This is a genomic window from Streptomyces sp. T028, assembly GCF_048159505.1.
In the GTDB taxonomy this organism is placed as follows: Bacteria; Actinomycetota; Actinomycetes; order Streptomycetales; family Streptomycetaceae; genus Streptomyces.
Genome location: NZ_JBLRVZ010000012.1, coordinates 327,056 through 442,398 on the forward strand (window position 1 = coordinate 327,056; position 115,343 = coordinate 442,398).

The following is a 115,343-nucleotide window of genomic DNA, read 5'->3' on the forward strand; positions in this document are numbered from 1 at the left end:
CCGCCCCCGGCCCGGTTACCGGCGTTCTTCACTCGTCCGACGTGGGGAGCTTCACGCGGGCCGCGATCGGGAGGTGGTCGCTGCCTGTCCTTGGGAGGGTCCACGACGTGAGAGGCTCCACGTCCTTCACCAGGATCTGGTCGATGCGGGCCATCGGGAACGACGCCGGCCAGCTGAAGCCGAAGCCGTCGCCGGCCGCGCCCTGGGTGGAGCGCAGCTGGGAGGTGACGGCGTTCAGGGAGCGGTCGTTCATGGTGCCGTTGAGGTCGCCGAGGAGGATCACCCGGCTCAGCGGCTCGTCGGCGATGGCCTCGCCCAGCGCGTCCGCGCTCTTGTCGCGCTGGCGGGCGGTGAAGCCGGCCTGCAGCTTGACCCGGACCGAGGGGAGGTGGGCGACGTAGAAGGCGACCTTGCCCTCCGGGGTCGCCACCGTGGCCCGCATCGCGCGTGTCCAGCCCAGCTTGATGTCGACGGGCTTGACGGCGCTCAGCGGGTACCTGCTCCACAGGCCGACCGTGCCCTGCACCGAGTGGTACTTGTACGTCGCCGCCAGCGCCTTCTCGTACACCGGCACCGCCGAGGCGGTCAGCTCCTCCAGCGCCACCACGTCCGCGCCGGACGCGGCCACGTCGCGGGCGGTGCCGGACGGGTCGGGGTTGTCGGCGTTGACGTTGTGCGTGGCGACGGTGAGGTCGCCGCCGCTGCCGGTCTTGTCGCTGAGCAGCCCGCCGAAGAGGTTCAGCCAGACGACGGCCGGGAGGACCACCGCGATCAGCGCGCTCGCCGACTTGCGGACCAGGGCGAGGAGCAGGAACAGCGGGATGAGCAGCCCGATCCACGGCAGGAAGGTCTCCGTGAGGCTGCCGAGGTTGCCGAAGCGGTTGGGGATGCGCGAGTGGAGCAGCATCACCAGGGCGAGGAGCAGGGCGAGCCCGGCGACCACCAGGCCGCGGCGCCAGATGCGTGGGTCACCGCGCCAGCCGCTGGTCAGACGTCCGATCAGGCGCCGGAGTCGGTCCCCCCGGCGCTCGGGTCCCGAGCCTCCGTTGTCGTCCGTCTCCGTCATGTACGCCTGCTGCGCCATACCGTCGCCTCACTGCCTACCGTGCACACCGTCTCCCCCGGGGTAGACCCTAGGGGATGTTCGGCTTCGATCCTGCCGTCCCTCGACGGCCGTACTCGGACGAGGACGACCGGTGCCGCGCCGGGAGTTCCAGGCCTGCGGGGCGGTGCCTGGTCTGTGACGAAACCTGCATGTTCTGATGACCGACCGGTCAGTTGGCGGGGCGAAGTCCGGTGAGCAGCGTGTCGACGATCTGTTCAGCGAGGTCCTCGGGGAGGTCCGCCTCGGGGCGCAGGACGGCGCGGACCAGCATCGGGCCCACGATGATGTCGTTCACCAGTTCAAGGTCCAGGTCGGCGCGGAGTTCGCCGTTCTGCTGGCCGCGGCGCAGGACTTCGATGCCCGCCCTGCGCCGGGGCATTATGACCGAACTGTGGTAGGCCGCCCAGATCTTCGGGCTGCTCTTCATCTGGGCGTGCACGTTGTGCAGGATCGCCGAGGAGCGGTTGGCGAGCCCCCGTTGCCGCAGGGACTCCAGCAGGACGACGAGGTCGTCGCGCATAGAGGTGCCCGGGAGGTCGTCGGGGTCCTGGGGTTCGGCGGCGCGCAGGACATCGACGAAGAGTTCCTCCTTGCCGCTCCAGCGCCGGTAGATCGTGGCCTTGCCGACTCCCGCCGTACGGGCGATGCGCTCCATGGAGATCTCGGCGAGCGGGACGCCGTCCTCCAGCAGCTTCATCGTCCCCTCGAGGATGGCCCGTTCCACGGCCTCACTGCGCGGCCGGCCCCTGACGGGCTGTTCCGAAGCGGTGCCACCGCCTGCGAGGCTCACGTCCATCGTTCCTTTCGTCGTCCTGGGGAGACTCTCACTGGGACTCCGTGCGCACCAACTCCTCCTCGTGGGCGCCCCGCTGAGGCACCTTCTGCTTCCCCGGCAGGAACAGCGCCACCACGATCGCCCCGGCCAGCGCCACCACGGCGCCGCACAGGGCGGTGACGTGCATGGCGTGCAGGAAGGCGTCGTTGGCGGGGGCGACCAGGTCCGTGCCGCGGGCGCCGAGCTTCGCGGCGATGCCGAGCGTGGCCTCGATGGACTCACCCGCCGTCTCGCGCAGACCGGCGGGCAGGGCGCCGAGCCTGTCCTCGATGCCGCTGCGGTACGACGCGGAGAGCACCGAGCCGAGGACGGCGATGCCGAGCGCGCCGCCGAGCTGGCGGAAGGTGTTGCTGAGCGCGGAGGCGGAGCCGGCCTTCTCCCGGGGCAGGGCCTGCATGATGACGACGCTGGTCGGGGTCATGACGTGGGCCATGCCGGCGCCCATGCAGAAGAAGACGACCTCCAGGAGCCAGATCGGGGTGTCGGCGTCGAGGGCGGCGAACGCGCCCAGGGTCGCGGTCAGGACGAGCATGGCGGCCGTGGTGGTGGCCCGGACCCCTATGCGGTCGACGACCAGCCGGGCGCGCGGCGCGAAGAACAGCTGGGCGGCGGCCAGCGGCAGCAGGAGCAGGCCGGACTGCAGGGGCGAGTAGCCGCGCACGCTCTGGGTGTAGAAGACCGAGAAGAACGTCACGCCCATCAGCGCGAAGAAGACAAGGGTGATGACGGCCATCGCGGCCGAGAACACCTTGTTCTTGAAGTAGGTGACGTCTATCGACGGGTGGTCGCTGCGCGCCTCGAACACCACGAACGCGGTGAGTACGGCGAGACCGGCGCCGATCGTCGACAGCACGGTGACGTCGGTGAAGTCCGCCAGCTCGCCGCCCTTGATGATGCCGTAGACGAGCAGGACGAGGCCGACCACGGACAGGACGACGCCGACGGAGTCGATCCGGCCCGGGTTGGGGTCGCGGGAGTCGGGCACCAGCCACAGCATCAGCGCGAACGCGAGGATCACGATCGGCACGTTGATGAGGAAGACCGAGCCCCACCAGAAGTGGTCCAGGAGGAGGCCTCCGGTGATCGGCCCTATCGCGATGGCGAGGCCCACGCCGCCGGCCCAGATGCCGATCGCCCTGGGCTGCTCCTCCCGCTCGAAGACGTTCATGAGGACGGCGAGGGTGGCCGGCATCACGAACGCGGCCCCGACGGCCATCAGCGCGCGGAAGGCGATCAGCTGCGCGGGCGAGCCGGACTCGGCGGCGAGCGCGGAGCCGATGCCGAACACGGCGAGACCGCCGAGCAGGACCTTCTTGCGGCCGATGCGGTCGCCGAGGAGACCGGCGGTGAACAGCAGGCCCGCGAAGACCAGGGTGTAGGAGTTTATGGCCCACTCCAGCTCGCTCTGCGTGGCGCCGAGCCCGGTCGGGGCCGGGGTGGAGATGGTCTTGATCGCGACATTCAGGATCGAGTTGTCGAGCACCACGATCAGCAGGCTCAGCATCAGCACGCCGAGGATCGCCCAACGGCGCCGGTACACGTGTTCTGGTATCCGGGGCGCGGTGGGGACGGCAGGAGTAGTCATGCTGTCGAGGGTAGAGCCTTTTCGATACGAGACCGTCTCGTATCTGATTGTTGTGCGGTTCTCTTACCCAGCTTTTACCCGCGCGTCCCACCCGCGAGTTCTTGGCCACACGGGGTGGTCTGGCCCTGCCTGGCACAAGGTGCCACCATGGGGGTGGTCCGGGGACGCCGTGAGGGCGCCTCGAGATGACGAAGGAGCCGTTGCAATGACGCAGCTTTCGGCTGCCCAGACGAACCCCTCCGACGGCAGCAAGGCGCTGTACGGGGGCAAGGGCACACGCCGTATCACCGTCCGCGACATCGCGCTCGCCAAGGAGCGCGGCGAGAAGTGGCCCATGCTGACCGCCTACGACGCGATGACCGCGTCGGTGTTCGACGAGGCCGGGATCCCCGTGATGCTCGTCGGCGACTCGGCGGGCAACTGTCACCTGGGGTACGAGACGACCGTACCCGTCACCCTCGACGAGATGACCATGCTGTCGGCGGCCGTCGTACGGGGTACGAACCGTGCGCTGATCGTCGGCGACCTGCCCTTCGGGTCGTACCAGGAGGGCCCCGTCCAGGCGCTGCGCAGCGCGACCCGGCTGGTCAAGGAGGCCGGGGTCGGAGCGGTGAAGCTGGAGGGCGGCGAGCGCTCGCACCGCCAGATCGAGCTGCTGGTGGAGTCCGGGATCCCGGTCATGGCGCACATCGGACTCACCCCGCAGTCCGTGAACGCGATGGGCTACCGCGTGCAGGGCCGCGGCGAGGAGGCGGCCCAGCAGCTGCTGCGGGACGCGAAGGCCGTGCAGGACGCGGGCGCGTTCGCCGTGGTCCTGGAGCTGGTGCCGGCCGAGCTGGCCGCCGAGGTGACGCGGGTGCTGCACATCCCGACCGTCGGGATCGGGGCCGGCGCGGAGTGCGACGCGCAGGTGCTGGTGTGGACCGACATGCTGGGGCTGACCGGCGGGCGGGTGCCGAAGTTCGTCAAGCAGTACGCGAATCTGCGTGAGGTGATGGGGAACGCGGCGAAGGCGTTCGCCGAGGATGTCGTCGGCGGGGCGTTCCCGCGTGACGAGCACTCCGTCCACTAGCCATCTCGGTGCACCAGGCGGCCCGCCGATCTTCCCCCCGTCGGCGGGCCGCCCCTTTTTGCGCCTGAACCGGCGCCGCTCTCGCGGACGTGGTTGCTCGCCGTCGTGGTTCCTCAATTGTTGGTTGCTGTGTTCGTCGGGGATTTGTCGGTGGTGTAGGTGGTCTGTCGGTGGTTTGTCGGTGGGGGCTGGGAGTGTTCCTGGCATGACGCGAATCGATACGAACCCCGGGAGCGCGGGAAGCGCCGTGACCGTGCGGGGGCTGGTCAAGCACTACGGCGAGACCAAGGCGCTGGACGGGGTGGACCTGGATGTGCGGGAGGGCACCGTGATGGGGGTGCTGGGGCCGAACGGCGCCGGCAAGACCACCCTGGTGCGGATCCTGTGCACGCTGCTCGCCGCCGACGCGGGGCAGGCGACCGTCGCCGGCTACGACGTCGTACGGCAGCCCCGGCAGCTGCGCCGGGTCATCGGACTCACGGGGCAGTACGCCTCCGTGGACGAGAAGCTCCCCGGCTGGGAGAACCTGTACATGATCGGGCGGCTGCTCGACCTGTCCCGCAAGGACTCCCGGGCCCGCGCCGACGAGCTGCTGGAGCGGTTCTCGCTGACCGAGGCCGCCCGGCGGCCGGCGGCGACCTACTCCGGCGGTATGCGACGGCGGCTGGACCTCGCCGCGTCCATGATCGGCCGGCCCACCGTGCTGTTCCTGGACGAGCCGACCACCGGGCTCGACCCGCGCACCCGCAACGAGGTGTGGGACGAGGTCAGGACGATGGTCGGGGACGGCGTGACGGTCGTGCTCACCACCCAGTACATGGAGGAGGCCGAGCAGCTCGCCTCCGAGCTGACCGTCGTCGACCGGGGGCGGGTCATCGCGGGCGGCGGCATCGAGGAGCTGAAGGCGAAGGTCGGGGGACGGACCCTGCGCGTCCGGCCCGCCGATCCGCTGCAGCTGCGGCCGCTGGCGGGCTGGATCGACGAGCTCGGCATCACCGGCCTCGCCACCACCGTCGTGGACACCGAGCGCGGCTCGCTGCTGGTGCCGGTGCTCAGCGACGAGCAGCTCACCGCCGTCGTCGGCGCGGTCACCGCGCGCGGCGTCACCCTCTCCTCCCTCACCACCGAACTGCCCAGCCTGGACGAGGTGTTCCTGTCCCTCACCGGCCACCGGGCCGGCGCGCCGCAGGACCCGCGGGACACCCTGCCCACCGACGACCGCGAGGAGGTCGCCGTATGAGCGCCCGCCCGTCACCCACCACCACCCTGCCTGAGGCGCTTCGCGCCGGCCCTTCGATCACGATCACCCCCGCCGCCACCGCCAACCCGGCCGAGCCGGCCGACACGCGCATACCGCTGCGCAGTCACCTGCGGCACACCGGCGCGCTCATCCGCCGCAATCTGCTGTGGATCCGGCAGGACCCGGAGTCGATGTTCGACGCGATCCTGTTCCCGGTGATCTTCACCCTGCTCTTCGTGTACGTCTTCGGCGGGTCCATCGGGCAGTCGCTGGGCGGCGGACAGGAGGCCTACGTCCAGTACGTGATTCCCGGTCTGCTCGCCATGATGGGGATGAACATGGCGCAGGGCGTGGGCACCGGCTTCAACACGGACTTCAACTCCGGGGTCATGGACCGCTTCCGGTCGCTGCCCATCGGCCGGGGCTCGGTGCTCTTCGCCAAGATCGTGGTGGAGCTGATGCGCATGCTGGTCGCGTGCGTGATCCTCATGGTCGTGGCCGTGCTGGTGGGCTTCGACATCACCCACTGGCCCGGTCTGTTCGCGGCCGTGGGGCTGGCCACGGTGTTCGGGTCGGCGCTGATGTGGGTGTTCCTCACCCTCGGCGTGGTGATGAAGAGCGCCCAGTCGGTGCAGGCGATGGGCTTCCTGGTGCTGATGCCGCTGCAGTTCGGCTCGTCGATCTTCGCGCCGACCGCCTCGATGCCGGGCTGGCTGCAGAACTTCACCAAGTACAACCCCCTGTCCTCGCTCGCGGACGCGGCCCGGGGGCTGATGGTGGGCGGGCCGGTCGCGCACGGGCTGTGGGTGACGCTGGCCTGGTCGGTGGGGCTGACGGCGGTGATGGCGCCGGTCGCCATCCACAAGTTCCGCACCAAGAACTGAGCCCGGTCCGGTTCGTCATCGGGAACCGGGCACTCACACCAGGGCGGCGGCCTGTTCGTACGACAGGCCGCCGCCCTCGGCGTACGCGGCCTCGAACGCCGTGTCGCCGAGCACGGCCCGGGCGGCCCCGGCGGCGCGGGCGACGGTCTCCCGCTCGTTGCGGACGGGGACATGCCCCGGCGGCAGCAGGGCCGCGGCGGTGCCGAGGCAGCGGGCGGCGTCCGCGGCGCGCGAGCCGCCGTCGGCACCGGCCAGGGCGTAGGCCCCGATGGAGAGGTAGAAGGAACGCATGTGCGGGGCGACGTTCATGGAGAGCCGGTCGGACGCGTGCTCCAGGGCCTGGCGGACGGAGGTCAGGGCCTCCGCGTACCGGCCGTCGGTGACGTCGACCCAGGCCTCCGCGCCCAGGATGAAGGCGTCGAAGACGACGAAGGACGCGAGGCTGAACGTCTCGCGCACCAGCCGGAGCTGTTCGCGGGCCTCGGTGTGGCGGCCGGTCAGGGCGAGGTGCGAGGCGAGGAAGAGCCGGGCGGTGGGCATCGCCTCGTTGTGGCCGTTGTCCACGGACTCGACGACCTCGCGCAGCAGGCGTTCACCGCGCTCCTCGTCGCCGGCCTCGATCAGCGCGCTGCCCAGCCGGGCGCCGAGGACCGCCGACTGGTGGTGGGCGTCGAGCCGTTCGGCCTGCGCCCTGGCCTCCGTGTAGTCGGCGGCAGCACTCCGGTAGTCGCCCGTGCGCTCGCGGGCCTCGGCGCGTGCCGAGAGGGCCTCGGCCGCGCCCCAGGCGTCGCCCAGCCGGCGGAAGATCTCCAGGGCCTCGTCGGCGTCCCGCCCGGCGTCGCCGGCCCAGTCGGAGCGGTTGGCGAGGAGGTTGGCGCGCAGTTGCAGACTGGTGGCGAGCTCCCACTCGTAGCCGGGGGTGGTGCGGCTGGTCTCGACGTTGGCGTCGATGATGGCCAGGATGCGTTCCATATCGCCGGTCATCATCACGGCGTAGAACCAGAGCAGGCCCGGCGGGCGGCAGGTCTGCGGCAGGCCGGGGGCGTAGGTCTCGGTCACGATCCGCAGCTTGCGCTGGGCCTCGGGGGTGTTCCAGGTGTCCATCTCGGTGTCCATGCAGGCGAGATGGGCGAGGTGGACACCGCGCCGGGCCTCCGCGAGGGGTTCGCCGGACAGCGGGGGCGGGGTGTCGGTGACGGGCCTCCAGACCGCGGCGGCGGGGCGGACGGGGTCGGTGAAGGGGTCGGGTCCGAGGTCCATGACCGCGCGGCACCAGGTGCGGGCCTCGATCCGCAGATCGCGCATCTGCCAGTACCAGACGAGGGAGAGGGTGAGGCAGAGGGCCTCCTGCTCGTCGCGGGCGGCGACGGCGCGGCGCAGTGCCGTGCGCAGGTTCTCGTACTCCAGCTGGAAGCGTGCGACGGCCTCGGTCTGGCGCGGGCCGCGCAGCAACGGCTCGGTGGTGCGGGCGAGTTCGCGGTAGTACGTCAGATGCGCGCGCTCGGCGTCGGGCCGCCGGCCGGTCTCGTCGAGGCGTTCGGCTGCGTACTCGGCGACGGTCTCCAGGAGCCGGTAGCGCATCTCCCCGTCGGGGGCCGGGGCGGCGACCACGAGCGACTTGTCGACGAGGGAGGCGAGGGAGCTGAGCACGTCGCGGGGGGTGGGGGCGGTGGGGGCGGCCGGTGCGCCGGGTCCGGCGGGTCCGGCCGGTGCGCCAAGTCCTGCCGGTCCGGCCGGTGCGCCCGGTGCGGCGGCTCCGCCCGGTGCGCCAAGTCCGGCCGGTCCGGCCGGGGCGCCCGGTGCAGCAGGTCCGCCCGGTGCAGCAGGTCCGGCGGGTCCGGCCGGTCCGGCTGGTGCGGCCGGTGCGGCCGGTCCGGCGGGTTCGGCCGGTGCGGCGGGTTCGGCCGGTGCGGCGGCTCCGCCCAGTGCGCCAAGTCCTGCCGGTCCGGCGGGTCCGCCCGGTGCGCCAAGTCCGGCCGGTCCGGCCGGTGCGCCCGGTGCGGCGGCTCCGCCCGGTACGCCAAGTCCGGCGGGTCCGGCCGGTCCGGCGGGTCCGGCCGGTGCGCCCGGTGCGGCGGCTCCGCCCAGTGCGCCAAGTCCGGCCGGTCCGGCGGGTCCGCCCGGTGCGCCAAGTCCGGCCGGTCCGGCCGGTGCGCCCGGTGCGGCGGCTCCGCCCGGTGCGCCAAGTCCGGCGGGTCCTGCCGGTCCGGCGGGTCCGCCCAGTGCGCCAAGTCCGGCCGGTCCGGCGGGTCCGCCCGGTGCGGCGGGTCCGTCCGGTGCAGCAGGTCCGGCGGGTCCGGCCGGTCCGGCGGGTGCGCCGAGTCCGGCGGGTCCGCCCGGTGCAGCAGGTCCGGCGGGTTCGGCCGGTCCGGCGGGTTCGGCCGGTGCGGCGGGTTCGGCCGGTGCGCATATCGCCTCGACGGCGGTGAGGTCGCAGCCGCGGGCGAACACCGACAGCCGGGCCAGGACCTCGCGCTCCGCCTCGTCCAGCAGGTCCCAGGACCAGTCCACGACGGCGCGCAGGGTCTGCTGGCGGGGCAGGACGGTACGGCTGCCCGAGGTCAGCAGCCGGAAGCGGTCGTCGAGGCGGTCGGCAATCCGGCGAGGGGTCAGCATGCGCAGCCGGGCGGCGGCGAGTTCGATCGCGAGGGGGAGGCCGTCGAGGCGGCGGCAGATCTCGGCGCAGGCCTCGGGGTCGTCCTCGATCCGGAATCCGGGGCGGGCGGCCGCGCCCCGGTCGGCGAACAGCCGCAGCGCGACGGGCTCCGGCAGCGGCTCGACGGGGCGCAGCAACTCGCCCGGGACACCCAGGGGTTCACGGCTGGTGGCGAGGACGGTCAGCCCGGGGCAGCGGACGAGGAGTTCCTCGACGAGGCGGGCGGCGGCCCCGACGACGTGCTCGCAGTTGTCGAGGACGATCAGCATGCGGCGCCGGGCGCAGTGCTCGACCAGCCGCTCCACCGGGTCGTCGTGCCGCTCGGCCACCGCACGCATCTCCTCGGCCCCGGCGCCGTACATCACGGTCTCGCGCGCTCCTACGGCGGTCAGTACGGCCTGCGGTACGGCGTCCGGGTCGGCCACGGGGGCGAGCTCGGCCAGCCACACCCCGTCGCGCGCGATGTCCCGCACGCCCTCCGCGGCCTCCTGCGACAGCCGCGTCTTCCCCGCCCCACCGGGCCCCAGCAACGTCACGAGCCGCGCCTCTCCGAGGACCCCCCGGATGACGTCGATCTCGCCCTCCCGGCCGACGAAGGAGGTGAGGCGTGCGCGGAGGTTGCCGGGGGGTGGCGGGGTGAGGGCGGGCGAGCCGTTGGAGGGCGGGGCCGCCGGGCCCACAGACGCGTCCGGGTTGAGGAGTTCCGCGTGGAGGGAGCGGAGGTCGGGGCCCGGGTCGGAGCCCAGGCGGTCGGTGAGGAGGCGGCGTACGTCGTCGTAGGCGGCCAGTGCCTGGGCCGGGCGGCCGGCGTCGCGCAGGGCGCGCAGGCGGAGGGCCTGGAGGGGTTCGTCCAGGGGGTGGGCGTCGCACAGGGCGGTGAGTTCGGGGAGGGACCGCTCGGCGTGGCCGAGGGCGAGCGCGGCGGTGTGGCGGGCGCGCACCGCGTCCAGTCTGCGAGCCTCCTGGCGGGCCGCCTCCGTGGTGCGGTCGGGCAGGTCGGCGAGGGGCGGGTCCTGCCACAGGGCGAGGGCGTCGTCGAGGAGGACGGCCGCCTTGGCGGGGTCGCCGTCGGCGAGGGCGCGGACGCCGTCGGCGGTGAGCCGTTCGAAACGGTGCAGGTCGACGGCGTCGGGGGTGGCGGTGAGGCGGTAGCCGCCGTCGGCGGAGGCGATCGCGTCCGCGCCTAGGACCCGGCGCAGCCGTCCGACCAGTGCCTGCAGCGCGCCCGGGGCGTCGGCGGGCGGGTCCCCGGCCCACACCTCCTCCACCAGCAGCCCCGTGGGCACGTTCCGCCCGGCCCGCAGGGCCAGCACGGTCAGCAGGGCACGCAGCCGCGCCCCGCCGACGGCGACGGGGGTGCCGTCGGAACGGAGTGCCTGGGTGGTGCCGAGAATGCGATAGCGCACGGGGTTCATTGTCTCCGGCGGGAACGGGGGCGGTCACGGAGTTGCGGCGGGGTGGCGTCCCCATGTCCCCACCCTTCCACGGAACCCGGGGGCCACCGCGAGACGTTTTCCCGGTGCGCCCGGTACGGTCGGGCCGTTCCACGCGTGCCGAGAAGCTCAGGGAGACCCATGACCACCGCCACCACCCGCAGCGGCGACCGGAGGATCAGCCCGGTCTTCGTGGGGATCCTGGCCGTCACCGCGGTCACCGGCTGGGCCACCTGGACCGGGTTCGCCGAACAGCCCGGCCTGGCCGTGTTCCTGTTCGTGACGGCGGCCTGGATCGTCTCCCTGTGCCTGCACGAGTACGCGCACGCGCGCACGGCCCTGCACAGCGGCGACATCACGGTCGGCGCGAAGGGGTACCTCACGCTCAACCCGATCAAATACACCCATGCCCTGCTCAGCATCGTGCTGCCGGTGATCTTCGTGATCATGGGCGGGATCGGTCTGCCGGGCGGTGCCGTCTTCATCGAGCGGGGGCGGATCCACAAGCGCTGGCAGCACAGTCTGGTCTCGGCGGCCGGTCCCCTGACGAACGTGCTGTTCGCCGCCGTGTGCACCGCGCCGTTCTGGCTGGACGCCCTGGACGGCGTGCCGGCCGCCTTCCGGTACGCGCTCGCGTTCCTCGCGCTGCTCCAGGTCACGGCGGCGATCCTGAACTTCCTGCCGGTGCCGGGCCTCGACGGCTACGGGGTGATCGAGCCCTGGCTGTCGTACGAGCTCAAGCGGCAGGTGGAGCCGTTCGCACCGTTCGGACTGCTGTTCGTGTTCGCGCTGCTGTGGGTGCCGTCGGTCAACAACGTGTTCTTCGACGCGGTCGACGCGGTACTGCGCGGCCTCGGCATCAGCGACTTCGACACGTACTGCGGCCAGAACCTCTACCGCTTCTGGCAGGAGACGAACGAGTACTGCGCGGTCAGCCGGTGACGGACCTGCGGGCCTTGTCCCGCTTGACGTAGTACCAGGTCATGTTGGACGACAGACCCGCGAGCAGCACCCAGACGACGCCCAGGAAGCTGCCCTGCGCGAAGGAGACGACCGCGGCGGCGACGGCGAGGAGACAGACGACGAGGGTGTAGATCGCGAGGCGGGGCATGGGGACTGCTCTCCTGTCGGGGGACACCGGTGGGTGCGTGTGCCGTGCATCGTGTGTCGTGCATCGTGCGTCGTCCAGTGTCCCCCATGCGCTCAGACGTCCGTCACCCGCAGTCCCGCGTGCGCCTTGTAGCGGCGGTTGACGGAGATGAGGTTGGCGACCAGGGACTCCACCTGGTGGGCGTTGCGCAGTCGGCCCGAGAAGACGCCGCGCATGCCGGGGATGCGGCCGGCGAGCGCCTGCACGATCTCCACGTCGGCGCGCTCCTCGCCGAGCACCATGACATCGGTGTCGATCTCCTCGATCGCCGGGTCCTGGAGGAGGACGGCGGAGAGGTGGTGGAAGGCTGCGGTGACCCGGGAGTCCGGCAGCAGGGCGGCGGCCTGCTCGGCGGCGCTGCCCTCCTCGGGCTTGAGGGCGTAGGCGCCCTTCTTGTCGAAGCCGAGCGGGTTGACGCAGTCGACGACGAGCTTGCCGGCCAGTTCCTCGCGCAGCGACTCCAGGGTCTTGCCGTGCCCGTCCCACGGCACGGCGACGATCACGATGTCGCTGCGGCGGGCGGTCTCGGCGTTGTCGGCGCCCTCGACGCCGTACCCGAGCTCCTCGGCAGCGGCCTGCGCGCGGTCGGCGGCGCGCGAACCGATGATCACCTTCTGGCCGGCCTTGGCGAGACGATAGGCGAGACCCTTGCCCTGCGGGCCGGTGCCGCCGAGCACGCCGACGACCAGTCCGGAGACGTCGGGGAGGTCCCACGGGTCCTTGGCAGGGGCCTTCGCAGGGGCACTCGCGGGGGCGCTCGCGGAGGCGTTCTGTGCACTGTCGGTAGAGGTCATGGGCCGACTTTACGTGGGGGTGGCAAGGGCGCTTTCGCCGTGTCGGGTGAATCGGGGGCGAAGCCGGGGCGGAGGCGGGGCGGCTGGGGCAGGATGCGGGCGCATGGACGCCGTACGGGTCGCGCTGCTGCGCGAGGTGCTCGCCGGGACGGAGTGGCTGTCGGCCACGCGGAGGTTCGGCGCGGTGCTCCGCGGATCGGTGGTCTCGCACGGGGGCGGGCTGCTGCTGGTGGGGACGGCGGAGTACGAGCCGTGGCATCTCGCGGCGCATCTGGTGGACGAGGCCGCGTGGTCCGGTACGCCGGAGCTGGCGCCGACTCTCGTACGACATCACGCGCGCCCTTGCGACCCCGCGCATCTCGCGGTGGGCCTCGGGCGAATCGAGGCGGCGAGGCGGGGCGAGACGCTGCTGGTGGCCTCGCCGGAAGGGGATGCCGCGCTGCTGGAGCGGGTGTCGGACGCGCGGCGTTCCGGGCTCACGGTCCTGTCCCTCGGTCCGGGCGAGGGCGAGCTGACGGCCCTGTCCCACGAGACGCTGACCGTGCCGGACGGCTCGGAGCTGGACCTGGACACGGTGCAGCACCTGGTCAGCGCGGCGGCGGGCGAGAACGGCCGCTCCGTGAGAACGCGCCGGGGGCTGCGCGCCCGCCTCTCCAGGCTGGCGGAGTCTTTGACGGCCCCGCCGCCTCCCCCCTGGTAACTCCCCCACCCGTCTCGGTGGCCCCACCGCCTTCGGCAGAACCACCCCGCCCGACGCGGCACCGTCGCCGACACGGCTGGGGCAGTCCGGAGCCCGGCGGGACAGCCCGGGCGGGCGGGGATTGGTGGGACGGCTCGGGCGGGGCGGAGGCCTCGGCGCGACCGGCTCGGTCCTCACAGCGCGCTTCGGCGCGTGCACGGCTCGGGCGGGGCGGAGGCCTCGGCGCGACCGGCTCGGTCCTCACAGCGCGCTTCGGCGCGTGCGCGGCTCGGGTGGGGCGGAGGCTTCGGCGTGCGCGGCTCGGGTGGGGCGGGTGGGCAGGCGTTGGGGCCGGGGCGGAGACCCACCAGGGGGCCAGGGGACGCAGTCCCCGCCAGGGGGCCGGGGCGGAGCCCCGGAGGGCGTGCGCTCTCAACCCACCGAGTCGGGCGGGCGGGTGGGCAGGGTCGGCGGGAAAACCCGTTGCTCTCCTCCCCTGCTCCGCCAAGCATGACCCCTCGTGGCCACCGACTCCCTGCGCGCGCTTCTCCCCGACCTCGCCCCCTGGCGGGCCTCCCGTGACTTCAGGCGGCTCTGGTTCTCGGGGCTGATCTCGAACTTCGGGAGTTTTCTGACGTTCGTCGCGCTGCCGGTGCAGTTGAAGGAGCTGACGGGGTCGGCGGCGGCCGTGGGCGCGATCGGGGCCGTGGAGCTGGTCCCCCTCGTCGTGTTCGGGCTGTACGGCGGCGCGCTCGCGGACGCCCTCGACAAGCGGACGCTGATCGTGTGGACGGAGGTCGGCCAGGGCCTGCTGAGCGCCGTGCTGCTGGTGAACGCGCTGCTGCCGAAGCCCGCCGTATGGCCGCTGTATCTCGTCGCCGGGCTCTCCGCCGTGCTGTTCTCCGTCCAGCGGCCCGCGCTGGACTCGCTGTGGCCGCGGATCGTCGCCCATGAGCATCTGCCCGCCGCCGGCGCGCTGAACTCCCTGCGCTGGACGGTCGGCGGAGTCGCGGGCCCCGCGGTCGCGGGGATCGTCGTGGCGTATGCCGGCCTCGGCTGGGCCTATGCCGCCGACGCCTTCACCTTCGCCGTCTCCGTCGCCCTGACCGTCGCCATCGCCTCCTCCCCCGCCTCCCACGAGGCGGCGAAGCCCTCCTGGCAGGCGATCACCGAGGGCGCCCGGTACGCCTGGGGCCGCAAGGAGCTGCTCGGGACGTACGCCGTGGACCTCGCCGCGATGTTCCTGGCGATGCCGCTTGCCGTACTGCCGTTCCTCGCCGACGAGTTGGACGCGGAGTGGTCGCTGGGGCTGATGTACGCGTCCGTACCGGCCGGGTCGATGCTGGTGAGCCTGACGAGCGGGTGGACCTCGCGGGTTCATCGGCACGGGCGGGCGGTCGTGGTCTCGGCCGCGCTGTGGGGCGTGGCGATCGCGGGCGCCGGGCTCGTCGGGAACGTATGGCTGGTGCTGCTGTGTCTCACCCTCGCGGGCGGCTGCGACATGGTCAGCGGGATCTTCCGGGGCGCGATGTGGAACCAGACGATCCCGGACGAGCTGCGCGGGCGGCTCGCCGGGATCGAGCTGCTGTCGTACTCGGTGGGGCCGACGGTGGGCCAGGTCCGCAGCGGCGGCTTCGCGGCCTGGCTGGGGGTACGGACGTCCGTCTGGTCGGGCGGCGCCCTGTGCGCCGGGGCGGTCGGACTGCTGGCCCTGTGCCTGCCGGCGCTGATGCGCTACGACGTGCGGACGGACCAGCACGCGGCGCGCGAGCGTGAACGCCGGACATTGGGGGCGACACCGGCGCCCTGAAGGGGCGCGGGGCTGTATCGATATGCGGCTCCGCCGCGTGGGCGCGACCAGCCACGACGGCGCCGCAGCCGAGCGCTTACTCCTCCCCCGCCTCGGTCTTCGGGGCATCGCGCCAGCGGGGATCGTTCTCCCACTGGACGTTCCGCTCGCGGGCGCTCTCCATCGCACGCTCGGCCTCCTGGCGGGAGGCGTAGGGGCCGAAGCGGTCCTTGCCGGGGCAGTCCGGCCCCTCCTCGACCTTCTTGTGCTCCAGGCAGTAGTACCACTCGCCCGGCTTTCCCGTGACGCGCCGTTTGAACAGGGGCATGACCGGCTCCTCTCGCCACCCACATGTTCCCCCGTACCCGCTCGCTAGACTCGCCGGTATGTCTGGCCAGTCGCTGCTCGTGCCCGGGGACCTCTCCCCCACCCGTTCCGTGCCCGGAAACATCCGCCGTCCCGAGTACGTCGGCAAGCCCGCGCCGAAGCCGTACACCGGTCCTGAGGTGCAGACCCCGGAGACCGTCGAGGCGATGCGGGTCGCCGGGCGGATCGCCGCGCGGGCGATGGAGGAGGCCGCGAAGCTGATCGCGCCGGGGGTGACGACCGACGAGCTGGACCAGGTGGCGCACGCGTACATGTGCGACCACGGCGCCTACCCCTCCACGCTCGGCTACCGCGGCTTCCCCAAGTCGCTGTGCACCAGCGTCAACGAGGTCATCTGCCACGGCATCCCGGACTCGACGGTGCTGCGCGACGGCGACATCGTCAACCTGGACGTGACGGCGTACATCGGCGGGGTGCACGGCGACAACAACGCCACGTACCTGGTGGGGGACGTCGACGACGAGAGCCGGCTGCTCGTGGAGCGGACCCGTGAGTCCCTGAACCGCGCGATCAAGGCGGTCCGGCCGGGGCGCCAGATCAACATCATCGGGCGCGTCATCGAGTCGTACGCCAAGCGGTTCGGGTACGGCGTGGTCCGGGACTTCACCGGCCACGGGATCAACTCCTCGTTCCACTCCGGGCTGATCATCCCGCACTACGACAGCCCGCACGCGACGACCGTGATGCAGCCCGGGATGACCTTCACGATCGAGCCGATGCTGACGCTGGGGACGCACGACTACGACATGTGGGACGACGGCTGGACCGTGGTGACCAAGGACCGCAGGCGTACCGCCCAGTTCGAGCACACGCTGGTCGTGACGGACACCGGCGCGGAGATCCTCACCCTGCCGTAGCGCCCGAGCCTTAGCACGTGCGAGTGATCGAGGGCCCGCTCCCCGTCCGGAGCGGGCCTTTCTTGTAGGCTTTTACCGACAGGATGTCGGCAAGCATTGACTTAGGTAAGCCTTACCTTAGAAGATGGGCGACATGGACTCCTTCTCGACCCTCATCCGCACCGCCTCCCACGAGCAGCACATGGAGGCCGAGACCTCGACGTTCATGAGCGACCTGCTGGGCGGCAGGCTCGGGGTGGAGGCGTACGCGCGCTACACCGAACAGCTCTGGTTCGTCTACGAGGCGCTGGAGGCCGGCACCGAGCGGCTGGCGTCGGACCCGGTGGCGGGGCCCTTCGTCAGACCCGAGCTGTTCCGGCTGGCCGCGCTGGAGCGGGACCTGGCACATCTGCGGGGAGCGGACTGGCGGGCGCGGCTGTCGGCCCTGCCGGCCACGCGGGCGTACGCGGACCGGGTGCGCGCGTGCGCCGAGGACTGGCCTGCCGGGTACGTCGCCCACCACTACACGCGCTACCTCGGCGACCTCTCCGGCGGTCAGATCATCCGCGACCGGGCGGAGCGGACCTGGGGCTTCGAGAAGAAGGGCGACGGCGTCCGCTTCTACGTCTTCGAGGAGATCGGCAACCCGGCGGCCTTCAAGCGGGACTACCGGGAACTGCTCGACGCGGTGCGGGCGGACGACCTGGAGAAGCAGCGGATCGTCGCCGAGTGCAAGCGGGCCTTCGCGCTGAACACGGCCGTGTTCCGGGCGCTGGGCGAGGAGTTCCCGCTGTCGGCCTGAGGCCGTCGGCTGCCGCAGACGCCTGCGGACACGGCACCGGGCCCTTTCCCGTGACGGGAAAGGGCCCGGTGCCTGCCGTGGGTCGGCCCGGTCAGAACCAGCCGCAGTGCTCGCCGGCCCAGAAGATGTCGCTGGAGACCGTGTCGATCTTGCCGATGTACGGGCTGCAGACGGACTCGTGGTGGATGCCGTGGTGGCTGCCGTGGTGCCGGCCCTCGTCCTTCTGGCCGTAGTGATTTTCCGAGCCGTAGTGGCGGCCGTGGTCCTTGTGGCCGTAGTGACCTTCCGAGCCGTAGTGGCCGCCGCCGTAGTGGCCGCCGCCGTGGTGGCGCGGCCCCTCGTCGGCGGTGGCGCTCGTCGCGCCGGCGGCGGCCAGGGCGACCCCCAGGACGGTGGCGGCCAGAACTGATCGGATACGCATGATGCTCCTCTCACGGAGGCGGAGTGGTCACGCCCAGAGGTAACCGCTCACCCCCCGGCGCACACGCGGGACCACCCGTACGGCCGCCCGGAACACCACGGACGCCCGCGGCCGGATGTATCGTTCGGCGCCTCACGCCCGACGCGGGGTGGGTGGTCAGCGTTCGGCGCCCTCCAGGCGGACCCGGCCGCCGATCTCCACCCATCCGTACGGCTGCGGGGCGGTGAGGATCTGGGAGCCGGCTCCCTGGGTGATGTTGAGGGCGCGGCCGAGCTGTTCGGTGAGCAGGAGCGCGGCCGCTCCGGTCGCCTCGTCCTCCTCGATGCCGTCCCCGCGGCCGGGGAAGCCACGGGCGCGGATCCGGCCGGCGGGCTCGTCCTCCCAGGCCCACGCGTAGATCCACTCACCTTGCGGTGGCACGCTCAGGTCGTCGACCTCGGCGGCGGTGGCGTACTGGCGGAACGTGCGCGGCGGGGCCCACTCCGCCCGGGCCTCGATCCAGCTGAACTCCCCGTCCAGGCGGGCGCCGACGACTCCGGCGGGGGTGACCAGTTCGGGGACGTCGAGCAGCCAGGCCGCGCCGACGCAGGGGTAGCCGGCGAAGGGGAGCCGGACCGTGGGGGTGTAGATGTCGATGACCCCGCGCTCGGGGTCGTCGACGAACACCGTCTCGCTGAAGCCGAGTTTCGCGGCGAGGGCCTGGCGGTCCTCCCGCTCCGGCAGCACCGAGCCTTCGCGGACCACGCCCAGTTCGTTGCCGTAGCCGCCGTTCGGCGCACAGAAGACGCGGAGCACGTCGTAATCAGTCACCTGGGAATTGAAGCATCGGTCGTAGTGGGTGACTTAGATAGGTAAGGCTAACCTAAGATTCGCTCATGACTGTCGTGGACGCGAAAGCGGGAGAGAAAGCGGGTGAGCCGGCCGTCACCGAGGCTCGGGCGACCGGGTCGGCGCGGAAGCGGCGCGGGACCGTGTGGCTGCTCGGCGCCGGGCTGGTCCTGGCGCTGCTCGCGCTGGTGCCGGTGGCCGGGGCGCTGGGGGCCTATCCGATCCCGGTCGGGGACGTACTCGCCTCCGTGCAGCACCGGATCGGGCTCGGGGGGCGGGAGCTGGACCGGGTCGCGGAGTCCGTGCTGTGGAACGTGCGGTTCCCGAGGATCGTGCTGGCGCTGCTCGTCGGGGCCTCGCTGGGGTGTGCGGGGGCCTTGATGCAGGGCGTGTTCGGCAACCCGCTCGCCGAGCCGGGGGTCATCGGGATCTCCTCCGGTGCGGCGGTGGGGGCGGTCGGGGCGATCGCGTTCGGGGTGAACGTGCTGGGGACGTGGACCGTGTCGGCGTTCGCGTTCCTCGCCGGGCTCGGGACCGTGCTGGTGGTGTACGCGATGGCGCGGTCCGGGGGCCGTACCGAGGTGGTGACGCTGATCCTCACCGGGATCGCGGTGAACGCGTTCGCCGGGGCGCTGATCGGGCTGTTCCTGTTCTTCGCCGACGCTGCGGCGATCCAGCAGATCACCTTCTGGCAGCTGGGGTCGCTGTCGCAGGCGACGTGGCCGAAGGTGGCGGCGGTGCTGCCGTGTGCGGTGGTGGGGCTGGCGGTCGCCCCGTTCTTCTCCCGTCGGCTGGACCTGCTCGCGCTCGGGGAGCGGCCGGCTCGGCATCTGGGGGTGGAGGTGGAGCGGTTGCGTGTGGTGCTGATCCTTGTCATCGCTATGTTGACGGCCGCGGCGGTGAGCGTGTCCGGGATCATCGGGTTCGTGGGGCTGGTGGTGCCGCATCTGCTGCGGATGGCGGTGGGGCCGGGGCACCGGTTCCTGGTGCCGGGGAGTGCGGTGTCGGGGGCGTTGGTGTTGCTGGCGGCGGATCTCGCTGCGCGGACGGTCGCGGCGCCTGCGGAGCTGCCGTTGGGGGTGCTTACGGCGCTTCTCGGGAGCCCGTTCTTCTTTTGGCTGCTGCGGCGTACGCGGCGGCGGCAGGGTGGGTGGGCTTGAGCCTCGCCCACCCACCCGCCCGACTCGCCCGGACAAGAGGTTGCCCCACCGGGCGCCGTTCGGGGGGCCGGGATTCGCGAGTGCGGGTTGTGGGGGGCTGGTCGCGCAGTTCCCCGCGCCCCTCGGGGGCAGGGGCTTCACCTCTGGCCCCGGACCCCCGGCTCGCGCACGTGGTTGCGCAGCTGCGGGCAGTCGTGCCTCCCCCAGTGCCTGAAAGGCCTGGGAGGTGCCCCCAGGCGGCACGGGTGGGCGCAGCGGCACCCCTCAACGCGGGGAGCGCCGACTCCGCCCGTTCCTTTCCCTCCGCTTCCCCCTCAAGGAGTCCCGCATGAGTCTTCTCCGTCGTCGGTTCAGTCCCCCTGTGGTGGTCGCCCCGGGATCCCTGCTTGGCGAGGCTGTTGGGGTGCATGTGCGGCTTGGGGGGCGGGAGGTGCTTCGGGGGGTTGATGTGGGCGTGCGGGGTGGGGAGGTGTTGGCTCTCGTGGGGCCCAACGGGGCCGGGAAGTCCACCTTGCTGGCGGCGCTCGCCGCCGATCTCGCGCCCGCGCAGGGTGTCGTACGGATTCACGGCCGGCCCGCCACGGAGTGGTCCGCGGCGGAGCTCGCCCTGCGGCGGGCCGTGTTGCCCCAGGCGGCGGTGTTGTCGTTTCCGTTCGCCGTGGAGGACGTCGTGCGGATGGGGCGGGCGCCGCACAGTTCCTCGGCGGACGAGGATGATCTGGCCGTTGCTCAAGCCATGGCCGCCACCGACGTGAGTGACTTCGCCACGCGGCCGTTCTCCGCGTTGAGCGGCGGCGAGCGGGCCCGGGTCGCACTCGCCCGGGTGCTGGCCCAGCGGGCGCCGCTGCTGTTGCTCGACGAACCGACCGCCGCGCTGGACCTCAGGCATCAGGAGCTGGTGTTGCGGGTGTGCCGGGAGAGGGCGGAGGAGGGGGACGCGGTGGTGGTCGTACTGCACGATCTCGGGCTGGCCGCGGCTTACGCCGACCGGGTCGCCGTACTGCGCAAGGGGGGCGTCGTGGCCGACGGGGCGCCGGGGGACGTCTTCGACGAGCAGTTGCTCAGTGAGGTGTACGAGCACCCCGTTGAAGTGATCCCACACCCTCGGCACTCGGGGCTCCTCGTCACCCCGAAGCGGAATCTTTGAATCTCCTTTGACCTTACGTTGGGGTCCGTTTTGAGCCACCGTGATCGGGTCGTGCTCTTACACCGTCTATGAGAGCTGAATCACGGCCCGGCCGGGTATTACGCAGGTAAGCCTTGGATAAGTTAGGCGAGGCTCACCAATCTTTGTGCGAGCCGTCACGTGAATATCCAGCCATCGCCGGGAGCCCGAATGCGCGCCGCCAGACTGTCCGTCGTCACCGCCGTCGCCGCCGTGACCGCACTGACCGCCGTCACCGGCTGCACCGAGAAGAGCGATGCGAAGGACGGCGACCGCATCATCAAGGTGACCGCCACGGACTCCAAGTGCGAGACCTCCAAGAAGGAGATCTCCGCCGGGCACGTCGAGCTCGCCATCGAGAACAAGGGCTCCAAGGTCACCGAGGTGTACGTGCTGTTCCCGGACGACCGGGTGGTGACCGAGCGCGAGAACATCGGGCCCGGCACCAAGCAGCGCGTCACCGCCGAGGTGAAGGCCGGCGACTACCAGATCGCCTGCAAGCCCGGCATGAAGGGCACCGGCATCCGTCAGGACCTCAAGGTCACCGGCGGCAGCGTCGCCAAGCGCGACCCCAAGCTGGACAAGGCCGTCGCCGACTACCGCGAGTACGCGCAGGAGCAGGCCGACGCGACCATCCCGCTCGTCGAGACCTTCGTGACGGCGATCAAGGCGGGCGACATCACCGCCGCCCAGAAGGCCTACGCGCCCTCCCGTCTCGGCTGGGAGCGCACCGAGCCGGTCGCCGAGTCCTTCGGTGACATCGACCCGAAGGTCGACGTCCGCGCGGACGGCCTCGAGGACGGGCAGGAGTGGACCGGCTGGCACCGCCTGGAGAAGTCCCTCTGGGAGGACAAGAAGATCGGCGACGAGGAGAAGACCCTCGCCGACCAGCTCCTCACCGACCTGGAGGACTGGCAGGAGCGGGTCGGCAAGGCCGAGATCACCCCGACCTCCATGGCCAACGGCGCCAAGGAACTGCTCGACGAGGTCGCCACCGGCAAGGTCACCGGCGAGGAGGACCGCTACTCGCACACCGACCTGGTCGACTTCAAGGGCAACGTCGAGGGCGCGCAGAAGGCGTACGAACTCCTCAAGCCGGTCGCGCAGACCAACGACGCCGCGCTGACCACCGAGCTCGACAAGCGGTTCGCCGCGCTGAACACGCTGCTGGACAAGTACCGCGCCGACAAGGCCTCGTACGACTTCGTCTCCTACGACAAGGTCACCGAGGCGCAGCGCAAGGAGCTCTCGGACGCGGTGAACGCGCTCGCCGAGCCCCTCTCGCAGCTCGCCGCGGCCGTGGTGAAGTAGGGGTACGGCCATGACCGAGACGCCGACGACCAAGACGTCCGTAACGGAAAACCAGGACCAGGGCGCCAACCCGTCGCGGCGGTCGCTCATCGGGTGGGGCGGTGCCGGGCTCGCGCTCGGTGCCGTCGCGGCCGGTGGCGCGGTCGCCATGAACCGCACCGGCGACGACGTCGAGCCGACGGCCGCCGAGACCGGCGCCGCGATCGCGTTCCACGGCGCGAACCAGGCCGGGATCGCCACGCCCGTCCAGGACCGGCTGCACTTCGCCGCGTTCGACGTGGACACCACCGACCGCGCCGAGTTCGTGCAGCTGCTCAAGGACTGGACGGCGGCCGCGCACCGGATGACCGCCGGGAAGACGGTCGGCGACGGGGCGTACGGCGGACTCGCCGAGGCCCCTCCGGACGACACCGGTGAGGCCCTGGGCCTGAAGCCCTCGCGGCTGACGCTCACCCTCGGCTTCGGCCCGTCCCTGTTCGCGAAGTTCGGGCTGAGCGGGCAGCGGCCCGACGCACTGGTCGATCTGCCCAAGTTCGCCGGGGACGCCCTGGACGCGAGCCGCTCCAACGGCGACCTGTGCGTCCAGGCCTGTGCCGACGACCCGCAGGTCGCCGTGCACGCCATCCGCAACCTGGCCCGCATCGGCATGGGCAAGGTCTCCATCCGCTGGTCGCAGCTCGGGTTCGGCAAGACCTCCTCCACCACCCCGGAGGCGCAGACCCCGCGCAACCTGATGGGCTTCAAGGACGGCACCCGCAACATCGCGGGCACCGAGACCGACCGGCTGAAGAAGTTCGTGTGGGTCGGCGAGAAGGACGGCCCGGAGTGGATGGTGGGCGGTTCCTACCTCGTCGCCCGCCGCATCCGGATGCACATCGAGACCTGGGACCGCACCCCCCTGCAGGAGCAGGAGGACATCTTCGGGCGGGACAAGGGCGAGGGCGCGCCCGTCGGCAAGGCGAAGGAACGCGACGAGCCGTTCCTGAAGGCGATGAAGCCCGACGCGCACGTACGGCTCGCGCATCCCGACGCCAACCACGGGTCGACCATCCTGCGCCGCGGCTACTCCTTCACCGACGGCACCGACGGTCTGGGGCGCCTGGAGGCGGGCCTGTTCTTCCTCGCGTACATGCGCGATGTGAGCAACGGGTTCATCCGCATCCAGCGCAATCTCGCGACCGACGCGCTCAACGAGTACATCCAACACGTGGGTTCGGCCGTCTTCGCCGTGCCGCCGGGCGTCCGGGACAAGGACGACTGGTGGGGCCGGACGCTGTTCTCCGAGGAGGCGTAGTCCGTGTTCTCCAACTATCTGATCGGCCTGCGCGAGGGGCTCGAGGCCTCGCTCGTCGTCTGCATCCTCATCGCCTACCTGGTGAAGACCGACCGCCGGGACGCGCTGAAGCCGGTGTGGACCGGTATCGCCATCGCCGTCCTCATCGCGATGGGCTTCGGCTCCGTCCTCGAATTCGGTTCCCAGGAGCTGACGTTCCAGGCGCAGGAGGCGCTCGGCGGGTCGCTGTCGATCCTCGCGGTCGGCCTGGTGACCTGGATGGTCTTCTGGATGCGGCGCACCGCCCGGCATCTGAGGTCGGAGCTGCACGGCAAGCTGGACGCGGCCCTCGCGATGGGCACGGGCGCGCTGGTCGCGACCGCGTTCCTCGCCGTCGGCCGGGAGGGCCTGGAGACCGCCCTGTTCGTGTGGGCGTCGGTGCACGCGGCCGGTGACGGCACCCCGCGCCCGCTGATCGGCGTGGCCCTCGGTCTCGCGACCGCCGTGTTCCTGGGCTGGTTGTTCTACCGCGGGGCACTGCGCATCAACCTGGCGAAGTTCTTCACCTGGACGGGTGGAATGCTCGTCGTCGTGGCAGCGGGCGTCCTGGCGTACGGCTTCCACGACCTCCAGGAGGCCGACTGGCTGCCGGGGTTGAACAGCCTCGCCTTCGACATCAGCGGCACGATTCCGCCGGACAGTTGGTACGGCACGCTGCTGAAGGGCGTGTTCAACTTCCAGCCCGATCCGACCGTCCTCCAGGTCACGGTGTGGCTGCTGTACCTGGTGCCCACGCTCGCGCTGTTCCTCGCCCCGGTAGGGTTCGCCTCCGGGAAGGGGAAGGTGAAGGCACCTGATGACGCACCTGACGACGCACCTGGCGACCGGGGAACCCGGCACTCGAAGGCTCCGCAGGCTTGAGCGGAGCGCGTTGTTGGCGGCCTCCGCGACGGTCCTGTCGTTGACGGCGAGCGGTTGTGTGGTCGTCCACGGGGAGCGCGAGGTGCTCCCCTCGGCGACGCAGGCGGAGGCCGCGAAGGCGCTCGCGCAGTTCACGACGTCGTACAACAAGGCCGACAAGGCGTGCGACGCCTCCCTGGACGCCGAGTACACCACCGGCGCCCTCGGGGCCATCGACGCGGCGCGGTTGAAGGCCGGGAAGGTCAACAGCCCGGACGGGAACCCGCAGCACACCCCGCTGGTGCTGTCGGACGTGACGTACACGATCCCCAAGAAGGCGGGCTGGCCGCGCTGGTTCGTCGCCGACGCCAAGGCCAACAAGGGCGGTGACGCCCGCTGGGTGCTGGTGTTCACCCGGGGCGACCTCTCCGAGCCGTGGCAGGCGGCGTATCTGACGCTGGTGGCGCAGGGCGCGATGCCGGAGTTCACCAAGGACAAGGACGGCTGGGCCGAGGCCGTACCGGCGGACTCCGCCGAACTGACGCGGGCGCCAGCCGATTTGAGCAAGGAGTACACCGCCTACCTGAAGGACGGCGGGGGTGTGTTCGCGGACGGGGCTTACACGAACGCGTTGCGTACGACGCGTGCGAAGAGCGCGGAGAAGCCGGGGCTGGTGCAGCAGTACATCGACGAGCCGCTGACCGGCGGGGGGTTCGCGCCGTTGGCGTTGCGGACGGCGGACGGCGGGGCGTTGGTGTTCTTCTCCTCGCACCACTACGTCAAGCAGACGGCCGCGGCGGGGGCGGCGGTGCCGACGCCGAACGTGAGTGTGAAGGCGTTGACCACCGGGGAGATCAAGCAGACGTTGACGATGGAGTTCGTCGCGAACGAGATCGCTTTGGATCCGGCCAAGGGTTCCGGGGACGGCAAGGTGTCCTTGTTGAGTCGGCTGGAGGGGTTGACCGGGGCGAAAGGAGAGTAGGGCTGGGGCAGTAGGGCTGGGGCAGTAGGGCTAAAGGCCGAAAGCCTCTACGTGGCGGGCGCAGGCGTCCGTCAGGGTCTCCAGGAGGCTCAGCGGGTCCGGGAGGGGGTGTTCCGGGCCCCTCAGCCAGTGGACCGACTGGTTGTCGTCGCCCGGGAGTCGGGCCGGGGGGATCAGGACGTACGAGCCCCGGCAGTGCCAGCGCAGGCCGGGGTGTTCGTCCATTGTCTCGGGGTGGCAGTCCAGTTCGCAGGGCCACCATTCGTCCTCGTCCTCGGGGGTGCCCCGGGTGAGGGTGAAGAAGAGGAGGCGGCCGTCGTCGCTCTCGGCGACCGGGCCGACGTCCACGCCGGCGTCGAGGAGGCGGTCGAGGGCCTCGCGGCCGGCTTCGAGGGGGACGTCGAGGACGTCGTGGATCATGCCGGTCGCGGTGATGAAGTTGGCCTGCGGCTGGTGCCGGGCCCAGCGTTCGATCTGGGCGCGGTCGGTGGTGGACTGGGTCTGCCAGGCGAAGGACAGCGGGTGCCGGGCCGGGGTGGGACAGCCTACGCGGTCGCAGGAGCAGAGGTAGCCGGCGGCGGGGTGCGCGGCGGGCGCGAGGGGCAGCCCGGCCCCGGCGGCGGCGAGCAGCAGGGCCTCACGGCCGCCTTCGTCGGCGATCCGTGTCGGGGCGCTTCCGCGCAGCCACTGGGTGAGTCTGCCCCGCAGGCCGATCGGGCCGCCGAACTCCGCGCTCATCTATCCCCTCGCCTCGCTGGTGATGCGGACAGCATGCCTCATGGTCCCATCATCCTGCGCATCGGGGGTCTCGTACCCTCAATCGGGGCAAAGCCCGTCAGCGGGGCGCGAGTCCGTACACGTGGCCCTACTCGTGCGGGTATCGCACGCCGATCCGTTCCCGTACGGCGTCCAGGGTGCGCATCACGGCGAGGGTGCCGTCGAGCGGGGCGAGCGGGGACTCGGTCTCACCGGCCCGCAGGGCGCGCATGACCTCGCGGGCCTCGTGGCGGAAGGAGTCGCGGGGGCCGTCGGCCGGGTCGCCGGTGAACTCCTCGGGGTCGCGTCCGGCGCGGTGCAGGACCAGCCGGTCGGGGTGGAAGAAGCCGGACGGGATGTCGATACGGCCGCGTGAGCCGGTGACGGAGGCGGTGGTGCCGGTGCCGCCGGTGATCGAGCAGTGCAGGGCGGCGAGCGCGCCGGAGTCCCAGGACAGGGCGAGCGCGGTCTGCAGGTCGACGTCCTCGGCGGAGAGGACGGCCTGGGCGGAGATGCCGTCGGGTTCGCCGAGCAGGAGGTGGGCGAAGGAGACGGGGTAGACGCCGAGGTCGAGGAGGGCGCCGCCGCCCTGGGCGGGGTCGCGCAGCCGGTGCGAGGGCGGGAAGGGGCCTTCGAGGCCGAAGTCCGCCTGGACCGTGCGTACTTCGCCGATCGCGCCGTCGTCGACGAGGGCCTTGAGGCGGCGGATCAGCGGGTTGCAGTACATCCACATGGCTTCCATGAGGAAGCGGTTGTTGTCGCGGGCCAGCGCGACGAGTTCCTGGGCCTCGCGCACGTTGAGGGTGAACGGCTTCTCGCACAGCACGGCCCGTCCGGCCTTGAGGCAGAGGCCGGCGGCGGTGCGGTGCGCGGAGTGCGGGGTGGCGACGTAGACGACGTCGATGTCCGGGTCCTCGGCGAGCGCGCCCCAGTCGCCGTAGGACCTGGGGATGCCGAAGCGTTCGGCGAACGCCTGGGCGGAGGCCTCGGTGCGCGAGCCGACGGCGACGATCTCCGCGTCGGGCAGGTCGACCAGGTCCGCCGTGAACGCGGCGGCTATCCCGCCGGTCGCCAGGATCCCCCATCGCACCGTGTCCGTCGGCACCGTCTCCGTCCGCACCGTGTCCGTCGTCATACCCCGCCCCGCCCTCGTGCCGTACCAGCAGTCGTCCCGAGCTGAGAGCATAGGTGGCGGAGACAAGGAACAGGAGGGGCGGCCACATGCCGGAGGGTGGGGCGACACCGGGGGCGTCGGGGGCGTCGGGGGTGTCAGAGGCGACGGAGACGAAGACGGCGACGGTGACGTCGGCCGTCGTGCCGCCGTCGCCCGCGCGGCGCCGCACCGGTCTGCTCGTCACCCTGGTCCTGGGCGGTCTGACCGCCACTCCCCCGCTGTCGATGGACATGTACCTCCCGGCGCTGCCGGAGGTCACCCGCGCGCTGCACGCGCCCGCCGCGACCGTCCAGCTCACGCTGACCGCCTGTCTGGCCGGCATGGCGCTGGGACAGCTGGTGGTCGGGCCGATGAGCGACCGCTGGGGGCGCCGCCGCCCGCTGCTCACCGGACTCGCGGTGTACGTCGTCGCGACCGTCCTGTGCGCGCTCGCGCCAACCGTCGAGTCGCTGATCGCGTTCCGGCTGGCGCAGGGCCTCGCGGGCGCGGCGGGGATCGTGATCGCGCGGGCCGTGGTCCGTGACCTGTACGACGGTGTGGCGATGGCCCGTTTCTTCTCCACGCTGATGCTGATCTCCGGGGTGGCGCCGGTGGTGGCGCCGCTGATCGGGGCGCAGATCCTGCGGGTGACGGACTGGCGGGGTGTGTTCGCGCTGCTCACGGTGGTGGGACTGGCGCTGGCCGCGCTGGTGTGGGCGAGGCTCCCGGAGACCCTGGAGCCTGCCGAGCGGCACGCGGGCGGGGTCGGCGAGGCCCTGCGGTCGATGCGCCGGCTGCTGTCCGACGCGTCCTTCACCGGCTACATGCTCACCGGCGGCTTCGCCTTCGCCGCGCTGTTCGCGTACATCAGCGCCTCGCCCTTCGTCGTCCAGGAGATCTACGGCGCCTCCCCGCAGACGTTCGGTCTGCTGTTCGGGGCGAACTCGGTCGGGCTGGTGCTGGTCGGGCAGATCAACGGCAAGGTGCTGGTGGGCCGGGTCCGCCTCGACCGGGTGCTGGCGGTCGGGCTGACGGTGGTGACGCTGGCGGCCACGGCGCTGTTGCTGATGGCGTCGGGCGCGTTCGGCGAGGTGGGGCTCGCGCCGGTGGCGGCGGCCCTGTTCGTGCTGATGTCGGCGATGGGCGTGACGCTGCCCAACGCCCAGACGCTCGCCCTGATGCGGGTCCGCCACTCCGCCGGGTCCGCTTCCGCCCTGCTGGGCACGTCCTCCTTCCTCATCGGCGCGATCGCCTCCCCGCTCGTGGGGATCGCCGGTGAGCACACCGCCGTCCCGATGGCCGTCGTCCAACTGGCGGCCGCGTTGGTGGCGCTGGCCTGTTTCATGGGATTGTGCCGTCCCTGGAGACAGACCGTGGAGGAGAGCTGAGCGCACCGAGACTGCGCGTCGACACCCCGGAACGGGCCGGGCTCGACCCGGAGGAGATGCGCCTCCTCGTACTCGACGTCATCGATCTGACCACCGGCGACCGGCCCTGGGCCGCGGGCGCCGTGGTCGTCGCGGGCCGTGGCCCGGTGATCGCCGTCGAGGAGGCGGCTGGCTGGGCGGTGCGGTACGCGTCGTACGACCCGGAGGCCGACGCCGGGGTGGAGCTGCCGGCCGAGGCGCGCGTTCCGATGACCGTGGACACCCCCTTCGACCTGGCCTCCCTCACCAAGCTCTGCACCTCGGTCGCGGCCGTGCAGCAGATCGAGCGGGGCACACTGGGCATCGACGCCCGCGTCGGCGCCTACCTGCCGGACTTCCGCGGGGCCGCCGCCCACGACATCACCGTCCGCCAGCTCCTCACGCACACATCGGGCCTGCGCCCCGAGCTGCCGCTGTACGACTGCGCGGACCACACCGCGCGCCTGGAGCTGCTGCGCGCGGAGACCCCGACCGGGCCGGCGGGCACGTACGTCTACTCCGACCTGAACATGCTCCTGCTCCAGCAGCTCCTGGAGCGCCTGACCGGCCGCGGCCTCGACGTCCTGGTGCACGAGGGGATCACCCGGCCGCTGGGCATGACCTCGACCCGCTTCGGCCCCTGCCCCGGCGCGGCGGCCACCGAGGACCAGCGGCGGCCGTGGGCCAAGGCGGACCGGGGGATGCTGCGGGGCGAGGTCCACGACGAGAACGCGTGGGCGCTGGGCGGGGTGGCCGGTCACGCGGGCCTGTTCTCCACCGGCCGCGACCTCGCCGTCTTCTGCCGCACCCTGCTCGCGGGCGGCTCCTACGGCACCGCGCGCATCCTCGGCCCCGACTTCGTTGAGCTGCTGCTGACCCCGCCGGGGCTGGGCTTCGCCGTGGACCAGCCCTGGTTCATGGGCGAACTCGCCGGCGAGGGCGCGGCGGGCCACACCGGCTTCACCGGCACGTCCCTGGTCCTGGACCCGGCGACCGACACGTTCGTCGTCCTGCTGGCGAACACGGTGCATCCGGTGAGACGGGTGCCGGACAGCGGGCCGCGGGCACTGGTGGGGACGCGTCTCGCCATGGGCGTCCGGTGAGTGAATTCAGCCCGTCCGGGGGTCCCCCCGCTCGAGCGCAGCCGAGAGTGGGGGAGATTGAGGACGGGCCCGTTCAGGGCCGACAGCGGGGGTCTGCGGGCGCGGCCCCCAGCGAGGGCGGCACCGACGCCGGGTGCCTCATAATCGCCAGGTGAACGTCTCCGTATCCACCGCCGAGACCCTCCGTACCACTCTCGGGGAACTCCTCGACGGCCTGCCGCCGAGGCAGGCCGCTGCGGCCGTCGAGCGGCTCATCGCCAACTACCGGGGTGCCACCCCCACCGACGCGCCCATCCTGCGGGACCGCGCGGACGTGGCCGCCTATGCCGCGTACCGGATGCCGGCGACCTTCGAGGCGGTGTGCTCGGCGCTGGAGGCGTTCGCGGGCGCGGTGCCGGAGTGGGCGCCGGGCAGCCACACGGACGTGGGCGGCGGTACGGGTGCGGCGACCTGGGCGGTCAGCGCCGTCTGGGACGGGACGCGCCCGGTGACCGTGCTGGACTGGGCGGAGCCCGCGCTGGCGCTCGGCAAGGAGGTCGCCGCCGCGAACCCGGCGCTCGCACAGTCCCGCTGGCAGCGCGCCCGTATCGGAGCGGCCCTCACGCTGGACCCGACCGACCTCGTCACCGTGTCGTACGTGCTGAACGAGCTGGCCGCCCCCGACCGTGCCGCCCTGGTGGACGCCGCCGCGGCCGCCGCGCAGGCCGTGGTGATCGTGGAGCCGGGCACGCCCGACGGGTACGCCCGGATGATCGAGGCCCGCGACCGGCTGATCGCCGCTGGTTTCCGGATCGCCGCACCCTGCCCGCACAGCGCCGCCTGCCCGATCGTGCCCGGCACGGACTGGTGCCACTTCTCGGCGCGGGTGAGCCGTTCCTCCCTGCACCGGCAGGTCAAGGGCGGCTCCCTGCCGTACGAGGACGAGAAGTTCTCGTACGTGGCCGCCGCCCGCTTCCCCGTCTCCCCCGCCCCCTCCCGCGTCGTACGCCGTCCGCAGATCCGCAAGGGCCAGGTACTCCTCGACCTGTGCGAGCCCGAGGAACGCCTGACCCGAACGACGGTGACGAAGAAGCACGGCGACCTGTACAAGTCAGCCCGAGACGCGGCCTGGGGCGACAACTGGCCACCCCGCACCTGAAAGCAGCGTGGCGTAGGAGCGCCCCAAAGGGGCGCGGGGAACTGCGCGACCAGCCACGACGGCGCCGCAGACAAACATCGCTCAGGCAGGCGTGAGCCCCTGATCGCCGACCTCGGTCACAAAAGACGCGGCCGTGCTGATGGGCGCCCCCTGCGTGGTGACGTACGGAACGGTCTTGAAGTCGACACGGGCCGAATCACGACCGAGGGCGACGGTGACGTAGCCGCGACGGCCGTTGTAGAACTTCAGGTGCGGGTTGGCGCCCATGTACGTGGCCCAGTTGGCCGGCCTCTCCGCACCGTTGCGACCGCTCGCGACAGACGTGGCGACGATCTCCGTGCCGAGGGTCGTGGACGCCGGGTCGTCGAAATCGTCCTTGATGTCGAAGGCGTACCCGACGTGCACGTCCCCGGTGAGGACCATCAGGTTGTCGACGCCGGCGGCCTTCGCGCCGTCCAGGACGCGGCGGCGGGAGGCGCGGTAGCCGTCCCACGCGTCCATGGACAGCTTGGCGACCGGGTTCAGGTCCAGCTTCCGCTGGGAGAAGGTGACCTGCTGCGGTACGACGTTCCACAGCGCCCGCGAGGCGCGCCAGCCGTCGATCAGCCACTGCTCCTGGGTGTCGCCGGTCATGGTGCGCGCCGGGTCGTCGATGTCGGGGCCGGGCAGCTGGGCGCCGTCGCCGTAGGCCTGGTTGGAGCGGTACTGGCGGGTGTCGAGGACGTCGAACTGCGCGAGGTTCCCCCAGTGCAGGCGGCGGTAGAGCCGCATGTCGGGGCCGTCGGGGAGCTGGGGGCGGCGCAGGGGCTGGTTCTCCCAGTAGGCGCGGTAGGCGGCGGCGCGGCGCAGCAGGAACTCCTCCGGCGGGACGTCGTTCTCGGGGATGTCGTCGGCGTAGTTGTTCTCGGTCTCGTGGTCGTCCCAGGTGACGACGAAGGGGTGCGCGGCGTGCGCGGCCATCAGGTCGGGGTCGGACTTGTAGAGGGCGTAGCGCAGCCGGTAGTCCTCGAGGGTGACGGTCTCCCGGTTGAAGTGGTCGGGGAGGGTGCGGTCGGTGTAGTTGCGGTTGTTGCCGACCGCGTTGATGGCGTACTCGTACAGGTAGTCGCCGAGGTGGAAGACCACGTCGACGTCGTCCTGGGCGAGATGGCCGTACGGCGTGTAGTAGCCGTCGGCGTACGCCTGGCAGGAGACCGCGGCGAGGGTGAGGGAGGAGACGCGGGCGCGGGTGGCTGGGGCGGTGCGGGTGCGGCCGGTGGGGCTCAGCCAGTCGCCGACGCGGAAGCGGTAGTGGAAGACGCGGTCGGGGGCGAGGTGGGGGACCTCGACGTGGACGGTGTGGTCGAACTCGGGGTGGGCGGTGGCCTTCCCGCGTCTGACCGTGCGGCGGAAGTTCTCGTCGTGGGCCAACTCCCAGTGGACGGTGACGCGTTCGGCGGGCAGTCCGCCGTCGGGCTGGTACGGGGCGGGGGCGAGGCGGGTCCACAGCAGCACGGAGTCCGGCCGGGGGTCGCCGGAGGCCACGCCGAGGGTGAAGGGGTCGTCGGTGAGCTGCGCGGGGTCGAGTTCCGCGGCGGCCGCCGTGCCGGCGGCGGGCAGGTTCACGGCGAAGGCGAGGGCGGCGGCCGCGCCGGTGACGGTGAGGAAGCGGCGGCGGCCGATCCGCCGGGCGGCCTCGCGGAGTTCGGGGGTGTGCTGGGACGCGCGTGCTGCGGGTGTCATCCGGTTCTCCCCTGACGGTGGGTGTCCCTGGCATTGGAGTGGCCGGGGGCGACTCCGGAGCATCACAGGATTGACGCGTACACAACAGTCGGGTGGCGGACGGGTGAGTTCCGCATGATGGACGCACCGCAGGCCAACGGCGAGATCACGCCAGTTCGCGAGGGTACCGGCGGCGGCGATGCCATACGTGGGGCGCGGGTGAGGGGCCCACGGGTCGTCAACTCCTCAACCCCTACAAGCGGAATTTGGCCATCCAGGCCATTGCGGCCGGTAGTGGACTTATGCTCAACTCATCTCCACGAGAACTTCACACTTTCCACACGGAAGCGCTCCGCGGGGGCGCTCCGCTGATTGAGCCATACCGAGGGGGAGGGGCAGCCGTTCCACGGCGCCGGGTGGGGGTGGGCCTCGCATGGGACCGCGAGGTTTGCGCCGGGGGCGTGGAACGGCTGCCACGCTTTTGTGCGGGGCCGGTCAGGGGGTGGGGGATTCTGTGTCTGCCGAGTGCGGCGCCGTCGTGGTTTCTCGCGCAGTTCCCCGCGCCCCTTCAGGTTGGCCATCGTCACGTCGGTTTCTGCGCCAGGTGTATGCGCCTGCCGCCAGGAGTGACAGTGCTCCTGCCAGTCCCAGTGCGCCCCAGCCCGCGCCCGGGTCATCGCCCGTTGGTGTGGCCTGCGATCCCGCGTGTGGGGCCTTGCCGGAAGGGGATGCGGTCGCGCCGCCCTCGCTCAACGGCTCGACCAAGGTGCCCACCGGCTTCGCCGAACTGCCTGCCCCGAAGCCCCAGTCCAGGAGGGCGGCTGTCTCCTCGTAGACCGTGTTGTTGCCGCTCTTGGGGTGGAGGACCGTGACCAGGAGGGTGCGGCCGTCTCGGGTGGCGGCGCCGGTGAAGGTGTTGCCGGCGTGGGTGGTGTAGCCGTTCTTGACGCCGATCATGCCCTTGTACGCGGTGACGCCGTACGTTCCCGACAGGAGGCGGTCGGTGTTCTCGATGCGGAACGTCTTGCGCCCGCCGGCCGGGAAGTCGGCGGCCCTGGTGGCGCAGTAGGCGCGGAAGTCGGCGTCGCGCAGGCCGTGGCGGGCGAAGAGGGTGAGGTCGTAGGCGGAGGAGAGCTGGCCGGTGTGGTCGTAGCCGTCGCAGGAGACGACGTGCGTGTCCAGGGCCTGGAGGTCCGCGGCCAGCGCCTGCATCTCGGCGACGGACTTCGCGACGCCGCCGTTCATCAGGGCCAGTACGTGCACGGCGTCGTTGCCGGAGCGCAGGAACACGCCCTGCCAGAGCTGCTCGACGGTGTAGGTGACGCCGGGCTTGAGGCCGACGAGGCTGGAGCCGGAGGGGATGTCGGCCAGGTCGGCGTCGGTGACGGTGTAGCGCCCGGTGCGCTCGAGCCTGCCCAGCAGGGCGTCCGCGAACAGCATCTTCAGCGTGGAGGCGGGCGCGAGGCGCCGGTGCGCGCGGTAGGCGGCGAGCACCTCGCCGGTGTCGTGGTCGGCGACCAGCCAGGCGCGGGCGGTGAGCTTCTGCGGCAGCCCTGCGGGAACGGCCGCCTGGACGCCGTCACGGGCGAGCCGGGCTCCGCCGATCACCGTGTCCGTCGCGGCGGCCGCGGGAGCGGCGACCGCCAGGGGCGTGAGCGCGGTGAAGGACAGCAACGAGCGTCGGGAGAATGCGTGCACGGCGGGACCGTACAAGGGGACCCTGTGGGTCGACAAACAGGGCGCCCCGGAGTCAGCCAACCCCCTCCACCTGGGAAAACCCCCTCCTCAACTTAGGAATGAGCTGTCTGATGGAATTCTGATCCAGGGCCCGGAAATCGGCCCCTCATTCTCAGTTCTTACACATCCTTTACTCAGTCCGGCTCAAAGGTTCCTCCCTAGTTTTTGGGTCGCGTCCACAGCGGGCGCCAAGAACCTTCGAGGAACGGGATGTTTGGCATCTATCTCAAGCGCGAGCTGGGCCGGCGCAAGAAGGCGGCCCTGGTCATCGCAATGGGTCTGGCGCTCGGTATCGCGCTGGTCATCACCGTCAACTCGGTGTCGGCCGGTATGACGCAGGCGCAGGACAAGGTCCTGCAGTCGCTGTACGGCCTCGGCACCGACATGACGGTGACCAAGGCCCGTACGGCGCCCTCCAGCAACAGCTCCGATCAGCCGAGATTCGAGTTCGACGCGAAGGCGAACGACGACGACACCGAGCAGAGCTCGGACCGGGTGATGACGCAGGGCGGTCAGGCCCTGAAGTCCTCGCTGGTGACGAAGGTCGCCAAGCAGAAGGGCGTGGCGGACGCGGTCGGCGCGATCACCCTGAACGTCACCAAGGTCGACGGCTCCTTCACCCAGGGCAAGGCGCAGTCCTCCACCAGCGGCAGCAGCGGCCAGGGCGGTCCCGGCGGCGGCCAGGGCGGTGGCTCCACCGCGGCCCCGGAGGTCCAGGGCGGCGGTGCCTCCTTCGACGTCAACTCCTACTCCGTGGCCGGTGTCGACGTCACCAACCAGGACCTCGGCCCGCTGGCCGGCTCGAAGATCACCTCGGGCAAGACCTTCACCTCCGCGCAGACCAACGCGAAGGTCGCGGTCGTCAGCAAGTCGTACGCCAAGGAGAACAAGTACACGGTCGGCGAGACCCTGAAGATCTCCGGCACCAAGTACAAGATCATCGGTATCGCGACGCCCGACAGCAGCGACTCCACGACCGACGTCTACCTGCCGCTGAAGCAGGCGCAGACCCTCGCCGACGCCAAGAACCAGGTCACCACGATCTACGTCAAGGCGACCGACTCCAAGCAGATCGACACCGTCAAGGCGACGATCCAGAAGAACATCTCCGGCACGACGGTCACCACCTCCGCCGACCTGGCCGAGACGGTCTCCGGCTCCCTGTCCACCGCCTCCAACCTGGCGACCAGCGTCGGCAAGTGGCTGTCGATCGCGGTGCTCGCCGCCGCCTTCCTGGTGGCCGCGCTGCTCACCTCCTCGGCCGTGTCCCGCCGGGTGCGTGAGTTCGGCACCCTGAAGGCGCTGGGCTGGCCGAGCCGCCGGGTGACCCGGCAGGTCGTCGGCGAGTCCATCGTGAACGGTCTGCTCGGCGGTGCCCTCGGTATCGCGCTCGGCCTGGCCGCCGCGTACGCGGTGACCGCGATCAGCCCGAAGCTGACCGCCGAGCTCGGCAACACCGGCGGCGGTGGCGGCATGGGCGGCGGCCCCGGCGGTGGCGGCCCCGGCCAGCAGTCCGCCTCCAACACGATGGAGATCGCCCTGTCCGCGCCCGTCTCCGCGACCACCATCGCCCTCGCGGTGGGCCTGGCGGTGGCCGGCGGTCTGATCGCCGGCGCGATGGGCGGCTGGCGGGCGTCCCGGATGCGCCCGGCGGACGCGCTGCGCAGCGTGTCGTAACCCCTCGCCTTCTCTTCTCTCTACGACTTCTCTCTACGCGGCTACGGATACGGAGCTGGAGCACCCATGTACAGACTGACCGGCGTCACCAAGCGCTACTCGCGCGGCAAGGAGACGGTGGAGGCCCTGCGCGGCGTCGACCTGACGATCGAGGACGGCGACCAACTGGTCATCCAGGGCCCGACGGGCGGCGGCAAGTCGACGTTGCTGCAGATGATCGGCGGCCTGGACCGTCCGACCGAGGGCAGCGTCGAGCTGGACGGCGTGGACCTCGCCCGTATCAGCGAGGCGAAGCTGACCCGGCTGCGCGCCGAGAAGATCGGCATCATCTTCCAGTCCTTCAACCTGATCCCGACGCTGACCGCGCAGGAGAACGTCGAGACGGCACTCGTGCCTCTGGGCGTGAAGCCGGCCGAGCGGCGCGAGCGCGCGGCGGAGGCCCTGCGCTCGGTGGGCCTCGGCGAGCGCCTGGGCCACGCCCCCTCCGAGCTCTCCGGCGGCCAGCAGCAGCGCGTCGCGATCGCCCGCGCGCTGGTGAAGAAGCCGAAGGTACTGCTCGCCGACGAGCCCACCGGCAACCTCGACGAGGGCACCCGCGACGACATCATGGCCCTGCTGGAGGGCCTGTGGCACGAGTACGGCCTGACCTTCATCATGGTCACCCACGACTCGTCCATCGCCCGCCGCGCCCCGCGCCTGGCCACCATCAAGGCGGGCCAGATCACGCTGACCGAGCAGCACGCGCAGAACGCGTACGTGCCGCAGCAGCAGGAGCAGGAGCCGTACGCGGGGTACGGCACGCAGCAGGGCTACCAGACGTACTGATCCTCGTGATCCTCGTGATCCTCGAGTGAAGGGGCTGCTCGCCGAAACGGCGGGCAGCCCCTTCACCGTTGTCACGCCTGCCCGGTCTCGAACCGAGCGATGTGCCCGTCGCCGGTGACGTCGAAGTGCCACCGGGTACGCATCTCGCCCCAGGTGTCGTTGCGGTAGTTCACGACGAGGTCCTGGCCGTGGTTGGACTCGTTGACGACGTCCATGTGGCCCCGGGAGGAGAAGATCTCCCGGTCGATCCACTGCGCGATGTCACGGTCGGAGCCGTCGTCCGACATGGTCGCGTCGGGCGCCAGGATGCTCAGGAAGGCCTGCTGGTCACCGTCGTTGACGGCGGTGACGAAGGCGCGGACGGCCGGGTCGGTGAGTTTTCCGGTCTTGATCGTCATAAGGGCAGCGTCACACCACCCCACGCCCCTCGCCACCCGACCACCCGAACGGCGCCCAGGAGGGGCCGGGTCGGCCGAAGGGATGCGACGGTGGAACGAGGGGGAAGCCGCTGCTGTCTGCTCAGGGAGTGAGTCCCCGTGACCTCTTTCAACCGGCGTGATGTGGGTCTGCTGCTGCTCCGACTGGGCACCGGCGGGGTGCTGGCCGCGCACGGCGCGCAGAAACTGTTCGGCTGGTTCGGCGGCCACGGCCTGGAGGGCACCGGCCAGTTCATGGAGTCCGTCGGCTACAAGCCCGGCCGGGCCAGTGCGACGGCGGCGGGCCTGGCGGAGGCGGGCGGCGGCACCCTGCTGGCGCTGGGCCTGGCCACCCCGGCGGCGGGCGCGGCGGCGGCCGGCGGCATGGCGGGCGCGGCGGCCGTCCACGCCCCGAACGGCTTCTTCAACGCGGAGGGCGGCTACGAGTACGCGGCCACCCTGGGCCTGGCCGCCACCGGCCTCGCCATCGCCGGCCCCGGCCGCCTCTCCCTCGACCACGCCCTCGGGCACGTCTTCGACCGCGGCTGGATGGTCCCCACGGCCCTCGCGGCGACGGGCCTGATGACAGCCGTGGTGGTGGGCACCCGCAACCGGCGCGTACGCCGCCGCGAGGAGGGCGAGCAGGCGGCGCTGTTCGACGAGGGTGAGCTGCTGCTGAGCTGAGCGGACGTGGTTTCTACGACCCGGCCGCGCATGCCAAGCTGCCCGCATGACCGACCTGAGCCCCACCCCCTCACCCGCCCCCTCCCCCACCGCCCCCGCTGACCTCTGGCCCACGATCGACGCCCTGTGGACCTGGCTGGACGCCAACCGCGCTCACGGCGGCCAGGAAGGCCTCCTCCTCCGCATGCTCAAGCTCTCCGAGGAGGTCGGCGAGGTCGCCCAGGCGGTCATCGGCGCGATGGGCCAGAACCCGCGCAAGGGCAACAGCCACACGTGGGAGGACGTGCAGGGGGAGCTGTGCGACGTCGTCATCACGGCGCTGGTGGCGCTGCGCACACTGACGCCGGAGCCGGAGCGGGTGTTCGCGGGGCATCTGGCGCGGGTGGCGGAGCGGTCGCTGGGAACGGGATGAAGACCACTGACAGCCCGTCGAGTTGCTCCCATGTGACACCCCGCTCAGTCAGCGGTACCGGCAGGAACGACCCATTCGTGAGCCTGGCCGGTGATCTTGGCAATCTGTTCGTAGTCCTCGTCATAGTGAAGGACAGGAACACCATGGCGCTCAGCGGTGGCCGCGATCAGCAGATCCGCCATCGACAAGGCTCGATGGTTTCCCGTGCGGGTGGCCTGGGCCTGGACCTCCCTGGCCCGGTCCCAGCACTCATCCGGGCAGGGCAGGTAGTCGAAGCCGGCAAGCCAGTAGCGGAGTTTCTCCGCCTCCGTCGGATTGCGTGCCGAGTACAGGATCTCGATCTCCACCGCTCCGGTCACCGCGAGGAGGCCTCTCTGGACGAGCGGATCCAAGACGCCTCTGACAGCCGGTTTCGCGTGGCGGGCCAGAGCGGACTTGTCGATCAGGTAGAGCACCGATCAGTCGGCCTTCCGCGCGTCGTACGTCAGGTCGACTTCCCCGCTGTCGATGGCATCCATGAACGCCATGCGACGGTGCAGTTTGACCGCTTCGTCTATGGCGCGCCTGACGGCCGCGGCTTTGCTCTTGACGTTGTAGAGCTCCATCAGCTCGGCGGTGGCTTCGTCATCGAGGTCGATCACGGTACGGGACAAGCCAGACACCTCCGCGGATCAGAAAGACACATCGAAACGATATCACCTATCGTTTGCGCACGACATCTCCACTCAGATAGAGCCGCCGAACTGGCGGGGATCTGTACAGAATTACGTCCACGTTTCAGGTAGGGAGAAGCCGTGCGAGTACCTGAGATCGCCACCGCCCGCAGGGAGGCAGTCGAAGCCGTCACCGGCTCCCTCGCCGCCGAGGACCTCCGGCCAACCGCCCGCTCCGACCAGGACGCCGAAGCCTACGTACGCGGCACTCTCTCGGCCGAGGAGATGGCCGCCCGCGCTCTGGCCCGCCATCGACCCGAGAAGCACCAGGCCGCTGGATGAACGACCCGTACGTCCTGCCGAACGGCGTCCTGATTCGGCCCCCTCCAGGCTGCCACCGCACTGAGCAGGGAAGCGGGCCGGCCGATCAGCTGGGCCCCGATGGATCCCGGCGAGAACCAGGACGCCTCGATCAAGAGCTTCCTGGGCGACAACCAGCCCCTGGAGCGCATGCTGGACCGGCTGGTCAGTCAAACGCCCGGCTGACCGCGCCGGTTCCGTCGGCGGTCGTGCGGCGCTCGAACACCCCGGGCGCCGTGAGCGCGCACGATCTGCGCCCGGTCGGGTCAGCTGATGCAGCGGCCGCGGCCGGCGCGGCGGGAGGTCGGCGAGGTCGCGGAGGCGGTCATCAGCGCGATGGGCCAGAACCCCCGCAAGGGCAACAGCCATACGTGGGAGGACGTGCAGGGTGAGCTATGCGGCGGAGCGATCGCTGGGCACGCGATAAAGCACCCCCCTTACAGGGTCCCGGCCGTGACCGTGACGACGCGGACGTACGTGCCGGAGACGTCCGGTCGGCCGTCCACGACCAGGCTGACCGTGTTGTCGGGGTTGTGGACGACCCGCCCCTCCCCGAGCGGCTCCCCGTGGTTGATGTCGCATACCATCTCGACGCGCCTGGGCGAGGTGCTCGGGATCCAGCCGTCCTGCCAGCAGTCGTACAACCAGGTCCAGTTCGAGTCCTCCTCGACGCGGGTGAGGACGATGTTCCTCCAGGTGCCGTCGTCGCGCAGGGGGAACTCGACCTGGTACGCGCCCTTGCGCCAGAATCCCCCGACGCTCGGCAGGGCCGACTGGGACGGCGGCGGGTCGGAGCGAGGGGGCTTCGAGGGCGACGGAGGGACGTGCGGCGCGGTCTGGGTGCGGGAGGCCGAGGGGCGGGGGCCGGGCCGGGAGGACGTCGGGCCGGGGGTGGGCTTCTGGCTGCGTGTAGGCGGCAAGGGGCCCAAGGGCGGGGTGGAGGGACCCGGGCTCTGAGGGCGGGTGCGCGTCGGGGCGGGCGAAGAGGCCACAGGGGGCCGGTACGTGGGCGTTTCGACCGCCTGGGTGTGCTCCGCGCCGGAGACCTGGTCCGAGGGTCCGACGCTCCGGTAGCCGAGGTATCCCATGATCGTCGCGATGGTTACGGCGACCGCCGTGCCCAGGACGACGGGGGACAGTAAGCAGCCCTTGGCCCCGGCTCCGGTCTTGACGCCGGCCTTGGCGCCGAGGGACTTCTTCGCCGCGAGGCCCCGGCCGATCAGGAAGCTGCCGCCCCCGATGACGCCGAGTCCGGTACCGAGCGCCAGCGCCAGCGCCCTCTTGCGGGTCTCGTCCGAACGCTCGAAGTACCGGGCGTCGTCGGCCGACCCGGCCTCCTGTGCGGCCGTCCTGCCCAGGGCGAGCACCCGCCGCCACGCTCCCCACCGCAGGGTCCGGCACAGGGCGGGCGCGACGGTACGGGCCAGTCGTACGGCGGCGGAGTGCGCGCCGTCCGCCGCGGCGGCGTCGAGGACACGCAGCGCGACGGCGGCCAGGGAGCCGACCTCGGCCGCCGACGCGCCCGCCGCCCGGTCGGCGAGTGCCGTCGCGGCCCGTTCCGCGTCGAACCCGCGCCGGGAGGTGTCCAGGGAGCCCACCACCAGCCGGGCGGCCGGGGCGAGCGCGCGCAGTCCCCGGGGGCCCTCGGCGACGAGCCGCGCCCGGCGCAGCCGGTCGACGACGTCGGTGAGAGGGGCGGTCCCGGACAGCGCCTCGACGATGGCCGGCGGCACGTCGAGCCCCTCCAGGCAGCACAGAGCACCGAGGACCGCGTGGTCGGCCGGTCCGAGCCCGTCGGCGAGGGCGCGGGCCAGCCGCTCCGGGTCGCCCGGGACGTCCCGCCCCGCGTCGCCCACCGCGGTGGCCGCCTGGAGCAGGGCCAGCGGATGGCCGTCCACCACCTGCCGGAACTCCTCGGCGGCGCCACGCTCGGTCTCCGTCAGCGGCCTGCCGAGCGCGCGCTCCATGAGCTCCCGCGCCGGACCGGACGGCAGCCCGGTGAGCCGCACGGTGCGGCCCCTGCTCCACGAAGACCTCCCGGTGGAGGACACCACCAGGGCGCCGGACGGCAGCATGCTCTCCAGCGCCCTCAGGTCCGCCGCGCTCCCCGTGAAGTCGTCCACGATCACCAGGACCTGCACGGACTCCATGAGCCGGCGCAGGCGTTCGGGAGCGGGGCGGTAGTCCCGGACGTCGTAGCAGGACTCGAAGACCTTCTGTGGCAGGTCCTCGGGCTCGATCCCCGCCCCGTCGAGGAACACGACCGGGCTGTCGGCCTCGGCGCAGCGCGTGGCCAGCCGTTCGAGCAGGACGGTCCTGCCGATGCCGGGCGGGCCGACGAGCTGGACGGTCGTCCGCGCGTCCACCAGCTCCCCGAGTTCCGCCAGTACGTCGTCGCGGCCCAGCACCTCACCCGCCGCGACGGGCGGCACCGGACGGCCGATCGGCCGGTCGCGGAGGTGCAGCGGGGGTTCGGCCGCGATGCCCTTCGTCACGGTGACGTGGTCGCCCTGGACGACGATGTTGTGGTCCCCCAGGGTGATCTGGCCCGAATTGCCGCCGCTCACGTCGGCGTTGAAGGACCGTGACCCCCCACCGTCCCCGCGTTCCGCATCGCTCACTGCGCCACTCTCCAGAGGAATCCGCCCGACAGCCCATTCAGCAGCCCATTCCGCCCGCCAAGGGCCAGCAGAGTAGCCATGGTTCGGCGACGGAACTCCGAAATTACCGTTTCCCACCCCTTGCCGGGGATCGCCTGATACGCAGGGGGCTGTTGACGGCGAGACCGAAGGGACAACGCCCATGACCGAACAGCAAGACGGCGGTTTCCATGTGCGCGTGGAAGGCGGCAACACCGGTCAGATCATCGCGGGAGAGCACAATGTCGCCCTCCAGCACCAGGCCGCCACGAACCCGGTCGACATCTCCCGGCTCACCGAGTTCACCCGGGCCGTCCACCAGGCCGCTTCCGTCCTGAACCTCTCTCCGGACCAGGAGCGCGAGCTCGCCCGCCTCACCACGGAGATCCTGCGCACGGCCGACGCCCCCGACCCCGACCACAGCAGACTCCGCACCCTCGGCCAAAGCCTGCGCACCGTCCTCGAGGGCGCGGCGGCAGGCGCACTGACCTCGGGCCTGCTCGGCATGTGGACGCCGTGAGACCTTCGCACCACATTCCCCGCACCATCCGTTGACAACGTCAACTGAACCGTAGGATCCTCGTCAACACGTGAAGGTATACGCTCCCTGCGGGGTGTACCACCTTGCATGCGACGGTGAAACGGGGAGAGGCAGTGGGCCTGGAGACGGTCGACGGACGGTTCCGGATCACGGGGGTCCTGGGGCGCGGGAACATGGGCGAGGTGCACCGGGCCGAAGACCTTCGGGCCGCCCCGGACTCACCGCACCAGGAGGTCGCGGTCAAGACCGTGTTGCGCGGCCGAACCGGAATCGCGGTCGACGCCTCGGGATCCAGCAAGGAGATCGACCGCTTCCGCCGCGAAGTGCGGATCATGCGCATGCTCTCCCAGGGCCACCCGAACCTCACCCTGCTGATCGACGGCGGCGTGGACCAGACGCCGGGCGGCAGCGGCCTGCCCTACCTGGCCATGGAACTGCTGGACGGCCATCCGCTCGCGGACCTCATCGACGAGGAGCCTCAGCTCCCCGTCTCCTGGGTCGCCGCCATCGGGGCGCAGATCGCCGCCGGTCTCACCGCCGCGCACACCGCCGGGGTCGTCCACCGCGATCTGAAGCCGGCCAACGCAATGCTGACCCGCGACGGCACGGTCAAGGTCCTGGACTTCGGTATGGGTTCGGTCGTCGACGACCCCGACCAGACGCGGCTGACCAGCACCGGCGTGAGTGTCGGCACGGCCCGCTACATGGCTCCCGAGCAGTTCCGCGCCGAACGGGTCTCGGCGTCGGCCGACCTCTACGCACTCGGCTGCATCCTGTACGAGCTGCTGATAGGACGGCCGCCGTTCTCCGCCAGAACCCCCTACGAGCTCTCCGAACAGCACCAGCACGAGCGGCCGCCGCGGCTGACCCTGGTACGTCCGGATCTGCCCGCCGAGCTGGTCCGGCTGGTGGACCGCCTCCTGGAGAAGGACGCCGAGCTGCGGCCCGACAACGCCGCCATGGTCCGTGAGGCACTGATCCCGCTGGCGTTCGCGCCGGACGACACCGCTGCCCTGCTGGCTCCGCACTGGCAGGTGATGGACCCGGTGGCGCGCCTGCGCGCCCTGCTCCCCGAGCCCACCCCGGCCGCACCCGCACCCGTGCCGCGCAGGGAGCCGCGGCTCCCGGACGCCATGGACGTCTTCGGGATCCACGCCGATCTGATCGGCGAGTACGAGGACTTCACCAAGAGCGCGACGGTGATCCGGGACGCCCGGATCGCGGGCTACGTCGAAGACGACCTGGCGGCGAAGTCGCAGTGGCCCGACCCGTGGCTGTCGCTGAATCCGTTCTTCGCCGACGGCGGCCAGGTGACCGACCTCGTGCGGGACGGGGTGCTGCACCCCAGGTGCGCGGAGATCTTCCAGGCCGGCAAGAAGGAGACCTCGCCGCGCCCCGATGGCCGGCCGCTGACCTTCCACCTACACCAGCGACAGGCGGTCGAGGCCGCGCAGGCGGGCGACTCCTATGTGCTCACCACCGGCACCGGTTCCGGCAAGTCGCTGTCGTACATCGTCCCGATCGTGGACCACGTGCTCAAGGAGCGTCAGGCGGCGGGATCCGACGCCGGGGGCCGGGTGCGGGCGATCATCGTCTACCCGATGAACGCGCTGGCCAACTCGCAGGTGGAGGAGCTGAAGAAGTACCTTCAGAACGGTTTCGGGAAGGGCCGCGAGCCGGTCACCTTCGCCCGCTACACCGGCCAGGAGTCCACCGAGGAGCGCCGTGAGCTGCGCAAGAACCCTCCGGACATCCTGCTCACCAACTACGTGATGCTGGAGCTGATGCTGACCCGGCCGGACGACCGGTCCAGCCTGATCCGCATGGCGGAGGGGCTCCAGTTCCTCGTCTTCGACGAGCTGCACACCTACCGGGGCCGGCAGGGCGCGGACGTGGCGTTCCTGATCCGCCGGGTCCGTGAGGCCTGCCGTGCCTCGGCGACCCTCCAGTGCATCGGGACCTCGGCGACCATGTCCACCGAGGGCTCCTGGGAGGACCAGCAGCGCGAGGTGGCCAGAGTCGCCGGCCGGCTGTTCGGTACGACGGTGCTGCCGAAGCGGGTCATCGGCGAGACCCTGATCAGGGCGACCGACGAGGCCCCCGAGACCGTGCCCGCCGAGCGGCTGCGGGTGCCGGCGGCACCCCGCGCGTACGAGGCGCTGACGAAGGACCCGCTGGCCCGCTGGGTGGAGTCCCGGTTCGGGCTGGAGCATGAGGAGGGCACCGACCGGCTGCGGCGCTGTTCCCCGGCCACCGTCGAGGAGGCGGCCGCCGAGCTGGCCGGACAGTCCGGGGTGGCCGAGGAGACCGTGCGCGAGGCGATCCGTACGACCCTGGAGGCGGGTGCGCAGGCCAAGCACCCGGTGACGGAGCGGCCTCTGTTCGCGTTCCGGCTGCACCAGTTCCTCTCCAAGGGGGACACCGTCTACACGACGCTGGAGGACCCGCTCACCCGGCCGCTCACCCGCACCTACCAGCTGGAGCAGCCGGACAGCGACGGCAAGCCGCTGTTCCCGCTGGCGTTCTGCCGTGAGTGCGGCCAGGAGTACCTGACCGTCTGGCGCGCCGAGGACGGCGGCGCTTTCCGGTACGAGCCGCGTCGGGACACCTCCGCCTCCGGGGGGCGTGAGGGTGAGGGCTACCTGTATCTGGGCATGCCCGGCGAGGACTACGAGTGGCCGGCCGATCCGCAGAAGGCCGTGGACGACAGACGGCTGCCGGAGTCGTGGCTGGAGCCGGACGCGCAGGGCGTGACGGTCGTCAAGAAGTCCTACCGGCCCCGGCTGCCCAAGCGCGTCGTCGTCGACGCCCACGGCAACGAGTCGGGGGAGGGGCTGGTCGCGGCGTTCGTCCCGGCTCCGTTCCTGTTCTGCGTGCACTGCCAGGTCTCCTACGAGCAGACCCGCGGCCGGGACTTCGCCAAACTGGCCACCCTGGACCAGGAGGGGCGCTCGTCGGCGACCTCGCTGATCTCCGCGTCGATCGTGAAGTCCCTGCGCGCGGTGCCGGAGGAGAGCCTGGGCAAGGAGGCGCGCAAGCTCCTCACCTTCGTCGACAACCGGCAGGACGCCTCGCTGCAGGCCGGGCACTTCAACGACTTCGCCCAGGTCACCCAGTTGCGCGGCGCTCTCTACCAGGCCGCGGTGCGCGCCGGTGCGGAGGGGCTGCGCCACGACGACCTCGCCGAGGCGGTCACCGAGGTGATGGGCCTCGCGCCCCGTGAGTACGCGCTGGGCACGGATCTGGCTCCCTCGATGGAACGCCGGGCGACGAAGGCGTTCCGGGACGTCGTCGGGTACCGCCTCTACCGCGACCTGGAGCGCGGCTGGCGCATCACGATGCCGAACCTGGAGCAGACGGGGCTGCTGCGCATCGACTACGAGGACCTGGGCTGGATCGCCGCCCACCCCGAGCGCTGGCAGTCCGCGCACGCCGCGCTGCGCGACGCCGACCCGGCGCTGCGCGAGGAGGTCGCCCGCACCCTGCTGGACTTCATGCGGCGGGCCCTCGCGATCGACGTGCAGTACTTCCGCGACGACTTCGACGCTCTCCAGCGGGCCAGCGAGGAGCGTCTCACCGGGCCGTGGGTGCTGGGCGAGAGCGACCGGCCGACCGTCGGCACCGCCTACCCGTACGGCTCGCGGCCGGGCATGGAGCGCTCCGCGCAGTTCCTGTCGGCGCGCGGCAAGTTCGGCAAGTACCTGCGGCGGAACATGCCCGATCTGCGCGACCTCCCCCTGGACGACGTCCAGACCGTCATAGAGGACCTGCTGAGGGTGCTGCGGGACGCGCACCTGGTGTGCGAGGTGGACGCGACCCCCGAGCAGTCCGGTCCGGCCTTCCGCCGCCGTGCCGCGCAGAAGCGCACGGGCTTCCGGGTGTCGGCCGCCGCGCTGATCTGGCGGGCCGGGAACGGCGAGCGGGGCGCGGTCGACCCGCTGGCGCGCACCTACAGCAGCGGCGAGGGGCCGCGCGTCAACCCGTTCTTCCGCGACCTGTACCGGACCGCGGCCGCCGAACTGGCCGGCCTGTTCGCGCGGGAGCACACCGCGCAGGTCACCCCGGAGGACCGGCTGGAGCGCGAGCGGCAGTTCCGTGACGCCGAACTGCCCCTGCTCTACTGCTCGCCGACGATGGAGCTGGGCGTGGACATCTCCTCGCTCAACGCCGTGATGATGCGCAACGTGCCGCCGACCCCGGCGAACTACGCGCAGCGCTCGGGCCGTGCGGGCCGTTCTGGTCAGCCCGCGCTGGTGACCACGTACTGCGCCACGGGCAACAGCCACGACCAGTACTACTTCCGCCGCTCCCAGGACATGGTGTCGGGGCAGGTGGCGCCGCCGCGGCTGGACCTGGCCAACGAGGACCTGGTCCGTTCCCATCTGCAGGGCATCTGGCTGGCGGAGACCGACATGAAGCTCGGCACCGCGATCCCGGACGTCGTCGACGTCGCCTACGACCCGGAAGGCGACGACCGCCCCGACCCGCACATGCCGCTGCCGCTGCGTCCCGAGTTCCTCAGCCGCTCCCTGGACGAGGACGCCCGCAGACGCGCGGCCGCCACCGCCCGTACCGTTCTCGCCCCGCTGATCGCGGACTTCGAGGCGACGACCTGGTGGTACGACGAGTGGATCGAGGACCGGATCGAGCGGGCCCCGCAGGAGTTCGACGCCTCCTTCGACCGGTGGCGCGACCTGTTCCGGGCGGCCGTGATCGACCAGTACGAGCAGAACAAGCGAGTCGTCGACCACACCCTCTCCCCCGGTGAGCAGAGCCGGGCGCGCTCCCGCCGCCGGGAGGCCGAGACGCAGACGAACCTGCTGCTGAACCGCTCGGTCGACAGCAAGTCGGTGATGAGCGACTTCAACCCGTACCGCTATCTGGCGTCCGAGGGCTTCCTGCCCGGCTACAGCTTCCCCCGCCTGCCGCTGGCCGCGTACATCCCGCGCTCCGGCAACCGCCGCAACGCCGACGGCGACTACCTCCAGCGTCCCCGGTTCCTCGCGATCCGCGAGTTCGGCCCCGGTGCGCTCATCTACCACGAGGGCGCCCGCTACCAGGTCACCCGGGTCCAGCTGCCGCCGGACGCCTCGGGCGAGCTGGCGACGGCGGAGGCCAGGCGCTGCGACGGCTGCGGCTACCACTACGAGGTCAAGGTCGGCTCCGACGTGTGCGCGATGTGCGGGGAGTCGCTGCGGGGCAAGCGCACCGGCCTGCTCCACCTGCACACCGTGTACACCACGCCGCGTGAGCGGATCTCCTCCGACGAGGAGGAGCGGCGCCGGGCCGGTTTCCGTCTGGAGACCTCGTACGCGTTCCAGGACCACGGCGCTCGCAAGGGACGCCTCACGTCCCATGTCACCGACGCCGACGGCGCGCCCGTCCTCGACCTGGACTACGGCGACTCGGCGACCGTCCGTATCACCAACCTGGGCCGCGTCCGCGACAAGGAGGGCGAGCCGGACGGCTACTACCTGGACCTGGGTGACGGCCGCTGGCTCAACGACCGCGCCGCAGCGGACGCCATCGAGGGAACCGGCATGCCGGTGGTCGACGAGGACGGCAACGAGAAGCGCCGCAAGAAGCGGGTCCTGCCCTTTGTGGAGGACCGCCGCAACATCCTCGTGGTCACCCTGGACGAGGCACTGCCCGAACCGGTCGCGTGGTCGGTCCTGTACGCGCTGGAGCGGGGCATCGAGGCGGCGTTCGAGCTGGAGGACTCCGAGCTGACCGCGGAGCTGCTGCCGCCGGACGCCGGTCCGCGCCGCCGCATGCTGTTCACGGAGGCCGCCGAGGGCGGCGCCGGTGTGCTGCGCCGGATCCAGCACGACAAGGACGCCCTCGCCAAGGCCGCCCGGACCGCCCTGGAGATCTGCCACTTCCACCCGCGGACCGGCGAGGACGAGGGCGGGCCGACGGACGACGAGAAGTGCGCACGCGGCTGCTACTCCTGCCTGCTGACCTACGCCAACCAGACGCACCACCGCCAGCTGAGCCGGCACACCGCCCGCCCGCTGCTGCTGCGGCTGGCCGAGGCCCGCACCGAGCGGGAGGACCGCGGCGAGTCCCGCAGCGAGCGGTTCCGCAGGCTGGCCCCGGCCGGCACCGGGTCCCAGGGCTCCTCGGCCGCCGCGAGCACCTCGTCGGAGAGCACCTCGCCGACCCCGGTGGAGGCGGATCTGGCGGCCCTCGTCGCGAGCGGCGATCTGCTCGGCTGGCTGAGGGCGAAGGGATACCGGCTGCCGGACGAGGTGGGCGTCTTCGTCGACGGGGCGGGCGCCCGCCCCGACCTGGTCTTCCACCTGGACGGCGCCCGTCTCGCGGTGTTCGTGGACATCGCCGGCCACCCCGCCGACTCCACTCGCGACATCGAGGCGGGCTATCGCCTGGAGGACGTCGGCTGGGACGTCGTGCGCTTCCCGACGGACGGGGACTGGGACGCCATCGCGGACCTCAACTCCGGTTTCTTCCACCTCCGTTGACCGCCTCGCCCGCTCTCGACCCTCTCTCGACCACTAGGAACTGAGACATCTCATGAGCCTCACGTACACAGCCGGCTCGCTGGTCGCCGCCCGTGGCCGCGAATGGGTGGTGCTGCCCGAGAGCGCCCCCGACATGCTGGTGCTGCGCCCGCTGGGCGGGAGCGAGGACGACATCGCGGCGGTCTTCCCCGCGTTCGAGGACGTGCGTCCGGCCGAGTTCGCGGCGCCGAGCCCGGCCGACCTGGGCGACCAGCGCGCGGCCGGTCTGCTGCGTACGGCGCTGCGCATCGGGTTCCGGTCAGGCGCGGGCCCGTTCCGCTCCCTGGCGTCGATCGCCGTGGAACCGCGCGCCTACCAGCTGGTCCCGCTGCTTATGGCGCTGCGCCAGCGCACCGTACGGCTGCTGATCTCGGACGACGTCGGCATCGGCAAGACGGTCGAGGCGGGCCTGATCGCCAAGGAACTCCTCGCACAGGGCGAGGCGACCAGACTTGCTGTGCTGTGCTCCCCGGCGCTGGCCGAGCAGTGGCAGGGCGAGTTGCGGGAGAAGTTCGGCATCGACGCCGAACTGGTCCTGGCCTCCACGGTGTCACGCCTGGAGCGAGGCCTGGAGCTGGGCCAGTCCCTGTTCGACAAGCACCCCTTCACGATCATCTCGACGGACTTCATCAAGTCGACCCGCCACCGCGAGGACTTCGTACGGCACTGTCCCGACCTGGTCATCGTCGACGAGGCCCACGCGTGCGTGGCCGCCGACGACTCCGCTCAGGGTGCCGCGTCGTCGGCCTCGAACCAGCTCCGCTACGAGCTGCTGCGGAGGGTCTCCGCAGACGCCGACCGCCACCTGCTCCTGCTGACCGCGACCCCGCACTCCGGCAAGGAGTCCGCGTTCCGCAACCTGCTCGGCCTGGTGCGGCCCGAACTGGCGACGCTGGACCTGGAGTCCCCGGCAGGGCGGGCGAAGCTCGCCGAGCACTTCGTGGCGCGCAAGCGTGCCGACGTCCGCGTCTACCTCACCAAGGAGGAGGACGGCCTCGCCGACGACTCCCTGGCCGAGCGGACCGCCTTCCCGTCGGACCGCTGGACGAAGGACGAGCCGTACAAGCTGACCCCCGCCTACCGGGCGCTCCTCGACGACGCCATCGCCTACGCGAGGGACCGCGTCGAGGCGGCCGGGGAGCAGGGCAAGCGGGAGGCCCGGATCGTCTGGTGGTCGGTGATCGCGCTGCTGCGCTCGATGGTGTCCTCCCCGGCGGCCGCCGCGCAGACCCTGAAGACCCGCTCCGAGTCCGCCGCCGCCCGCACCGCACACGAGGCAGACGTACTGGGCGCCCCAGTGGCCGCCGACTCCGCGGAGAACGACCGGCTGGAAGGCATGGACGTCGCACCGGGCGCCGCCGAGTCGGAGGAGGCGGGCGCCCGACTCCTCGAACTCTCCCGGCGAGCCGCTGAGTTGGTCGGCCCGGCCGAGGACGCCAAGCTGAAGGCACTCACCCGGCACCTGAAGGGCCTGATCGCCGAGGGCTACCACCCGATCGTCTTCTGCCGTTACATCCCCACCGCCGAGTACCTCGCCGAACAGCTTGAGGGCAAGCTCGGCAAGAAGACGAAGATCGCCGCCGTGACCGGCACACTCTCCCCGCAGCAGCGCCTGGAGCGCATCGAGCAGCTCGCCGCCGCCGAGTCCGCCGAGGAGGCCGCCGACCCGGCCTTCCGCCGCGTACTGATCGCCACCGACTGTCTCTCCGAGGGCGTCAACCTCCAGCACCACTTCGACGCCGTAGTCCACTACGACCTGGCGTGGAACCCGACCCGCCACGACCAGCGCGAGGGCCGCGTCGACCGCTACGGCCAGAAGCGCGACCAGGTCCGGGTCATCACCATGTTCGGCGAGGACAACGGCATCGACGGCAAGGTCCTGGAGGTGCTGTTCCAGAAGCACCGGCAGATCAAGAAGGACCTGGGCATCTCCGTCTCCGTCCCCGACGAGACCGCCTCCGGCGTCACCGACGCGGTCGTGGAGTGGCTCCTGTTGCACGGGCGACAGGGCAGCCAGGAGAGCCTGTTCGAGATGGACACCCACCAGGAGTCCTTCGACCGTATCGAGCGCGAGTGGAACTCGGCCGCCGAGCGGGAGAAGACCTCCCGCTCCAAGTACGCCCAGCGCGCCATCCACCCGGAGGAGGTGGCCCGCGAGGTCCTCTCCGTACGAGCCGCGCTCGGCGGTGCCGACGAGGTCCGCGACTTCGCCCTGGAGGCGCTGCGCGACCTGGACGCCCTGGTCCGCGACCCCCGTGACGGGTCCGGCGACTTCACCGCCCAGGTCGGCGGCACCCCGGCCGGCCTGCGCGACGCGCTCGCCGCCACTCTCGGCAACCGGCTCGTGGAGGAGGACCGCGAGATCCCGTTCCGTACGACCCCGGCGATCGCCCGCGGCGAGGCCGCCCTGGTCCGCACCGACCCGGCGGTGGGCGCCGTCGCCTCGTACGTCCTGGACTCGGCGCTGGACGTGAACGCGCTGGGCCCGCGCCCGGCCCGCCGCTGCGGTGTCGTGACGACGGACGCGGTCACGATCCGCACCACGCTCCTCCTGGTCCGCTACCGCTTCCACCTCACCCTCCCCTCCCGCACCGGCGAGCGGCAGCTGGTCGCCGAGGACGCCCGCCTGCTCGCCTACGAGGGCATGCCGGCGCGCGCCCGCTGGCTGGACGACGACGCGGCCACCGCGCTGCTCGGGGCACGCGCGAGCGCCAACACCCACGAACAGTCCGCCCGCAACGCCATCACCCGCGCCCTGGAGGGCCTGCCGGACCTCGCCGCGCACCTCACCGAGTACGGCACGAGCCTGGCCGCCGAACTCGACGCCTCGCACCGCCGGGTCCGCAGGGCCAACGAGGAGATCGTGCGTGGCCTGAAGGTCGTCCCGCAGGAGCCCGCCGACGTTCTCGGTGTGTACGTCTACGTCCCGCAGCAGCCCGTTCCTACTGTCTCCGGAGCCGAATCCTGATGTCCGCCGCCACCCGCACCGCCCTGGCCTTCACCGCCGTCACCACGGTCGGCGGACTGCTCCCCGCCGACATGCTGCTGCGCATCGCCGAGGCACGGAACCTGCCGGGCACCAAGTCCGCCGACTACGGCCTTCCCGCCTCGGTCCCCGTGCGCGACGAGGCCGAGCGCGCCTGGGAGTACCTCAAGCCGCTCTGGCGCGACCTGCGCACCGCCCTGCCCGCCGACCCGGTGACGGGGGCACCTGCCGCCGACCCGACGGGCCGGGCGGGCACCGACTGGCTCGCCCAGCTCTTCCGGAAGCTCGACTTCGGCGCGCTGACGGAGGTGGGCGCGGCGGGTATTCCGGCCGACTCGGATTCGGAGAAGCGGTTCCCGGTGTCCCACCGGCACGGTCCGGCCCTTGTTCACCTCATCCCCTGGAACCAGGAGCTGGACAAGCGCCCGGCGGCGGGCCAGGTCCCGGCCCAGTCCATGCTCCAGGACTGCCTGAACCGGACCGAGGCGCATCTGTGGGCGGTTCTCACGAACGGCCGTCGGCTGCGTCTGCTGCGTGATTCTTCGTCCTTCGCCACCGCCGCGTACGTCGAGTTCGACCTGGAAGCCATCTTCGACGGCGAGTTGTTCAGCGAGTTCGTGCTGCTGTACTGCGTGCTGCACGCGTCGCGGTTCGAGGTGGCGGAGGGGGCTGCGGCTTCGGGGTGTTGGCTGGAGAAGTGGCGGGCTGAGGCTGTTACTTCGGGGGCGCGGGCGCTGGATCAGCTGCGGTTGGGGGTGCAGAACGCGCTGACTGTGCTCGGGACGGGGTTCTTGCGGCATCCGGACAATGGGCGGTTGCGGGAGGACGTCGAGCCGAAGGCGCTACGGGATGCGCTGTTGCGGCTCGTCTACCGCTTGTTGTTCGTCTTCGTAGCCGAGGACCGTGGGGCGCTGCTCGCGGGGAAGCCCGGCGAGCCGGGGCGGGAGGCGTACGAGCGGTACTTCTCCTCCGCCCGGCTGCGCGAGCGCGCCCGCCGCCGCCAGGGCACGGCTCACGGCGATCAGTACGAGGCTCTGCGCATCGTCCTCGGTGCCCTCGGCGCCGAGGACGGGCGCCCGGAGCTTGGCCTGCCAGGTCTCGGCGGCTTGTTCTCCCCCTCCGACACCGACAAGCCGCTCGACGGCCTGAAGCTGTCCAACGAGTCGCTGCTCGCAGCTGTACGTCACCTGGCGCAGGTCCGCGACCCGGGCGCCCGCCGCTGGCGGCCCGTCGACTACCGCCACCTAGACGCCGAGGAACTGGGTTCGGTCTACGAGTCCCTGCTGGAGCTGGAGCCGAAGCACTCCGCGACGGACCGCTCCTTCGAGTTGGTGGAGGTGGCGGGCAACAGCCGTAAGACGACCGGCAGTTACTACACCCCTTCCTCCCTCATCGAATGCCTGCTGGACACGACCCTCGACCCGGTCATAGACGACGCCGTCAAGCGGGGCGAACAGCGCGCCACCGAGGCCGGCCGCCCCGACCCGGCCGACGACATCGTGGAGGAACTACTCTCCCTGACAGTCTGTGACCCTGCTTGCGGCTCCGGGCACTTCCTGGTCGCCTCGGCCCGCCGTATCGCCAAGCGGGTGGCGTCCGTGCGCGAGCACAACCCGGAACCGACGGTCGACGCCGTACGGCATGCCCTGCACGAGGTGGTCGCCCGCTGCATCTACGGCGTCGACCTCAACTTGATGGCCGTGGAACTGGCGAAGGTCTCGCTGTGGCTGGAGGCCCTGGAGCCAGGCAAGCCCCTCGGCTTCCTCGACGCCCACGTCAAGCACGGCAACGGGCTGATCGGCGCGACGCCTAAGCTGCTGGCGGAGGGCGTTCCGGACGACGCGTTCAAGCCCATCGAGGGCGACGACAAGAAGTACGCGGCCGGGCTGGTCAAGCGGAACAAGGCCCAGCGCGGCGGCCAGGACGAGCTGCTGTTCGACACGGACGTCCTGCCCGGCAACGACCAGTACGCCGCCGAGCTCGCCCGGATCACCGCGGCCCCGGCCGACTCCCTGGAACAGGTGCGGGCGCAGGAATCCGCCTACCGCGCCTACGTCGAGTCCACGACGTACGTCCAGGACCTGCACGCCGCCGACGCGTGGTGCGCGGCGTTCGTCTGGCCCAAGCAGGAAGGGGCGCCAGATGCGCCGACCGACCAGGTGTTCCGCGCGCTGCGCGGTCGCGACCAGTCGGCGGTGGCGGACGCCACGCGTGCCGAGATTCTGAACCTGCGGGACCAGTACCAGTTCTTCCACTGGCACCTGGAGTTCCCGGAAGTGTTCGCCGTCCCGGAGTCGGGGGCTCGCGTGCAGCCGGGGACTGGGTGGGCCGGCGGGTTCGACGCGGTGGTGGGGAATCCGCCGTGGGAGAAGGTCGAGATGGTGGAGCATGAGTTCTTCGCCCAGCGGGACCCACGCATCGCGGGGGCCAAGAACTCCGCCGCGCGGAAACGACTCATTGCCGAGTTGCGCGACGACCCTGACGGTGTGCGCCTGTACGCCGAGTTCAAGGCCGCGAAGCGCCGTGCGGAAGGGGAAAGCCACTTCCTCCGAAGCAGCGACCGCTTTCCGCTCACCGGTCGAGGCCGTATCAACACGTACGCCGTCTTCACGGAGACGGATCGTATTCTCACAGGCCCACGAGGCCGAACCGGCGTGATCGTCCCGACGGGACTTGCAACAGATGCGACAACGCAACACTTCTTCAAAGATCTCGTCACTAAGGGTCACCTCACGGCCATCTATGGCTTTGAAAATGAGGAACGAATCTTCCCGGCCGTTCACCATGACAGGCCGTTTCTTTTGTTCTGTATGCAGGGCTCCGGATCTCCCGATGCACCTGTCTCTTTGGCGTTCCGTGTTCGTCAGGTCACTCAGATCTCCGAGCGCTCCTACACGCTGACCGGTCGCGATATTCAACTCCTCAACCCCAACACAGGAACCTGTCCTGTATTCCGAGGACGTCGCGATGCTGAGATCACCCTCGCAATTCATCAACGCATCCCAGTTCTAGTTGACAGGATTAAAGGATCGTCCGGAAACCCCTGGGGTATCTCGTTCATGCAAGGCTTGTTCAACATGGCAAGCGACTCACCCTTGTTCCGTCCCGCTGCCCAGAACGACGAGACTTTCGACGATCTCCTCAAAACCGGCTGGACCCTCGATGGCAACGTGCTCGTCCGCGGCAAGGAGCGTCTGCTCCCGCTGTATGAGGCGAAGATGCTCCACCACTACGACCACCGCTTCTCCACATACGAGAACGCCACGGAGAAGCAGCTCGCTGTGGGAACCCTTCCGCGGTTCACCCTGGAACAGCACCAGGACGCCTCCGCCGTCCCACTGCCTCGCTACTGGGTGCCGGAGGAGAATGTTCCGACCGGCAAGGTCGACAAGAGCGGCAAGCCCATCATGGAGTCAGGCGTCCGCAGCCGCCTGACAGCCAAGGGATGGGACCGACGCTGGATCCTCGGTTTCCGCAAAATTACCAACACTATGAACGAGCGGACAGTCATTACTTTCGCCTTCCCCCTCGCAGGACTAGGCGACTCCGGAAATATCGTGATCCCTAGCAATACACAGCACGCAGAGCTGTTCTACAGCAACAGTGTCGCGATGCCGCTCGACTACGTCCTACGTCAAAAGCTCGGTGGGACCAACCTGAACTTCTTCCAGTTCGAGCAGTTGCCGTTCCTCAGCGAGGTGCAGCTAGCACTACATGCGCAGAGCCTAACCCCTCGCATCCTCGAACTCACTTACACCGCAAACGATATGCGCCCGTTCGCCCGCGATCTCGGCGACACCGGCGCCCCCTTCCTCTGGGACCCCGACCGCCGTGCCGCCATCCGCGCCGAGCTGGACGCCCTCTTCTTCCACCTCTACGGCATCACCCGCGACGACACGGCATACATCCTGGACACCTTCAACGTCGGCCGCGACAACGACATCAAGGCGCACGGCGAGTACCGCACCAAGAACCTGATCCTCGCCGAGTACGACCGCATGGCCGCCGCAGGCCTGACCCTGGAGACCCCGCTCACCGAGGGCGAGTCCGGCACCTACCGCTCCACCCTCACCCCGCCCCCCGGTCAGGGCCCCCGCCACGGCTGACCCGCTCCTGGGTGGCCGCACCTGCGGTCACCCAGGAGTGCCCCTCGCTCATCCAAGGAACCAACGCACGTGGTACGTCGAAGCCAGAGCAGCAACCCTCGTTCGGTCGTCGTCCTCACCTCGGGTACGGACTGGGGTACCCGTGCCGCCGGGCAGCGGCGGAGCAGTGGGGCGGAGTCCCCGATACCCCGGCGGCAGCCCGCGAAAATCAAGGCGTTGCAGCAGACCATCGGGGTGGCCCGCACGGCGATCAACAGCAAGCGTTGGCATCAGGCGCGCTACGCGCTCAGCCGGGCTGGCGCCCTCGCCAACGCACTCCCCGCCGACGTGGCCGCCCAGGAACGCGAGCAGCTCTCCGCACTCCGCAAGAAGTACGCGGCGCGCAACACGCCGGCCGCGAAGAGCGCCAGGCAGGCGAAGCCGGCACCGGCCGGGCGTGCGGGCGGCAAGAATCCCGCCCCGAAGAAGTCCACGGCGAAGAAAGCCGTGCAGAAGCCGAAGCCGCGCCGGTGCGCGACCTCGGTGACCGTCTCATCAACCGCGCGGCGCTCGGTTACACCGAGGCCAAGGGTTCCTAAACACGGCGACGTGCCGTCCACCGCTCGGCGGACGGCACGCTCTTTCGTCGCTCAGCGCTCCGACGCGAACCGCACGAACTGCCCCCAGCCTTCGCGGCCGACAGCGAAGGCCGGGCGGATCACGTCCTTGGAGTCCCGTACGTGGACGGCCTGTTCGGCGATCGCGACTTCCACGCAGCTGTCTCCCTGGGTGCCGCTGTAGCTGGACTTGAACCAGGCGAGTTCCGTCTTACCGCTGCTCATAGCTCTCCTCGCAGTCGCTCCAGCAGGTCCCGGGATTCCTTTGGGTTCAGGGCCTGTGAGCGCAGTGTGTCATAGCGTCGCCAGAGCAGACTCACCTCTTTCGGGTCGGAGATCAGCCGCCCGTTCTGCTGACCCTCGGAGTACCCGAGCCGTCGCCCCTCCGGAGTCTCCAATAGCTGGACGGGCCCATCCAGGCACCCGTGAAACTCCGACTCCAGCGGCATCACCTGAAGCGTCACGTTGCGCGGCGCGGTGAGCTCAAGCACATGATCCAGCATGCTCGCGTGCACCTGCGCGCCGCCAAGCCTGCGTCGGAAAACCGACTCCTCCACGATGAAGCTGAACGGCACGGTCGGCCGCTCCCGCATCATCGTCTGTCGCTCCATCCGCGCAATGAGCTGAGCCTCCGTCTGCTTATCCGTCAGCAGCGGGATGCTGTTGTCGAACACCGCTCGCGCATACCCCTCCGACTGCAACAGCCCCGGCACCAGTCGGCACTCGTACGTACACAGGCTCACCGCCTCCCGCTCCAGCCGAGCCCACTGCCGGAACCACGCCGCCAGACCCACCTCACCCCGCGTCAGATAGCGGGCGGCGTTCCGCAGGGCACCGGTGTTGCCGAGTGCTTCCTCGGCTCGCTCGACGAACGCCTTGTCCGGCATCCGGCGTCCCAACTCGACCGACTCCACCGTGTGTTTGGAGTACCGGACGCGGGAGCCGAGGTCGACCCGGCTGAGCCCCGCGTGCTCGCGAAGCGCCTGGACGACGGCGCCGAACGTGCGCAGGCTGTCGGACGGGTGAGGCTCTCGCTCCCACTCCCCCGCCGGAACCACCCGCGCGCCGACGGTCCCGGCCGCCTCCCCCTCGACTCCGACGTGCTCCATCCGCCGCCCCTTTCCCTCCGTACCGCACCGCGACGGCTCTTCGCACCGTCCGCACTCAGGCCCAGCGTGACGGAAAACGCGTCGTACCGTCCACTCTTCGTGTCCGTACGCTGACTCAGCGTACGGGGCGCGGCACTCGCACCCGCCCGCATCCAGCCCCCACTCTGGCGTCGTGGAGAGCGAGGAGAAGCCGCCTGCGAGAACGCGCGCGGTGTCCGCCGCCTCTCCTTCGAACTCCCGCCCACCACGGCGGCGGCGGCCGACCACGGCCGCGACCAGATCAACCGGAAGGTGCAGCGATGCAGAACGGAACCCACCTGTACGCCCTCGACATCAGCGGGGCCTCGTTCGTGAAGGCGTGCGGCGGCCCCTGCACCGAGGGGTGCGTGACCCTGGCCCGGATCGGCGAGGACGCCTGGGCCCTGGGCGACAGCAAGCGGCCGGACGCGCAGCCGCTCCGCTTCACCACGGAGGAACTGGACGCGGCCGGAATCGACCCGGCGCGCTTCGGCCTCGACGTCTGACCCTCCCCACCCCCTCCTCCCCCGTCGGCCGGGCCGGGTCCGTCCCGCGCCCGGCCGGCGCTCCTCGAAACGGGAACGGCTCGTGCACCACCACGCCTATCTGTGGACCGGTCCGAAGGAACGCTTCGACGACGAGGCCCTGCGGCGGCCCCCGCACCCCGATCCGCCCCCGGCCGAAAGCAGACCGGAACTCATCCAGCGCCACCGCCAAGTAGCCGTGGAGTTCCCCGCGTCGGACCTCCCGCCCCTGGAGACGGCGTACTGGCTCGTCAAGCCCCGCTCACTGGTCCGGGGCACCTGGGACGAGGCGAAGGAGGCGGCAGCCTGGCTCGGTGAGCAACTGGCCGCGTACGCAACCCGGTTCGCGACGGAGGGCGACCGGGACACCACGCGCCTGGCCCGGCTGGTGGACGCCGCCGCCGTACGGCTGCACTCGGGCGCCGACGTGTCGTACGGCTGCTACCTCGAACGCCCCGCGTACCTCTCCCTGGCCGTGGTGACGTGCTCCCCGAACCGCATGCTTCCCGAACTGGCCTGCCCGTGCGCGTAGACGAAGGCGACCGGAGCCTCCCGTACCGCACCGCGGCGCCCCGTGCCCCGTACGCTGACCCGGTGTACGGGGCGCGGCCCTCGTCCCCACCCGCAGGCGACCGCCACTCTGGCGTCATGAACCACGCAACACCTCAAGTCGGCGCCCCCGTCAGCACCTTCACGCAGCTGCTGTCGTCCACGCGGCGCGGCGCCCGTCTCGCCCGGCTTCTCGCGGTCACCGAACTGCACTCCCGGGGCGCTTCGCAGTACCTCACGGAGCGCGCCGAACTCGTCATCGCGGAGCTCGCCGCCAACGCCGTCCTCCACGGGCGCGTACCCGGCCGCTGCTTCCGGCTGACGCTCGTCCTCGACCCGACCGCCAGCCGCCTTCGCATCGAGGTCAGCGACGCCCGCGGGGACCTCCATCCGCAGCCCCTCCCGGCGGACACCGACGCCGACGCGCTCCACACCGGCGGCCGCGGCCTGGCACTCGTCACCGCCCTCGCCGACCACTGGGACACCGTCCCCCACCCGCCCGGCGGCAAGACCGTCCGGGCAGTGCTGACGACACCGGTCGAGGCGTGACGCACGGCTTCGCCCTCGCCCCGTCACGGACGCCGGTGCCGCGACCCGCTCACCGCCGGTAACGCCAGATCTGCCGCAACCGCAGAGCCTCCATGGCCCGATGGGTCTCGAACTCCGCCTCAGGGACGGACTCCCGGCCGAGACCGAGGCGCACCAGGCGGTAGAGCCGGTGCGGGGCGGCGACGGAATGGTCGACCAACGTGGACAGGAGCGGCTCGTCAGCCGATGTGCCCCGGTCCGCCGCGACGAGCAAGGCGACTTGGTCGTCGGGGTGCAGGTGCGGGAGTTGCCCACCCGCCCGAAGACGGAGATCGCCCCAGCTCAGGGGAGTGCCGTCGGCGCGGGCCAGTTCCTCGAGGATGCCGCGGACCGTGGACGCCAGTTTGTCGATCCTCTCGGCCGGCAGGCGGTCGCCCTGCGGTGGCTCGGCGGTGCGACTCGTTCCCGCCGACGTGTTCCGCGAGGCGGCTGCCGCCTGAGCAGAGAGCTCGGCGGATCTCCGGTCCGCCAGCCTGCTCCGCCACCGCTCGACGAGCTTGGTTTCCGTGGCGGGCAGCGGTCGGGCGAGCTGATCGCGATGTTCCCCGATCTCGTCGAGCAGCCGCAGCAGGTCCTGAGTGGGCCGGTGCCCATGGGTCCGGTCCAGTTCACCGAGCAGGCGTCGGATCTTCCTGAGGTTCGGATCCTTCTTCTCGACCGGCTTCGATTGGACGGTCTTGGCCGGTTTCGGATCGGGAGCGACAACCCGATGCTCCGCCCTGGCGGGGATGACGGTGATGGGACGGCCGATCAGGCCGACGAGGAGGTCCAGGACGCGGTCGCCCTCTCCCAGCCAGACACGGAGGTTCCGCTCCTGGGAGCGGACTTCTTCGAACCGTCGGAGATGTGCTTCTCCTTGTTCAATCGCCTGGGACAGGCGCTGAGCCCGCGTTCCCCTCGTCCGAGCTCGGGTCCTCGCCGCCTCCTCCAGCTTCTCTCGCATCTCCGCGCATCTTCGGTGTGCCTGGTTCAGGTCGCTCGCGGAAGGTGCCCTCTGCCCGGCGGCCGGCCGCTTCGCAGCAGGCGGCGGAGTGGCCGACGCGCGTGTCCCCCGGTGTCCGTACGCCTCGTGTGTCTTCTTGGTCTCGGCCGCCGCCCACTGCTGCAAGGCGAACTCCGAGGCTGGCTCGGCGGCCCCCAGGCGACTCAGTACCTGGCCCAGATACGGAAGAGCTCTGCCCAGATGGGTGACGACCAGGACGCTCAGCAGCGGACGGTCGGGTACCCGCGGCTTGTCCACCTCGACCAGCAGTTCCTGGCGCTTGGGGTTCGGCAGGTCATGGACCCACCTACCGAGCCTCTCGGTCAGCTCGCTCCACGTGACCGTGGCGCCCTTCGCCGCGACCTCCTCCAGTGCTTTCCTGAGCATGTCGGCCGCCTTACCCGGTGCGGTCTCCGGCGCCCTGGGCCTGCTCGACACTGGTTCGGTGAGCGGGGTCCGCTCACAAGTGCTGGAGGCGCGGGGCGCCGGGACGAGCTTCTCGTCGAGCGCGACGCTGGGGCGCCACAGACCGGTGCGCTCCGCCTCCAGGCCTTTGAGCGGTACCAGGGTGTCGGCCCGCACCGCCCACGAGGAACCGCTTCCCTCGACGACGTCGGTGACCAGCAGCCGGACCGAGCCCACGAGGCGGTAGACGTACTCGTCCGTGGGAGCCGGCACCGTGTCGGGCAGGGACAGACAGGCCCGGACGATGCGGCTCCCCGCCGGCTTGACGAAGCCGGGGACCAGACGCCTGCCAGGCACGTCCAACGGCGACGAGGACAAGGGCGCCGCTTCCGTGTCCACCGCGAACACGACCTGTCCGCCGGGAAGGGCCACGCTGCCGGGAAACGGCTCACAGCCTATGCCGTCGTCGCGGACCACTCCCTCGGCACGCAGTTCCTCGAGCGCGGGGGTGACGAGGCCGCTTTCGGTCATCCGGCAGTGCTCCAGGGGAGCCCAGGACGTCTTCTCCCCGTCGGTCGCCGTGCCGATGAACACTCGACGGTCATTGCCGTCGGTCTCGCACCGTACGAGGAGCGCGTACCCGCGACGCGCCACCATGTCGCGTGCGAGCGCGTCGTCCCGGCCGAAGACCCACTCGATGCGGCCTTCCTTCGCGCCCAGGCTGTCCGCGGCCTTGCGCCAGCTCCGGTAGTCCTCCGGGTGGAGCTCGAACCGGAGGTGCGTGTTCGTGCGGTGCAGCCGGAAGTCCACGGCGTCGCCGTGGCAGTGCCCGAAGCTGCGTAGTGCGCCCTGGGCCGCATACCCCTGCCCGGCGAGCCAGCGCGTCACATGGGCCTTGACGAACAGATGGTCGGCGCCGTCCGCGCTGTGGCTGGTCCGGTGGCACTCCCCACGGTCGGGGTCGGGTTCGTGGGCGAAGTGGCAGACCCTCGTCACATACCGTTTGGGACGCAGCGGTTCTCCGCAGCCGCCGAGCAGCGTGCCGCACCAGAAGTCGTCCCTCCCGAACTGCCGGATGAACTCGTCCAGGTTGTGAGGCTGTTCAGGCAGAATCACCGGCTGGTCCGAGTCGCGGCCTCCGATGACCGCGGTCTGGATGAGACGGGTGTCGATCTGCCCCAACGTCGGATCCTCCATGAACACGTGAGACAACTGCTGCGAACGACAGGGAAACGAAGCCCCCATCCGGCATCAGAAGAGATCGGATGATGCCTCACCGAAGTCGCTGATCGGCCTCCCGCTGACCTCTCGGAACTCCTCCGAGCTGTACTGAAGCTGGAAGGTGTGGGTGCGGTTCTCGTCGACCCAGTACAGGGTGATGGCGGAGAGCAGGTTCCGCGTCATCCAGCGAGTACGGGACCGTGTTCCCTCCTCCTGGTCCAGAATCCATGCCTCGACCTGCTCCGGCAGGCTGAAGGTCAGCCTGTAGGCAGGCCGTACGCGCGGTTCGATCAGCCACACGGGATGCCCCGCCGACCGGTGATTCCTGTATACGCGGACGCCGTGAGTGGGCTGCTCGCGGGCGTAGCTGACAAAGGCGTTGAGATCGTCGGAGACGAGCCCGAGGACGAAAGGAGCGGCGGGAAAGGCCAGCACGAGTCCCAGCGACGACCGGCGGCGCAGGCCCGCCGCCAAGATGTCGAGCGGATCGGTCACCGAGGGAGCTTCGGCTGCGGGTCCGTCCCATAGGTCCAGCAGATGCCGACGCAAGTAGTTGCGGATCTCGTACACGGTGGGCCGCTGACTCAGCGGCATCGGCTTCATGGCGTCGTAGACCGACTCGGCCGCCGTCCTCACCAGGTCGCACAGCGGCTGGAAGTCGGGCAGAGACAGGTCGATGAGAGAAATCTGATGGGCAAGCGCGAACTCCTGGGCATCCTGGGTGAACCCTGATGTCGAGAAGATCGCGTAGCTGTAGTGATAGCGCGCCCTCGGGCGGTGCGGGCCGGAGCCTTTGCCCAAGGTGGTGACGACGTTTTCGTTCAGGTCATGCACGACACCATGGCCGTTGCGTACGGTGGGGAGACCCACCTTGGTGCGTATGAACTTCGCCTCAGCGAACAGGCGGATTGGAAGGGAGAACGGGGGCACGTACGGGAACTCTCCCAGAGTGTCCGCCTGATGCCACGCCCCGCGCCCCCGCACCACCAGTCCGTGTGCGCGTTGCTCCAACACCTTCCACGGCGGCCTGGCCGGGTCGTCCTTCTCCGTCAGCAGACGGTACCCACTGGACCGGAGCAGCCAGGCGAGGACCTCTTCGAGAAGGTACCCCCGCAGTGTTTGCAGCCTCACCATGGCGTGACCCTGTGCACGCGACTCCTAATTGGCCTCAGCATGAGTGATTCCTCGCGCCTGCGCCTACGCGGCCAGCGCGGGGAACACGACCACCGAGCCGTCCTTGTCGCGGGCGATCTCGATCGCCACGTCTCTCGGGCGGCCGTCGACCGTGACGCCGTGGCCCAGCTGGTGAATCCGGTGTGCCGCGCTCATCAGGCGTTCGACCTCACTGGTCGTGAAGACCGGCCGCAGACCGTTCGGGCGTGCCAGCTCCAGTGTCGACAGGCGTACCAGGACGGTGGCGATGCCCGACTCCAACTCGTCGAGGCGCTGCTGATCGCGCTTGAGGGCGCGGGTGAAGTTCTCGAACGGGTTGCCGGGGTCGCTCTGGGCGTGCTCGACGGCCTGGAGGACGACGACCCGCCGCTTCAGCGCGATGGCCAGGGCGGCGAGTTCGAGGTGGGCGCGGAACATGCCGCCCTGGTCGTCGACGCCGGGGAACGACTTGGTCAGCGTGCCGAGTTCGACAGCCTCACCCTCGGGCACTTTGTCGAGCGCGCTCCGCCATCGGCCCAGGCGGATCTCGACTTTGCTCAGCGCCGTGTCGATGGTGTGCACCGCCGAGTCGAGTCCCAGCGAGACACCGAGCCTGCCCTGATCGAGCAGGATGGCCGTGGCCTTGTCGATGGCGGCACGGCAGCCGTCGAGCGCGCTCCGCTCGTCGTCAAGCCTGTCCTCCTGAAGTTGCTCCAGCAGTTCCGTGATGTGTTCGATGGCCTGCTGGCGCTTCTGGTCGGCGTGTGCGCTCACCCCCACCGCGACGGCCATGAGCACGAGCGGAGCGGCCACGGTGAGGGCCGTACCGGTGGCGGCAGCGGCGCCGGCGGTGGCACCGGCCCCGCCGACCGTGCCCGCCGCAGTCACTCCTCCGACCGGCACGAATTTCGCTTTGGCGGCGATCCTGCCCGACGAGCTCACGAGGTCACCGTAGAAGGCACCGGCCGCCCCCTTCGGCACCATCGGGCGCACGACGCCCTGCCCGAGCTGGGCGGCGACCTTCGCCGGGACCACCATGCGGTACAGACACTCGCCGGAAGCGGTCGCTCTGGCCGCCGTAAGGGAAGTGCGCGTCGACTGCGTGATGAACTGCGACAGGTGCTGCGCCAAGGGACTCGCGGCGTCGAGCGGGATGCCACCGCCGCGGTCGATCTTGTCGGGCAGCGGATGCACCTCAAGTGTGACGATCGGCTCGTCGGCCAGGGCGGCCAGCACTCCGCGCAGTTCAGCCAGGCGCTCAGCCGTCATCGACTCGCCAGCGGCCAACCCTGGCACCCGGACGTCAGCGGTCGCCAGCGTCCACACGGGCACGGTTGTGTTGCGGTCGTCAGTCATCGTCTCCCCCTAGGTTTTCGCGCAACCGCCTACGGCTGGCGTCCGAAAGGAACGGCGGCTTTCCTCGCATGCTCGTAGCCTCGGTCGCCCAGTCCCCGCGTTCGCACCCGCCCAGCCCCTACAGGCGCACAGCGCCCCCATTTCAGCGAACAAACGCCGGTTCCGCCCGAAAGAGCCGACCCAACACGGCGACACTTTACGATCAGCACGTTTACAACGTCAACATGTGCAGTAGAAAAAACTTAAAGCTTCTAAGGTCAATTGACAGTGTCAACAGGCAAGGTGTTCGGTGTCCGCCCGGCGTCGCTGAACGTTTCCGCCGGCCCCGGATCCGCCCTCACCCATGACCGATACCCGTACGCCCGGTTGAAGGCTTCAGCGAGGCCCCAGAAGATGGTCGTCGGCGGATGGGATAACACATCGGCTGCCCTTCGAGGCGCTGGCTGAACGGGGGTTGAGTTGGTGCTGATGCGTGGCGCTCGTGGTCGGTCAGGTCGTCGTCCACCGGCTGGAGAATCCCGCGCCGCCCCAGGGTCGAGTGGCCGCGCGAGAGGGTGCCGTATCCGGGGCTCGACGCCTTCGGCGAGGACGAGGCGCCCGTCCACTTCGGCCGGGAGGCGCAGGCCGCCGAACTGACCCGCAGGCTGCACGCCACCGCGACCCGCCCCGCGGAACGCTTCCCGGCGCTGGTCGGGGCGTCCGGGAGCGGCAAGTCCTCGCTGGTCAGGGCTGGGGTGATGCCCCGGCTGAGGGACAGTCGCTGGACCGTCGTGCCGGCCTTCGCTCCCGGTGCCGACCCGCTCGGCGCGCTCGCCGGTGCGCCGGCCGCCGTCGGCCACGGGCAGGAAACCACGTCAGACGGCGACCACATGCACATCCTTCGGCCCGAGGACCGTCAGGTAAGCGTGGATGTCCCCCGGGTCGCTGGTGAAGATCACCGCGCTGCCGTGCCGGGCCGCTGCCAGTGTCACCCAGGCGTCCACCGCGTCCGGCCGCTTCTTCGTCGGCAGGGCAGCCTGCCCCAGAGCCGCGCCGATGCGCCGCCAGTCCGCGAGGTCCGGGCCCGTCGCGCAGGCCAGGCACTCCGGGCGGCCCGCCTTCGTCTCACGCATGGGCGGCTCGGACGTACGGGCCTGAGGGACCGTGCAGTCCTTCAGGACTCCGGACAGCGCGTGCACCAGCGCGGGCTGGGGGCGCCACACCTGGGCGAGGACCGGTCCGAGCACCAGCGCCCGGTGCGGGGCCGTGCGCAGTCCCTCGTGGAGAGCCACCGCCTTCGCCTTACGGTCGGCGAGCGCGATGAGCATGCCGGTGTCGTAGACCGGCACCCGTGCGCTCACGCGGCGTGTCCCGGACGGCGGCCTTGCCGGTCCCGGCCGTGGACGAGCCCCAGGGCCTCCTCGACCTCGCGGCGTTCCTGCTCGGTCAGTTCCGTGGTCGGTTCCGGGGCGGATTCGGCGGGCAGCCCGACCGCTGCCCGCTCCGCGCGGGCGATGAGCGCGTCCACCTCGGCGAACTGTTCTTCTATGGCATCACTCTCGGCCATCTGGCGCGTTGCGGCATGCACCAGGTAGGCCGAGACATCCATGCCCGCCCGTTCCGCATGCTGCCTGATCCGTTCGGCCTGGTCCTGCTCCAGGCTGATGGTGATGCGCGCCTTTGCCACGACAGCATCGTAATACGCGTATGACGAGAGTGCGAGTGTGGTCGGGTGGTCAAGCCGGCCCACGTCGTCCGGCCCGGCACCGCACCGGGTCCCGAGGGGCTTCAGGCCATCGTTGCCCGCCCGCGCAGACCCTCCAGGTGCCGCGGTAGTCGGCTGCCCTGCCAGCCCAGCACCAGTCCGTTCACGGGCACGGGTGATCATGACGTAGTAGGCCATGCGGAGTTCTGCCGCCGCTCCTTCTCCGCCGCCCTCCCCCTGGACAGCCGATACGCGAAAACCAGCCACCTCACCCATATGTGCGTTGACGTCGCCAACACACATATCTACGGTGACTGTTGCGGCGCAAGGTGCTCAGGGGGGAGACGCAGACCGTGCGGGTGGACGACACCGGTGAACCAGGCCGAACCGTCACGGTCGACCACCTTCTGGACGCCGCCGAACAGGCCTTCCTGACCGCCGAGTTCCCTGTCGTGGGACCGCTTCTGCGGCGGATCCAGGGGGAGTTCGGGACTCCCTCGGCCACGGACGACACCGCCGACGCCGCCCGGTACGCCGTACTGCGGGCCACGCTGGCCGCTCGGGTCGGAAACTGGGCGGAGGCGGTCCAATGCTGTCCCTTCACCGATGACTTGGGCATGGCAGCCACGGGAGTCGTGCACGCCCTCGCCGTGGCCGCGCTGCGCAGGCTCGGCGACAAGGAGGGTCGCACCGACTCCGGCACCGCCGCGCTCGCGATCGTCCTGTGGGCGTATCTCCTGGACGAGGACGACCCGGGCGGCTTCCGCGCACTGATCGACGGGCGGCGCGACACCCCCGTTCTCGACGACCAGTGGGAGAACGCCCGCCAGCAGCTGCTCGGGCGGGTCGGCGCACTGTTGCACGCCCTGGACGTGCGGGCCGGGCGGGACGTCCTGGCCTCCTGGGAGACGGCCTGGATGGCCGAGTGCGTCGCCCCGGTCGTCGTCCTCGCGGACGCCGGGGCCGAGGGTCTGATCCCGCCCAGGTCCGCCGCCCTGCATCTCGTAGCCGACGGCCGCCACCTCGATCTCCTCGACGCGTACGCCGCGCGCCACCCCGACTCCGGCACCTGGACCACGGACTCGCCCGACCAGCCGGCGTACGCCGACGCGCTGGGCCGGGCCCTCGCGGAACGGGGCCGGGGCCGGGCCAAGGCCCAGGAGTGGAGCGAGGCCCTCGCGGACTTCGGCACGGCGGCGCGACTCGGGCACCCCCTCGGCAGCGAGGACCGGAAGGCCGTACTCCGCGCGGGGAACAGCGTCGGGCGGACCCGCAACGGGCTCGGCAACTCCACCATCACCCGTATCCAGGGGCTGGAACAGGCCCACGAGCTGCTGCCGGAGGACCGCACACTGGCCGACGAGCTCACCGCCGTGCTGGTGTGGCAGGGCCAGCAGGTCCTCGACAGCGACCCGCAGCAGAGCAGGAACCGCTTCGCACGGGCCCTGGAGGTGTCGCCCCGTGACCGGGAGGCCCGGTCCGGTCTCGACCATCACCTCAAGGCGGATTTGCGCCGGGCGCTCGACGGGGCGGAACCCCAGGAGAAGCTGCGCGTCGGTGTGGTGGAGAGTCTGCTGCGGCGCGATCCGGACTGTGCGCCGGCCCGGAGGTGGCTGGAGGACCGACAGGCCGGACGGGCCGTGGCCGCCGCGTGCGGCGGACGTACGGCCGAAGCGCGGTCCGCTGTGCGCAGGATGCTCCGGTACGACGGCGGCGAGCGCGCCCACAGCAGGGAGTACCTCGACGACGTACTCGTAGACCTCCTGGTCCACGCGGCCCGGTCCCAGGGAGTCGAGAGCACTCGGAGCGAGCGTCTGGCACGCCGCGTCGACCTGCTGAGCGTCGCCGCCGACATCGCCGGCCCGACCTACGCTTCCGTCGGCAAGGAGCGCGACGCGGCGGTGCTCGACCTTGCCGAGCATCTGGAGGGGACCGCACCCCCGTCGGACGTCATCGCACTGTTTCTACGAGACCGTACGCGGACCGGTGCCAGCGCGCGTTTCGACCGGATCGTGGAGAACGCCTACCTTCGCCGCGCCAAGGAACGCGAGCGGAGTGGCGACCTCGGCGGGGCGCGGCGCGACCGTGCCTGCGCGGAACGGATCGGTGCCGGACTGCCGGACCAGGGCCTGCTGTTCGGCCCCGCGCCCGGCCATCGCCCGGACGACTCCGGACAGGGGGCCCTCTTTTGACCGTCGACGAACCCTCTTCAGGCAGCGCCGGGGACTCCGACCCCCCTCCGCTCCCCTGGTTCGGCCCCACGCTCCACGAACTCGTCCCCGGCACCCCGCCCGGCAGCCGGCCACCGGCCCTGCGGGTCAAGGCTGCGCGGGCCCTCGCCGCGGCCCGGAACGATCCGGTCAGGCGGGAGGGCATCCGCCGGGCCGACCAGGCCTCCCGCAGTGCCGTCGACGCCCTCGTCGCCGAGATGCTCACCCCGCCCCTGCCCCGCCACGACCCCGAGGAACGCAAGTGAACGGTCCCGCCCCGGTCACCGCCGCCGGCCCGCCGTCCGAGCTCGACAGGCTACGACGCCGGGTCGAGGCGCTGTCCCGCAAGCGCGACGAGGCCGAGGCCCGGCTGCAGGCCCTGCTGAACTCCCTGTTGCCGCTGGACGACCTGCTCGCCGACACGCGCCGCCGGACGGGCGCCCTGCACGAGGCGCGGTCCGCCCTCGAGACGACCTCGGCCGCCGTGGCGCTGGGCGAGCAGATCGAGGCGGCCCACCTGATGCTGCGCGGCGAGTTCGCCCGGCACGACGTCCGGCCGATAGAGGCGGTGGGCAGGGCGATCGATCCTGCGGAGATGCAGGTCGTCGGGAGGGAGCCACATCCTTCGGCCCCGGAGGGCACTGTGCTGCGGGAACCCATCGCCGGCTTCCGGCTGGGCGCGTCCCTCCTGCGGCCGGCACAGGTGGTCATCGCGGTGCCGGGCCCAGCGCCGGAGCCCGAGCCGGCTCCGGCGGCCGAGGACGGTCCGGATCCGGCAATCGATGCCGATGCAGGTCCCGCAGCCGATGACGACACGGATCCGGCGACGCCCGGCGTGCCCCCGGCGGACGGCAGGCGCGCGCAGCCACGGCGGACCACCCGCTCCCAGCGGCACCGGCTGCGCAAACCCTCGGCCCGGCGGGGACGTCGCTCCGGTCGTACCTGACCGGGCGGTACTGCGCGGGTGCGCATACCGCTACCCCACCACCACGGTCCGCTTTCCACGCCCACGCTCGACGACGATCAGGAAGCAACCTTCCATGCACCGGACTCTCGGTATCGACCTCGGCACCACCAACTCGGTCACAGCGTGGCTGCAGGACGGCGTCCCCGTCATCCTGCCCAACCGGCACGGCAAACAGGCCACTCCCTCGGCTCTGGGCATCGACTCCGACGGTGCCCTGCTGGTCGGGAGCGAGGCTCTCAACTGGGGTTCCGACGAACCCGGTTCCGTGATCACGGAGGTCAAGCGGCTGATCGGGCGGCGATGGGACGACGAGCTCGTGCAGCAGGCGCTGAAGGCGCGGCCCGATGACGCGCCGCCCGTCCGGGAGGGCGCCGGCGGCTCGGTGGAGATCCGGCTGGGCGAGCACTACCTGTCTCCGGTGCAGGTCTCCGCCATCCTGCTGCGGCAGCTCAGGCAGGACGCCGAGAGCGCCGCCGGGGTGCCGTTCCGGCGTGCGGTGATCACAGTGCCGGCGTACTTCGCCGAGCCCCAGATCGACGCGGTGCGGCAGGCCGGGCGGCTGGCCGGTCTGCATGTGGCGCGCATCGTGGAGGAACCGACGGCCGCAGCCCACGCCTACGGGATCGGGCCGGGCGGAAGCGAAACCAAGGACTACGCCACGGTTCTGGTCTTCGACCTGGGCGGCGGCACCTTCGACGTGTCGCTGCTGACGATGGGGCCAAGCTATTTCTCGGTGGGCGTACTGGGCGGGGACAACCTCCTCGGGGGCAGCGACTTCGACGCACTGCTCGACGGCCATCTGCGCGAGCAGTTCGCCGGGCGCGACCACAGCGGCGAAGGGGACGCGTTCCGGATCCGTGCCGCCGCCGAGCGGGCGAAGGTCGAACTGTCCTCGCGGGACGTCTCCGAGGTGACCCTCGCTCCGCTCGGGAACCAGGGCGGATCCTGGTCCGGAGCGGTGCGGCGCGCGGAGTTCGAAGGGCTCCTCTCCGAGTACCTGCGACGGATGCGGGAGACGGTCGAGTCTGTGCTGCGGGAGAGCGCGGCACTGCCCGAGGACGTCCAGCGCGTCCTCCTGGTCGGCGGCTCGACCCGTATCCCGGCCGTCCGGCGCAGCCTTGAGGACCTCTTCGGCGAGGGCAAGGTGGCGCATGCCGTGGATCCCATGACGGCCGTGGCTCACGGAGCCGCCGTGGAGGCCGGCCTCCTCGGCACGCTCGGCTGTCCCGCCGAGACCTGCACCGTCGAGGGCATTCCCGTCACCGCGGACGCCTGCCCGGCCTGCGCCGCGCCACTGCTCGGCGCGGCCACCGTGGACTGCCCCGAATGCCATGTCCCTGTCCCCGAGCTCACCGCCGCCTGCCCCGTGTGCGCCACGGACCTGTCCGGACTGCGGGCGGCGGCTCCCGCGGCGACGCGCACCGAGTGCGCCAACTGCGGCCGGGCCGACAACCCCGCCTCCGCGACCGTCTGCCTCGACTGCGACGCGCCCCTGGACACGGGCGGCCTGAAGTGCACCGGCTGTGGCATGGTCAACGCCGCGGGTCTGAGCAGCTGTTCGTTGTGCGGTGGGGACTTCGGCACCGCTGTCGCGGAACAGGTCACCGCCCAGCACATCGGAGTGGAGCTCGCCGACGGCACCGTCGAGGTCCTCTTCCCCGGAGGCACGCACTACCCGACGGAATGGCACCGGGTGGACACCCTCGCGGTGCGCGACGCCGACGGTGGGCCGGTGCGGTTCCGCATCTGGGAGGGCCCGCACCTGCGTTCGGCCGAGCGCAACGAGTTCTGCGGCGGCTTCGCCCACGAGCGCACCGACGGCCTCCGTGGAGACGTACCTCTCACCCTTCAGGTACGCCTCGACCGCGACCGGACCCTTGAGCTGCGGTACCGCCTCGGCTCCGGCGACTGGCACGGGGCCGAGCTGCGGCGCAGCATGGTCTTCGCCACCATCGGCCGGAAAGCGAACGAACTGCACGCCCACTACACCGGCTTCCTGGACACCTGGGGGCAGGAGGTCACCCCCGCCGAGCGCGGCGCCCTCGCCGAGGTCATGGCGGACCTTGCGGCCCTCGGCAAGGGGGAGACCGTGGGCCGTTCCCTGGACGGCCTGCTGGACTCGGCCCGCGCCACTCTGGAGCTGTGCAAGCGAGCCCGGGACGCCCACGCCTGCGCGACAGTCGCGGCCAAGGGCGGACGCGGGCTGCTGCCCGCGCCGTTGCTGGAAGAACTGCGTCAGGCCGCGGAGGCGGTCATGGACGCGCGCAAGGCCATGAACACGGACGCGATGCGGACCGCCACGGACCGGGCCGATGACCTCTGGAGCGGACTGGATCCGGCGGTCCGTACCTCGATCTTCACGATCCGCCTCGCCGAGCAGGACTCCTACCCGGCAACCCTCCGCAAGGAGGTGCTGGCCGCCCGCGACGCCCTGCGCAGCGCCGTGGAGCGCGGTGACCAGGCCGCCCAGGACACCCAGTTCGTACGCCTCGGGCGCCTCGCCGAACAGGGGCGCGGCCGGTTCGCGGAGGTGAGCACCCCCGGCGCCGCGGGGGGCGTACTGCCGTCCAAGAGGTGACGGGCCACAAGACCGTAGTCGATTGACACTGTCAACAGGTAGGCTCTGTGGTGTTCACGCAGACCTCACCCACCCGGAAGGTCACCCATGCCGCACCCCGACCGCCTCCCCGGCACACCCGAGTTCCGCATCAGGCTCCCCAAGGACGATGGCGAGGCGCGCGGGCATCTGCTCACCGAGTTCGGCGGCAACGGCACCCACAAGTTCCTCTTGCTGGAGGGGTCGTTGGTGGCCTCCGAGGCATGGCCGGGGCTCGGCGACCACGCACGCCGGTTCCGTGCGGACCTGCACGCGAGCGGCGGGCTCGTCGACGTGCCCGCCGATCCCGACCGGCCGCAGGCGCCGGCACGTTGGACGGCAACGCGGGACATCGAGTGCAACTCCTCCTCGGCCGCCGCCGCACTGGTGTACGGCTACGACGCTTCCGGCCCGGAGTCCTGGCGCACCACCGAGGGCCACCCGCTCGCCGACTACCTGTCCACCGGCTGGCGCGCGCCGCGAAAGGCGTGGCTGGTGCGCGGCTCCAATGTCTCGGGCCACAACCTGGTGCGGCAGCTGTGGCTGCAGGAGGCGTTCGTCTCGCTCTCGGGCGCACACCTGCCGCCCCTGGAGGAGACCGACCCCACCAAGAGCACCCTGCGCCGCTTCGTCGAGGACGGTTACGAGGGGGCGGCCTCGTACAACCAGAAGCGGGGCCTCGTCGACGAACTGCACGCCTTCCTGACACAGATGCGCGTCGGCGACACGGTGGCCACCATCGGCGACGGCCGGCTGCACGTCGGGCGGATCACCGGGGAAGCCGTGCAGACCGCTTCACCCGGCGGGCTGTCCAATCTGCGGCGAGCCGTCGCCTGGCAGTCGGACAGCCATGCGTACGAGGAGTTGCCGGAGGAGATCCAGCAGAAGCTCTCCGTTCAGCATGACGTCGTCGATCTGACGGGCGTCCTCGACGCGCTGGACGGGCTCACCGGGCACACGGACCCGACAGTCGGGAGCAACGTCGGCGGGCAACCCGTTGTCGAACGGCCGGCGCAAAGGGAGCTGTCGCTGCCGGACATCACCGACGCTCTCGTCGCCGAACTGCTGGTCCACGACCGCGCCTGGCTGGTGGAGATGCGTGAACTCCTCCTCGACGAACGCCAGTTGGTGCTCTACGGCCCGCCGGGCACCGGCAAGACGTACCTGGCGATGAAGCTCGCCGAGTACTTCGGCTCAGGCCCGGAGCAGGTCAAGATCGTGCAGTTCCACCCCTCGTACGCCTATGAGGACTTCTTCGAGGGGTTCCGGCCTGTCGAGGATCCCGAGACGAGGGAGGTGGCGTTCCGGCTGACGGCGGGCCCGCTGCGGGAGCTCGCCGATCTCGCCTCCCGCGAGGGAAACCGGCACATCCCCCACTTCCTGATCATCGACGAGATCAACCGCGCCAATCTGGCGAAGGTCTTCGGCGAGCTCTACTTCCTCCTGGAGTACAGGACCAGGTCGGTCCGCCTCACCTACTCCGGGGACGACTTCGCGCTGCCGCCGAATCTGTTCGTGATCGGCACGATGAACACCGCCGACCGGTCGATCGCCCTGGTCGACGCGGCGATGCGGCGCCGCTTCGCGTTCGTGGAGCTGTCCCCGCGCACCGAGCCGACGTCCGGACTGCTCGCACGTTGGCTGAAGCGCGAGGAGAGGGACCTGGAGCCCGCCCGGCTCCTTGATGCCCTCAACGCCCGCATCGACGACGCCGATTTCGCCATCGGACCCTCATATCTGATGAAGCCCGGTGTGTACCGTGACGGCGGCCTCGAACGGACCTGGCGCACGAAGATTCTGCCTCTGCTCGAGGAGCACCATTACGGCGAGGGCCTCGACGTCGCCGCCCGCTACGGCCTCGACTCCCTGCGCGAGCAGCACCCGTGACCGTGCACGAGGTGGCGTTGCGCGAGTGGGGGCCCGCCGTCTCCGTGCCGCTGAGCCCCGAGGCCGGGCGGGCCCTGGCCGTCTCCGGCATCCTCCAGAGCGCAACGCCGGATCCCGGCCGGGAGGGGCACTGGCTCCTGCGGGCGGGCAGCCGGGTCGGTGCCGTCCGCGTCTGCGGCGGTCCGGTCGTACGGATCATGCCCAAGACCCCGGTGAGCCGGCTGTTCTTCCTCCTCGGGTTCAGCCTCGACCCGGCTCGCGCCTGGCGCGACAGCCGGGAGGGCACCGTCGACACCGGCGCGTACGACGATGTCGTCCCCGCGCTCGCGTACGCCGTGGAGCGGCAGATCGAAGCGGCGCTGCGGCAGGGGGTCCTCCAGGGATACCGCGAAGTGGAGGAGTCCGCGCTGGTCGTGCGCGGACGGCTGCGCGAGGCCGAGCAGATCCGGCGGCACTTCGGCCGTACCCCGCCGGTGGAGATCGCCTACGACGCGTACACCGCCGACACCGCCGAGAACCGTCTCCTGCGCGCGGCTGTCGAGCGGTTGCTGCGACTGCCGGGCGTTCCCGGCCCTGTCCGGCGGCGTCTCGCCCATCAGCGCGTACGTCTCGCCGACGCGCTGCCGCTCGTACGGGGCCAGGAACTGCCGCGCTGGCAGCCGTCGCGCCTGAACGCCCGCTACCAGCCCGCGCTGCGGCTCGCCGAGGCCGTCCTGCGAGGCACCTCACCGGAACACCGGCCGGCGGATGCCGCCGACCCGCTCGCCGTGGACGGCTTCCTGCTCGACATGAACAAGCTGTTCGAGGACTTCGTGACGGTCGCCCTGCGCGAGGCACTTGAAGAGCACGGTCTCACCGCCCGTCTCCAGGACCCCCACCACCTCGACACCGCGGGACTCGTACGGATGCGCCCCGATCTCGTGGTCCGCACCGGCGACGGGCGCACGCCCCTCGCCGTCGTCGACGCCAAGTACAAGGTCGAGAAAGCCGATGGACTCCTCAACCCCGACCTCTACCAGGCACTCGCCTACGCCACGGTGCTCGGCCTGCGTGAGGCACACCTGGTCTACGCGGCCGGCCGGTGGCCCGAGCGCTTCCATGAGGTGCGCGGGACGGCGGCGGAGCCGGAAGGACGGGGAATGCGGCTGTACCAGCACAGCCTCGATCTCTCCGGCGAACCCGGACAGCTCCTGTCGGCCGTCCGGGAGCTCGCCACACGGCTGGCAAGCGCCGTCCCGCGTCCGTGATCATGAAGGAACGTCAAGCGGAAAGGAAGAGACCTCATGCCCCGGCTCGCCTTCGCCCAGAGCTTCTGGGACGGCTACGACACCCTGGAGAAGCCGGTCCGAGCCGGTGTGCGCAAGGCCATGGCGAAGTTCCAGGCCCTGAGCGTCGCCGAACTCAACGCGGACAAGGGACTGCACCTGGAGTCCGTCGAGAACGCCCGTGACTCACGGATGCGCACCATCCGCATCACGGACTTCTGGCGAGGAGTCGTTCTCGCCCCTGACGACGGCAGCGACATGTTCCTCCTGGTCAACGTCCTGCCGCACGACGACGCCTACACCTGGGCGGCGAAGCGTCTGTACAGCGCGAACTCCGCGACCCGGGCTCTGGAGGTACGCAACGCCGTCGCTCTGGACGAGCTGACACCGCTGTACGAAACCGCTGCGCGCACCGCTCCGCGGCTGCTGTTCGCGGACATCTCCGACGGCGCGCTGCGCGAACTGGGAATCGACGCCCAAGTACTGCGGGCCGCGCGTTCTCTGGTGGACAAGGCCCAACTGGAGGCGTTCTCCACGCTGTTGCCGGAGGACCAGCTGGAGGTGCTGCAGTACCTCGCCGAAGGATTCCGCCCGGAAGACGTCTACCGGGACGTCGTGGCCGTCCGCCGGCCCGCCGACTCCCCCGCCGAACCGGTCGAGGACCTCGCCACGGTGATCGCCAACACTCCCGCACGCATCCGGCTGGTCACCGGGCCGCAGGAGCTGGAGGAAATCCTCGAGAAGCCGTTCGAGGCCTGGCGGGTCTTCCTCCACCCCTCCCAGCGGCGCGTCGCCTACCGCACCTCGTACGGTGGCCCCGTCCAGGTCACGGGCGGACCCGGGACGGGCAAGACGGTGGCCGCCCTGCACCGGGTCAAGCACCTGCTCGGTCGTTCCGGCGACGGCCGCATCCTGCTCACCACGTACACGAACGCGCTCGCCGCCGGACTGCGCGAAATGCTCAGCCTGCTCCTCGCCGAGGACGAGAAGCTGCTTGCGCGGGTCGACGTGACGACGGTCGACGCCTACGCGAACGGCATCGTGCGCGCGAAGTCGGCGGCCATGCCCAAGCCGATCGGGGACCGGGAACAGCGGCAGTTGTGGGGGAAGGTCGTCAAGCAACTCGGTCTGCCGTTCACCGCCCAGTTCCTGACCCAGGAGTACCGGCACGTCGTACTCGGCCAGAACCTCCGGGATCTCGACGCCTATCTCGGTGCGAGCCGCCGCGGCCGTGGTACCGGCCTCGGTCCCACGCGCCGTCGAGAGGTGTGGAGCGCCGTGGAGCGGTTCGAACAGTTCCTGCGGGACCGGGGCGAGACCACGCACTTGCGGGTCTGCACCCGCGCGGCGGAACTCCTCGCCGACCAGCCGTCCCCGTACGTCCATGTCGTCGTCGACGAGGCACAGGACCTGCACCCCGCCCAGTGGCGTGTGCTGCGCGCTGCCGTCTCCCCCGGCCCCGACGACCTGTTCCTCACCGGCGACCCGCACCAGCGGATCTACGACTCCCGGGTGTCGCTCGCCTCCCTGGGCATCACCACGACCGGCCGCAGCTTTCGGCTGCGCGTCAACTACCGCTCCACCGAGGAAATCCTCGCCTGGTCGGCGCGGCTCCTCACGCCCGTCACCGTGGATTCGCTCGAGGGCGAGGGAACGGACTCGCTGGCCGGGTACCGCTCCCTGCTGCACGGACGTCGCCCCCAGGTACAGGCGTACGCGACGCGGCAGGAGGAGACCGAGGCCCTGGTGGACAGGGTCCGGGCGTTGATTGCCGAAGGTCTGGCGCCGCACGAGATCGGGGTGTGCGCACGCTTCAACCTGTCTCTGGACACGGCCGAGGAGAAACTGAAGGCAGCGGGCTTCCCAGTACTACGGATCAAAGGGCAGGTCGCGCCGAGGACCGAGGGGATACGGCTGGCCACGATGCACGCGATGAAGGGCCTGGAGTTCCGGGCGGTGTCCGTCATCGGTGTCAGCGAGGGCACTGTCCCGTTCGCCCGTGAGATCACCCCCCGCGAGGCCGACCCCCTGCAGCACGACGCGGACCTGCTGCGGGAGCGCTGCCTCCTCTTCGTCGCCTGCACTCGCGCTCGCGAAGCCCTGAGCGTGTCGTGGAGCGGAACTCAGAGCACGTTTCTGCCACGCGCCGCCTGATCGGGCACCCGGCGCGGACCGGTGCGGGGTGTGCACCCGGCATGCCCCGCACCATCGTCTGTCACTCCTCCGGTGCCAGTGCACCCGTCGCAAGGCCGTCACGGGCGACTTCGGCGAGTTGTCGGCTCAGTTCGTCGACCTTGCGCATGCTTTCCTCGAACGCGGACAAAGCCCGGAAGGCGGAACCGTACCGACGCTGCTCGTCAATGCCCATACGGGGGATGCGAGAACCCCGGCCATCAAGACGGTAGGTCCCGCTGGCACTTGTGGACCTGCGGGCGTTGCCGGAGCTGCGCAGAAATCCCTGCAGATAGTCCGTATCGAGCTGTTCGCTGGCCGAGACCGGTTCCGGACCGTCGTACGTGACGAGTCCGGCGCGGGCGAGATCCGCGACGCTGGTGGTGGCACTGTCCAGCGAGCCCGGTCCGCCACCGGCCGCGAGCTCGGGCAGAAGCGTGTCGAGTCGGCGGATCCGGTCTTCCAACTCCTTGCGCAGGGCGGCGTACTCACCGGGATAGTCGCGGTGCCGGGAACGCAGATGGCTGCCGGGGGTCAGGTCGACGGTGTCGTCGAGGAGTTCGATCAGCGGCACGTCAGCGATCTGGTCGGGGCGTGGTTCCAGGATGCCGTCGGGGCCGTTGCCGGTCAGGTCGACCATGCGCACGGTGTGGGCGGTGTCCGTACCTCCCGCGTTCTCGGGACGTTGCAGACACCACAGATGGACAGGCAGGGCGTGAGAGGTCGCCGTTCCCGGCGGCAGGGCAACCACTTGGCGCACGATGCCCCGGCGTACGAGTTCTGACCGGATGCGGCGGCCCGCCTTGCGGTAGGCCACTGAGGCAGGCATGACCATGAGGACCTTGCCGCCGGGCTCGGTGTGCGCATAGGCGTGCTGGAGCCAAGCGAGCTCCCCCTCAGCCTTGGAGGGTGTTCCGAGTTCCCAGCGGGAGTCGAGCAGCAATTCCTCCCGTCCCCACTCGGTCACACCAGCCGGCGGGTCGCAGACGACCAGATCCGCCTTGAGATCCGGCCATTCGTCCGCGCGCAGGGAGTCACCTGCCACGATGCGCACACGCGATCGGCCCAGAAGGTCGGCGCGGAGCTGCGCGAAACGGGCACTGTCATTGTCCATCTCCTGGCCGTGGCAGCGCGTCCCCTTTTGGGCAGCGACGGACAGGAGCAGCACCCCGATTCCGCAGGCGGGATCGAAGACCGTGGCGTCAGCCGGAAGCTCGGGGGCGAAGTGGCACACCGCACGCACCACGCGCTCGGGAGTCACTTGGTCCGATCCCGCACGCCGCGCGGAGTCCATGAACCGTTCGGTCAGTCCGTTGACCAGATCGACAGGCGTGTCGCTTCGGGCAAGCTCCCGTACACGGGTGGCTACGTCATCCGGCAGTCCCAGTCCATGTTCACCGGCCAACACCGCGGCCACCTCTGCCAGCCCCGCGACCATCTGCTCTCCGTACGCTGCCCGCATGGCCTGCCACAACTCGACTTCCGGTGACACTTCCTGGCCTTTGCGCTGTCTGTCCAGCCACTCCTGGACCTCGGCGAGCGCGTAGAGCGGACTGTTCGCGGCACCTCCCGCCGGCGCGGGGAAGTCGTCGTAGCGCCGACGCCAGTTGGAGACAGCAGCCCGAGTGACCCCGGCCAGCCGAGCGATCTCGGAACCGGTGACAAGCGGGCCGACCGATGAAGCGGCGTTGTCCGTCATAAGCCCAGCGTACACGGGCCGCCACTTCCATTCTAGAGGGAAGTCTGTTGACGACGTACACATATCGATGTCAATATCTAGCGTGTACCCGATTCCCTCGCGAACCGGGTGCCGTACAGCGCGTCCTCGTCGCAGCTGTCCTCACCCCGTCCAGCCCACGACCTCGAAGGCATCGACGTGTCCCGCTCGCCCTTCAGACCTCGCGCCCACTGCCCCACGGAGGCACCCCTTGGCATCGAACACCGCAGTACGCACCGTTTACCGACTGTCCGGCGTGGCCCCCACCCCGGACGCCATGCTGGACGCCCTTGACCACGAGCTTCTGGACAGACTCGGCGCCGAACCGCATTTCCCCGAAACGCTCGGAGTCCCAGCCGTGTACATCACCTGCGGAATGGAGCACACCGAAGCCCCGTGGTGCGAACCCATGTCGCGCACCACCGGCATCATGGTCACCGAGAGCGTCCGACGCACCGCCGCCGTGCTCCTGCTCGCCGTCGACGGAACGGTGTACGCCATCGGCTGCGACCAGGGGTACCGACTGATCCCCGACCACCTCAAGGACAAGCGCTTCGGCCTCTCCTTCGCCATCCGGCAGATGGATCCGAACATGATCCGCGGGGCGGTCTCGAAGTCTCTCGGCCAGTCACGCACCGATATCTCCCTGGTTCCGGGCGGCGCCCCGGTCCCGCTTCTCGGCATCCGTGACCACTCGCGCATCGTCCGCAGCCTTGGCGGATACCTCGACGACCTTCCACTCACCCGGTCGCGGTACATGCGCGGAAAGGCCGTCAGTGCCCAGGGCGGATGCGGGCTGAGGATCGCTCTTGGAATCGAACCTGCGGCTCTGCTCTCCGACGTGCGGACCATCGCCAGGATCTGCCGCGAGGACATCCCGCACCAGGAACTCGAATTCGTCGACCACATCGTGCCGGTCAGTGATCCTTTGACCCTCGACGCCCTCGGTCAGGCCCTGGACGAGCGTCTTGGCCGCCCCCCCGACGGACGGATCTCCGTCTCCGTCCCCTCGGAACACCACACTGCATATGCGGAGGCCACCACTTACATCACGCAGATCAACAGCACGGGAGCCCTGCGCTCCGACGATTTCGACCTCGGCTACGTACTCACCCGGGCCAGGCTCGCATCGCCCGGCCGACGCCTCAAGGTGCTGCGCGAAGGGACCGTGACCCTTGCCAGGGACCGCCGGGCAGGGGCCGTCGATGCGCTCGCCGTCACCAGCGCGTTGACCTGGCTGGAGGCCCCCGTGTCTCTCGGCTCCCGAAGGTTCTTCCTGATGGACGGCGAGTGGTACGAGGTCGGCGCCGCCTATGTGGAAGAGTGCCGGGCCGGAGTGGCGGCGCTGTTCTCACGCTCGCCCTCCCTCTCCCTTCCCGCCTGGGGCGACGGTGAGTCCGAGAACACTTACAACAACAGGGTGGCTGATGACCGGCCGGGCTGGGTCTGCCTCGACACCAAGAACGTCGTCAATCCTCTGCGACCCAGGGACCAGGTCGAGATCTGCGACCTCCTCGTGCCCGACGGCACCTTGGTCCTTGTCAAGCGCGCCGCCGGTTCCGGTCCGCTGAGTCACTTGTTCAGCCAGGCCAGGGTGGCGGTGGAGCTGCTCCAGGAGTCCGCTCAGGTCCGTGCGGAGTTCACGGCGAAGGTGGCCCGGCTCAGTGGCGGCAAGATCTTGCTGCCGGACGACTTCACTCCCAAGCGCATCGTCCTTGCCGTACTTCTCAAGAACCGCGAGAACCTGACCCCGGAGTCCGTCTTCGGCTTCTCCCAGATCACCATCGCCCAGACTGCCAAGGCCCTGGCAGTACGAGGGGTGACCGTCGAGGTCATCGGTATCCCGGAGGACAACGCAGACACACCGCGCCTGTCCTCGTGTCACGTGGGCGCCGGGGCGGCAGTCCTGGGCTGACAACCTCGAACGCCGGTTCCCTGTTCTCCGGCGACGGCGGAGAGCCGGGGCAGACCGCCACACGTGGCTCTCTGAGATGAAACCGGCGGCTGACGCTCTGTTTCCGGTCCCCCTAGACCTCTGTCACCCCGGGTCTTCCAAAGCAGATCAGGCCGGCCTCCTCATACACCGCACTCCCCAAAACCTCCATCGCCGGGGCCAGTTCCGCATCCCACGTCGCCTCGACCAGCGTCCCCATGAGCGGAAGCGGCGGCGTGCCGTCCAGCTCGGCCCGCATCCCGAGGTACTCGTAGTCCGCCGCACCCATGTGCCACGGCTCTGCCCCGTACCGCCCCATGCAGGCCGGAGGGCTGCGCAGGAGGCCACGGCAGCCTTGACGTCCGCTTCCACGCCGTCGGCCGGCTTCCAGTAGAGGACGACCCCCAGGCCGTGCGACGTGCGGACCGTGGACAGGGTGGCGTTGTTCGGACCCACGCGTCTGTGACGGCCGTGTGCGATGCCGAGCTTCCAGGAGCCGTCAGTACCGAGGGCGGTGTGCGGTGCGGCTGCGGACCGAGCACCCGGATCCGGCGCCGCTGCCGTCTTCGCCGGAACCGGCAGGGTGTCGCGCGTGCCGGATCCAGGACCGTGCCGTCGGCCCGGACCCAGGCGTCGAGCAGGCCACTCGCCTCCAGCGCGGCCCGGGCCTCGGGCCCGAGGTCGTCGGCGAAGTCCACCAGGCCGTACAGCGGCGCCCGGTGCCGGGAGTACGGGCAGCCGCACGGTGGGCGAGGGCGGGGGTTCGGGGTCGGTGCGGCGTGCCCAGTCCTCGCGCTCGCGTCGGAGCAGGCAAGTGCCGCTCAACGCTCCGGATCGTTCACGAGGCCGTCGTCGGACCGCGAGTACTTCCTTCGTCGTCCACCACGGTTGGCGGCCCGCCCACGGGGGTACGTCCCCGGCCATAAACCGCCTTCGAGAAGGTACTGCCACCGGCCTGGTCGGCGCCGTGTGCTGCGTGCGGTACTCCGCGCACACCGTAGTGGAGTCGAGGCAGTCGTCCCTCCCCGGGCGGTATGGAGAGGACTGGATCGCGGATGGCCGGGACAGTACGACGCGCACGCGCCCTCGTCGTCGGCGTGGAGCAGTACCAGGGCGGCTCGGCCTGGACCCTCGACGGACCCGCCCATGACGCGCTCGGATACGTCCGCTGGCTGCTGGAGGTCGGCCTTCCGCCCGACCGCATCACCCTTCTGCTGTCACCCCTGGACCGAAACGCCGATGCGGTCCGGTCCATCGGGCTGCGGCACCGGCCGAGCGACCGGGCAACGGTTCACGACGTGCTGTTCCGTGAACTGCCCACCGACCAAGGTGACTTCCTGCTGGTCGTATGGTCGGGGCACGGTCTCCTCGACACTGACGGGCGGCGCCGGCTGCTGTACGAGGACGCCGCACCGGACGACATCCGCTGTCTCGACCTCGACGCGGCGCTCGCCGCCTATCGCTCGGACCTTGTAGCGTCCTTTCCCTCCCAGCTGTGGCTGATCGACGCCTGCCAGACCTATGCCGATCCCGCGCGGGTGCGTGGTGCCCTGCGCTCGGATCCGGTGCCGGCGGGCAGGCCGCGTCCCCGTCCCGGCCAGTACGCGCTGTTCGCGTGCGGGCCGGGTGAGGCCGCGCGCAACGAGGCGACCGCCCGGATCGGCACCTTCAGCACGGCGGCTCTGAAGGAGTTGCGAGGAGCGCCCCGCGAAGGAGTCCCGCCCGACTGGCCGCCCGACCCGGCGTCCCTGACCGCAGCGCTCAGCGGCATCTTCCAGGAACTGCGTCGCGCCGGCAGGGCGCACCAGACGCCCAGCTACTTCTGGCACTCCGGTCCGGAGGGCACGTCGGAGCGATGGACGGAAGGCACTCCCGTGGCCACTACGCCCGCCCGCACTCTCCGAATCGCACTGCAGCTGAAGAAGCAACTGGTGAGTGCGCTGGAGAATGTACCGTCGATGGCCGACCCGGACAGCCGCGCCGTGGTGTTCACGCAGTTACCGGCAGAAATACTCAGCAGCCTGCCCCGGTCCGCCGTACCTCGTCTGCAACTGCTGAACCTGATCGACATCTGCGCGGCTTTTCCGGACGGGCTGGTGCGGCTACGGGAAGCCATCGGGCTGGCGGACTCGGGGACCGGCGCCCTCCAGGATCTGGACCGCGTCCTGGGCGCCATCCCCGGGTACCCCGACGAACTCGACGGGCCCGTTGCCGGCCCTTCCTGATCGGCCGACAGGTCGAAGGGCATCGGGGAACTGATGTCCGGATGCGGGGTTCCCTGGCTCATTGCGCGGGGACATGATGGAAAAGCGGGTCATCAGCGACCCGGCTGGTGGGAGGGTAGTTGCAGGATGGGCCAGTCCGGTACCGCCATCGTGTCCGAGCTTCTTGATCTCGGGGGAGTCACGCTTGAGCAGCTACGCACGTTCGACACACGGGAACGGGAACGGGAAAAGGCACGGCTTCTCCAGAAGCTTGACGACCGCGACATCAGGCTTGCCGGCAGCCAGGGCAGTTGATCGGAAACCCTCGCCCCCCGAAAGCCTGGGAAGGCAGGCTCATGCCACCTGAGGTGCGACCGTCGTATGGAACGTCCGGCCGCCAACGGCATGCGCTGTCCGAAAACCAGTTTGATGATCTCGCGCGCTGCGCAGGGGACGACGCGTCACGGGAAGTGTTATGGCAAGCGGAACGCAGTCGGCGACTTCTTCTGCTGGATCTTTTCCTGGATGTGACCATGGGGGCGCCTGCTGTCGTGGGGCCGCTCGACGACACCGCCCGGGCTTGGGAACTGCTCACCGAGGCATACCGGCGGGACAAGGAAGCGATCGAGGAACTTCTCCTGCTTCCCGAAACCGGTATGGCCATGTCGCACGCCCTGCGCCGATTACGTGGCGGGCCTGCGGAGGCCTCACCCATCTGGGTCGATGTCGGCAGTCTGCACTGCATCGCAGCGGCCGGCGCTTTGAGCGTGGGCTTGGATTTCTCGATACGGCTGCCTGTGCGCCACGGAACAGTCTGGCTGCCCAATCTGGGCCGCGCACTACTCGGCGGCAGGGATGCCTGGGAATCCGCCGACGCGAGCTTCACCGATGGCCACCTGACGATTCGTGACAACCATGAGGAAAAGGTCGCCATAGGGCCTTTTCCGTTGCCTCCTCAGGCGTGCTCAGGCACCTGGCAAACCCCGATACACCTCGCGTACGGTCCTCCCGAGGAACACCGGTCGGTTCTCCTCGACGATCTCAGCCATCATCGGGTCATAGGAGCGTCACCGTCCCCCCGCGTCATCCGCGTTCCCGATCGGATGCAGGAACTGTGGTCGACCTCGCTGGACGAGGCGTGGGCGATTCTGAGAACGGCCGATCCGCAGTCCGCCTCAGACGTCACCGCATTCCTGAGGTCGATCGAGCCTCTGTCCGCCCTCGGCTCCCGGGAAGCGGTCAGCGGCACGTCGGGCGACGGTGTCGGAAGGCTGGCGGTCACCGAACCGCAGAATGCGCTGGAACTGGCCTCTCTCCTGGTGCATGAGATACAGCACAGCAAATTGAGTGTCCTGATGCACCTCTACTCCTTCGTGAACGACCAGGACACCGCGGCTCATTTCTACGCGCCGTGGCGCAACGATCCGCGGCCGATGCGCGGCATCCTGCACGGGGTGTACGCCTTCACCGGGGTCGCGCGACTCTGGCTGGGCGTGATCCGCTGCGCGACCGCCTCCGGCGACGAACGGAACCTGGTCCAGGCACGATTCGAGTTCGCCTTGCGCTGCCACCAACTGCGCCAGACGCTCGCAGGACTGCCCACCGAGCCGGAGCTCACACCGCTGGGACGACGCCTGGTGGCTCGGCTGGGCGAGACAGTCGAAGCCTGGCACGCCGAATCTCTCCCCGCCGACCTCCTCGACATCGTGCGTCAGGCGGCGGACGATCACGCCACACAATGGCGGCTGCACCATCTCGTCCCCGACGCGGCGCTGGTAGCACAACTCGCGGAGGCCTGGTTGAAGAGTCCTTCCGAGCCGCCGGAACTCGGCCAGATGCCGGCTTCCTCGCTCCGGGCGTCTCCCGTGGTACCGAGTTTGGATCTCCGGCTCACACTGCTGCGCCTGCGGCTGGCCAACTCCGACATGTGGGACCGGATATCGAAGTCGCCCCAGGAAGTGGCAGCCTTCGTGGAAGGCGCTCAAGCCGCCGACGCGCTTCTGGTCAAGGGTGAGTACGAGGCGGCGCTGGCTCTCTACGCTGAGGAGATCAGTGGTTCGGCGGTTCCCCGATCGGGTGCGCCCGCCGCGGGGGCCTGGGCCGGCCTTGGCTGGGCGCTGCGTGTGAGTCGGCCGACAGGCATGGGCGGGCAGCCGACCGCCTCACCGGAACTGATACCAGCGGTTCACCGCGCCGTCCGGGACCGGACCGGTATGTGCCCGGACCCCGTCGACTTCTGGAACTGGCTGACGGGCTACGGCAAGGACGGCGCACGATCGCGATAGGAGTGCGGCAGCGGTTCCGGTCTCCGCCCGACGCCTGAAGGGCCGTCGGGCCGAGGGCCGGGCAGAAACCAGAACCGCGGGGCTCAGATGGGCATGGGGTCGATGTCGCAATTGGCCCTGCGCCACTGTGTTGCGTCCTGCCAGGCCGGGTGCTGCCTGCTGAGGCAGGACTCCAGTTCCTCGGCCGCCTCCTGATGCATGGCCTCGGCTTCCTCAGTACGTCCGGAAGCCCTCAGATCCTGGGCAAGGTTGCTCTTGATCACCAGTACGGTGGGGTGGCTCGCCCCCAGGATGCTGACGGCCAGTTCGAGCGTCTTCTCGTCCATCCCCAGGGCCGCCGAGACATCACCCTGCGCGAACAGATCACTGGCCAGATTCGTACGCGCGACCAGAACATCCGGGTGACGGTCACCCAGCCGTTCCAAACAGTGTTCGAGCGCGGATTCGTTCAGCCCCTTCGCCAGGTCCACCCGATTCAGCAGGCGGTAGGTGATGGCGAGATCCATCTCAGCGGAATTGGTGTGCGGGTGCTGAGGCCCGAGAACCTGACGGTACAGGTCGCGGGTGATCTCCCCAAGGCGACGTGACTCGTTCAGGTCACCGAGCTGCCGCATGTCGATCGACAGGTTGAGAGACGCGGCAAGGTAGTCGGGATGACGTTCACCGTAGCGGGCCAGCAGTGTCTTGCGAGCCGGGCCGGTGAGTTCGGCCGCCCGGACGTGGTGACCGGCCTTGCGCAGTGACACCGCGAGCAGGGTGACGGCCCGAAGTGTGTGCGGGCTGGTGTCGCCGAACAGCCGCCGGTACTTGTCGACGATGGCCTCGCAGTGCTGTGCGGTCTCCGAGTACTCCCCCATCTCACGCCGGTTGAGAGCGATACTCGCCTCGGTGAGCAGGGTGATGAGGGCATCGGCTCCGTAGATCTGGGCCTTGCGCTGCCAGGTCTGGTTGTCGAGCTCGAGGGCGTTGCGGAAGTGCCCGTTGACGCGCAGCGAGACACCGAGATTGTGCGCGTGGAGAAGGGTCTCCGGATCGTCCTCCCCGAAGGAGCGGACGGCCCTTTCGTAGACTTCCTCGTCGTTCACGAGCGCGCCTCGGAAGTCACCCACGGCCCGTCGGTCGATACCGACCTGTCCCATCGCCCTGAGGAGTTCTTCCTCGGCGTCTGCGTCCGGCTGACGCAGTACCGCGAGCATGCGCTCGTTCAGCGCCGCCGACTCCTGATAGCGGCCCAGCGTCCACAGGGCGAAGCGCAGGTGTCGGCCCAGCATCAGGGTCTGCCGGTCCCCTTCGCCATACAGCCCCTTCCACAGGTCGTACGCCTGTTGTCCGAATTCGCGCGCGCCGCCGTGGTCGCCCCAGAAGAAGAGGAACTCGGTGATACCGCAGACCATCTGACGCACCTGGCGGTTGGCCGACGCCGTGGCTTCGGAAACCAGCACGTGTGGATACAGGTCCGCGAAGCGCGTCCAGTGCTGGGGGTCCTGGGCATCTCCGGGCGTGTTGGCGGCGAGCAGGAGGTGCGCCCCGTGCCGCATGCGATCGCGTTGCTCCTCGGACATGCGGGCTACGAGCACCGCCTGCACCAACCGGTGCATCTGAATGGAATTCGTTCGGTGGTCGATCTTCGCGAGGGAGTACCGGTTGATCTCGCGGATAGCCCGGCCGAGACGCAGCGGATCGGAGAGCGCGAGGTCCAGGTCCGGGGCGATCGGATCGACCGACGCTCCGGAGAAGAACGAGCGTGAGATGGGCTCCGGGGCGAAGAACGCACAGACCTGAAGGAGTTGGAGTGCTGCCGCGTTCTTTCTCTCCAGGTGGTCCAGGGAGACGTTCCATGCCGTCGCGACCGTCTCCTCGTACTGTGTGGGCTGCGAGACGGTCATCAACTCGGCGCGCTTCTCGTCGAACAGGCGCAGGTATTCGTCCGCCGGCATTCCGGTCTCCGCCCGCCAGGCCGAGGCCTGTTCCACGGCGAGCGGGAGATCGCCCAGTACCTCGGCGAGTTTGTTGGCGTCCTCCGTGGACAGATCCTTATTGCGGCGCTGGAGCAGGTGGATGCTTTCCGAACGCTCGAAGACGTCGACTTCGAGCGGGTGAGCCAAGGTGTTCCACTGCGGGTTCCTGGAGGTCACCAGAATGGAGCCGCCCTGATTGGGGCCGGGCATGGTCGGAAAGTACTCCTGGACCGCCTGTGGGCTTTCCGCGTTATCGAACACCAGTAGCCATTTGGCATAGGGGTTCCCGGTCCGCAGCGCCTCCAGGACAGCCGGCACGGCGGTGTTCGCTTCTCCGGAAACAGGGAGATCCAGGCGCCGGGCGAGCTCCACGAATGCCTGGGCGATCTGCGTGGGCCGCTCCGCCGGAATCCACCAGACGATTTCATACTCCGAGGCGTGCCGGTAGACAAATTCCAGCGCCAATTGCGATTTTCCCACACCACCCATTCCGTGGAGCGCGTGGGGAAGGACGGCTGTCGGCCCCTCTCGGAGGCCGCGTTCCAATTCACGCAAAAGCTCTTCGCGACCAGTGAACACACGGTTGCGAGGAGGAGTGTTGCCGGCGATCACAGGGCGAGCCGACGATCGCCTCCCCTGCCCGTCGAGGAGCGTACGTGCCTCTTCGGGGCCCTGCACTCGCGTCATACCGGTCACAGTGACTTCTCCTTGGCTGACAGTAGATCCGCCGACACTTTCTTGGGCCGCGCGCGCCGGTTCATTTTTGTGCGCGCTCCAACCGTCAGGCCTCTCTGGAGAATTCACTTTGCCAGAACCTTCACTTCCAAGGTCGGAATGGGCAGTTTCGCGCGCGGCGCGCGCCGATGTTCTTATGCTAACGTCAGATATACTGTGGGCATCAATGGATTCCTCGATGCACTTGGCGCGTTTCAGATGCTGGCCCGAAAGGGCTCGAAGCACGGAGGACTCCACCATGCGGAAGCGGAAATTCTCCGGCGTTACGAGCGGTTCGGAAGAAATCGACTCTCCCGCGAAGTGCGCTAAGAGCTCCCGCGCAGCACTGTTTTTCTCCGCTAATATCTCGGCGGATTTCCTTGCGGCAATTTCGGTCGTTTTTCTGCTGCTCAGCGCCAGCAGTTCTTCTCGCACGCCCTCGTGAAATAGGAAGGACTCCTCGTCGCCAGGCAGAGGCTCGACGAGGTCGCCCATGAAGAACTGCGCCAGATGCCCCGGCCTCGACCCGGGCAGGGTGTGCCGCTGCACTTCGAGAATGACGGGCAGATCCAGCTGTACAGCGGCCAGCCGCGTGGCCAGGGCGAAGGCTTCGGGGGAGGCCCAGGAGCGGAAGCGGGTGACCCGCTCGGCCGCACTGGGCGCGCGCTGCTTCGGGGAGGGGGCGGGCACATCGGGGCCGGTCCGGTGCCATGGCCGGGTCAGGACTGCCGCGATCTCCACCCACCGCGGCCCCTCGCCGGCGATGAAACGGGCCCAGGGGCCGATCCAGTCCTCCGAGATCTCAAGAACGGGAACCGGCAACACCCGTCGCAGGTTCCGGCGTTCGCGTACGTCATGCCGTGGCCGGTCGGCGAGCTCCCACGTGACCTGGCCGTTGGCGACGTGCGGGCCGGAGGAGTACAGCCGCACGCGTTGCGGGTGCAGACCGGTGCGATGCCACAGTTGCTGGTCCAGGGTGTGCAGGATGACCAGCGGCTGGTGCTGGGCCCAGGACCTCAGCGAGCTCTGCGCCGCTCCGCAACGCCAGCCGCTGGAGAGGCCGTTGGTGACCACAAAGACGATCTGCCGACCGCTCGGATCCACCAGGCTCTTGGGTGGATCCTCGATGTGCGCCGAGCCGAAACCGCGCAGCACGATACCTTCGGGAGCGGACGAGTCGGTGACCAGGCGGCGTTGCACCACGCGCCGGAACCCCCCGTAGCGACGCAGCGCAGCCGCCAACCGGGCGACGACCTCCTGCCACACGAACATGGACATCCCCGAGTCGACGGCGAGCAGGGCGTCCCAGCGCGCCTCCGGCCCCATGCCCATGACGGGTGGTAACTCCGGGTTCGCCGAAAGCCGCTCAGCAGTCGCCTCCTCGTCCAGTCGCGGATTGCGCATCGTGGAGACCGTGCGGCGCAGCGGCCGCAGGGCGCGACCGAGCGCGGCCCGGCCCGGCACCCCAGAGACCGTTACGGCTACCGCAGGTCGGGCCAATGCCTGGCGGATGCCGCGCCTGCCTGTGTCGCCCGGGGCAGCTGCAGACGTGATCAGAGCGTCGTCGGCGGCACTCTGAACCCTTGCGGGGCTGGTGAGTTCGACAGGGCTGTGCGGCGAGGCAGCGGTCGGATCGTCCTCGGGCGATCCGTTCGACTGCTCCTGCCCCTCGGGTTTCCGGTCCGGTGCCACGATTGCGCCGGGCGGCGGCGTCCAGTGCGCGGCCGGCGAAGTCGGAGCCCCGGTACGGGGATCGTCGTCGGCCATCGGCTCCGGGCCCGCCAGGTCGGGATGGTTGACGGCCAGCCAGATGGCGTCGGCGACTTCCCGCGGATGCAGGCCGGCTACCCCCGGCCGCCGTTGCCTGCCGGCCCGGGGTGGCACGCTCGTCTGACGCCGTCCGGCAGACGAGCCGTCCGGCGTCGGGACATGTTCAGTCACCCTCGCCCGCCGCCTCACCTGCGCGCAAAGGGTGCCAGATCGCTTCCAGTACCGCCTGCCACTCCTCGTCGTCCCCCTCCGCGTGCGTATAGGCACCGGAAGTCGCGAGATGAGCGGCGTTCAGCAGCTGATCTGCGGATAAGTGGTGATGCGCCTCGTTCCTACGCCGGACGAACTTGGCGATGAGGTCTGTCTGCATGCCCCCGAGTCGTTCTTCGAAGTGAGCTGACACCAGCTCGCCCAGCCCTCGCGGGTCTGGGTCTGGTATATCGAATTTCAGAGCGCGTCGCATGAAGGCTTCGGGAAAGCTGCGCTCCCCGTTCGACGTCATGATGACGATCGGGAACGTATGAGTTCGTACCAAACCGTTCCGAATGGATGCGGTCGCGCCCGGATCAGCGGTGTGGACGACGGCCTCCGGCGTGCGACTCTTCACTCGAAGGAGCGGCGAGACGGTGAACCAGCCATCTTCGAACAACGTCAGCAGGTCATTTGGCAGGTCCGCGTCACTCTTGTCGATCTCGTCGATGAGCAGTACGCGCGGCAGCCGACGGGGGAGCATCGCGGTGCCCAGCGGTCCGAGTTGGATGAACTCGCCGATGTCCAGCCGATCCTGGGGCACGGCGTCGTCGGCCGCAGGCTGCACGCCGGCCCGCGTCGCCGCCGCCTGCGCCGCATACCAGGCCTGCCCGGCCTGTGCGCGGCCGATCACGTCGAAGTCGTACAAGCCAGACTGCAATGTGCTGCGTGACGTGATTGGCCACTGCAGAACGCGGCCCAGACGCAGTTCACGCGCAACCCGGTAGGCGAGCCCCGACTTGCCCACCCCGGGCCGGCCCGTGACCAGGAGGGGGCGCCTCAGCAGGATGGCCGCGTTCACGGCCCTGACCTCGGCGGCCGACGGCTGCCGAGGCGCGCCGGGGGGACCCAGCCGCCGGTCGGACTCGTCGTCGTCCGGAGGCGGCGGCAGACAGGGTCCGCCACCGAAGGTCCGCCACCTCGGCCCCGGCGGCCACTCCCGCTCCTCGTACGGGACGTCCGGCAGCATGGTCCCGGTGCCGGTGTAGAGCATGCTGTCTCGCCGGCCGTGTTCCGCCGCGCTGCTCTCGTGCCGTGAGGTGCTCAATCGATACCCCCTACGAAAGTGGCGGGAGCGCTCGGACCGCCATCGAGTAACAGCTCCGGATCATCCCAGACAATGCCTATATGCCTTATTATGTCGGCTTCACGCTGATTGACCCCTCCAGCTGCGGAATCACCCTTCCACTCTCCCAAACGGGTAGGAAGCTTGGCCAGACCTTCATTGGTCGAAATGGCGTCTTTGATGAGCGGCCGGAAATGCTCCTGCGAAACTCTGTCGACCCGGCCGTGGACCAGTATGGGCACACCGAGGTCGAGCGCCACGTACACCTCACGGGCCCCCAGTCCACCTTTGGCGCGAGGAGATGTACTGAGCACCATCGCCACTACCTCGTCCTGTTTGCCGATCCTCGCGTCGAGCAGCGAGAGATGTTCGTCCACGGACCGTTCGCCCCTGTCGCACCAATGGATTTCCCAGCGCTTCGGCTGCCCCCTCCACCGTGCCCACCTCATGCGCCACGCATGATGCAGCTCGGGATTCTGCATGCGTTCCAGACTGTGAATCGATATCTCCTTGTATTTACTCAGCAGCGGGTTCGAATAACCAAGCTTCGGGTTACGTTTCCACCATTCGACGGGCTCGCTGCACAACTCAACCGGTAAGAAGAAGTGAAGCGCCACGCCTTCCGCCCGGGAGCGCCACCGCTCGCTCAGCCGGGTGAGCATTTCGGCCACGGCAACCGGCAGTCGCGCTCTCGACATCACGTGCGTCGGCTCGCACCCCGGTTCCTCGTGGAGACCTGAGGACTCCGCATAGCGAACCCGGGCCGAAAGCTGGTACCTGGTCTCCCTGCGAGGAGGACGAGCGGACTGTGAGAGGGAGGGGGCCAGATCGGGCGCGATTTTGATGAACAGCCGGATCACCGGTGGCTCCGTTGTGACCGGATCCTCCGAGTACGCCGCGTCCTCCCTCCGATCGCCCGGGCCAGATGCGTCACTGATCTCCAAGAGATCGAGGGAAAGGCCCCATGCTTTCGCGAAGTGAAGGTTCCACGCGTGGATCTCCCCCACCGCCGCAGCGCCCTCTCCGCGCGCCGCTATCCGCTCCAACAGCACCATGCTGGGGGGAATTCCACCGCTGTCGGAGTTGAGGCAGGCCAGCCAGACGAACGCGTGCCAGACAGTCACGGAGTGGGCGGGGAGACGGAGCCTGCCCTTCGTGATCTCCGCAACGATCTGCCTCAGTTCCGGCATGGTGAAGTCCAGTGCGTCGCGCAGCGCTGACCAGTCCCGGTCCTCGTACAGATCCGTGGCGTTCCATTCGTCGACGAGCGGCAACAGCAGATGGGACAGCGCGGGGGCCAACAGATTGGTCACCTCCACGAGAGTCTCCAGGCCGCCCGAACCCGTGCTGCACGCCTTGACCGCCTGGACGAAGTCCTGGCGAGCCGTGGGATAGGACTCCAATTCCAACCCGTCAAGGGAATCGACGAGTTCTCGTTGCCACTGGTGGCGGCCACGGGCATCAGTCAGGGCCGCGGATTGCCCCAGCACCTCCACCATGGCTTCCAGCACCCGCCGTCTGGATGGGCTGCGCGGTAACCGCAGCTGCATGTGCGCTCCCCTTCGCACCGCTCCACAGCACCTGTGCTCCTCCCCCGGTGGCACCTGGTACCGCGCCGCACGGGAAGGCCCCAGGCTAGGTGGCGGCTTCCTCTGCCGGACAGGGTTTACCCGAAGTCGTCCTCCGGATTCGTGCACGAAGTGGTTCTCTCCGCAGCCCTCATCAGGGCAACCACCGTTCCAGAACCGAGAAGAACTCAGGGTTGGCCCAATAGGAGGTGTGCGCCGCGGACACCGGCTGGCCGTTGTCGACCCGCACGTCCAGAACCTTTCCCGCGAACACCCCGGAACACATGAACGAGAGCAGATCGCGTGGATCGTAGACGTTCACCCAGGTGGGGAAGTCTGCCGGCAGCCCCGCACCGAAGGGGCGCGAGGGGAGCGCGTCCAGTTCGTACAGCAGTGACGGCTGGGAACCCACGGTGACCAGGAGGTCGACCTGCGGGGGCGCGGCGCCGGGGCGGTGGGGTTCTGCCTCCGGCGTCCTGCCGGGCGTGAGGACTCCCGACGCAAGCAGATCGAAGGCGACCACGCCCCCGAGGCTGTGGCCGAGCAGCACCAGCGGGCGCGGCAGTTCACGCATGTGCTCCGCGACATATGCGCGCACCGCCGCTCCGCGGACCAGGTAGCTCAGGATGTCCCCCGCGAACCCCAATGTGCGGCCGGTCAGCGCACCACGCCGGCTGACCACCCAACGCGATCCGAAGGCCCGTTCGAAGGTGCGCGCCGAGCGGGCCAGAACCGCGGTCATCGCGTCCTTCGGTCCTCGTGTGTCCCCGCCCAACTCGTCCACGAGGGCGTCGACCAGCGTGTCCCGGGTCGTGACGGCCACGGCGCCGGGTCCTTCGGGAGCGGATCCGATCGCCCAGGCGACCATGGCACGAGCCAGCAGCCGGGCCGGACCGCCCGATCCGTCACCGTCCGCGTCCGCCACGGCGCGACGGACGTGAGGGGACATCGTCAACTCGGCCAGGGCCGCCTCCAGATCTTCCGAAAGACCAGCCTCCGCCCATGCCGTCCTGGCCCGCTCCGAACGGTTCAACCCGGTCAGCCGCGCCCACAGCAGGTCACCGACCGGCTGCGTGCCGGGGCGAAAGGGCGTCCCGGTCCTCTCGCCGAGCGACGTCAGGGCCAGTTCGACGAACGGGTCGGCATAGAGAAGCGCCCACCGTGCGCGATCCTCGTCCGCGCTGTTCGGCGGCGTGGCCGTCATGTCCGCCGGTCTGTCGGGTACGGACACCCCGCCGGCGCGCAGATACGAGCCCAACACGCTGCCCCAGCCGCATCCATGGACCTCCACATCCGGTCGCGATGCCGCCAAACCTGCCCGAAGCGCCTCCAGTGATGCCGCAAAGCCGGAATCACGAACTCCTGTCCCGTGCACGAAGAGAACCGTCGTCACCCCACGCCCCCCACTCCGAGCGACCAGGCTCACGCCCCGAGGCTCATGCCTGCCCGAGCGGTCACGTCATCACACGATTGCACCGCATTTGATGGATGCGCGGTAGAACACCGCGCCCACCTTTTCCGGACTGCCGAACTCCTCATGGGGCGGTTCGTTTCAACGGTGACGGGTGTGCGGCGCGTGGCTGACCAGCCATCCGTCAGCCATCTGGGTGACGGACCGCTCTCACCGAAGGTCCTCCAGCAGCAGATCCACGGCTGCCTCCTCGTGCAGCGCGACCCCCGACGCCCTCATCGTCGGGCCCAGTTCCGTGTCCCATGTCGCCTCGACCGTCACGCCGGTGAGCGGGAGTGGCGGTGTGCCCTGGAGTTCGGCACGCGTCGCCAGGTACTCGTAGTCCGCCGCGGCCATGCGCCAAGGTCGCGCACCGTACCGCCCCATGACGCGGTTCGCGAGCGTGAGGCCCGGCCAGTCGAAGTCGCCGTGGTAGGCGAAGGCGCAGCCGGTGGCGGCCAGAGCGTCGAGCAGGGTGAGGACGACCGTGGTCGCGCTGCCAGAGGTGCAGATCAGCGGAGCCGTGCAGCCGGCGTCCGCCGCGGCCTCGACCACGCGTGGGTTCTCACAGATGTGGACGCGGGTGCGCGAAGGCAGTTCGAGGCGCAGGGTGCGGAGTTCGCGCAGGGTCAGGTGGGTTTCCAGGTAGTGGTCCGCGCGTTCGCGCAGGGCTGTTTCCTGCCAGGTGGCGCCCTGGGGGCGCAGGCCGTACGTCAGGACCGTGCTGGAGACCTCGTCCGGGGTGACGGAGGCCTGGCGCCACAGTGCGCGGCGGGCCGGTGCGTCGGTCGGGAGGTCGGCCCCATGGGCGAGGGCGATGCCGCGCAGGACCAGGCGGGCCAGCAGGGTGCCGTCGTCCAGGCCGTGGGCCGAGCCGGTGACGCGGGTGGCGAGTTCGCCTCGGCCCCAGGTCACGGAGGTCTCAGCAAGGGGGAAGAGAATCGTGAGGGTCTGGATGGCCTGGGTGAGGGTGGTGGGTGGCTGGCGGGTGAGGGTGCCGGTGCGGCGGATCTCCGTCAGCCACGCGTGGGCCCAGGGCTGGTCGGCCAGTGGTGTCGCGGTCAGGGCCGCTTCCGCCGTGGACCACAGGTGGTCGCGTTCGGCTGCCGCGGCGTCGCGGGCCGCTCGCCGGTCGGTCAGGGGTGGGCCCAGTGCGGTCAGTGTCGCGGTCAGGCCCCGGCCGGCCGCGCTGGCGCGCAGGCGGGCGTCCAGGTCGGGCAGGCGGATGGACGCGGTGGGGCCGGTGACCGGCTTGGCAAGGAGGAGGGACAGGGCTTCGCGTTCCCGGGGGTCGAGGTGCTGGAGTCTGATCGTGCCGGTCGGTTGGAGGCCTCCTCGTTCGAGGCGGGTGCGGGCCGCCGCCCACAGGCGGCTCAGGCCCGGCCTGGACAGGAACGCCAGTGCCTGTGCGTCGAGGGGCGGGTCGCCCGCCGCCCCGGCCTCCCTCATACCGACATCAGCCTCCGCTGTCGCCCGTTCCATGCGTAGTGCAGCGTCGCCACGCCCCGCACATGCGGGTCGCGCAGGCACTCGTAGATGTGCAGGGACGGTACGTCGGGCCAGTTGCCTACCAGGCGTTCGCTGGTGAGGACGAAGTCGAGGTCCAGGTCGACCAGGATGCGGCCGAGGCGGGCGTGGGTGGGCTCGTCGACCTTGGCGAAGGCGTCGTCCAGCAGGATCAGGCGCGGGGCGTGCGGGGCCGACTCGGCGAGGCTCGTGAAGTGGGCGGCCGACGCTGCGAAGAGGACGAGGTAGGAGAGGACGCGCTGCTCGCCCTGGCTCATGCCCGTGCGGCCGGTGAGTCTGCGGCGGCTCCCCGGTGCCGCGTCGTTCACCACCCAGGGCGTGAAGGTGAACCAGTCGCGGTAGTCGAGAGCGGTGCGCAGGTGGGAGGCGTACCCCCCGGCCGGGTCGGCGCGTCGGGCGTCCTCGATGCGGCGCTGGAGGACGTCGCGGAGTTGGTCGGACTGCTCGCGGGTGCGCAGGCCCGAGGGGCTGCGCAGAAGGTCGACGGCGGCCTTGACGTCCGCCTCCACACCGTCCGCCAGCTTCCAGTCGAGGGTGACACCCAGGCCGTGCGACGTGCGGACCGTGGAGAGAGTGGCGTTGAGGGCGGCCACCAGGGCGCCCGCCGCCAGCACCTGGGAGGAGAGGTGGTCGCCCAACTCGCCGGTCAGGAAGCGCTGGAAGACCTCCCGTTCGCGTTCCGTCAGCCGGTCCCGTGCCTCCGCCGCCTGGGCCGCGATGCGCACGCCGACGAGGGCGATGTCGTGCGGGCCGTGGTCGTCGATGAGCCGGCAGAGCTTGATTCCGTCCTGTTCCTGGATCGTCGCGTCGTAGCCGCCGGAGAGCTGGTCGCGCAGTTCGGTGTGGCGCTTGAGGAGCGTGGTGTCGGAGATGTCGTGGCGTTCGGGGTCCAGACGACGGCGTACGGCGTCGACCAGCTCACGCAGTGCCTGGATGCGCTCCCGGGCGTCGCCGTGGACCGGGTCCGGGTCCGGGGACTTCAGGGCCCGTCCCTCGCGATCGTCCCCGTCGGCGTCGAGGCCCGCCGCCTGCGCCACTCCGGGCAGCGACAAGGCCGTACGCAGTCCCCTGCCGCAGACCAGTGCCTCGCTCTCCTGGGCGGCCAGCGCCGCACGCCGCCCCTTCTCGTCCTCCTCCGCACGGACCCGCTGGTCGTGCGCGCCGGTCATGTCCTGCCGCAGACGCGGAAGCTGGCGTCCCACGGCGTCCAGGCGGCGCTTCGCCTCGGCCTCACGGGCGAGGATCTCCTGCTCGGTGGCACCGAGCGCCTCCTCAAGGGTTCGGACGGTACGGCGGGCGTCCTCCAGACGGCCGAGGGCCCCGCCGTAGTCGGACTCGGCGTCCCGCCGTGCCGCCACGGCGCGCTCGTAGTCCGTACGGTGGCCGCCGTGGCTGTCGGCCGTCGCGACGACGGCGCGGATGCGCCTCCGCAGCTGCTCCGTGCCCTGGCTCAGCCCCTTCAGGGCGAGGCGGACCGCGTCGAGTGCGGCCCCCTCCGCCGGGAGGCCATGGGCACTCGCCGTCGCCTCGGTCTCCCGCCTGGCGGCGACGGCACGGGTACGGGCCTCCTCCGCCTCGCGGGCAGCCGAGGCAGCCTGGCCCGCGAGTGACTCGGCGGCGCGCTCGGCCTCGGCCGTACGGGCCCATGCGTCGGTCAGCCCACGTGCCGGCGGCGGGCGGCGCAGGGCGTCGGCCGACTGCTCCCGGTGCTGGGTCAGCACACGCAGGCTGTGCTCTCTGCGTGCCGCCTCGTCCTGCACGGCGGCCAGCCGACGGTCCAGGTCGGCGAGCATCCGGCGGCGGGTCTCCGCCCGCACCTCCGCGCCGACGTACTCGGCGGCCTGCTTGCTGTGACGGCCGTGGGCGATGCCGAGCTTCCAGGAGCCGTCGGTACCGAGGGCGGTGTGCGGTGCGGGTGCGGCTGGGGCTGCGGCTGCGGCTGCGGTCTGAGCGCCCGGGTCCGGCGCCGCTGCCGTGTTCGCCATTTCGGCAACACCGGCACCACCGGCACCACCAGCCCCACCGGCAAAGAGACCGCTGTCCGTGACGACGGCCACCGCCTCCAGCACCCGCTGGACCTGCTCGGCGCGCACCCCGGTGTCCGGCGCCGCGACCGGACGCAGCAACCGCGCGAGCGTCGCCCCGGCCACGGGGACTCCCGGAAGCAGCAGGGTGTCACGCGTGGCCGGGTCCAGGACCGTGCCGTCGGCGCGGACCCAGGCGTCGAGCAGGCCACTCGCCTCCAGCGCGGCTTCCAGCCCGGCCCGGGCCCCGGGCCCGAGGTCGTCGGCGAAGTCCACCAGGCGGTACAGCGGCGCCCCGGTGCCGGGAGTACGGGCAGCCGCGCGGTGGGGCGAGGGCGGGGGTTCGGGGTCGGTGCGGCGTTCCCAGTCCTCGCGCTCGCGTCGGAGTCGGTCTCGTTCGGCGTGCGATGCGCGGACGCCGACGGCCAGGGCGTCGCGTTGCTCGTTCAGCTCCGCGAGCCATGGGTCGACGGCGGACCGGGCCGCTTCGGCCACGTCGTCGGGGGTGCGGGCGGGGAGCGCGCCGTCCGCGGGATCACGCGTGACCAGGGCGTCCACGGCGTCCAGCGGCAGCCCGGTGAGTTCGCGCAGCCGGTTGGTCCAGACGCGGACCGAGTCGGCGTACGACTGTGACTCGTGCGCCGCTTCCTGTCGGCGCCGCCCGGCCCGGGAGCGCGCCTGGTCCGCCTGTTCCTCCAGGCGTTCACGGGTGGCGTCGGCCTCCTGTGCCTCACGTGTGGCCCGGTCGGACTTCCCGATGAGTGCGCTCAGTTCGGCCACCGACCGGGAGCGGTTTCTGATCACGGGTTGCGCGGTGTCGAGCCGGGCGTCCCACGCCTGCAGCGCGCTCGCGCACGCCTCGGTGTCCACCGCCAGCACCCGCTCATGCCGTACGAGGTGGAAGTCGCCCTCCGGAGCGGTCAGTTCGGCCGTCGCGGCGGGCGCCACCGGTGCGGCGACGCTCGCCACGGGCTCCCCCAGATGCATGGCGTCGAGCCCGGACCGCTCGGCCTCCTGTGTCAGTTCGCCGTGTGCGGTGCTCAGTTCCACCAGTTCGCCGCCGAGGCGACCGGCCTCGGCGGTGAGTCGCTGCCCTGCCTCCTCCTGGTTGATGTGTGCCTGGCGCGCGGACTTGAACGCGGTGGCGGCCGCGCTGTGCAGGGCGGAGACCGTGGCGCGCTTCTCCCCGAGTTCCGTGAGGCCGCGGTATGCGCTGCTGGCGTGCAGCGCGGCGAGGTCCGTCTCGGCCGCGGTCTGCTCGTCCTCGAGGACTTCGATACGGGCGCCGAGTTCCGCCTCGCGCTCCCGGAGTGTCTCCGTGGTCCTCGCGGCGTCCCCGGCGGACCTGCGGTACTGCGCGAGCCGTTCCAGTTCACCGCCCGACCGGTCCGCGCGGCGGCGGAGCGCACCGTGCAGATAGCCGCGGTAGGTGGTGAGGAAGGTGCGCAGTGCCTGGTCCGTCCGCTCCAGGCGTCCGAGGTCGGCCCGTACGGCGTCGAGGTCGTCGAGGTTGCGGGCGACTTTCTCCACGATCTCGTCGTCGAGGGCGGGCAGGGTCTCGGCGAGGACGGAGACCAGGCCACCGGAGTCGATGCGGTCGCCGATCGTGGGGCGGCGCAGCCGGTGCAGGAGGTGCATGAGGTTGCGGTAGCGGGCCGGGTCGGTCAGGCCGAACAGTTCACGGGCCACCCGGGCCCGGTGCTCCACGGCGCGGTCGGATACGTTCTCCGGGCCGACCAGGGCCTTGAGCTGGTCGACGGGAAGCGGCTGGCCGGCGGGGGCGAGCTGCAGATCCTCGCCGGCCCGGAGCGGGGTGACGAAGAAGAAGGGCTTGGCCGTCCTGGTCGACTGGGACGCGCGGATCGCCACGCCAAGGGTGAGGTACTGGTGGGCGCCCTCCTCGTCGGTGCGTGCGAACTCCACCCACAGATAGCCCAGCCGGTTGGTCTGCTCGAAACCGTCGAGCATCAGCCAGACCAGGGTGGTGCGCCCGGTTCCCGTGGCGTCCAGGGCACGGGCGTCGCCGTCGAGGAGATACGGCAGCAGCATCTCCAGGGCCTTGGACTTGCCGGCGCCGTTCTTGCCGCGCAGCAGCAGCCGGCCGTCGCCGAAGGCGAACTCCTGCTCGTCGTACTGCCAGACGTTGCGGATGCCGGCGCGGTGCAGTCGGTAGCGGTGCGGGGACGGCGGGCGGTTCACCGGGTCGGCTCCTGGGTGACGTCTGGGGACTGGTCGGTACGGGGCTGGCCGGTACGGGGCTGGCCGGTACGGGGTTGGTCGGTACGGGACTGGTCCGTACGGGACTTGACGGCCACGGTGGTGGCGTAGCGGGCGGCCGCGGCGAGCAGGATCCAGGCGCTGTCCGTACGGGCCTGCCCGCGCGCCTGCCCGCCGACCTGACCGCGGACCTGCCCCCGGACCTGCCCGCGCGCGCCCGCGACATCCGTGACGGAACGGCCGTCGGCCGCCGCCTCCTCGTACCCCTCGGGCAGACCGTGACCGTCCGCGCGCACGGGTCCGGCGGGTGCCATCAGACGCATCCGGCAGAGGAAGTCCAGGACGGCGGCAAGGAATCCGGCCCGGTCGTCCAGGTGGCCGCGCTGCCAGTTGCTGCGCCCGCCGTACTCCTCGATCAGCTCGTCCAGCAGGTCGGACAGCAGTTCCTGCGGGGCCGGTACGCCGATGACGAGTCGGCCGCCGACCGCGGGATGCCCGGGATGCTCGGGGCGCAGTCGGGCGACCAGCCGGTCCACCAGGAGCAGCGCGGCCTGAGCCACCGTCCCGGTGCCGGGCAGCTGCAGGTCGGTGAGTTCGCCGTCCGGGTCGACGAGGGCGATGCCCTCGGCCCTGATCTCCGCCTCCAGGCCGAGCAGTTCGGAGAACGCCTGTGCCTCGCGGCGCTGTCGGGTGCGCAGCCATTCGCGCTCGGCGGCCGTGAGGTCGTCGAGGTGGACGACGGGGGTCTCGACCAGGCGCCTGCGGACATACGTGCGCGGCCCTCCGAAACCGGGGTCGGCGGCCCGGCGTACGAGGTCTGCGCCGTCGCGGCTCTGGGCGAGCGGCCCGGCGACGACCGCCCGCGCGATCTCGCGGTCCACGGTCAGCAGCGCCTGGCCACCGCCTTCCTCGGCGACGGCCGAGACCTGGCCCTCGGTCTCGACCAGAACACCCCAGTCGACGAGTTGGCGCAGCGCCGCCGCGAGTGTGCGGCGTTCCGCCTGCCGGCCTGTGTCGTCGATCTCGATTCCGGCGTCGACCGCCGCGGCCCGCAGGTCGGCCACGAGCTGGGAGAGCAGGAGCTGCTCCGGGGCGGTGACGAGGACCGACAGAGCGAGAGCCAGATACGCGTAGGTGCGCGGTGTGAACGGCGTGCCGGTGGACGGCCGTTCCAGCCGGTGGCCGGAGCCCGGGCCGAGGCCCGCCTTGAACAGGCGGGCGTACGTCGCCTCCACCAGCAGGCGGTAGCCGAACACCTGCTGGAAGCGCTGCGCGAGCCAGTCGGCGTGGCGGCGGATCAACGGAAAGGTGTCGCTGTGCGGTCCGGCGCTGGTCACCAGGGGGTGGGCGAGCAGCAGTCGTGCGGCGGCGCGGCGTTCGGCCGCGAGCGCGACGTCATGGGCGGAGGGCAGGGCCATCAGGCGCTCGCCTCCCCGACGTTCGTCAGGGACGTGCTCTCGGTGTTCGTCAGGGAGGTGCTCTCGACGGACAGGGTGAGGGAGTCCGCCGTCAGGTCGCCGTCCACGGACCGCAGGAGCGTGTGCCGGCCCGGGGTCCGCCACGCGAGCAGCCGGATACCGAGGTCCGCGTCGCTCGCCTGCGCGCCGTCGAGCAGGAAGTCACCGGCCTCCGTGCGCAGCTGGGCGTTGCCGAGGGCTGTGGTCAGCAGCTCCAGCAGCAGGCTCATGGCCGGCGCGCCGAGTCGTACCTGTTCGAACCTCCCGGACGCGCTGCGCAGTTCGTCGGCGGCAGCCTGCCGGGCCTCGGCCTGTTGTCGCGCCTGCTCCATGAGGCGGCGCTTCTGCTCGGCATGGTCCTCGACCGCGGCGGCCCGTCCGCGCGGCGCCCGGCTGCCGCGCTCGCGCAGTGCCACGGGAACCTCCACCACCGGCCCGGTCCACCAGCTCACGTACGCCGGCACGGACTGGTCGGGATCCGGTGCCACTCCCAGGTGCCGGGCCCCGTAGAGCCCGAAGGCGGCTACGGCGAGGTCATGGGCCTCCTCCGGCTCGGCCGAGTCGAACCAGGCGGCCAGCCGTAACAGGTCCTTGCGGTGGGACATCTCCCCGGAGGCCGAACGCAGCATGCGCTTGGCGTTGGCCAGCAGCGACTGCAGGGCGCGCAGGGTGGCGTCGCGCAGCTGGTCGACCTGACTGCCGTGTTCGTGTCCGCCGGTGTCGGTGAACCAGTCGCGCAGTCCCTCCCAGTCGGCGAGACTACGGCCGCGGCTGCGCTGTACCCGGGTCTCGGGCAGCCCGTCGGCGAGCGCCCCGATGCCTGCCGTGTGCGCGTCCACGCGGGCCAGCAGCGCGGGCAGGTGAGGCCATACGGCGTCCAGGTGCGCCGCGATACGGGGTGCGCGGAAGGAGATGTCCTCGGTGATGGCCTCCACGTAGTCGAGCAGCAGCTCCTTGAACCCCTGGTACTCCGCTCCGTCGAGGTCGTAGCGGGCCAGGACCTGCCCCAGGTACGCGTAGAAGTCCCGTACCGACTCCGCGAACTCGGCGAACTGCACGAAGAGCGTGCTGACCCGCTCCAGCGCCTGCCGCGGGTCCGCGCCGCCCGGCGCCGCCGCCAGGGCCGCGATGTCGCGCAGGCCGCGCTCGACCAGGGCGAGCAGTTCGCTGCTCACCTCCCGGGCGGCGTCCGCCCCGGCCAGTACCTCGTCGGCGTCCCGCTGGACCCGCTCCCCCAGCTTGGACAACTGGTAGCGGGACCGGGAGCGTTGGTACTCGGCGATGCTCGTCGCCCGGACCGTGTGCGTGCTGCGCAGCAGATCGCCCCAGTGCACCAGTCGCTCGAGCCGCGCGGTGAGCGTCTCGGCGTCCAGGTCCGCCCCGGGACCATCGGTGCGGGCCAGCTTGGCGAGCACGTCGGACACCGCCAGATCAGCGAGCAGCGTGCCGCAGAACACCCGCATCACGGCGACGTACTCCAGACGCTCGGGGGCACTGAGGTAGGCGTAGGCGCTCAGCCGCTGCCATGCCTCGGTGCCCGGGTCCTCGCCCGGGTCCTCCCGGCGTGATGAGTTTCCCGCGTTCCCCTCCATACCGCCGAGCGTACGGACCGGCACTGACATTCCGGGGCACAGTCCGGGAAAAGCCTCTCCGCCCCGAGCTGAACCTTCACGAGAACCGACCCTGTCATGCCGCGTGTCCTGATCTACGGTGACATCGGTGACCTAGGACGAGGGAGGGTCCGTGGAGCAGGCAAGGACGGCACTCGCCGAGCGAATCGCCGAGCGGAGAAGGGGAGTCGGTGACCCTCGGGCGCTGGTCGGCGAGATGCGGCGCTCGGTTCTTCTGGTGCCGACGGCCGGTGGCGGCCTGTGGTCGGCGCGGTCGGGCGGGGTGCGGTGGATCTGCGGGTTCACCGACGAGGCCGCGCTGGTCCGGTTCGCCCTGCGTCACGGACCGGGTGATCAGCCCATGGACTACGCGGCGCTGTTGGGCGCGCGCATCGTCGACGAGGTGGTGCCGTCCCTGGATGAGCCCGCGGGCCTCGCCGTCGACATCGCGACCGAGGACGGGTCGATGTTCTTCCCGCCGGTCGTCGGCATCGTTCCCGACGGAGTCGCCGTCGACGCCGGAGAGGCAGACGCCGGAGAGGCACAGGAGGAGCGCGGACATGGGCGGTGACGGGGCCGACCTGCAGCTCGGCAAGGCGGCTGTCGCGAAGTTCACGCAGGGCGTGGGCGCGACCATCGACGAGCTCGGTGAACTCGGCGGCGCCACCGGTTCGGTGATGGGCAAGGGCTTTTCGGAGCTGTCGATGACGGGGATGGAGGCCGGGCACCACGGCCTCTCGGTCGACTTCGAGGACTTCTGCGAGCGCTGGGAGTGGGGTGTGCGAGCCCTGGTGAGCGACGCGAGCGCGATCGCGAACCGCCTCGGCCTGGCGGCGGGCACCCAGTGGGAGCACGACCAGTACGTCGCGGGCGCGCTGAAGGTGGGCGTCAACTCCGTGATGGGCGGCAACCCGCACGCCACCGAGGAGGACATCACCCAGCAGGACTGGGGCGACGTGTTCACGCCGGACGCCCTGAACCCGGACTGGAGCGCGGAGTCGTTCGACAGGGCGGGTGAGGACATCGAGCAGACCTGGAAGGACACCGGCCGCACGGTACTCACCGAAGGCGAGGGCGGCCTGCGGTCGCAGCTGCTCAACGACGCGCTCGGTGTCTCCGACGAGCAGTGGAACCAAACGCTGGACGAGACCTTCGGCCCGTCGCCGGAGGAACGCGCCCAGCAGGCACAGCAGGCACAGCAGGCACAGCAGCAGGGTGAGTCCGGGGGGAACTGACCGTGGGTATCGGCGACTTCATCAGTGACATCACGCCCGACTCGGTCGAGAACGCGGTCGAGGACGGAGTCGAGTGGGCCGGCAACCGGGTCGAGGACGCCGGAAACTGGACCGCCGACCGGCTGAACGACGTCGGCTGGGAGTCCGGTGCCGACTGGGTGCGCGAGCAGTCCCGTTCGGTCGCCAACAGGATGGGCGCCGAGGTCGACGAGCTGGACCTCGGGCAGACCGAGGACAAGACCAAGCTGATCTACGGCAGCCCGGGCAAGCTTGACGCCACCGCCACGAAACTCCGGGCCTTCCAGACGGCCTTCGACACCACCGGCGACGGTCTCAAGGGCCTGGACTCCTCCCAGCTCAAGGGCGAGACGGCCGAGGCGCTGCGCACCGCCGTGGGCACCCAGCCGCCCAAGTGGTTCACCGGTGCCGACGCGTGCGAGAAGGCGGCCGCCGCGCTGGAGGCGTTCGCCGGCACGATCACCTGGGCGCAGGGGCAGGCACAGACGGCGATCGACAAGTGGAAGGAGGGCACCAAAGCCTCCGAGGACGCCGCCGACGCCCACCGCAAGAAGGTCGACGACTACAACAGCGCGGTCGACCGCTACAACGCCCAGCCCGCGGACAAGCGCGACCCGGCCTCGCTCCCTCCCAGGCCGGCGGCGACGTTCGACGACCCGGGCAAGACGTTGATGCAGGATGCCCAGGACCTGCTGGCCGATGCCCGCAAGCAGCGGAACTCGGCAGCGGAGACCGCGCGCACTGCACTCCGCGCCGCCCGCGACCTGGCCCCTCCCAAACCGTCCTACGCCGAGCAGGTGGGCGACGGCCTCCAGGAATTCCAGATCATGGGCGACCACGTCGGCGGCGGCCTCGTCAAGGGCACGGCCGGCATCCTCAACTTCGTCCGCTCGGTCAACCCCATGGACCCGTACAACCTCACCCACCCGGCCGAGTACGCCATGTCCCTCAACAGCCTGGCCGCGGGGCTGGTGGTGGCCGCCAACGACCCGGTGGGCACGGGCAGGCAGCTGGTCGGCGACTTCATGAAGGACCCGGCGGAGGGGTTCGGCCGGTTGCTTCCCGACATCGCGCTGACCGTGGCCACCGGCGGAGGCGGCGCCGCGGTGAAGGGCGTACGCATCGCCGAGGAGGCGTCCGACCTCGCGAAGGCGCGCCGACTGCTCGACGACGCGCCGGACGGCACCCACAACCGGCCGGACGGCGAGCGCCCCGCCGACGGCACGGACCCGGTGGACCTGGCCACGGGCCGGATGTACCTGCCCCAGACCGACGTGGAGATCCCCGGCATCCTGCCGCTGGTCTTCGCCCGCCGCACCGAGTCCGGTTGCGCGGTCGGCCGCTTCCTGGGGCCCGCCTGGACCTCCACCGTCGACGAGCGTCTGCAGATCGACGCCGTCGGCGTCGTCCACGTCACCGCCGACGGGCTCCTGATCCCGTACCCGCACCCGGTCCCCGGCGCGCCCACCACGCCGGACACGGGCAGGGCCCGCACCCTGCTGGCCCGCGACGCCGACGGCGACTACACGGTCACCGATCCCGACAGCGGCCTGACCTGCCACTTCACCGCCCCGTCCGGCAGCGAACCGGGAGGCGACGGCGAGGCCTGGCTGTCCGCCATCACCGACCGCAACGGCCACACCATCACCGTGGACCGCACCGAGGACGGCCTGCCGCTGGCCCTCGTCCACTCGGCGGGCCACCGGGTGAAGCTGTCCGTCGCCGACGGCCTGGTCACCGCCCTGTCCCTGGCCGGTGCGGGCGAAAGCGGCACGGACCTGCCCCTGATGAGCTACGGCTACCAGGACGGCAACCTCACCACGGTCACCAAGCCGTCGGGCGCCACCACCACCTTCGTCTACGACGACCGCCGCCGCGTCACCGCCTGGATCGACTCCAACGCGAGCCGCTACGACTACGTCTACGACGACCGCGACCGTGTCGTGGCGGAGGGCGGCGAGGCCGGCCACGTCCAGCTCACCCTGACGTACACCGAACCCGACCCGGAGACGGGCCACCGGACGACGGTCCTGGCAACCGCCGACGGCCGGGCCACCCGGTACCTGATCGGCCCCGGCTGCCACGTACTGGCCACCACCGACCCGCTCGGCCACACCACCCGGTTCACCTACGACCCGCACGGCAACCTCCTGACCCGCACCGACCCGCTGGGCCTCACCACCGCGTTCTCCTACGACGAGGCGGGCCGGCTTGTCACGGTCACCCGTCCCGACGGAAGCGAACTGCGCACCGTGCGCGGCCCGTTCGGCCTGCCGGTGGAGATCGTGGGCCCGGACGGCTCCCGCAGGACCCAGGAGTTCGACGAACGCGGCAACCGCGTCTCGGTCACCGACGAGGGCGGCGCCACCACCCGCCACACCTACGACCGGGCCGGGCGGCTCACCTCGGTCACCGACGCACTCGGCGGCACCACCCGCGTGGTGTGCGACGCGGCGGGGCTGCCCGTGGAGGTGACCGACCCGGCGGGCTCCACCGTGCGCACGGAGCGCGACGCCCTGGGCCGACCGGTCCGCGTCACCGATCCCGCGGGCGGCGCCACCCGCCTTCAGTGGCACGCCGACGGTCAGCTCTCCCGGCGCACCGGCCCCGACGGCGCCACGGAGTCATGGACCTACGACGGCGAGGCCAACCGCCTCACCCACACCGACGCGTCCGGTGGCACCTCCCGCTTCGAGTACACCCACTTCGACCTGCCGTCCGCCCACACCCGCCCCGACGGCGCCCGCTACGAGTTCCAGCACGACGCCGCCCTGCGCCTCACCCGCGTCACCAACCCGCAAGGGCTGACCTGGACCTACGAGTACGACGCCGCCGGCAACGTCGTCTCCGAGACCGACTTCGACGGCCGCACCCTCACCTACCGCTACGACGCCGCCGGGCAGCTCGCCGCCCGCGTCGACGCGCTCGGCGGAACCGTCTCGTTCGAGCGGGACCGGCTCGGCCAGGTGATCCGCAAGGACATCGACGGCCGGGTGACGACCTACGCCTACGACCTGACCGGACGCCTGCTGGAAGCGGTCGGCCCGGACAGCGAACTCCGGTACCAGTACGACCGCCGGGGGAACGTCAAGACCGAACTGGTGGACGGCCGTCCCCTCGTCCACGCCTACGACGCCCTGGGCCGCCGCACGCGCCGCACCACCCCCACCGGTCACGTCACCTCCTACGCCTACGGCGCCGACGGACAACCCCGGCGCCTGACCACCGGCCGACACCACGTCGACTTCACCCACGACGCCCTCGGCCGCGAACTCACCCGCGTCTTCGGCGACGCGATCACCATGACCTCCGCCTGGGACGAGGCCGGACGGCTCACCGGCCAGCACATCACCGCCGGAGCACGCGCCGTCAACACGCGCGCCTACACGTACCGCGCCGACGGTCATCCGACCTCGGTTTCCGACCAGTTGTCGGGCACCCGCACCTTCGATCTCGACCAGGCGGGCCGTGTCACCGCCGTCCACGCCCAGGGCTGGACGGAGCGGTACGCCTACGACGACGCCGGCAACCAGACCTCCGCGGCCTGGCCGTCCCACCACCCCGGCAGCGAGGCCACCGGACCACGCGCCTACACCGGCACCACCATCACCCGCGCCGGAGGCGTCCGCTTCGAACACGACGCCCTGGGCCGTGTCACCCTGCGACAGAAGACCCGTCTGTCCCGCAAGCCCGACACCTGGCGCTACGAGTGGGACACGGAGGACCGGCTCACCTCCGTGACCACCCCCGACGGGACGCGGTGGAGGTACCGCTACGACCCGCTGGGCCGCCGCACCGCCAAACAGCGCCTGTCCCACGACGGCGAGAGCGTGGTCGAGGAGGTCCGTTTCACCTGGGACGGCCCGATCCTGTGCGAGCAGACCAGCCACCAGCCGGATCTCGGTAGCACGGTCGTCCTCACCTGGGACCACCGTGCCGACGTCCCCTTGGCCCAGACCGAACGCATCCTCATGGCCGACGACCGCCAGGAAGAGATCGACCGCCGGTTCTTCGCCATCACCACCGACCTCATCGGCACCCCCACCGAGCTGATCGACGAGACCGGCGACATCGCATGGCGCTCACGGGCCACCCTGTGGGGCGCCACCGCATGGGCCCGCGACAGCACCGCCTACACCCCGCTCCGCTTCCCCGGCCAGTACTACGACCCCGAGACCGGCCTCCACTACAACCACTTCCGCCACTACGACCCGGACACGGGCCGCTACGCCTCCCCGGACCCTCTCGGGCTCGGCCCTGCGCCCAACCCCGCCGCCTACGTCGACAACCCCTACTCCTGGACGGACCCCCTGGGGCTCGCCCCGTGCGCTCGGGGCGGGTGGGCGGACAAGGCCGACTTCTCCAGCCAGAAGGTGATGAGCAAGAAGTTCCACGCTCACGCGGGGGATTTCCTCGACAATCCCGGCAACCTGAACAAGGCCAACCTCCAGCGGTTCGAAGAGGCCATGCATGAGCACATGACAGCGGACGGAACGAAGATCTACCGTTTCGACTACAGAAATCAGGGACCGGCGGTCGGGTTCATCGATCCGACGTCCCAGAAAATGGTCATGCTGCACGCCGATGGTAGATTCTGGTCGGCCTGGAAACTGGGCGACCAACAGTTCCAGGGAATCATCGACAAAGGGTTTCTGTGGTGACCGGTCCAGAACACGAGAAGTCATCGGACCTGAGGGCCGTACTCGGTACGGACGGCGCCTTCACCGCGACCTGGCTGCGAGACAAATCGGTGGCCCCGGTGCCTGCGGGCCCACAGATCGATGCGGCGCTGGCCCGTCGGATCGGGGCCGGCTGCCGTGCTGTCGGGGCATCGCACGTCCTCGGCACGAGCCTCGCCGAAACCCCCGGTGCGACGACCGGTACGACATCCCCGCTTTCCGTCCCCGGAGACTGGACGGGTATCCACCCACCCTTCCTTCTTCGCACCCCCGACTTGCACGGGGCCGTCCTCTTTCCGGAACCGGGCTACGCACTGATCGCGGGAACCGCTGCTTTCATGGCCGCGGCGGTCGGCGAGGGGACCGACACGGCGCGCGCACGCTTCGGCCGTTATGCCCGCGCCCTCATGGAACGTCATCCCTCGCTGTCGGCCGTGGCAGCCGCATACCCACCCGAGCACAGGGCCTGGTCCCACCCCGACGACGTCGACCCGACCAGTGCGGCGGCGCGGCAAGTGGCGCTGCTGCGCGCGTTCACCGACGGGACGTGCGGCGCACCGGACTTCGCGCACGGCTGGTGGGAGGCCCGACGCGCTTCCCAGGCGAACGGGGAACGGGTGGAGGGCGCACTCGGCACCCTCTTCGACCGGGTGTTCATGATCCTCGAGGACTACTCGGTCGACCCTGACCTGGCGGAACCCGGCGACCTCGACGACACCGAACTCCTGACCGCCGTACGCGCGGCCTGGGAAGAACGGCATGCGCCCTGAGACCATAGCGTTCCGGTTCCGCGCGGCGTCCGGGGACGGCGAGGGCCGCGAGCTCGTCCATGCCGAGCTCCAGCCCGGCCGGCAGCGGCTGCTCGTCGATCCTGGGGGCGGAGGTGGCGCGCACGTCGTACTCGAGCAGCCAGGCGGTGGGCCCGCCGGGAGCGCCGGGCAGGACGTCACCTCACCGGAATCCGTACTAGAATCTGTACAGAATCAAGGGCTGTATTTGGGTAAGGAGACGGCATGGAGATCCCTGAGGTCGTGACCGTCAGCGACGCGCGCGCGAGACTTTCACGGATCCTGACCGACCTGTCGGAGTCCGGCGCGGATGCCGACCCGGTCCTGATCGGCGCCCATCGCAAGCCCCAGGGCGTCCTCCTGTCCGTCGAGGCCTTCGAGGCACTGAGCGGCCGAGCGGCACGGCGTGCGGCCGTCGCCTCGGCCACCGGCTCCATCGAGGCCGAGGGGCTCCGCGCCTCCGAGGCCTCCGATCGCGACACCGAGGCGTACGTGAAGGGCGACCTCGACGCGGACACCCTTGTCGCCCGCGCGATCGCCCGCCACCGACAGACTTCGGAGCGGCGGGCAGGGTGAACGATCCGTACGCCATGCCCAACGGCGTGCTGCGCAACAAGCTCGGCATCACCGATCATCAGTTGCTCGCGGCAGCGGAGTCGGACATCACTCGGGCTCGTCTCGTGATGCTCGCCGAACGTCCCCTGCCCGGCGCATACGACCTCGGTCATCTCCAGGCGTTCCACGCAGCGATCTTCGGCGACATCTATCCCTGGGCAGGCGAGTTACGCACCGTGAACATCGCCAAGCGCACACCGTTCTGCCCGGCGAGAAACCTGGCGTCCTACGCCGGAGAGGTCTTCGGCCGCCTCGCCTCGTCCGGCCGTCTGCGGGATCTCCCCCGGCAGGAATTCGTCATCCAACTGGCCGCGTTGTACGGCGACATGAACGTCCTCCACCCGTTCCGCGAGGGCAACGGCCGTGCCCAGCGGTCGTTCCTGGCCCAGCTCAGCGCCGACGCGGGATACGACCTGAGCTGGTCAGGTATGGACCCCCAGCGCAATGAGGACGCCTCGGTGAAGAGTTTTCTCGGCGACAACAGCCTGTTGGAGCAGCTACTCGACGAGCTCATCGCCACCACGGGGTGACGCCCCCGTCTCCCGACCGGCAGACACGGCATCTGACGCCTGGCGCGTGTTGGGCCGAAATGGGTCCGCGGGCCATGCTCGGCCCACCCCGTGACCTGACGGCAGAGCCATCTTCCGCGTCGCGACCGACAGCTCGTTCAGCTGCCCCAGGATCGTCAGCAACCGCTTCCACGCTGTCATGTCACGTGGACGTACGAGCTTGGGGAGGCTCCGGTGTCTCGGGGAGAGCGCATCGCAGATCGCTACGAGTTGTGCACTCCGATCGGCCACGGAGCGATGGGCGAAGTGTGGGAGTGCACCGATCTGCGCCTGAAGCGGCAGGTCGCCCTCAAGTTCATCCGTCCGGAACTCCTAGGCTCCGACGATGAACGACAGCGCGTCATCCGGCGCTTCCGGCGTGAGGCCGCCGCTCTCGCCGGGGTCGACCATCCCCACGTCGCGACCGTGCACGACGCCGGTGAGTGGAAGGCGACGCAGTATCTCGTCATGCAACTCGTGCCGGGCGTGGCGACTGTGGCGGATCTCGTGGCGGAGCATGGTCCGCTCACTGTGAAGGCAGCCGCCGCCGCGGGCGCGCAGATCGCCGCCGGGCTGTCTGCCGTACATGCGGCAGGCCTCGTACACAGAGATCTGAGGCCGCAGAACATCATGGTTGCGCCTGGCGGCATCTTGAAGGTCGGTCACCATGCCGTTGCCGCCTCCTCCGGTGCGGTGGCCGCGGTCGGAGAGAGCCATGACGGGATCGAGTACCTCACTCATGTAGTGGCGGATCCAGTCGGAGGGCTGGGACGATGTCGAGCGCGCCCTCACCGCCTGGCAGGACGCCGGTTCCCCGGGTATCGACACTGTTCGACTCCGCCTGACGACCGCGTCCCACCTGTACTGGATTGACCGGAGCCCTTCGCTGCGCTGGGAACATCGGCTCGCCTGAGCCGCTACCCTCCGAGGAATGGACGATGAGTCGCTGTCCGAATGGGCCGAGCGCCGTGACACGAGGATCGGACAGCTTCGCGCCGTACCCCTCGTCGGCGGCGACGGTCATCGGGGGTCGCATCTGAACCCTGACGCACCTCGGGCGATCCAGCGGTGGAACGGGCACATGTGGGAGCCCTACGGTCTTGCAGGGAACCTCGCGGAGGCGAGGCGCGTTCTGTTCCCCAACACCGAGGTCGCCCCTTCCTCGGAGCCGCCACCGAAGCTTGGCCCGGGGACAGGCAAGCACCGGAAGCCTCAGGCACCGCGACAGTCCGGGCACTGAGCCGAGCCGTAGAGCCCTTGACCAGCTCTTTCGCTGGTCAGGGGCCGTTAGCGGCAGACGAGTCGGGCTGTACGTAGGAGACACCGGCTCGGCGAGCGGCCTCACGGTCGACTTCCATGTCGCCCACGTAGGTTGCGGACGCCGGATCGGCCGCGAGGTCAACGAGGGCGAGCAGCAGCGGGTCCGGGGCTGGCTTGCCCCTCCCCGGACCGCCGGGTGCACGGACCGTGGCGAAGGGACAGCCGAGTTGGGCGAGGAGCGGAGCGGCTCTGTCCAAAGGCTTGGACGTCACGACGCCGAGGCGCCAGTCGGCGGCAGCGAAGGCATGGAGCACCTCTTCTACGCCTTCGAACGGTCGGGCCAGAGGGGAGGCAGCCTGCGAGGCCGCCGTGTACGTCTGGTGGATCCGATCGGCGTCGGCCAGCTCGAGCCGCTCCATGATGTCGTTGAACGGACGGCCCAGGTGCTGCTCGTACCTCTCGAACGGCAGGTCGATACCGTGACTCTGCTGGACCGCACGCCACGCCTCCTGCATGACGGGGCGCGTATCGACCAGGACACCGTCCAGGTCGAGGAGCAGCACGTGCTGCGTCACGACGTCTTCCGTCTTCTTCCTCGGGGATAAGGGCGCGGCGACGGGCGCGTGTTGAGCGGGCATGGCGAACGCCTCCATGGCGAGCGAGTGGGGCTGAAAGGGGTGTGCGGTGGGGGTCGGGCTGCAGGGGGCGGACTCTCGGCGTTTCACGACCGCGAGAACCCGCTTGCCGCTGCCGTCCTCGTTGAGACAAGCCGTCCACGCGTCGGCCTCGGCCGTGACGAGCAGCAGACCGCGTCCGTCCAGCGAGTCCGGCCCACTGGCGCGAGGGACCGGCGGCAAGGGGGAGTTGTCCTCCACCTCGATGCCCACGATTCCGCTCTGGGCGGCGAGGGTCAGCGTGATGTGCTTGGCCACCACCTGGCCGTTCGCGTCCGAGGGGCGCTCGGTGCCGCCTGGCGTACCGCCGTGGCGCTCGGCGTTCGTGGTGAGTTCGCTGACGATCAGGACCGTGCGGTCCATCAGGTCTTCAAGCCCCCAGGCCGACAGCGTCTCCCGCGTGAAGGTCCGTGCCGCCCCGGGTGCCCTGTCGTCCGAGACCATGGTGAGGTTCACCCGGTACTCGGGGGACTCGATGACGGACTCCAGGCTCCAGATGGGCATCATCTCGGCCTCCTCACAGTGTCCGCCGGAGTCCGTCAGGGACTCGGCGGCAGGTCTCGGTGGAGGCGTCGAAGCTGCGGAGGTGCGCGTCGACCGCCGTTCTCGGACCTCCTTCTCTGGCCTGGGCAGGCTCGGAGACATGGCCCTGCCCGCCCGGCGGCATCCGGTCTCCAGAGCCGTACGTCTGGATTGCGTTCACCGAATTCCTCCCGGGGGAAAGCCCGTTGGTGGTTTGGTTGACCTTGAGCGAACCGTGAATCACGGTGGGTTGGTATCCCCCACCGGTCGGCGATGCCGTCAAACCCGTCAAAGATCATCTTGTGGACAGGGGCGCACGATGAGGCGCGAGCGGAACGAGAAACTGGCCGCTGCGATCGCGGAAACCGGCTGGTCGCAGCCGAAGGTCGCCGCTGCCCTCGTACGGGTTGCGGCCGAGGTCGGCGCCGACGAGCTGCTCGGCACCAGCCGCTCGCACATCGCGATGTGGATCGCGGGTACGGAGCCTTCTGGGCGGGCGCCCCTTATCTTGAGCGAGACGTTGTCCCGTCGGCTCCAACGCCCTATCACTCCCGCCGAGATCGGCCTCACCCCGCGGAACTCGGGTGGGGTCACGGCATCCGAATGGCACGTCGATACCGTGAGCGCGTTGGTGGATCTGGGGAGAAGCAACGTGGACCTGGAACGACGCCGAGTGCTGGCCGGCACGGCCTACTCGGTGACCGGACTCGCCCTGCCTGGACAGACGTGGTGGGACGAGGCCCCCGAGCGTGCCCGATCGCGCCCCGCTTCGACGAGCCGGAGAATCGGGACTGCAGAGATCAACGCGGTGAAGGAGATGACCGAGTTCTTCTCGAAGCGCGACCAGCGCCAAGGCGGAGTGGACGGCCGGACAGCCCTCTACCAGTACATCTACGACGACGTCGCGACGTACGTCGGCGGTGTCTTCGCCAGTGACGAGACGCGCTGCCGCCTCTTCGCCGCCGCTGCCGAGCTGGTGTACGTCGCCGGCTGGATGAGCTTCGACGCGTCGCACCACGAGGCCGCCCGGCGGTACTTCACCCTGGCGGTAAAGCTGGCGGCCGAGGCCGAGGACGCACCGCTGGCCGGCCACGTCCTGCGAGCCATGGCCCACCAGGCAACAGACCTCGGGCACCCCAAGGAAGCCGTCGACATCGCGACGGCCTCCGTCGAGCACAAGCGGTACACCCTGGCGACTCCCCGCGAACGAGCCTTGCTAGGCGTCGTGCAGGCGCGGAGCCTGGCCACGGCTGGACGGCGGCAAGAAGCGCGTACAGCCCTCCTCCGGGCTGAGGACGACCTCGCGGCGGCAAAGCCCGGGGATGACGAGCCCGCCCGCGTCTGGTTCTTCTCCGAGGCCAGCCTGGCGCACGAAACGGCTCGGACGCTCTGGGCTCTCGGCGACCTCCAAGGGGCCCAGGACGAGTTCTGGCGCAGCGTCCACACGAGGAAGACCGACGCCTTCGGTCGCACTCATGTCGTGACCTTGGGGTATCTGGGCGCTGCGCAGGCGAGTCAGGGCAATGTCGAGGCCGCGTGCAGCACTTGGGCACAAGCCCTGGACGCCATGAACGGCGTCCATTCCGGTCGAGCCCGCGAGGCGGTGATCAACATGCGCCGGGTTCTCTCCCCGTATCGCAACCGTGGGATCAGCGCGGCGGCGGAGATCGACGAACGAGCCAAGGCCGTGCTCAGGCGAGTAGCCTGACCGCGCCATGACGATGGGGGTGTGCGGTGCGGACACGTACCGGGCATCCCATCTGGAGGGGAAGAAGGGGCAGTTGTGACCGCACAGTCCATCGAGGTGCCGATCGTCGCCACGGTTGTCGGGGGCCATCTGAAGGTCGGCGACGACTTCCAGGGCGGCGTGGAA

84 protein-coding genes and 1 pseudogene (1 of these 85 cut by a window edge) are annotated in these 115,343 nt (G+C 70.5%); 50 read left to right on the forward strand and 35 right to left on the reverse strand.

What is annotated here, in order from left to right; translation table 11 throughout:
- Positions 1-28 precede the first annotated feature (28 nt).
- The 3 genes from ACLZN2_RS13845 to ACLZN2_RS13855 form a co-directional block, all read right to left on the reverse strand.
- Positions 29-1,084, reverse strand: coding sequence for an endonuclease/exonuclease/phosphatase family protein (locus ACLZN2_RS13845; protein WP_416978728.1), 1,056 nt, complete (start codon positions 1,082-1,084; stop codon positions 29-31).
- 190 nt (positions 1,085-1,274) lie between these two features.
- Complete coding sequence (locus tag ACLZN2_RS13850) at positions 1,275-1,901, reverse strand: TetR/AcrR family transcriptional regulator (RefSeq protein WP_416978729.1); 627 nt, start codon at positions 1,899-1,901, stop codon at positions 1,275-1,277.
- Positions 1,902-1,929: 28 nt separating this feature from the next.
- Positions 1,930-3,525: an MFS transporter gene (locus ACLZN2_RS13855; protein WP_416978730.1), complete on the reverse strand. Its 1,596-nt coding sequence runs from the start codon at positions 3,523-3,525 to the stop codon at positions 1,930-1,932.
- A gap of 205 nt (positions 3,526-3,730) precedes the next feature.
- On the opposite strand from ACLZN2_RS13855, the gene panB reads away from it, so the two are divergent.
- The 3 genes from panB to ACLZN2_RS13870 all read left to right on the forward strand — a co-directional run bounded on the left by panB (position 3,731) and on the right by ACLZN2_RS13870 (position 6,721).
- A complete protein-coding gene (gene panB, locus ACLZN2_RS13860; RefSeq protein WP_416978731.1) occupies positions 3,731-4,597 on the forward strand; it encodes a 3-methyl-2-oxobutanoate hydroxymethyltransferase in 867 nt (288 codons plus the stop codon).
- A 205-nt stretch (positions 4,598-4,802) separates the two neighbouring features.
- The gene (locus ACLZN2_RS13865) at positions 4,803-5,837 is read left to right on the forward strand and encodes an ATP-binding cassette domain-containing protein (protein WP_416978732.1); all 1,035 of its coding nucleotides are present in this window, start codon (positions 4,803-4,805) and stop codon (positions 5,835-5,837) included.
- Positions 5,834-6,721: an ABC transporter permease gene (locus tag ACLZN2_RS13870; RefSeq protein WP_416978733.1), complete on the forward strand. Its 888-nt coding sequence runs from the start codon at positions 5,834-5,836 to the stop codon at positions 6,719-6,721. Before ACLZN2_RS13865 ends, ACLZN2_RS13870 begins: the two co-directional genes overlap by 4 nt.
- A 33-nt stretch (positions 6,722-6,754) precedes the next feature.
- Here the strand turns inward: ACLZN2_RS13870 and ACLZN2_RS13875 are convergent, their stop codons facing one another.
- Entirely contained in the window at positions 6,755-10,783 is a 4,029-nt protein-coding gene (locus ACLZN2_RS13875) for a BTAD domain-containing putative transcriptional regulator (RefSeq protein ID WP_416978734.1), read from the reverse strand.
- A 168-nt stretch (positions 10,784-10,951) separates the two neighbouring features.
- On the opposite strand from ACLZN2_RS13875, the gene ACLZN2_RS13880 reads away from it, so the two are divergent.
- Positions 10,952-11,752 (forward strand): site-2 protease family protein, encoded by an 801-nt coding sequence (locus tag ACLZN2_RS13880; RefSeq protein ID WP_416978735.1) that lies wholly within the window; start codon positions 10,952-10,954, stop codon positions 11,750-11,752.
- On the opposite strand, the gene ACLZN2_RS13885 is transcribed toward ACLZN2_RS13880, so the two are convergent.
- Both ACLZN2_RS13885 and npdG read right to left on the reverse strand, forming a co-directional pair.
- Positions 11,742-11,921, reverse strand: a complete 180-nt coding sequence (locus tag ACLZN2_RS13885; RefSeq protein ID WP_133909923.1) for a hypothetical protein — start codon at positions 11,919-11,921, stop codon at positions 11,742-11,744. The two genes, ACLZN2_RS13880 and ACLZN2_RS13885, sit on opposite strands and share 11 nt — an antisense overlap.
- A gap of 92 nt (positions 11,922-12,013) precedes the next feature.
- A complete protein-coding gene (gene npdG, locus ACLZN2_RS13890; protein ID WP_416978736.1) occupies positions 12,014-12,754 on the reverse strand; it encodes an NADPH-dependent F420 reductase in 741 nt (246 codons plus the stop codon).
- 103 nt (positions 12,755-12,857) lie between these two features.
- Here npdG and ACLZN2_RS13895 point away from each other — a divergent pair, with 103 nt between their 5' ends.
- Both ACLZN2_RS13895 and ACLZN2_RS13900 read left to right on the forward strand, forming a co-directional pair.
- Complete coding sequence (locus ACLZN2_RS13895) at positions 12,858-13,454, forward strand: hypothetical protein (protein ID WP_416978737.1); 597 nt, start codon at positions 12,858-12,860, stop codon at positions 13,452-13,454.
- 499 nt (positions 13,455-13,953) lie between these two features.
- Positions 13,954-15,243, forward strand: a complete 1,290-nt coding sequence (locus tag ACLZN2_RS13900; protein ID WP_416978738.1) for an MFS transporter — start codon at positions 13,954-13,956, stop codon at positions 15,241-15,243.
- A 76-nt stretch (positions 15,244-15,319) separates the two neighbouring features.
- Here ACLZN2_RS13900 and ACLZN2_RS13905 read toward each other — a convergent pair whose 3' ends face one another.
- Positions 15,320-15,550 carry a hypothetical protein gene (locus tag ACLZN2_RS13905; protein WP_416978739.1) on the reverse strand — a complete coding sequence of 77 codons (231 nt, stop codon included), beginning with the start codon at positions 15,548-15,550 and terminating at the stop codon, positions 15,320-15,322.
- Positions 15,551-15,608: 58 nt separating this feature from the next.
- On the opposite strand from ACLZN2_RS13905, the gene map reads away from it, so the two are divergent.
- The gene (map, locus tag ACLZN2_RS13910) at positions 15,609-16,466 is read left to right on the forward strand and encodes a type I methionyl aminopeptidase (RefSeq protein WP_416978740.1); all 858 of its coding nucleotides are present in this window, start codon (positions 15,609-15,611) and stop codon (positions 16,464-16,466) included.
- 133 nt (positions 16,467-16,599) lie between these two features.
- Positions 16,600-17,247 carry a heme oxygenase (biliverdin-producing) gene (locus ACLZN2_RS13915; RefSeq protein WP_416978741.1) on the forward strand — a complete coding sequence of 216 codons (648 nt, stop codon included), beginning with the start codon at positions 16,600-16,602 and terminating at the stop codon, positions 17,245-17,247.
- 91 nt (positions 17,248-17,338) lie between these two features.
- Here the strand turns inward: ACLZN2_RS13915 and ACLZN2_RS13920 are convergent, their stop codons facing one another.
- Together ACLZN2_RS13920 and ACLZN2_RS13925 are read right to left on the reverse strand one after the other, a co-directional pair.
- On the reverse strand, positions 17,339-17,668 hold the full coding sequence (locus tag ACLZN2_RS13920; RefSeq protein WP_416978742.1) for a hypothetical protein: 330 nt from the start codon (positions 17,666-17,668) through the stop codon (positions 17,339-17,341).
- Positions 17,669-17,824: 156 nt separating this feature from the next.
- The gene (locus ACLZN2_RS13925) at positions 17,825-18,478 is read right to left on the reverse strand and encodes a PhzF family phenazine biosynthesis protein (RefSeq protein ID WP_416978743.1); all 654 of its coding nucleotides are present in this window, start codon (positions 18,476-18,478) and stop codon (positions 17,825-17,827) included.
- Positions 18,479-18,543: 65 nt separating this feature from the next.
- Between ACLZN2_RS13925 and ACLZN2_RS13930 the strand changes: the two genes are divergently transcribed.
- From ACLZN2_RS13930 to ACLZN2_RS13955, 6 genes are all read left to right on the forward strand, one after another.
- On the forward strand, positions 18,544-19,656 hold the full coding sequence (locus ACLZN2_RS13930; protein ID WP_416978744.1) for a FecCD family ABC transporter permease: 1,113 nt from the start codon (positions 18,544-18,546) through the stop codon (positions 19,654-19,656).
- 328 nt (positions 19,657-19,984) lie between these two features.
- Positions 19,985-20,803 carry a heme ABC transporter ATP-binding protein gene (locus ACLZN2_RS13935; RefSeq protein ID WP_416978745.1) on the forward strand — a complete coding sequence of 273 codons (819 nt, stop codon included), beginning with the start codon at positions 19,985-19,987 and terminating at the stop codon, positions 20,801-20,803.
- Positions 20,804-20,992: 189 nt separating this feature from the next.
- Positions 20,993-22,132 carry an iron uptake system protein EfeO gene (efeO, locus tag ACLZN2_RS13940; protein WP_416978746.1) on the forward strand — a complete coding sequence of 380 codons (1,140 nt, stop codon included), beginning with the start codon at positions 20,993-20,995 and terminating at the stop codon, positions 22,130-22,132.
- A 10-nt stretch (positions 22,133-22,142) separates the two neighbouring features.
- Complete coding sequence (gene efeB, locus ACLZN2_RS13945) at positions 22,143-23,426, forward strand: iron uptake transporter deferrochelatase/peroxidase subunit (protein ID WP_416978747.1); 1,284 nt, start codon at positions 22,143-22,145, stop codon at positions 23,424-23,426.
- Positions 23,427-23,429: 3 nt separating this feature from the next.
- Entirely contained in the window at positions 23,430-24,326 is an 897-nt protein-coding gene (efeU, locus tag ACLZN2_RS13950) for an iron uptake transporter permease EfeU (protein ID WP_416978748.1), read from the forward strand.
- On the forward strand, positions 24,262-25,287 hold the full coding sequence (locus tag ACLZN2_RS13955; RefSeq protein WP_416978749.1) for a hypothetical protein: 1,026 nt from the start codon (positions 24,262-24,264) through the stop codon (positions 25,285-25,287). Before efeU ends, ACLZN2_RS13955 begins: the two co-directional genes overlap by 65 nt.
- A 30-nt stretch (positions 25,288-25,317) precedes the next feature.
- Here ACLZN2_RS13955 and ACLZN2_RS13960 read toward each other — a convergent pair whose 3' ends face one another.
- Together ACLZN2_RS13960 and ACLZN2_RS13965 are read right to left on the reverse strand one after the other, a co-directional pair.
- On the reverse strand, positions 25,318-26,025 hold the full coding sequence (locus tag ACLZN2_RS13960; protein ID WP_416978750.1) for a bifunctional DNA primase/polymerase: 708 nt from the start codon (positions 26,023-26,025) through the stop codon (positions 25,318-25,320).
- 127 nt (positions 26,026-26,152) lie between these two features.
- Positions 26,153-27,178 carry a Gfo/Idh/MocA family protein gene (locus ACLZN2_RS13965; protein ID WP_416978751.1) on the reverse strand — a complete coding sequence of 342 codons (1,026 nt, stop codon included), beginning with the start codon at positions 27,176-27,178 and terminating at the stop codon, positions 26,153-26,155.
- Between the two features lie 131 nt (positions 27,179-27,309).
- On the opposite strand from ACLZN2_RS13965, the gene ACLZN2_RS13970 reads away from it, so the two are divergent.
- The 3 genes from ACLZN2_RS13970 (at position 27,310) to ACLZN2_RS13980 (ending at position 30,843) form a co-directional block, all read left to right on the forward strand.
- Positions 27,310-28,584: a multidrug effflux MFS transporter gene (locus ACLZN2_RS13970; protein WP_416978752.1), complete on the forward strand. Its 1,275-nt coding sequence runs from the start codon at positions 27,310-27,312 to the stop codon at positions 28,582-28,584.
- A complete protein-coding gene (locus ACLZN2_RS13975) occupies positions 28,548-29,705 on the forward strand; it encodes a serine hydrolase domain-containing protein (protein ID WP_416978753.1) in 1,158 nt (385 codons plus the stop codon). The genes ACLZN2_RS13970 and ACLZN2_RS13975 overlap by 37 nt, the downstream gene beginning before the upstream one ends.
- A 151-nt stretch (positions 29,706-29,856) precedes the next feature.
- Complete coding sequence (locus ACLZN2_RS13980) at positions 29,857-30,843, forward strand: small ribosomal subunit Rsm22 family protein (RefSeq protein WP_416978754.1); 987 nt, start codon at positions 29,857-29,859, stop codon at positions 30,841-30,843.
- 81 nt (positions 30,844-30,924) lie between these two features.
- Here ACLZN2_RS13980 and ACLZN2_RS13985 read toward each other — a convergent pair whose 3' ends face one another.
- Both ACLZN2_RS13985 and ACLZN2_RS13990 read right to left on the reverse strand, forming a co-directional pair.
- Positions 30,925-32,565, reverse strand: coding sequence for an alkaline phosphatase D family protein (locus tag ACLZN2_RS13985; protein ID WP_416978755.1), 1,641 nt, complete (start codon positions 32,563-32,565; stop codon positions 30,925-30,927).
- A 474-nt stretch (positions 32,566-33,039) separates the two neighbouring features.
- On the reverse strand, positions 33,040-34,242 hold the full coding sequence (locus ACLZN2_RS13990) for a D-alanyl-D-alanine carboxypeptidase family protein (RefSeq protein ID WP_416978756.1): 1,203 nt from the start codon (positions 34,240-34,242) through the stop codon (positions 33,040-33,042).
- 249 nt (positions 34,243-34,491) lie between these two features.
- On the opposite strand from ACLZN2_RS13990, the gene ACLZN2_RS13995 reads away from it, so the two are divergent.
- Entirely contained in the window at positions 34,492-35,958 is a 1,467-nt protein-coding gene (locus tag ACLZN2_RS13995) for an ABC transporter permease (protein WP_416978757.1), read from the forward strand.
- A gap of 66 nt (positions 35,959-36,024) precedes the next feature.
- A complete protein-coding gene (locus tag ACLZN2_RS14000) occupies positions 36,025-36,783 on the forward strand; it encodes an ABC transporter ATP-binding protein (RefSeq protein ID WP_416978758.1) in 759 nt (252 codons plus the stop codon).
- A gap of 71 nt (positions 36,784-36,854) precedes the next feature.
- On the opposite strand, the gene ACLZN2_RS14005 is transcribed toward ACLZN2_RS14000, so the two are convergent.
- Positions 36,855-37,181, reverse strand: coding sequence for a nuclear transport factor 2 family protein (locus ACLZN2_RS14005; RefSeq protein ID WP_416978759.1), 327 nt, complete (start codon positions 37,179-37,181; stop codon positions 36,855-36,857).
- Between the two features lie 138 nt (positions 37,182-37,319).
- On the opposite strand from ACLZN2_RS14005, the gene ACLZN2_RS14010 reads away from it, so the two are divergent.
- Together ACLZN2_RS14010 and ACLZN2_RS14015 are read left to right on the forward strand one after the other, a co-directional pair.
- On the forward strand, positions 37,320-37,883 hold the full coding sequence (locus ACLZN2_RS14010) for a DoxX family protein (protein WP_416978760.1): 564 nt from the start codon (positions 37,320-37,322) through the stop codon (positions 37,881-37,883).
- Positions 37,884-37,929: 46 nt separating this feature from the next.
- On the forward strand, positions 37,930-38,295 hold the full coding sequence (locus ACLZN2_RS14015) for a MazG-like family protein (RefSeq protein ID WP_416978761.1): 366 nt from the start codon (positions 37,930-37,932) through the stop codon (positions 38,293-38,295).
- A gap of 44 nt (positions 38,296-38,339) precedes the next feature.
- Here ACLZN2_RS14015 and ACLZN2_RS14020 read toward each other — a convergent pair whose 3' ends face one another.
- Both ACLZN2_RS14020 and ACLZN2_RS14025 read right to left on the reverse strand, forming a co-directional pair.
- Entirely contained in the window at positions 38,340-38,750 is a 411-nt protein-coding gene (locus ACLZN2_RS14020; protein WP_416978762.1) for a PIN domain nuclease, read from the reverse strand.
- Between the two features lie 3 nt (positions 38,751-38,753).
- Entirely contained in the window at positions 38,754-38,957 is a 204-nt protein-coding gene (locus ACLZN2_RS14025; RefSeq protein ID WP_416978763.1) for a type II toxin-antitoxin system VapB family antitoxin, read from the reverse strand.
- Positions 38,958-39,089: 132 nt separating this feature from the next.
- On the opposite strand from ACLZN2_RS14025, the gene ACLZN2_RS14030 reads away from it, so the two are divergent.
- Positions 39,090-39,290 carry an antitoxin VbhA family protein gene (locus tag ACLZN2_RS14030; protein WP_416978764.1) on the forward strand — a complete coding sequence of 67 codons (201 nt, stop codon included), beginning with the start codon at positions 39,090-39,092 and terminating at the stop codon, positions 39,288-39,290.
- 455 nt (positions 39,291-39,745) lie between these two features.
- Here the strand turns inward: ACLZN2_RS14030 and ACLZN2_RS14035 are convergent, their stop codons facing one another.
- The gene (locus ACLZN2_RS14035) at positions 39,746-41,929 is read right to left on the reverse strand and encodes a hypothetical protein (RefSeq protein WP_416978765.1); all 2,184 of its coding nucleotides are present in this window, start codon (positions 41,927-41,929) and stop codon (positions 39,746-39,748) included.
- Between the two features lie 181 nt (positions 41,930-42,110).
- Between ACLZN2_RS14035 and ACLZN2_RS14040 the strand changes: the two genes are divergently transcribed.
- The 4 genes from ACLZN2_RS14040 (at position 42,111) to ACLZN2_RS14055 (ending at position 56,101) form a co-directional block, all read left to right on the forward strand.
- Positions 42,111-42,467 carry a hypothetical protein gene (locus tag ACLZN2_RS14040; protein ID WP_416978766.1) on the forward strand — a complete coding sequence of 119 codons (357 nt, stop codon included), beginning with the start codon at positions 42,111-42,113 and terminating at the stop codon, positions 42,465-42,467.
- Between the two features lie 134 nt (positions 42,468-42,601).
- Positions 42,602-48,970 carry a protein kinase domain-containing protein gene (locus ACLZN2_RS14045; RefSeq protein WP_416978767.1) on the forward strand — a complete coding sequence of 2,123 codons (6,369 nt, stop codon included), beginning with the start codon at positions 42,602-42,604 and terminating at the stop codon, positions 48,968-48,970.
- 52 nt (positions 48,971-49,022) lie between these two features.
- On the forward strand, positions 49,023-51,977 hold the full coding sequence (locus tag ACLZN2_RS14050) for a DEAD/DEAH box helicase (RefSeq protein WP_416978768.1): 2,955 nt from the start codon (positions 49,023-49,025) through the stop codon (positions 51,975-51,977).
- On the forward strand, positions 51,977-56,101 hold the full coding sequence (locus tag ACLZN2_RS14055) for an Eco57I restriction-modification methylase domain-containing protein (protein ID WP_416978769.1): 4,125 nt from the start codon (positions 51,977-51,979) through the stop codon (positions 56,099-56,101). Before ACLZN2_RS14050 ends, ACLZN2_RS14055 begins: the two co-directional genes overlap by 1 nt.
- A 629-nt stretch (positions 56,102-56,730) precedes the next feature.
- Here ACLZN2_RS14055 and ACLZN2_RS14060 read toward each other — a convergent pair.
- Positions 56,731-56,922, reverse strand: coding sequence for a DUF397 domain-containing protein (locus ACLZN2_RS14060; RefSeq protein WP_416978770.1), 192 nt, complete (start codon positions 56,920-56,922; stop codon positions 56,731-56,733).
- A complete protein-coding gene (locus ACLZN2_RS14065) occupies positions 56,919-57,806 on the reverse strand; it encodes a helix-turn-helix domain-containing protein (protein ID WP_416978771.1) in 888 nt (295 codons plus the stop codon). The genes ACLZN2_RS14060 and ACLZN2_RS14065 overlap by 4 nt, the downstream gene beginning before the upstream one ends.
- A 299-nt stretch (positions 57,807-58,105) precedes the next feature.
- Here ACLZN2_RS14065 and ACLZN2_RS14070 point away from each other — a divergent pair, with 299 nt between their 5' ends.
- The 3 genes from ACLZN2_RS14070 (at position 58,106) to ACLZN2_RS14080 (ending at position 59,446) form a co-directional block, all read left to right on the forward strand.
- Complete coding sequence (locus tag ACLZN2_RS14070; protein ID WP_416978772.1) at positions 58,106-58,330, forward strand: DUF397 domain-containing protein; 225 nt, start codon at positions 58,106-58,108, stop codon at positions 58,328-58,330.
- A gap of 82 nt (positions 58,331-58,412) precedes the next feature.
- Positions 58,413-58,880, forward strand: coding sequence for a hypothetical protein (locus ACLZN2_RS14075; protein WP_416978773.1), 468 nt, complete (start codon positions 58,413-58,415; stop codon positions 58,878-58,880).
- A 116-nt stretch (positions 58,881-58,996) separates the two neighbouring features.
- Positions 58,997-59,446, forward strand: a complete 450-nt coding sequence (locus ACLZN2_RS14080) for an ATP-binding protein (protein WP_416978774.1) — start codon at positions 58,997-58,999, stop codon at positions 59,444-59,446.
- A 49-nt stretch (positions 59,447-59,495) separates the two neighbouring features.
- Here ACLZN2_RS14080 and ACLZN2_RS14085 read toward each other — a convergent pair whose 3' ends face one another.
- The 3 genes from ACLZN2_RS14085 to ACLZN2_RS14095 form a co-directional block, all read right to left on the reverse strand.
- Positions 59,496-62,069 (reverse strand): hypothetical protein, encoded by a 2,574-nt coding sequence (locus tag ACLZN2_RS14085; protein WP_416978775.1) that lies wholly within the window; start codon positions 62,067-62,069, stop codon positions 59,496-59,498.
- Positions 62,070-62,123: 54 nt separating this feature from the next.
- Entirely contained in the window at positions 62,124-63,023 is a 900-nt protein-coding gene (locus tag ACLZN2_RS14090; RefSeq protein WP_416978776.1) for a hypothetical protein, read from the reverse strand.
- A gap of 267 nt (positions 63,024-63,290) precedes the next feature.
- Positions 63,291-64,601, reverse strand: coding sequence for a hypothetical protein (locus tag ACLZN2_RS14095; protein WP_416978777.1), 1,311 nt, complete (start codon positions 64,599-64,601; stop codon positions 63,291-63,293).
- Between the two features lie 554 nt (positions 64,602-65,155).
- Between ACLZN2_RS14095 and ACLZN2_RS14100 the strand changes: the two are divergent.
- Positions 65,156-65,380, forward strand: a pseudogene (locus ACLZN2_RS14100) (ATP-binding protein); the annotation flags it as partial.
- Between the two features lie 75 nt (positions 65,381-65,455).
- On the opposite strand, the gene ACLZN2_RS14105 reads toward ACLZN2_RS14100, so the two are convergent.
- Complete coding sequence (locus ACLZN2_RS14105; RefSeq protein WP_416978778.1) at positions 65,456-65,941, reverse strand: hypothetical protein; 486 nt, start codon at positions 65,939-65,941, stop codon at positions 65,456-65,458.
- Positions 65,938-66,267, reverse strand: a complete 330-nt coding sequence (locus tag ACLZN2_RS14110; protein ID WP_416978779.1) for a plasmid mobilization protein — start codon at positions 66,265-66,267, stop codon at positions 65,938-65,940. Before ACLZN2_RS14110 ends, ACLZN2_RS14105 begins: the two co-directional genes overlap by 4 nt.
- Positions 66,268-66,638: 371 nt before the next feature.
- Between ACLZN2_RS14110 and ACLZN2_RS14115 the strand changes: the two genes are divergently transcribed.
- The 7 genes from ACLZN2_RS14115 (at position 66,639) to ACLZN2_RS14145 (ending at position 77,364) form a co-directional block, all read left to right on the forward strand.
- Positions 66,639-68,477, forward strand: a complete 1,839-nt coding sequence (locus ACLZN2_RS14115; RefSeq protein ID WP_416978780.1) for a hypothetical protein — start codon at positions 66,639-66,641, stop codon at positions 68,475-68,477.
- The gene (locus ACLZN2_RS14120) at positions 68,474-68,761 is read left to right on the forward strand and encodes a hypothetical protein (RefSeq protein WP_416978781.1); all 288 of its coding nucleotides are present in this window, start codon (positions 68,474-68,476) and stop codon (positions 68,759-68,761) included. The genes ACLZN2_RS14115 and ACLZN2_RS14120 overlap by 4 nt, the downstream gene beginning before the upstream one ends.
- A complete protein-coding gene (locus ACLZN2_RS14125) occupies positions 68,758-69,441 on the forward strand; it encodes a nucleotide exchange factor GrpE (protein WP_416978782.1) in 684 nt (227 codons plus the stop codon). Before ACLZN2_RS14120 ends, ACLZN2_RS14125 begins: the two co-directional genes overlap by 4 nt.
- A gap of 94 nt (positions 69,442-69,535) precedes the next feature.
- Positions 69,536-72,040 carry an Hsp70 family protein gene (locus tag ACLZN2_RS14130; protein WP_416978783.1) on the forward strand — a complete coding sequence of 835 codons (2,505 nt, stop codon included), beginning with the start codon at positions 69,536-69,538 and terminating at the stop codon, positions 72,038-72,040.
- An 87-nt stretch (positions 72,041-72,127) separates the two neighbouring features.
- Positions 72,128-73,945 carry an AAA family ATPase gene (locus tag ACLZN2_RS14135; RefSeq protein ID WP_416978784.1) on the forward strand — a complete coding sequence of 606 codons (1,818 nt, stop codon included), beginning with the start codon at positions 72,128-72,130 and terminating at the stop codon, positions 73,943-73,945.
- On the forward strand, positions 73,942-75,192 hold the full coding sequence (locus ACLZN2_RS14140; RefSeq protein WP_416978785.1) for an McrC family protein: 1,251 nt from the start codon (positions 73,942-73,944) through the stop codon (positions 75,190-75,192). The genes ACLZN2_RS14135 and ACLZN2_RS14140 overlap by 4 nt, the downstream gene beginning before the upstream one ends.
- 36 nt (positions 75,193-75,228) lie before the next feature.
- Entirely contained in the window at positions 75,229-77,364 is a 2,136-nt protein-coding gene (locus ACLZN2_RS14145) for a UvrD-helicase domain-containing protein (protein ID WP_416978786.1), read from the forward strand.
- 61 nt (positions 77,365-77,425) lie between these two features.
- Here ACLZN2_RS14145 and ACLZN2_RS14150 read toward each other — a convergent pair whose 3' ends face one another.
- Complete coding sequence (locus ACLZN2_RS14150; protein ID WP_416978787.1) at positions 77,426-79,081, reverse strand: N-6 DNA methylase; 1,656 nt, start codon at positions 79,079-79,081, stop codon at positions 77,426-77,428.
- Between the two features lie 229 nt (positions 79,082-79,310).
- On the opposite strand from ACLZN2_RS14150, the gene ACLZN2_RS14155 reads away from it, so the two are divergent.
- Positions 79,311-81,014 (forward strand): TIGR04141 family sporadically distributed protein, encoded by a 1,704-nt coding sequence (locus ACLZN2_RS14155; protein ID WP_416978788.1) that lies wholly within the window; start codon positions 79,311-79,313, stop codon positions 81,012-81,014.
- A gap of 112 nt (positions 81,015-81,126) precedes the next feature.
- On the opposite strand, the gene ACLZN2_RS14160 is transcribed toward ACLZN2_RS14155, so the two are convergent.
- Positions 81,127-81,351, reverse strand: a complete 225-nt coding sequence (locus tag ACLZN2_RS14160; RefSeq protein ID WP_416978789.1) for a DUF2399 domain-containing protein — start codon at positions 81,349-81,351, stop codon at positions 81,127-81,129.
- A 736-nt stretch (positions 81,352-82,087) separates the two neighbouring features.
- Here ACLZN2_RS14160 and ACLZN2_RS14165 point away from each other — a divergent pair.
- Entirely contained in the window at positions 82,088-83,257 is a 1,170-nt protein-coding gene (locus ACLZN2_RS14165) for an effector-associated domain 2-containing protein (RefSeq protein ID WP_416978790.1), read from the forward strand.
- Positions 83,258-83,592: 335 nt separating this feature from the next.
- Positions 83,593-85,521: an HEXXH motif domain-containing protein gene (locus tag ACLZN2_RS14170; protein ID WP_416978791.1), complete on the forward strand. Its 1,929-nt coding sequence runs from the start codon at positions 83,593-83,595 to the stop codon at positions 85,519-85,521.
- Between the two features lie 83 nt (positions 85,522-85,604).
- Here the strand turns inward: ACLZN2_RS14170 and fxsT are convergent, their stop codons facing one another.
- The 8 genes from fxsT to ACLZN2_RS14210 form a co-directional block, all read right to left on the reverse strand.
- Entirely contained in the window at positions 85,605-90,134 is a 4,530-nt protein-coding gene (gene fxsT, locus ACLZN2_RS14175) for an FxSxx-COOH system tetratricopeptide repeat protein (protein ID WP_416978792.1), read from the reverse strand.
- A complete protein-coding gene (locus ACLZN2_RS14180) occupies positions 90,127-91,014 on the reverse strand; it encodes an AAA family ATPase (RefSeq protein ID WP_416978793.1) in 888 nt (295 codons plus the stop codon). The genes fxsT and ACLZN2_RS14180 overlap by 8 nt, the downstream gene beginning before the upstream one ends.
- Positions 91,015-91,256: 242 nt before the next feature.
- Complete coding sequence (locus ACLZN2_RS14185) at positions 91,257-92,828, reverse strand: effector-associated domain 2-containing protein (protein WP_416978794.1); 1,572 nt, start codon at positions 92,826-92,828, stop codon at positions 91,257-91,259.
- A 172-nt stretch (positions 92,829-93,000) separates the two neighbouring features.
- Complete coding sequence (locus ACLZN2_RS14190) at positions 93,001-94,050, reverse strand: hypothetical protein (RefSeq protein ID WP_416978795.1); 1,050 nt, start codon at positions 94,048-94,050, stop codon at positions 93,001-93,003.
- Positions 94,051-94,467: 417 nt separating this feature from the next.
- Positions 94,468-95,745 carry a TIGR02679 family protein gene (locus ACLZN2_RS14195; RefSeq protein ID WP_416978796.1) on the reverse strand — a complete coding sequence of 426 codons (1,278 nt, stop codon included), beginning with the start codon at positions 95,743-95,745 and terminating at the stop codon, positions 94,468-94,470.
- The gene (locus tag ACLZN2_RS14200; RefSeq protein ID WP_416978797.1) at positions 95,742-100,046 is read right to left on the reverse strand and encodes a TIGR02680 family protein; all 4,305 of its coding nucleotides are present in this window, start codon (positions 100,044-100,046) and stop codon (positions 95,742-95,744) included. Before ACLZN2_RS14200 ends, ACLZN2_RS14195 begins: the two co-directional genes overlap by 4 nt.
- Positions 100,043-101,482 carry a TIGR02678 family protein gene (locus ACLZN2_RS14205; protein ID WP_416978798.1) on the reverse strand — a complete coding sequence of 480 codons (1,440 nt, stop codon included), beginning with the start codon at positions 101,480-101,482 and terminating at the stop codon, positions 100,043-100,045. The genes ACLZN2_RS14200 and ACLZN2_RS14205 overlap by 4 nt, the downstream gene beginning before the upstream one ends.
- On the reverse strand, positions 101,482-103,113 hold the full coding sequence (locus tag ACLZN2_RS14210; RefSeq protein ID WP_416978799.1) for a TIGR02677 family protein: 1,632 nt from the start codon (positions 103,111-103,113) through the stop codon (positions 101,482-101,484). Before ACLZN2_RS14210 ends, ACLZN2_RS14205 begins: the two co-directional genes overlap by 1 nt.
- Before the next feature lie 151 nt (positions 103,114-103,264).
- On the opposite strand from ACLZN2_RS14210, the gene ACLZN2_RS14215 reads away from it, so the two are divergent.
- The 8 genes from ACLZN2_RS14215 to ACLZN2_RS14250 all read left to right on the forward strand — a co-directional run bounded on the left by ACLZN2_RS14215 (position 103,265) and on the right by ACLZN2_RS14250 (position 112,254).
- The gene (locus ACLZN2_RS14215) at positions 103,265-103,702 is read left to right on the forward strand and encodes a hypothetical protein (protein ID WP_416978800.1); all 438 of its coding nucleotides are present in this window, start codon (positions 103,265-103,267) and stop codon (positions 103,700-103,702) included.
- Complete coding sequence (locus tag ACLZN2_RS14220; protein ID WP_416978801.1) at positions 103,692-104,366, forward strand: hypothetical protein; 675 nt, start codon at positions 103,692-103,694, stop codon at positions 104,364-104,366. Before ACLZN2_RS14215 ends, ACLZN2_RS14220 begins: the two co-directional genes overlap by 11 nt.
- A 2-nt stretch (positions 104,367-104,368) precedes the next feature.
- The gene (locus ACLZN2_RS14225) at positions 104,369-109,045 is read left to right on the forward strand and encodes a putative T7SS-secreted protein (protein ID WP_416978802.1); all 4,677 of its coding nucleotides are present in this window, start codon (positions 104,369-104,371) and stop codon (positions 109,043-109,045) included.
- A 356-nt stretch (positions 109,046-109,401) separates the two neighbouring features.
- Positions 109,402-109,833 (forward strand): hypothetical protein, encoded by a 432-nt coding sequence (locus ACLZN2_RS14230; RefSeq protein WP_416978803.1) that lies wholly within the window; start codon positions 109,402-109,404, stop codon positions 109,831-109,833.
- A gap of 243 nt (positions 109,834-110,076) precedes the next feature.
- Positions 110,077-110,427, forward strand: coding sequence for a type II toxin-antitoxin system Phd/YefM family antitoxin (locus ACLZN2_RS14235; RefSeq protein ID WP_416978804.1), 351 nt, complete (start codon positions 110,077-110,079; stop codon positions 110,425-110,427).
- Positions 110,424-110,996 carry a Fic/DOC family protein gene (locus tag ACLZN2_RS14240; RefSeq protein WP_416978805.1) on the forward strand — a complete coding sequence of 191 codons (573 nt, stop codon included), beginning with the start codon at positions 110,424-110,426 and terminating at the stop codon, positions 110,994-110,996. Before ACLZN2_RS14235 ends, ACLZN2_RS14240 begins: the two co-directional genes overlap by 4 nt.
- Before the next feature lie 276 nt (positions 110,997-111,272).
- Positions 111,273-111,887, forward strand: coding sequence for a protein kinase domain-containing protein (locus ACLZN2_RS14245; protein ID WP_416978806.1), 615 nt, complete (start codon positions 111,273-111,275; stop codon positions 111,885-111,887).
- Between the two features lie 58 nt (positions 111,888-111,945).
- Positions 111,946-112,254 (forward strand): DUF6087 family protein, encoded by a 309-nt coding sequence (locus tag ACLZN2_RS14250; protein WP_416978807.1) that lies wholly within the window; start codon positions 111,946-111,948, stop codon positions 112,252-112,254.
- A gap of 37 nt (positions 112,255-112,291) precedes the next feature.
- On the opposite strand, the gene ACLZN2_RS14255 is transcribed toward ACLZN2_RS14250, so the two are convergent.
- The gene (locus ACLZN2_RS14255; RefSeq protein ID WP_416978808.1) at positions 112,292-113,455 is read right to left on the reverse strand and encodes an HAD-IA family hydrolase; all 1,164 of its coding nucleotides are present in this window, start codon (positions 113,453-113,455) and stop codon (positions 112,292-112,294) included.
- A gap of 334 nt (positions 113,456-113,789) precedes the next feature.
- Between ACLZN2_RS14255 and ACLZN2_RS14260 the strand changes: the two genes are divergently transcribed.
- Positions 113,790-115,178 carry a Tat pathway signal protein gene (locus ACLZN2_RS14260; protein ID WP_416978809.1) on the forward strand — a complete coding sequence of 463 codons (1,389 nt, stop codon included), beginning with the start codon at positions 113,790-113,792 and terminating at the stop codon, positions 115,176-115,178.
- Positions 115,179-115,253: 75 nt separating this feature from the next.
- Positions 115,254-115,343, forward strand: partial view of a TrmO family methyltransferase domain-containing protein gene (locus ACLZN2_RS14265; RefSeq protein ID WP_416978810.1) — the start only. Its footprint extends 396 nt past the window's final position; the window shows 90 of its 486 coding nt (coding positions 1-90); its start codon is at positions 115,254-115,256; its stop codon lies off the right edge, out of view.

Bases quoted from the DNA above. Each gene is read 5' to 3' on its own strand.
- ACLZN2_RS13845 (WP_416978728.1), bottom strand. From the start codon at position 1,084: ATGGCGCAGCAGGCGTACATGACGGAGACGGACGACAACGGAGGCTCG.
- ACLZN2_RS13850 (WP_416978729.1), bottom strand. From the start codon at position 1,901: ATGGACGTGAGCCTCGCAGGCGGTGGCACCGCTTCGGAACAGCCCGTC.
- ACLZN2_RS13855 (WP_416978730.1), bottom strand. From the start codon at position 3,525: ATGACTACTCCTGCCGTCCCCACCGCGCCCCGGATACCAGAACACGTG.
- panB (WP_416978731.1), top strand. From the start codon at position 3,731: ATGACGCAGCTTTCGGCTGCCCAGACGAACCCCTCCGACGGCAGCAAG.
- ACLZN2_RS13865 (WP_416978732.1), top strand. From the start codon at position 4,803: ATGACGCGAATCGATACGAACCCCGGGAGCGCGGGAAGCGCCGTGACC.
- ACLZN2_RS13870 (WP_416978733.1), top strand. From the start codon at position 5,834: ATGAGCGCCCGCCCGTCACCCACCACCACCCTGCCTGAGGCGCTTCGC.
- ACLZN2_RS13880 (WP_416978735.1), top strand. From the start codon at position 10,952: ATGACCACCGCCACCACCCGCAGCGGCGACCGGAGGATCAGCCCGGTC.
- ACLZN2_RS13885 (WP_133909923.1), bottom strand. From the start codon at position 11,921: ATGCCCCGCCTCGCGATCTACACCCTCGTCGTCTGTCTCCTCGCCGTC.
- npdG (WP_416978736.1), bottom strand. From the start codon at position 12,754: ATGACCTCTACCGACAGTGCACAGAACGCCTCCGCGAGCGCCCCCGCG.
- ACLZN2_RS13895 (WP_416978737.1), top strand. From the start codon at position 12,858: ATGGACGCCGTACGGGTCGCGCTGCTGCGCGAGGTGCTCGCCGGGACG.
- ACLZN2_RS13905 (WP_416978739.1), bottom strand. From the start codon at position 15,550: ATGCCCCTGTTCAAACGGCGCGTCACGGGAAAGCCGGGCGAGTGGTAC.
- map (WP_416978740.1), top strand. From the start codon at position 15,609: ATGTCTGGCCAGTCGCTGCTCGTGCCCGGGGACCTCTCCCCCACCCGT.
- ACLZN2_RS13915 (WP_416978741.1), top strand. From the start codon at position 16,600: ATGGACTCCTTCTCGACCCTCATCCGCACCGCCTCCCACGAGCAGCAC.
- ACLZN2_RS13920 (WP_416978742.1), bottom strand. From the start codon at position 17,668: ATGCGTATCCGATCAGTTCTGGCCGCCACCGTCCTGGGGGTCGCCCTG.
- ACLZN2_RS13930 (WP_416978744.1), top strand. From the start codon at position 18,544: ATGACTGTCGTGGACGCGAAAGCGGGAGAGAAAGCGGGTGAGCCGGCC.
- ACLZN2_RS13935 (WP_416978745.1), top strand. From the start codon at position 19,985: ATGAGTCTTCTCCGTCGTCGGTTCAGTCCCCCTGTGGTGGTCGCCCCG.
- efeO (WP_416978746.1), top strand. From the start codon at position 20,993: ATGCGCGCCGCCAGACTGTCCGTCGTCACCGCCGTCGCCGCCGTGACC.
- efeB (WP_416978747.1), top strand. From the start codon at position 22,143: ATGACCGAGACGCCGACGACCAAGACGTCCGTAACGGAAAACCAGGAC.
- ACLZN2_RS13955 (WP_416978749.1), top strand. From the start codon at position 24,262: ATGACGCACCTGACGACGCACCTGGCGACCGGGGAACCCGGCACTCGA.
- ACLZN2_RS13960 (WP_416978750.1), bottom strand. From the start codon at position 26,025: ATGAGCGCGGAGTTCGGCGGCCCGATCGGCCTGCGGGGCAGACTCACC.
- ACLZN2_RS13965 (WP_416978751.1), bottom strand. From the start codon at position 27,178: ATGACGACGGACACGGTGCGGACGGAGACGGTGCCGACGGACACGGTG.
- ACLZN2_RS13985 (WP_416978755.1), bottom strand. From the start codon at position 32,565: ATGACACCCGCAGCACGCGCGTCCCAGCACACCCCCGAACTCCGCGAG.
- ACLZN2_RS13995 (WP_416978757.1), top strand. From the start codon at position 34,492: ATGTTTGGCATCTATCTCAAGCGCGAGCTGGGCCGGCGCAAGAAGGCG.
- ACLZN2_RS14000 (WP_416978758.1), top strand. From the start codon at position 36,025: ATGTACAGACTGACCGGCGTCACCAAGCGCTACTCGCGCGGCAAGGAG.
- ACLZN2_RS14005 (WP_416978759.1), bottom strand. From the start codon at position 37,181: ATGACGATCAAGACCGGAAAACTCACCGACCCGGCCGTCCGCGCCTTC.
- ACLZN2_RS14015 (WP_416978761.1), top strand. From the start codon at position 37,930: ATGACCGACCTGAGCCCCACCCCCTCACCCGCCCCCTCCCCCACCGCC.
- ACLZN2_RS14040 (WP_416978766.1), top strand. From the start codon at position 42,111: ATGACCGAACAGCAAGACGGCGGTTTCCATGTGCGCGTGGAAGGCGGC.
- ACLZN2_RS14050 (WP_416978768.1), top strand. From the start codon at position 49,023: ATGAGCCTCACGTACACAGCCGGCTCGCTGGTCGCCGCCCGTGGCCGC.
- ACLZN2_RS14055 (WP_416978769.1), top strand. From the start codon at position 51,977: ATGTCCGCCGCCACCCGCACCGCCCTGGCCTTCACCGCCGTCACCACG.
- ACLZN2_RS14060 (WP_416978770.1), bottom strand. From the start codon at position 56,922: ATGAGCAGCGGTAAGACGGAACTCGCCTGGTTCAAGTCCAGCTACAGC.
- ACLZN2_RS14065 (WP_416978771.1), bottom strand. From the start codon at position 57,806: ATGGAGCACGTCGGAGTCGAGGGGGAGGCGGCCGGGACCGTCGGCGCG.
- ACLZN2_RS14070 (WP_416978772.1), top strand. From the start codon at position 58,106: ATGCAGAACGGAACCCACCTGTACGCCCTCGACATCAGCGGGGCCTCG.
- ACLZN2_RS14080 (WP_416978774.1), top strand. From the start codon at position 58,997: ATGAACCACGCAACACCTCAAGTCGGCGCCCCCGTCAGCACCTTCACG.
- ACLZN2_RS14085 (WP_416978775.1), bottom strand. From the start codon at position 62,069: ATGGAGGATCCGACGTTGGGGCAGATCGACACCCGTCTCATCCAGACC.
- ACLZN2_RS14095 (WP_416978777.1), bottom strand. From the start codon at position 64,601: ATGACTGACGACCGCAACACAACCGTGCCCGTGTGGACGCTGGCGACC.
- ACLZN2_RS14130 (WP_416978783.1), top strand. From the start codon at position 69,536: ATGCACCGGACTCTCGGTATCGACCTCGGCACCACCAACTCGGTCACA.
- ACLZN2_RS14135 (WP_416978784.1), top strand. From the start codon at position 72,128: ATGCCGCACCCCGACCGCCTCCCCGGCACACCCGAGTTCCGCATCAGG.
- ACLZN2_RS14145 (WP_416978786.1), top strand. From the start codon at position 75,229: ATGCCCCGGCTCGCCTTCGCCCAGAGCTTCTGGGACGGCTACGACACC.
- ACLZN2_RS14150 (WP_416978787.1), bottom strand. From the start codon at position 79,081: ATGACGGACAACGCCGCTTCATCGGTCGGCCCGCTTGTCACCGGTTCC.
- ACLZN2_RS14160 (WP_416978789.1), bottom strand. From the start codon at position 81,351: ATGGGGCGGTACGGGGCAGAGCCGTGGCACATGGGTGCGGCGGACTAC.
- ACLZN2_RS14165 (WP_416978790.1), top strand. From the start codon at position 82,088: ATGGCCGGGACAGTACGACGCGCACGCGCCCTCGTCGTCGGCGTGGAG.
- ACLZN2_RS14170 (WP_416978791.1), top strand. From the start codon at position 83,593: ATGCCACCTGAGGTGCGACCGTCGTATGGAACGTCCGGCCGCCAACGG.
- ACLZN2_RS14185 (WP_416978794.1), bottom strand. From the start codon at position 92,828: ATGCAGCTGCGGTTACCGCGCAGCCCATCCAGACGGCGGGTGCTGGAA.
- ACLZN2_RS14190 (WP_416978795.1), bottom strand. From the start codon at position 94,050: ATGACGGCCACGCCGCCGAACAGCGCGGACGAGGATCGCGCACGGTGG.
- ACLZN2_RS14195 (WP_416978796.1), bottom strand. From the start codon at position 95,745: ATGAGGGAGGCCGGGGCGGCGGGCGACCCGCCCCTCGACGCACAGGCA.
- ACLZN2_RS14205 (WP_416978798.1), bottom strand. From the start codon at position 101,482: ATGGCCCTGCCCTCCGCCCATGACGTCGCGCTCGCGGCCGAACGCCGC.
- ACLZN2_RS14210 (WP_416978799.1), bottom strand. From the start codon at position 103,113: ATGGAGGGGAACGCGGGAAACTCATCACGCCGGGAGGACCCGGGCGAG.
- ACLZN2_RS14220 (WP_416978801.1), top strand. From the start codon at position 103,692: ATGGGCGGTGACGGGGCCGACCTGCAGCTCGGCAAGGCGGCTGTCGCG.
- ACLZN2_RS14230 (WP_416978803.1), top strand. From the start codon at position 109,402: ATGGCCGCGGCGGTCGGCGAGGGGACCGACACGGCGCGCGCACGCTTC.
- ACLZN2_RS14235 (WP_416978804.1), top strand. From the start codon at position 110,077: ATGGAGATCCCTGAGGTCGTGACCGTCAGCGACGCGCGCGCGAGACTT.
- ACLZN2_RS14245 (WP_416978806.1), top strand. From the start codon at position 111,273: ATGGGCGAAGTGTGGGAGTGCACCGATCTGCGCCTGAAGCGGCAGGTC.
- ACLZN2_RS14250 (WP_416978807.1), top strand. From the start codon at position 111,946: ATGGACGATGAGTCGCTGTCCGAATGGGCCGAGCGCCGTGACACGAGG.
- ACLZN2_RS14255 (WP_416978808.1), bottom strand. From the start codon at position 113,455: ATGATGCCCATCTGGAGCCTGGAGTCCGTCATCGAGTCCCCCGAGTAC.
- ACLZN2_RS14260 (WP_416978809.1), top strand. From the start codon at position 113,790: ATGAGGCGCGAGCGGAACGAGAAACTGGCCGCTGCGATCGCGGAAACC.